Source organism: Bradyrhizobium sp. AUGA SZCCT0169 (assembly GCF_018130085.1).
Classification (GTDB): Bacteria; Pseudomonadota; Alphaproteobacteria; order Rhizobiales; family Xanthobacteraceae; genus Bradyrhizobium.
The window spans coordinates 109,920-221,483 of sequence record NZ_JAFCMC010000006.1 but is presented as its reverse complement, the minus strand read 5'-3'; the positions used below and the strand labels follow the sequence as shown (position 1 = coordinate 221,483).

The following is a 111,564-nucleotide window of genomic DNA, read 5'->3' as shown; positions in this document are numbered from 1 at the left end:
AGGCCGCGTTCCTTGGCCAGGGTTTCGAGCTTGAGCAGCGTCCGGTCGATCTCGGCCGAGGTCGGCACCGCGTCGATGGTGAAATCGGCCTTGGTGAAGGGCATCGCCTGACCCGCCGCCAATGCGGGGGCGGCGCTGCGCGGGGTGGAGCCGTCATCGAGATAGCCGAGGCCGCGCTTGGCCGCCTCGCGGATGATCGGCTGCATCACGGCGTCCGTTGCCACAAAGCGCGCGCCCATGAAGTTGGCGATCCCCACATAGCCCTGGATCCGGCTCATATGCCAATACAGACGGTCGATATTCTGCTCCGGCGCCAGCGTCGTCAGCAGGGTCTGCGGGCCGGGATCGTTGTCGGGATAATCGAACGGTTCCATCGGGACCTGCAGCAGGATCTCGTGGCGTTGCGCCCGCGCGCGCTCGGCGAGTTTCGTCGGGTCCGCCCCATAGGGCGTAAACGCCAGCGTCACGGCGGGCGGCAACTTCATGATGGCATCAACCGTCTTGGCGGCGCCGACACCGAGGCCTCCAACGACGATGGCGACAACGGGCATCTTGGCGGCCTTGGCGCGGTCGGCGTCGGCGGCATAGACCGTAAACGGCTTCAGGCCGTCGGCAACCACCGGGATCATGCCGTAGCGCGACTTCTCCAGCAGGCGCGGATCGATGCCGGCCATCGCGGTTGCCGGCGCTGTCTCCGCATCGTTCTTGTTGCCGGCATCGCCGCCGATCACGACGTCCTGCCGCTTGCCGCTGGATCCGTCGATGATGGTGACGGTCTTGTTTTCGCCGGCCGCAGCCTGTTTGGGCGCGGATGTCGCAGACTGCCCGGCGGGACCGGCCGCGGCCGCGGTGGCTTTCTCGTCAGTCACGGGCGTCTTGCGCATGGCGACGTGCGCGACCGGCTCGCCGCCAAACGGATTGTCCGTAAACAGCGCGATGGTGGCAAAGCCGACCAGGAACAGGCCAAGCAGCACGGCCAGCGCCTGCATCGCGGTGAACGGCAGCCGGAACCGGCGCTTCTTGCGCTTGGTCTCCTGTCCGAGCGGCGTGCTCAGCTCGTCGGCCGTTTCCGTCATGAACCTCCCCGAATCAACCACCGACGATACCACGATGGACCGGATTCGAGCGCTCGCGACCCGCTCAAAAGCGGTCCTCCCCGGGATGCGGCGGGGATATAGCGTTTTCGAGCGAAGTGGGACCCGGTTCGCATAGCAATCAAGCTTGCGCAGATTGCGTAGACTTATCTGCGGTAGAAAACGCGTCAAAACAAAAATCTGGAACCGGCAACAAAAAGGGCGGCCCGAAGGCCGCCCTTTTCACGGAAACTAGCGTGGTTCGATCAGTTCGCAGCCTTGGTGGCGGGCTTGTCGATCGCCGCCTTGTCGCCGGTCGCGGGCGCCGCGGTGGCGGTCGACTTGATGCCGTGCAGGAGGTCGGCCGCGGTCTTCAGGGCCTTGTCGTCCTTGGCATCCGGCGGCACGTAGGATTGCGAGCCGGTCTTCTCGTCGCCGTCGTTCTTCAGATGGCCGCGAAGCGAGGCTTCGCCCTTGGTGTCGGTCCGCGACTTCAGCTCGTCAGGAACGTCCTGCAGTATTTCGATATCCGGAACGATCCCCTTGGCCTGGATCGATTTGCCGGACGGCGTGTAGTAACGCGCGGTGGTCAGCCGCAGTGCGCCGTTGCCGCTGCCGAGCGGGATGATGGTCTGGACCGAGCCCTTGCCGAACGAGCGGGTACCGATCAGCGTCGCGCGCTTGTGGTCCTGCAGCGCACCCGCCACGATTTCGGAAGCAGAGGCGGAGCCACCGTTGATCAGCACGATCACCGGCTTGCCTTTGGTCAGGTCGCCGACATGCGCGGCGCGGCGCTGGGTTTCCTCGGCATTGCGGCCGCGGGTCGAGACGATCTCGCCGCGCTCGAGGAAGGTGTCGGAAACCGTCACCGCTTCCTCCAGCAAGCCGCCGGGATTGTTGCGCATGTCGATGATGAAGCCCTTCAGCTTGTCGGCGCCGATCTGGTTCGTCAGATTGCCGATCTCGCGCTTGAGGCCCTCGGTGGTCTGTTCGTTGAAGGTCGTGATGCGGATATAGGCGATGTCGTCCTGTTCGACGCGGGCGCGCACCGAACGGACGCGGATATTGTCGCGTACCAGCGTGACTTCGATCGGATTGTCCTGGCCCTTGCGGATGATCTTGAGCCGGATCTTGGTGTTGACCGGCCCGCGCATCTTCTCGACAGCCTGGTTGAGGGTGAGACCCTGCACGGCTTCGTCGTCGAGATTGGTGATGATGTCGTTGGCCATGATGCCGGCCTTCGACGCCGGCGTGTCGTCGATCGGGGACACGACCTTGATCAGGCCGTCTTCCATCGTGACTTCGATGCCGAGACCGCCGAACTCACCGCGGGTCTGCACCTGCATGTCGCGGAAGCTCTTGGCGTCCATGTAGCTGGAATGCGGATCGAGACCGGCCAGCATGCCCGAGATGGCGGACTCGACCAGCTTGGAATCGTCTGGCTTCTCGACGTAGTCGCTGCGCACCCGCTCGAATACATCGCCGAACAGATTGAGCTGGCGATAGGTGTCCGAGGTCGCCGCACGCGCGACCGATCCCATCAGCACAGAACGAGGCTGCGTCACGAAGAGCGTCAATGCTGCGCCGGTGGCGGCGCTGAGGAGAATTACTGAAGTCTTGCGCATCATCCGCGAACCTTTTCGCCTTCATTTGCGGCCCACCATGGGCCTGGATCGATTGGAGTGCCGTCCTTACGGAACTCAACATAGAGCACGGGCTGACTCGCGGTGGTGGCGAGAATCGATGCAACCTGGGATGTCGATCCCATGGTGGCGACCGGCTCCCCCGTAAGTACAAACTGGCCGATGTTAACCGAAATGCGCTCCATCCCGGCGATCAGGACATGATACCCGCCACCGGCATTAAGGATCAAGAGTTGTCCGTAGCTGCGGAACGGCCCGGCGTAAACAACCCAGCCGTCACACGGGGTTGTGACTTGGGCGCCGGCCCGGGTTGCCAAGGAAATGCCTTTTTCGGCGCCACCCGCGCCGTCGGAACCGCCAAAATCGCGAATCTTGCGGCCATTGACCGGCAGGGCGAACAATCCCTTGGCGGAGGCAAAGGCGATCGCCGGGCTGAGTCGGGCAGGATCCTTCAGCGCCCCCAGATTGGGCTTGCCGCCGGGGGTCACCGGGGCCCCCTTCAGGCTGGCGGTGGCGGCTGCCTTGGCGGCGCTTTTCAGGTCCTGCTCCAGTTTGGCGATCAGGCCCTGCAAACTGTCGACCTGTTTGGACAGCGTGATGGCGCGGGCGCCTTCCGCTTCCATGTCCTTTTCGATCGCGCTCTGCTTTCGCTGCCGCTCGTCGACCAGCGCCGCTAGCCGGACCTGATCGTCTTTCAACTTGTCACGATCGAGCGCCAGCGCATCGCGCTCGGTGGCGATGGTCTTGCGGAGCGCGACGAGTTCGCCGAGATCGTTGGCCAGTCTTTCCGCGCGACCGCGGAGTTCGGGCACGACAGATCCGAGCAGCATGGCGGTGCGGAGCGATTGCAGCGCGTCTTCCGGGCGGACCAGCAGCGCCGGCGGTGTGCGCCGTCCGGCACGCTGCAGCGCCGCCAGCACCTCGATGATTTCGGCACGGCGCGAGTCGAGGGAGCCGCGAATCTGCTGCTCACGGCTGTCGAGCGGACGCAGCCGCGCTTCGGCGTCGCCGATGCGCGTTTCCACGCCGCGCACCTGGGCGGCGATGTCGATCAGCTGCGCATTGAGCTTGCTGCGGTCCTGCCCGATCGATGCGATATCGGCTTTCAGCTTCTGCTGCAGCTCGGCGGCCTTCTTCTGCTGCTCTCGCGCAGCTTCCAGTTCCTGCTCGCGTTCCTTGATGGCTTCGGGGGAAGGCGCGGCGGCTTGTTGGGCAGGCAACTGTTGGGCCGGCGCTTGTTGGGATGGCGCCGGCTGTGCGGGCGCCGTCACCTGCGCGGCTGCCGGCGAAATCGAAAGACCCATCAGGCTTGCGGACAACAGCACAACGCAAAGCGGAACACGCGACGCCAACGAACCATCATGGCCGATGCCGTCAGGGCGTACTTGAATGTCCCGTGTTGTGTGCATCCAGTTATTCAGCGCTCTCTATTCACGCTACCGTGCCTAAGCGCGGTGATAGGGGTGGCCCGACAGAATCGTCGCGGCCCGGTAAATCTGTTCCAGAAGCATGACGCGGACCATTTGATGCGGCCAGGTCGCCGAGCCGAACGCAATGCGCAGTTTGGCTCTGCGCTGCAAATCGGGCGAAAGTCCGTCCGCGCCGCCGATTGTGAAAATTGTGTTGGCGACCGCTTCATCCCGCCAGCGGCCGAGCTGCTGGGCGAAGCTTGCGCTGTCGATGCTCTTGCCGCGTTCGTCGAGCGCCACCAGCACGCATTTCTCCGGGATCAGCGCTGCGATCGCAGCCGCCTCTTCGGCGATCCGGGTCGCGGCGTCGCGCGCGCGGCTTTCCGGAATTTCATGAATCTCGAGGCCGCGAAAGCCGAGCTTGCGGCCGATGTCCTCGAAGCGCTCGCGATAGCGTTCGGCCAGTTCCCGCTCCGGGCCTTGTTTCAGCCGGCCGATTGAAACGACGACGATCTTCATTCAAAGCATGCCGCGCCGAAAAAGCGTCAAATCGTTTACTCGCGCGCCAACGGCGCGCGCACGCGACATGCGCTGCAGCCGATTCGCATCGGCTCAAAAACTCAGATCGCCTCAGCCGCCGCCGGGTTTTGCGTCCACAATCTTTCCAGATTGTAGAATTCACGCACCTCGGGTCTGAATACGTGCACGACCACATCGCCGGAATCGATCAGCACCCAGTCGCAATTGGGCAAGCCCTCGACATGAATGCCTTTGATGCCGGTTTCCTTCAGGGCCTTGGTGACGTTTTCCGCGATCGCGCCGACGTGCCGGTTGGCCCGGCCGGTGGTGACGATCATGTAGTCGGAAAAAGCCGATTTGCCGCGAAGGTCGATGGTGACCGTTTCTTCCGCCTTCATATCGTCGAGGCGGGAGAGGATCATATTCAGCGTCTTGTCGGCGTCGGGTTGCGCCTTCAAGGCCGCAGCTTTGGTCGATGTTTTGCGCGCGGTTTTTGCAGCAGGCTTTGCAGCAGAAGTCTTGGAAACCTTGGGCAAAACAGACTTGGACAATACAGATGTGGCCAGGGACCATTCCTTTCACTGTATCGCGAACGCCGAATCTTGGTGTCCACGGGCTATATTAGGCATGTGGGGTTAACGGTTTCAATATTCCAGTGAGACCCCACCCTCACTTCGTCCTCCAGCTTCCGTCCGAGTTCCGAAGGCCGGTCGAAGACAGGTTCAGTTTCATGCCGGTAAGGAAGGCCCAGGCGGGCGTGTGCTGCTCCGCCAACCGGGCAGCCTGATTCTCGGGCAGGCGGTAGCGCGCCAGCGCCTGTGCGGCGGGTGCGGCAAGCGCCCGGAAACTCTGTGGGGGGCGGTCGATCACAGCGATCGGCACCTCGGACGCGATGCGCCGCCAATCCTTCCAGCGATGGAACTGCGCGAGATTGTCAGCGCCCATGATCCAGACAAAATGCACACCGGAGACGCGGCGCCGCAAATGGATGATCGTGTCGACAGTATAGCGGGTGCCGATGACAGCTTCGAGACAGCTGATATCGATGCGCGGATCGTCGGCGACCCTGCGCGCAGCGTCGGCGCGTTCGGACAGGTCATGCAGCCCGCCATTGTCCTTCAGCGGATTGCCCGGTGTCAGCAGCCACCAGACGCGATCGAGCTTCAGACGCTTCAGCGCGAACTGGCTGATGGCGCGGTGCGCCGCGTGCGGCGGATTGAACGAGCCGCCGAGCAGGCCGACGCGCATGCCGTTGGTGTGGAACGGGATCGCCTGCGAAGCGGATTGTGGCGGCATCAATGCTGCCACTGCGCGCGCGGGGGGTTGCTCGAAAGCGTTGTTGGGGTCACGGCCGCGTCTGCCCGGTGCCGCGGACGCGATATTTGAAACTGGTCAGTTGCTCGGCGCCGACAGGGCCGCGGGCGTGGAATTTGCCGGTGGCAATGCCGATCTCGGCGCCGAAGCCGAATTCGCCGCCATCGGCGAATTGCGTCGATGCGTTGTGCAGCACGATCGCCGAGTCGACCTCGCTCAGGAATTTCTCGGCGGCATCTGCGTCTTCCGTCACGATCGCATCGGTGTGGTGCGAGCCGTGATTCTGGATATGCGCGATCGCGTCATCGAGCCCATCGACGACTTTCGCGGCGATGATCGCGTCCTCATACTCGGTGTCCCAGTCCTCGTCGGAGGCGGGTTTCACTCTGCTGTCGACGCGCTGCACGGCGGCGTCGCCGCGCACTTCACAGCCGGCATCGATCAGCATTTCGACCAGCGGCTTCAGGCTGACAGATGCGCCGGCGCGATCGATCAACAAGGTCTCGGCGGCCCCGCAAACGCCGGGGCGGCGCATCTTGGCATTGAGCACGATCGACTTCGCCATTTCGAGCTTGGCGGTGTGATCGACATAGACGTGGTTGACGCCTTCGAGATGCGCGAACACCGGCACGCGCGCTTCGGCTTCGACGCGCGCGACGAGACTCTTGCCGCCGCGCGGCACGATCACGTCGACGCCGCCGTTCAAGCCGGTCAGCAGCAGGCCGACGGCCGCGCGATCACGGGTCGGCACCAGCGTGATCGCGGCCTCGGGCAGACCGGCTTCGCGAAGACCCTGCACCAGGCAATCATGGATCGCGCGGCAGGAACGGAAACTGTCGGAGCCGCCGCGCAGGATCACGGCGTTGCCGGATTTCAGGCACAGCACGCCGGCGTCGGCGGCGACGTTGGGGCGGCTTTCGAAGATCACGGCGATGACGCCGAGCGGCACCCGCACGCGCTCGATGGTCATGCCGTTGGGGCGCTGCCAGCTTTCGGTGACGGCGCCGACCGGATCGGCAATGCCGCGCACGGTCGCGACACCCTCGGCCATCGCTTCGACCCGGGCCGGCGTCAGCGTCAGGCGATCGATGAAGGCCGACGTCGCGCCGCCGGAGCGCACTTCGGCGACATCCTCGGCATTGGCGGCGAGGATATCGGGCGCATGGCTGCGGATCGCGGACGCGATGGCGTCGAGCGCCCGGTTTTTCTGTTCGGGCGAGGCGAGTGCCAGCACCCGCGCAGCAGCGCGCGCGCGGGAAGCGAGTTCGGTCATCAAAGCGGGTAAATCGGCGTTGCCGTCGATTGCCTTGAGGGGCGCGGTCATGGTGGTCCCGGGGGTATCAGGTTAAGGCCATGTCCTAGCACGGAAATCCCGCTCTTGCGAGGTGCGGAGCCGGCATGGCTGGCTGGCGGTCAAGGGCTGGTGGCTCGGCCAATGACGGAGTTGAAGGCAAATACTGTTCACCTTGCGACGGGCCCAGAATATCATTAAATATCAAACTATGATACTTGAGGACGCGAAATGGCAAGTAGTTACAGCATCGGCAAGCACTTCGAGGGGTTCATCGAAGGCCTGATCGAGACTGGCCGCTATTCTACGGCAAGTGAGGTCATGCGCGAGGGGCTGCGGCTCGTCGAAGAACGTGAGGAACGGCGCAAGGCCAAACTCGAGGCGCTGCGCGCCGAAATCCAGAAGGGTCTCGACAGCGGGCCGATGGAAGAGATCGATGTCGCGGAATTTTTCAAAAGCATAAAGACACGGGGGCGGGAGCAATTGGCCGCGCGCAAACGAGCCAAATAGATTTCAACTTCGATGGAAGTGTTCAACTTCCGTCATGGCCGGGCTTGTTCCGGCCATCCACGTCTTTGCATACACAACAAAAGTAAGACGTGGATGCCCGGGACAAGCCCGGGCATGACGAACGTGATGCACTTAGCCCGAAACCACTTTATTTGGCCGGAATAGTCCCCGCCGGCCCCACCACCAGATCATCGCGGTGAATCATCTCGGCCCGGCCGCTGATCCCCAGAATGGTCATCACGTCAGGCGAGGAGCGGCCTTTGATCTTCTCGGCGTCCTCGGCGTCATAGGCGACGAGGCCGCGGCCGATCTCATGGGTATCCGGGCCGCGCACCACCACGGCGTCGCCGCGGGCGAACTGGCCGTCGATCCGGATCACGCCGGCCGGCAGCAGGCTCTTTCCGGCGCGCAGCGCCGTGACCGCACCGGCGTCGATGGTCAGTGTGCCCTTCGGCTCCAGCGAACCCGCGATCCAGCGTTTTCGCGCCGTGACGGGGTTGGCCGGCGTCAGGAACCAGGTGCAGCGGCCGCCGTCGGCGATGGCCTGCAGCGGATGCTCGATCTTGCCCGACGCGATCAGCATGTGCGTCCCGGCGGTGGTCGCGATCTTCGCCGCTTCGATCTTGGTGTACATGCCGCCGCGCGACAGTTCGGATTCGGCAGCCCCCGCCATCGCCTCGATTTCCGAGGTGACCGATTCGACGACCGGAACCAGCTTCGCGTTGGGATTGGCGCCGGGCGGCGCATCGTAGAGGCCGTCGATGTCGGACAGCAGGATCAGCAAATCGGCGCTCGTCATGGTGGCGACGCGCGCGGCGAGGCGGTCATTGTCGCCGTAGCGGATTTCGTTGGTGGCGACCGTATCGTTCTCATTGATGACGGGCACCGCGCGCCATTCCAGCAGCTTGGCGATGGTCGAGCGGGCATTGAGGTAGCGCCGGCGCTCCTCGGTGTCCTGCAGCGTCACCAGGATCTGTCCGGCCCCGATGCCGTGATCGCCGAGCACTTCCGACCAGATCCGCGCCAGCGCGATCTGTCCGACGGCCGCAGCCCCCTGGCTTTCCTCCAGTTTTAACGGCCCGCGCGGCAGCTTGAGGCGGCTGCGTCCGAGCGCAATCGACCCCGATGAAACCACCAACACGTCGCGGCCCTGGCCATGCAGCTTGGCGATGTCGGCGGCCAGCGCTGATAGCCAGGACGAGCGCACTTCGCCCGCGTCGGAATCGATCAGCAGCGACGAGCCGACCTTGACGACGATACGGCGAAAATTCTTGAGCGCGGGGCGGGCCATGGATCAGGTCTTCGAATGCTATGGAAGGGGGCTGTTTTGCAGCAGGACGGGGGGCGGTGCAAGCGACCCGGCACCGTATGAGCCATGTTCCAATGGCGGCCGCAGTCTGGTGTAATGGGTCAAATCTTGCGGGGGGAAGGTAAATGGATCGTCGCAGTTTTTTGGCGGGAAGCATCGGATGGTCGTTGGCAGCTAGTGCCGGTGAGGCGTTCGCCCAATCCGGTCCGCTGACGAGGATCATCTTCCCGTTCGCGGCGGGCGGCAGCGGCGACATGTTGTGCCGCCAGCTGGCGCAATACCTTCCTCCGCTGATCGACCGCAGCGTCATCGTCGAGAACCGTACCGGCGGCGATGGGCTGATCGGCATCCGGGCGGTGAAGGGCGCCGCCCCCGACACCACCACCGTCCTGGTGACCACCGGCCCGACCATGTACCTGCTGCCGATGGTGGAGAACCAGCCGAGCTACGACTCGGCGAAGGATTTCATCCCGGTCTCACAGATTGCCCGCTTCGAATTCGTTGTGGTGGTGAGCCCCTCGATCGGCGTGACGGACTTCAAGCAATTGGTGGCCTGGATCAAAGCCAATCCCTCGAAAGCCAGTTACGGCGTGCCGTCGAGCGGCACCATTCCGCATTTCACCGGATGGCAGCTCGAAAAGGCGCTTGGCCTTTCCATGACGCGTGTGGCGTATCGCGGCTCGGCGCCGATCATCACCGATCTCGTCGGCGGACACATCCCATTCGCCGTCACGACGCTTTCGGACACCATCACGCAGCATCGGGCCGGCGGCATCCGCATCGTAGCGGTGAGCGGCCCGGCGCGCTCGCCCTTCCTGCCCGACGTGCCGAACCTGAAGGAACTCGGCGTCGATCTGGTGGCTGACGGCTGGTACGGCATGTGGCTGCCGGCGGGCAGTTCGCCGGATTTCGCCAAGAAGCTGAGCGCTGCCGCAGCCGAAGTGCTGGCAAAGCCTGATGTGAAGGAGAAGCTCAACGCCGTCTCGCTCATTCCGGTCGGCTCGACGCCGGAGGATCTGACCAAGGCGCTCGCGGCCGACACCGCATTCTGGCAGCCGATCGTGAAGGCCACGGGCTACAAGATCACGAATTGAGGGCTGGCGCGCACGGATATCGGCCTGAGGATTCGTTCAGGACTACCCCTCACTTCGCGCCGGCCTTTTCCAGGATGGCCACCATCTCGCGATAGCCGCGACCTTTGGCGAGTTTGAGCGGTGTCGCGCCACTGCCGTCCGGAATGTTCACGTCGGCGCCGGCCTCGACCAGGGCACGCAGCGTCTCGGTGTGGTTGCTGCCGCCGTCGCCAAGCACGATGGATTCGATCAGCGCGGTCCATTTCAGATTGTTGACATGATCCAGCGGTGCCTTGGCGGCGACCAGCATTCGCACCACTTCAGCATGGCCAAGGTGAGCTGCCGCGATCAGGGCCGTGCCGTCGTAGCGGCTGGTGACGGCCTTTGGGTTGCCTCCACCCTCGATCGCGATTCGGAGCATCGGCACATCGTTGGCGACCGCCGCGATCGTGATGATGTCGTAACGGTCGGCTTCAAGCTTGTTCGGATCGGCACCGAGCCGGATCAAAGCGCGGGCAGCATCGTGCTTTTTCAGGTAGACGGCGACGTGCAGCGGCGTTCGCTGCCGGCTGTCGACAGCTTCCTTGTTTTCATTCGAGGCGATGCGCTGTTCGATTTCGGCGACGTCGCCGCGGGCGGCCGCGGCATGCAGGCCACTATAGGCACGCACTTCCGTCTCGGTCGGGGCGATCTGGGCGAAGGCGGGCAGCGCAGTCACGAGCGCGATAAGCAGGACAGCGAGGACGTGCATGGGAGAGCCTCCCGGCGCTACTGTGTTGCAATCCGCTTGCGGATCGCGGCCAATTCCGCCTCGTCCCAGATGCCGATCAGGACGCCGTTTTTCACCTGAAGCTGGTTCTCCGCGTAGGCGGCGATCTTCGCGTTCGGCGTGGTGATGTGCATCTTGGGATGCAGCGCCCAGTCGAACAGCGCCGCTTGCAGCCGCGCGATCACCTCAGTGCATGCAGGGTCTTCGCCGCGATCGGCGAATTCCAGGGGATCACTTTCGAGGTCGTACAGCATCGGGCGGAAGCCTGAGGCCTGAACGTATTTCCAGCGGCCGTCGAACACCATGAACAGGCGGCATTGCTCGATCGGCTGGTTCAGCTTCAAGCGAACGTCCTGCATGCAATAGTCGTATTCGGAGAACACCACCTTGCGCCAATCGGCGGGCGCTGCGCCATGCAGCAGCGGCAGCAGGGAGCGACCTTCGAGAATATGATCCGGCGCCTTGCCGCCGAAATATTCGATGAAGGTCGGCGCCAGATCGATCGCTTCGACCAGCGCATCGCTGACAGTACCGCGCGTCGCGTCGGCCTCGCGTGACGGATCGATCACGATCAGCGGAATTTTGGCGGATTGATCGTGGAACAGATCCTTCTCGCCCATCCAGTGATCACCGAGATAGTCGCCGTGGTCGGAGGTGAACACGATCATCGTGGTGTCGAGCAGGCCGCGGCTCTCCAGGAACTGCATCAAGACGCCCATCTGGTCGTCGATCTGCTTGATCAGGCCCATATAGGTCGGGATGACTTTTTCCCGCGCCTCGTCACGCGCCATGTTGCGGGAGTAGCGCATGTCCATGTAGGCGGCGAACACCGGATGCGCTTCCTGACGCTCCTTCTCCGAACGCACCGCCGGCAGGATGTCGGCCGCGCTGTACATGCTGGCGTAGGGTTCGGGGGCGATATAGGGCCAATGCGGCTTGATATAGGACAGATGCAGGCACCAGGGACGTCCGTCCGTATCGGCTTCCGCGATGAAATCCATCGCGCGGCGCGTCATGTAAGGAGTCTCCGAATGCTCTTCCGAGACGCGCGCCGCCTTGTCGGCGTGCACCAGTAGCCAGCCGTTCTGCAGCGCGCCGTCGTCATCCGCGCCTGAATTGGCCCAGTGCTCCCATGGATTGGTGGCCTCGTACCCCTGCTCACGCAGATAGTCGTCATAGCGCGGGCGGGGCCGGTTATCGGGATGCAGACCGTCGTCGCGCTCATAGGGCTCGAAACCGCATTCCGACACATGCACGCCGATGATGGAATCCGGCGCGATCCCGAGCGCCTGCAGGCCTTCGATATCAGGCGCCATGTGGGTCTTGCCGACCAGCACGTTGCGGACGCCGATCTTGTTCAGGTGATCGCCGAGCGTGGGCTCGCCCACCCGCAGCGGCCAGCCGTTCCAGTGCGAGCCGTGCGAGCGCATGTAGCGGCCGGTGTAGAATGACATCCGCGAGGGCCCGCAGATCGGTGACTGCACATAGGCTTTTGAGAAGCGCACGCCGCGTTTCGCCATCGCATCGATGTTCGGCGTGGTCAGCGTCGGGTGGCCGGTACAGCCCAGATAATCATAGCGAAGCTGATCGCACATGATCCAGAGGACGTTCTTGGGCTGCGGCATGCTTCACACAGGGTACGATTTCAATCGTCCGATGCTGCAATATCGAACGACCGATTGCAAACGTACTCGCAGTGCGAGGTCAGCCCTGCGGCGTCGCCGGGGTCCAGGGCTCGGCCTGTGCCGCGCCGCCCTTGGCCTTCAGCGAAACCGGGGCCTCGCCGATCACCTCGACCAGCGCCTTCAGCGCTTCCGGCATGCCCTCGCCGGTCACCGCCGAGATCAGCAGCGGCGTCTTCTTCGCCGCGCGCTTCAACCGGCCCTTTTGCTTCTTCAGCTCGTCCGGCGTCACGGCATCGATCTTGTTGAGCGCGACGATCTCGATCTTCTCGGCGAGATGTCCCTCATAGGCATCGAGCTCGGTGCGGACCGTCTTGTAGGCCTTGCCGGCATGTTCGCAGGTCGCATCGATCAGATGCAGCAGCACGCGGCAGCGCTCGACATGGCCCAAAAACCGGTCGCCGAGGCCGGCGCCTTCATGCGCGCCCTCGATCAGGCCTGGAATATCCGCCAGCACGAATTCACGGCCCTGCGCGTTCACGACGCCGAGCTGCGGATGCAATGTGGTGAAGGGATAGTCCGCTATCTTTGGCTTTGCAGCGCTGACGACGGAGAGGAAGGTCGACTTGCCGGCATTGGGCAGGCCGACGAGGCCGGCGTCCGCGATCAGTTTCAGCCGCAGCCAGATCCAGCGTTCCTCGCCTTCCTGGCCGGGATTGGCGTTGCGCGGCGCGCGGTTGGTGGAGGATTTGAAGTGCGCATTGCCGAAGCCGCCATTGCCGCCTTCGGCCAGTACGAATTTTTCGCCGAGCGTGGTGAAGTCGTGGATGAGCGTTTCACGATCTTCATCGAAGATCTGCGTGCCGACCGGCACCTTGAGCACGATCGACTTGCCGTTGGCGCCATGGCGGTCCTTGCCCATGCCATTGGTGCCCTTCTGCGCCTTGAAGTGCTGCTGATAGCGATAGTCGATCAGCGTGTTCAGGCCATCGACCACTTCGATGACGACGTCGCCGCCGCGGCCGCCATTGCCGCCGGAGGGGCCACCGAACTCGATGAACTTCTCGCGGCGGAACGCCACGCAGCCGTTGCCGCCGTCGCCGGAGCGGATATAGACCTTTGCTTCGTCAAGGAATTTCATGATGGCTTCTATGGCGTTTCGAGCGAATTGCGCAGCGGATCGCGATGCAATCAAGTTTACGCAGATTGCGTAGACTTATCTGCGGCAAACGCGTCAAAACGATCGCTGGAGCCTCGTTCCGATCAATCGGTGCAGAATAGGTTCTAGGTAAGGCAGGGGGGGCGCTGCGGCAACCCTTAAGCCGTCAAACATTGCCGAAAAGCCTTAATTTTCGGGACTTTTTGCCGCCCAGGGCGATATTTAGGCCTCTCAAGCGGGATATCGCTCCAACCAGCGCATATCGGGGCTCGCGGCGATCGAATGGGGCGGCGCGATCAGGTTGGCCGCTTGCGGATCAGAAATTTCTGCATTCCCTCCAGCACCAGTTCCTTGCGTTGGTTGAACACGGTCGAGCGCAGCGTCACCACGCCGGTGGTGCGGCCGGGGACCAGTTCGGTTACTTCAAGCGCGGGATAGATGGTGTCGCCGGCATAGACCGGCTTGAGGAACCGGCTCGACTGTTCGAGGAAACCGATCAGCGATTCCTCGACGATGTAAGGAAACAGCCCGGCGCCCGGCGCGGTGTGCACCAGGGTCTGGAATCCATGCGCCAGCAGGTCCGGCATGCCGCGGCTGCGGCAATATTCGACATCGTAATGGATCGGGTGGGTATCGCCGCTCGCGGTCTGGAACGCGGCGAACACGGCCGAGGTCTGGGTCCGGCTCGGGATCACGAAACGCTCGCCGAGTTTGAAATCCTCGAACCAGCGCTGCTCGGGCACCATGCGATGCTGTGCGGGGTCGAACTCGGCCATGGCGGATTTCCTGTTGTGCTCTGCGAGATGGCGTACCGGTAGCGCAGCAGCCATGCTGCGACAATCCGTTCAAATCGTCATGCGCGGGCTTGTCCCGGGCATCCACGCCTTTAAAACAACGACGCACCAAAACGTGGAAGACCGGCGCAAACCCGGCGCTTTGAGGAAATGTCCCTGTTCGCAAAACCATCCACCTATGACGAGCGTTCCGCGCGGCTGGCCGGCATCGGATTGATGCTGCTGTCGATCTTCATGTTCTCGTTCGGCGACGCGCTCGGCAAGTTCATGGTCGCGACCTATTCGGTCGGGCAATTGCTGTGGCTGCGCGCCTGCGCGGCGCTCCTGGTGCTGCTGCCGATCATCTGGAGGCAGCGCGCCGAATTCACGCGCCTGGAACGGCCCTGGCTGCAATTGCTCCGGGTAACGCTCTCCACGCTGGAAGTTGCCGCCTTCTTTATCGCGACCGTCTACCTGCCGCTCGCCGACGTCATCACCTATTATCTGGCGGCGCCGATTTTCGTCACGGCGCTGTCGGGGCTGGTGCTGGGCGAGCGCGTCGGCTGGCGGCGCTGGAGTGCGATTCTGATCGGCTTCGTGGGCGTACTGATCGCGCTGCGGCCGTCGGCGCAGACCGTGAGCTGGCCCGCGATGATCGCGCTCGGCGGCAGCCTGTCGTTTGCGCTTTTGATGCTGATCACGCGATCGCTGCGGGCGACGCCGGACATCGTACTGACGACAACGCAGTTTGGCGGCACGTTCCTGCTCGGCGCGGCGATGTCGCCGGTCGGCTGGGTAACGCCTACGCTCGGCAGCCTGGGCATGTTCGCCGCCGCGGGAGTGATTTCGGTGTGCGCGCTGCTGTGCATCAACCGTTCGCTGAAGCTGGCGCCGGCCAGCGTCGTGGTGCCCTATCAATATTCAATGATCGTGTGGGCGGTGATCTTCGGCTTCGTGGTGTGGGGAGACGTGCCGTCACCGGCGACCATCATAGGTGCCGCGATCATCATCGGCGCCGGACTTTACATCTTCCTGCGCGAGCAGCAGCTCGGACGCGAGGAGACGGTGGTTAATCCGCCGGCGTAGCTCCTCTGTCGTCCCGGCCTTGCGCCGGGACCAATACGCCGCGGCCTCTCGATGTAAGAAAGCTGTTCACCGACTTTCGCTCCACCACAAACGCCTGTGGTTATGGGTCCCCCGATGCGCTCTTGCGCATCTGAGCTCAAGGCCGGGACGACGGTGGAGAGAGCGCTACCGCTCCCGCCGCGTCGAACTGCCCCAGTTCTTCAGCGACGACCACACACTGCGAGAAAGCCGAAAACAATCGACCGGGGTCGATGATCCCAGCGCCTCGAAACGGTGCAACTCAACGCCGCTCCACTGGAAGCCGCATTTCTCCAGGATGTTGCGCGAGGAGGGGTTGGCGACGCGAGCGCCCGATATCAGGTGCTCAGCATCGAATTCCTCGAAGTGAAAATCGATCACCGCGCGCGCAGCTTCGGTGCCAAAGCCCTGGCCCCAATGCTCGACGCCAAGCCAATAGCCGAGTTCCGGCGCATCCTGCTCGCGCCAGTCGATGCCGACCATGCCGAGCGGCGAATGGTTGTTCTCGATCAGGAACACGGTCGCCCGGCCGCCGCCCAACGCGCGCACGAATTCGACGGCGTGATCCCTTGAATACGGATGCGGCAGGCGGCGGGTGTTTTCCGCAATGCGGCGATCGTTGGCGAGGTACGCAATCGCTTTTACGTCCGCGAGCGTCGGCCGGCGCAAGGTCAGCCGCTCGGTCTCGAGGACGCATGGACTGGCTTCACGCAATGTCGGGGTCGGGATGTCCTGCAACATGTCGGGCTCCTGAAATGCGAAAACATACGCAAACAAAAAGGGAGGCCGGTTTCCCGCCTCCCCTTGGAGCCTTTTTTGACTCCGCCGGTTCAACAGGACCCGGCGGACTCATGTTGTCCACCGTCTATTCGGCCGCCTCCGCCATCGGAACAACCGATACGAAAGTGCGGCCATTGCCTTTTGCACGGAACTCGACGTGACCTTCGATCTTGGCGAACAGAGTATGGTCGGTGCCCATGCCCACATTAAGGCCGGGATGCCAGGTGGTGCCGCGCTGACGCGCGATAATGTTGCCGGGGATCACGTGCTCGCCGCCATACGCCTTGATGCCAAGGCGCTTGCCCGCTGAATCACGTCCGTTCCGCGATGAACCGCCTGCTTTTTTGTGAGCCATGGCCCGTCTCCAACTTCGCCGTAATCTAGATCAATTCCTTGACGGAATCATTTCACGCTTTATCACGCATCAAATCTTGATGCGCTGATATTACTTCTTGGCTGCGGCCTTCTTGGCCGGAGCCTTTTTTGCGGCGGGCTTTGCCGCAGCCTTCTTGGCGGGCGCCTTCTTGGCCGCCGGTGCCTCGTCGCCCTCGGCGGGCGCCGCGACAACCTTTTCCTTCTTCGGCCGCGGGCCGATCGAAGGCTTGGCGTTATCGGCCAGGATCTCGGTGATGCGAAGCACCGTGAGCTCGTCGCGATAGCCGCGCTTGCGGCGCGAATTCTTGCGGCGGCGCTTCTTGAACGCGATCACCTTGGGGCCGCGCTTGTGGTCCAGCACTTCTGCCGCGACCGAGGCGCCTGCCACGGTGGGTGCGCCCAGCACCGGCGTGTCACCGCCGAGCACCAGAACTTCGCCAAGTTGCACGATCGTGCCGACGTCGCCGGCGATCTTGCCTATCTCGAGTACATCATTCGGAACGACCCGGTATTGCCGGCCGCCGGTTTTGATGACTGCGAACATCGTTTTATTCCTTCGTGTTCGATCCCGGCCTCGGACGTCGTCCCCATAGGGTCATGTCCGGGTCGGCTTTTTGGTCAGTCGTTATGGGTACGATTTTCGCACGGTCGGGGTGTGAACCCTCAAATTCGCGCAAAAACAAGCGGCGCGAGAAATCCCGCGCCGGATGCCGGGACTTATAGCCGCTGGCAGCCCCGAGTCAAGGCAAAGGAGCGCCAAAACTGGCCCAAAATGAGGGATTTGGGGTCAGAAGGGGCGAATGCCGAGTGCCGAATAGCGAATAAGGGGGCAACTCGCCATTCGCCATTCGCTATTCGCCACTCGCCCAAGTGAAACCAATGGGTTCCCCGCCCGTTGTGTCACCGAAATCCGGTTGGGCAAGGGCAAAAATGGCAGAGGACACAGTCAAAACCACGGGCATCGCCCGCCACGGCGCCAGCCGTCTGCCGTCCGTGGAGGTCGATAGTTTCAACATCGAGCTCAAGGACGATGACGGGTTTCTCGGCGACCGCGCCAGCAAAAGCGCGTTTCGCGAGATTTTGGAGGGGCTGCGCAAGCCGCTGAAGAAAAACGGCGACGATCCCTTGGGCAGGAGATCCACCGGCGATATTGCCAAGAGCGAGCTCGACGAGGTGCTCCTGGGCAAAGATGTCGCCGCTGCGGCGCTGGTGCACGGCGCGATCGAGGAATTCGCACAGGAACTGGCCTATGTGACCGGGCGATTCCTCAAGACCAAGGCCTGGGCCGATACCGAGCGCATCGTGGTCGGCGGCGGCTTCCGGCAAAGCCGGGTCGGCGAACTTGCCATCGCCCGCGCCGGCATCCTTCTCAAGGCCGAGGAGCATGAGGTCGATCTGGTGCCGATCCGTTTTCACCCGGATGAGGCCGGCCTTATCGGCACGCTGCATCTGGCGCCGTCATGGATTTTCGAGGCCCATGACAGCATCCTCGCCGTCGATATCGGCGGCACCAACATCCGCTGCGGCGTGGTCGAGTCGCGCTGGAAGAAGGCGCCCGATCTCTCCAAGGCCGCTGTGTGGAAATCCGAGCTGTGGCGGCATGCCGACGATGAGCCGACGCGCGAAGGCGCGGTGAAGCGGCTGGTCAAGATGCTGAAGGATCTGATCGCCGAGGCTGAAGCAGAGGGCCACAAGCTGGCGCCTTTCATCGGCATTGCCTGTCCCGGTGTGATCAATGAGGACGGCTCGATCGAGAAGGGCGCGCAAAACCTGCCGGGCAATTGGGAGAGCAGCAAATTCAATCTGCCGGAAAGTCTCGTGGAAGCTATACCGATGATCGGCGATCATGACACCGCGGTGTTGATGCACAATGACGGCGTCGTGCAGGGGCTTTCCGAGGTCCCTTACATGCAGGATGTCGAGCGATGGGGCGTGCTGACCATCGGTACGGGTCTCGGCAATGCGCGCTTCACCAATCGCAGGAAAGAAAACGGCAGGGGCGAAAAGGCCAAAGACAAGGGCGACAGCGACAAGGACGACAAGAAAGCAAAGAAGGGTAAAGATTAACGGGCGCGTTCGAGTGCGGTTAATGCCGGCGCGCATCGAGAAAACCCTTGAAACAAGGGGCTGGAGCGATCTTCCCGCCTCCAGCGCTGCGCGCGATGAGAGTTCGCATCGCGCGCGGTAAGGTTGACTGGTTAGGTTAAAATCGGGATCGCGTTGCCCTTTCCGCGCGCGCCGCTACCGTCAAATCGTCGCTCCAGCTGACCGGCGAAGCCGCACTTCCCGGCCAGAATTTCAAAGCAGCGGCACGGGGCCGTCAGTGTTTTGTCGCGTCTGGCGGCCCCACCTTTATCTCGACCTTCAATCCTCATTTCCAGCCGATGCGCTGAAAGAACGCCGCGATCTCGGATGCCGCGCGATCGGGATCCTCGCGATGCGCGAAGTGGCCCACGCCTTCAAACATCGCGAGGTCGAGATTTGAAAAAGTCTCGCCGAGCCGATCGGTCCAGGCGTAGGGAAACAGCGGGTCGTGTTCGGCCCAGCGAACGCAGGTCGGCAGATCGATCGGCGCCAGCGTGGGCGCCTCGCCCTTCAGCATGCGGATCCGCCCGGCATGCGCACCGCGATAATACGCAAAGCCGCCGGCGAGGTTGCCGTCTTTGAGGAAATTGTCGACGAACGCTTCGAGCACGTCGTCGAACGCTTGGCGGCGATGGCTCCAGTGTGTCAGGAAATAGCCGATATAGGCCCGGCAGCTCTCGCGGCTGGCGCCGATCAGTTTGGGTGCGATCTCCAGCTGGTTGAGCGACTGGTACCAGATATGGTTCAGCCGGTCCGGCTCCGCCATCCGCCGCCCGATGCCGGGATAGAGAAAATCGAAGAAGAACAGTCCGGCGATGCGCTCCGGCGCGGCGCGCGCCAGCGGCTGCATCAGCCCGCCGCCGACATCGTGGCCGACAATGCCGGCCTGCGCGAGGCCGAGCGCGTCCATCAGCGCCAGCATATCCGCGGCGTGCTGGTCGGGACCGTGCGGTCCGTTGGGCTTGTCGCTGTCGCCGAAACCGCGCAGGTCGGGCGCATAGAGCGTGAAGCGATCGGCGAGCCGCGCCATGACCGGCTCCCAGGTCAGCCAGAATTCGGGCCAGCCATGCAGCAACAATAGGGGCTGTCCTTTGCCGGCGCGGGCGACATGGAACGCCGCGCCATTGGCCCGAACTGTCAAATGCTCCATTTTTCGGCTCCTTTTTTCAGATCCTGGGTGCGCCTGGGCGTCAGCGAAAATCTTGCCCCCGCGCCTTGTCTGGCCCGCCGTCCTCGCCTAGAACTCGCCCCGACCGCGGGGCCTCGAGGAATCACCCCAAAATGGCGCCTGGAGAGGTGGCAGAGTGGTCGAATGCACCGCACTCGAAATGCGGCATAGGTGCAAGCCTATCGGGGGTTCGAATCCCTCCCTCTCCGCCACCCTACGCCCTGTGGGCTTCGGGTGGCAGGCCGCCCGATAGGGCGAAGGGTGCCTCCCGAAGCTCCGTAAACATCAACAGTAGCGTAGCCTTGCGAGCGATCAGCTTGCTGACATTTCCACACTCGCCGCGGGTCGCGACGCGATGCTGTTCCCGTCGCGATGGGTTGTGCGATTCGCTAGTTCGGCGCGGCTGCGGTTTGATATCGCCATCCATGTCGTCGAAAACCGAATTCCCGACTCCGATATTGGTCCGGCGGGACGCCGACCACAGCGAAGGCCGCTGGCTTCACGTCAATTCTTGCCTGCTGCATCGGCCCGCCGGTCGGCGATCAGCGCCCGCGTTGCTGGCAATCGGCGGCTTTGCGGCTAAACGAACTGCCCGATTGGCAATGGCCGGACATACTGGCGCATCTGAAATGTACGAAGTGCGCAGCGTCGGCTGGGTTGATCCGCGCCCGAACTGGGCGAGTCGTTGACTACAACAAGGGTGTGACCGGTTGACGGGCCGCAGGTAGTCCATTCCAGATTGCGTCCGATACGGAGCACGGGTAAACAATGTCCATTCGTATGACGTATACTTGAAAAGGCGGCCTTTCATGACCAAAGCAACGGCCGTTTTCACACCCACCGATGTCCCGACCATCACCTACGTTGAGCGGACCGCAAAGAATTACGAAGACGAACTACGCAAGGCGTTCCAAATTCCGAAGATGATCGTTTCGATCTCGGGGCCATCGAAGTCTGGCAAAACCGTTCTCGTCACCAAGGTTGTTTCTAGAGACAACCTCATTCACCTTTACGGAGCCAGCATCAAGACAGCGGATGACTTATGGAAAAACGTACTGGCCTGGATGGGCGGCCCTATCGAGGTTACAGAAACCAGCGGTTCAAAAAAGGGCGGAACAGTTTCCGGCACCGCGAGTGGTAAAGCTGGCATTCCCTTTGTTGCCGAAGGAAGCGTCGGCACATCGGGGAGTACAACAGTAGAGTCCAATTCGCAGACGGCAAAGAAACTGGCGCTTAATGCTCTCGACCAAATAGTGAAAGACATTGGCGGGAGCGACTTCGTGGTCTTTGTCGATGATTTTCATTACATTGAGGCATCAGTCCGGGAAGAAATCGGCAGGCAAATAAAGGCTGCAGCAGAACTCGGCATTCGAATTTGCACGGCGTCTGTGCCTCATCGATCAGATGACGTCGTCCGAAGTAATACAGAGCTTAGAGGGCGTGTGACGGCGGTCGATATGACCTATTGGTCCGTCACCGAACTTGAACAGATTGCATACCGAGGATTTAAAGAACTCAACGTGGACCTAGCACCAAGCGTCCTTTGCGGGCTTTCCAATGAAGCATTCGGCTCGCCGCAGTTGATGCAAGCTATCAGCCCCAATTTTTGTTTCGAGAGTAATATAGGCGAGACGCTTCCCGATCACGTTCGTGTCGACGTCGAGTCCTACAAGGTCCGCAGAGTTCTAGAACGGACGTCCACCTCGACGGATTTTTCTACACTCCTTAACGTGCTTCATGCCGGTCCAAAACAACGCGGGACAGAACGAAAGCAATTCCGATTCACCGATGGTAGCTCCGGCGATGTCTATCGGTGCGTACTGCTGGCAATAAAATCCGATCCATCCAGCCTGTCTTTCCGTTACGACGAAATGCTCAGGCGGACTGTTCGAGTCTGCATAGGAGAAAGCCCATCGGGATCAAGTGTTTCTGAGTCGCTTGGTCAAATGGCCAAACTCGCCAAAACTGTTCAAGATGCGCCAGTGATCGAATGGGACGAGGACGTTCTCGATATCGTCGAACCGTACTTCCTGTTCTTCCTCCGCTGCTCGTCACATCTCGAAGGGCTAGGCACGAAGGCCAACACGGACGGCGAGACTCAACTCGGTTTCGAGCGGTTGTAGAGGAGCGCGCTTCAGCCTGCACGCAGTTGCTGCGTCATTCCGACCCGTCGAGCAATAACTTCTGATGTTCAGAAGTCTTGTCAAGCGCAAAATTTCCGTAAATCAAAAATATTCTTCTTCCCTTCGACCCCAAATCACCTGCACATATATCGCCATCCTGTCCCACTCGGAGGGGCGTTGGCCATCGTCACAACGAGGGGCAGGTCGCGGTGGACGCTGATGTCGCGATTGACGGTTGCGGCAAAGGCGTACGGCGAAAGCGTGTGGTCCTGGCGCCCGTAACGGCGTTAAGCTCCGAAGAAGCTAACGCTTCCGAGGGGCGACGGTGGCAATAGAGGCCGTCTCACCGGGGAGAGCGCGTCATAAGCCGTAAAGCCATTGCGCAGGGAATGTCGGAGTGCCTCCGCTGCCCTGTATGCTCGTGTGCACCATCTTGTTGCACAATCGCACACGAGACCGCGGGTGCAGCGCGCACCCGGCATTCCCTGCGCCCTCTCATTTCGAGAGGTGCGAAGATGACCTGCAAACCTCGGGCGCAACGCGCTGCGGGAACGTGAATTTGCGTTCCGTTGCGATGCGTCTCGTTGAAAAGTATGCGGGACTGCCTGCAACGGCCAGCATCCTTGTCGGACAAGGCGGCGTCTGGCGTAACGCAGCGGCGGCCTGAACCGGGAGAACGTCATGTCAGCGACCGTCCAACCGGCCACCAAGAAGGGGGCCGCGATTTTTCTGGCGCAGTTCATCGGCGATGATCAGCCGTTTGACGTCTTGCAAACAAACACGTTGGCGCGGGCGTGCCATTCGAAGCTCCAGGTTAGGCCTCGAAATGGTGACTCCAACCTAGCGGGCAAGCTCCGAGGATGTCCGCTTTACCACCTCGCTATCCATTTTCCGCTCGATCGCTCTCTCTAAAGAGCGGGCCATGATGATAGCCGATCGTTCGTCAAGATGTGCTCCATCGGTCCATCGGATCTCGTTGGATGGATAGTCCAATGATAACCATTTGCCGTGGTCGTGCCCAAAGGCCTCTGCCATCGCTGACCGCCCCGTTGTCATATATCGGGACTGCGCGAATGCGGGGCCCAGAGGAAGTTCGTAAAAGAACACCGAAATGCTTTGCTTCTCGAGCGTCTCCACGATGTGCTTCAATTCGGCTACGTTTCGACGGATGATCTGATCGTGATCCGCATTATTCCACTCAGCCAGGATAGCAGTGAGCACAACTGGGTTGTATTCGGGGGCTGGCGGCTTTCGTAGAATTACCTCTTCCAAGGCCGATTGCCGAAGAAGCGCAGATTTGTCATCCCTGTCAAAGCGCCGCCAATCGTCGAGCCTTTGCTGGTACAACGCGGCCAATGTGCGAAGGGGCCTGAAATTCATTGGTGCGCGCGCAGGCTCCGCATTGCTCGTGCGGACCCTCTCGACCATTGCCTGGTCGACACCGCGAGAAAGCGTATTGGTCTCGATGGCTATGAGCCGCGGCCGAACAGCAGCAGCCGCCTCAATCATTGCTGCCCCGGTCAACGGAGATCCGCCAGGCAGCGCCAGATTTCGAACGTAAAGTTTATGAAAAAATTCTTCGTGCAATCGCACGGTGAACGAACTGCCCGTTAACGCGATCGGAGCAACTGGACTGTTGAGATAACGATCGGCAATCCTGGACTGTATTTCATCCGTCGTGGTCGCGGGAAAGTCAGGGATATCTTTGAGGAACTGAGGGGCTATCCAACACATTGCCAATACTGCGACACATACAGCGCTCGCCTTCACGAACCAGCTCATCGAGGCAGTACGGTCCATGTCCAACCTAGAACTGGAAATATATGAACGCTGTGTCGGGACCGGCTTCGATTAGCATCAGAGCTGCCATCGCGCCATACACATAGGGATCGAGGTTACCCCGTAGCACAACGAGCCTCTCCGAGGTAATAAAATGCTGTATGAGAACTGGCAGCGCATAGATCAGCACCAGACTTCGGTAAATGCGCGCAGGATTGGGCACGGACTGATCAATAAACATACCAGAAATATAATCCATCGCATGCTCGAAATTCGGGAGCTTGAAAAAAACCCACAGGAAGGAGACGCATAAAAAAACAACAAGCATGCGAGCCGCAACGATCACGCGACGCAGAGCGGCAATCGCTGCAAGTTTTTCTATCAAGGGCAGGAACGGACGCTCGATCACCAGAAGGAGGCCGTGCATTAGCCCCCATGCCAGGTAGCTCAATCCGGCGCCGTGCCAAAGACCACCCAGGCCCATCACGATCATTAGATTGAGGTACATCCGCCCTTTACCATCGCGGTTGCCGCCTAACGGGATGTAGAGGTAGGTGCGGAGCCAGGTTGACAGCGAAATGTGCCAGCGCGTCCAGAATTCAGCAAACGACTGCGAGATATAGGGCAAGTTGAAATTTATTGGCAGACGGTAGCCGAACAGCAGCCCCAGCCCGATCGCGATAGCAGAATACCCGAAGAAGTCGGCATAGATTTGATAGCTATAGAGGAACAGGCAGAGCCAGCGGTCGCTGCTTCGAAGCGCATGGTATAGAGGATAATCCATGTTGGTCGTAAGCGTGTTGAGGTTGTTCGCGACAAACAGTTTGAAGAAGTAGCCGGCGACAATCCATCTGGCCGCCTCGACGAACGGCACTTCGTTGATAAATTTCGGTTGGATCTGCGGCAGAAAGTTTTCCGCTCGCGTGATAGGCCCGGAGACGAGCTGCGGGAAGAATATGATGTAAAGAAACACCTCCCATTGGGAGGGGGCTGGGCCGGCGCGTTTCGTCATGTCCACCAGCAAGCTGATGTTGTGGAAGACGAAGAACGAAATGCCTATTGGGAGCGGAAGTTTCAGCAAGAGGTCGATCGCGCCAACATCCGAGAGTGCCGGTGAGGAGGGGTCGACGAACAGCAATTTGTATTTGAAAAAGGCGAGTAACGCGAGATTGAATGCAATGCCGGCCGGCAGCCACAACTTGCGTCGAACCATGGCCTTCAAGAGAAAGAAGTAAGTCCCGAAGACCGCTATCGCGAGCAGCGCCAGCAATTCCGGTTGCCCGAATCCGTAGAAAAACAGGCTTGCAAGAACCAGGATGTAGACCTGATACGGGCGAACGAGTGGCCAGTAATAAAGGGCAAATATCCCAGACACGAACACCGCAAATTGCCACGACGTGAAAGTCAACGAGTTAGCCTCCAGGCAGGGGGAGTGGTTGGAAAAATCCCATCTGCCGATCTCGCATCCCGGACGCAGCGCCTGTTCAGCGGAGCACCAAGCCAGACATAAATCGCGAAAACAACCCCGTGCAAAGTAGAATGGGCGTCGAAGCACTCGTGCGTTGCGTCCGGAGGCGCGCGAAGAAAATGGTCCATGGACATGGACCAACCCAATCTCTTCCCACGCTCGCTGTCGTGGCGCCCAGCTCATCGGCAAAGAGCGGAGCAGAGGCGGCCTCCAGCTGAGTCACTGTCCACGGCGAACCGGAAGGCCTTGCCGACCTTCGCATCGTCAAGCGCTTCACGTTGATCGGGCCACCTCACTTTTGCCCTTCATCCATTCAGTTGTTCCAAGCGTGCACTGCACGAGCATGGACGCCGTGCGGCAAGGCGTGGCACCCAAAGGGGCTTGACGCCTGCAGTCTGGTCATCCTACTGGTCTTACCAAGGTAATATCAAAAATGATCGGCGGGAATGGAACTCAAGCGAGCGGCCGAGGGTGAAAGGGGTTTCCAGAAGGTCTTTGCCTTCCTGCGCGACCGGTTGATCGCCGGTTCGCTCAAGCCGGGCGACCGTCTGGTCTCCGAACGCGAGCTCGCGACGCAGCTCGGCGTCAGCCGGCCGCTGGTGCGGGAAGCCCTGCGCGCCCTGACCATGCTTGGCATCGTCGAAATCCGTGATCGCATCGGCACCGTGGTGACGCGTCCGGACGTTTCCGTGCTCAACGACTTCTTCACCTTCGCGCTGGCCCAGCAGGCCGACATGGTGGACGACGTGATGCAGGCACGCATCGCGATCGAATGTCAGGCGGTTCGGCTGGCCTGCGAGCGCGCCAGCATCGCCGATTTCGAGCATCTACAGCGTGCGCTGGCGAAAATTTCGGAAACCATCGACGAGGCCGATGCGGGCGGCATGGCCGACTTCGAGTTTCACCAGTCGATCGTGCTGGCGTCCCATTCGGAGACGCTCGCCGTCCTGCACAATTCGATGGCCGGCCTGTTGACGCACTCGCACCGCAGCCGGCGCGAGCTCGTGCAGGCCTTCCCGTCGATGAAGACGTACTTGATCGACGATCACAAGCGCATCTTCGACGCGATCGTCGCACGCGATCCCGAGCGGGCGGATACGACGCTGCGCCGACATTTTGCGATCGGCGATGAATACCGACGGCGAGCCGTCGTCGGTCAGAAAGACAGCCGGCAGATATCACGCTGAGTGCTATCGACGAGAACAACGAGACGAAGAGAGAAGCGATGGGACGGCAAGAGAAGCGTTGGCTTCATCGGCATCGGTACGATGGGCCGGGAAATGGTCCGCAACCTGCTCAAGGCCGGGCACGTCGTCAGGGCTTTCGACGTTGCCGAGGCCGCAATTGCCGACGTGGTTTCGCAAGGAGCCGTGGGCGCCAACAACCCTGCGGATGCCGGGCGGGGCTGCGACATCGTCGTCACCATGCTGCCTGACACGCCGCATGTCGAAGCGGTGATCTACGGCGAGGACGGCCTTTTGAAATCGCCGCCTGCGGGCAAGCTGATCGTGGACATGAGCACGATCTCGCCGGTCGCGGTCCGCCGCATCCATGCGGATCTGCAACGCGCGGGCATCAGTTTCATCGATGCCCCCGTGTCCGGCGGCCCTCTCGGCGCCAAGAACGGCGCGCTGTCGATCATGGCGGGCGGTGAAGCGGAAGCCTTCGGTAGGGCTGAACCGTTCTTCAGGGCCATGGGCACCACCATCACCCATGTCGGCGCTGCCGGCGCCGGACAAACCGTCAAACTCTGCAATCAGCTGATCTGCGGCATCAACATCCAGGCGATCTGCGAAGCGCTCGCGTTGGGTCGCGCCTCCGGCGTCGACCTGGATTTGCTTCGCCGCGTTCTGCTGGGCGGCTCGGCCGCATCGTGGATGCTGGACAAGCTCGGTCCGGCGATGATCGCAGGCGACGTCGGCGCCGGCTTTCGGATCGACCTGATGCTCAAGGATCTCAGGCTGGTGCAAGAGCATGCACAGGCGCTGAACGTGCCGCTGCCTGGAACCGCACTCGTCACCAGCCAATATGTCGACGCGCGGGCGCACGGTGAGGGCGCGAACGGCAATCAGGCCCTGTTCCGTGTCTACGACCGCATGACCAATCAAAGCACTGGATGATCCTGTTGCAATGAACATCGAACTCGACTTTCCCGCAGTGCTGGAACGGTGGCCGAACTTCCTCGCAGGCGCCATTCTGACGCTCGAGCTCGCGTTCCTGGCGACGGTTTCCGGCGCCATTCTCGGCACACTTGCGGCCGTGGGCCGCGGAGCCCATACCCGGCTGATTGCCCGCATCTGCAAGGTCTATGTCGAAGCCATCCGCAATACGCCGCTGCTGGTCCAGATATTCCTGGTCTATTTCGGACTCGCCAGCATCGGACTGAAATTGTCCGCCTTCACCGTCGCGGTGGTTGCCCTGACGATCAATGTCGGGGCCTACACGGCCGAGATCATGCGGGCAGGATTCGAAGCGATCCCGCGCGGGCAGATCGAGGCCGCCGAAGGTCTCGCGCTCTCGCGCTTCCAGATCTATTGGCACATCATCCTGCTGCCCGCAGTCGAAAAGGTTTATCCGGCGCTCACCAGCCAGTTCGTCCTGCTGATGCTTGCCTCGTCGGTCTGCTCGCAGATCTCCGCCGAGGAATTGACGGCCGTGGCCAACTACGTCCAGTCGGATACCTACCGGGCGTTCGAGACCTACATCATCGTCGCCGTGCTCTACATTCTGCTGTCGCTGGTCATGCGCGCGGGATTCTGGGGCCTCGGCCTCGTCCTGTTTCCGCGCCGGCGGCGGCTCGGCACGGCGTTGTGAGGTAGCGCATGGGCGGACATCTCAACGCCAACCACCTGCTTTTCCTCGGCCATGGCGCGCTATGGACGGTCGGGCTTTCCCTGATCGCTCTCATTGGCGGCGGTATCGTCGGCTTCGTAATCGCGCTCGCGCGCATTTCTCCGCTCAAATCCGTGCGACTTCTCAGCGCCGCCTATGTGCAACTGGTTCAGGGCACGCCGCTCCTCGTCATCCTGTTCCTCGGCTATTTTGGACTGGCAGCGATTGGCCTCAAGATGTCGCCGCTAGCCGCCGCCAGCGCTTCGCTTACCCTCTATGTCGCCGCCTATCTCGGCGAGATCTGGCGCGGCTCGATCCAGTCGGTGCCAAAGCCGCAATGGGAAGCGGCGGAAGGTCTGGCGCTGAGCCGGACCCAGCGCATGATGAAGGTGATCCTGCCGCAGGCGATGCGCATCGCGACGCCGCCCACCGTCGGCTTCATGGTGCAGATCATCAAGAACACTTCGCTCGCCTCGGTGGTCGGTTTCGTCGAACTGATGCGCTCGGGACAGATCGTCAACAACTCGCTGTTCGAGCCATTCATCGTCTACGCCATCATCGCCGCCGTCTATTTCGCCATGTGCTACCCGCTGTCCCTGTTCAGCCAGAAGCTGGAGCGGCGGATGGGACGTGGCAGTGCCAACAACCTCAGTCTGGCCTGACATGCAGCAAACCGCATCTTCCACTCCCATCGTATCTCTCCGCGACGTGCAGAAGAGCTTCGGCTCGCTGAAGGTGCTCGATGGCGTGAGCTTTACCGTCGAGCGCGGCGAGGTCCTTGCCATCATTGGCAGGTCGGGTTCCGGCAAGAGCACTGCGCTGCGCTGCATCGACCGGTTCGAGAAGGTCGACGGAGGCGAGATCACGGTCTGCGGGCGCAGGGTCGATCTTCCAGACGTCGATCTGCGCGCGCTGCGACAGGATGTCGGTATCGTATTCCAGAGCTACAACCTGTTTCCGCACCTCACGATCGAGCAGAACATCACGCTGGCTCCGTGCTCGGTGAAGCGAATGGATTTGTCCGAGGCAAAGGCGCTGGCTCACAAGGTGCTGGCGCAGGTCGGTCTCGAAGAGAAGATTCACGCCTATCCCGAGCAGCTATCCGGTGGTCAGCAGCAACGCGCTGCCATCGCACGTTCGCTCGCCATGCAGCCCAAGGTCATGCTGTTCGACGAGGTGACTTCGGCGCTCGATCCCGAATTGACAGGCGAAGTCCTGAAGGTGATCGAGCAGCTCGCCGCCGATGGCATGACCATGGTGATGGTCACGCATGAAATGGGATTTGCAAGGAGCATCGCCGATCGGATCGTCTTCATGCATCGTGGCAAGGTTCACGAAACCGGGCCTGCCTCGATCCTGACGGCACCGACAACGCCGGAACTCGTCCAGTTTGTGGGGACGGGCAATCTAAAATCATAACAGGAGAGGAAAAAGCCAATGATGATCGGAAACCGGAAGATCTGGAGCAGCGCCGTCGCTGCCTGTTGTCTCGTCGTGCTGGCTGACCGGCCGGCGCAGGCCGACCTGCTCGATGACATCACGCAGGCCAAGAAGATCCGTATCTCGACGGACCTTGCAATTCCCCCGTCCGGCATGATGGACAGCAGCATGAAGCCGACCGGCTCCGATGTCGAGGTTGCCCAGTTGCTGGCCAAGGATTGGGGCCTCGAACTGGAGTTCATCCAGACCACCGGCGCGACGCGGATCCCGAATGTGCAGACCGGCAAGGCCGATATCATCATATCCACCCTGTCGGTCACGCCCGAGCGGGCCAAGGTGATCGATTTCACGAAGAAATACGCAACGCTGCAATCGGATATCGGCTGCCTGAAGTCGCTGAACGTCAAGGACTGGCCGGACCTGAAGGACAAGACCGTTGGCGTCTCGCGCGGCACCACGCAGGATACGATGCTGTCGAACATGAAGGACAAGGAACTGAAGATCGCGCGCTATGACGACGATGCCACCGGCGTGACAGCTGCGGTCTCGGGTCAGGTCGATTGCGTCGGCTCGTCGGCCACGATCATCAACCAGATCGGCATCAAGAACCCGGCGCGCGTTTTCGAATCCAAGATCCCGCTCGCCAGCTTCGAACTCGCCATCGGGCTGAAGAAGGGTGAGACGCGCCTGCTGGAGAAGCTCAACGCGTGGGTCACCGAAAACGTCAAGAACGGCAAGCTCAACGCCATCTACAAGAAATTCCACGGGGTCGAGCTGCCGCCCGACATGCGTGGTTGAACGAAGCACAACCGTGACAGCCGGGTGCGGCTGTCACGGTCCCAAAAACAACGAAATGGAAATCACATGCGCCTTGTCATAGGATCCGACCACGCCGGCTGGCCGCTCAAGCAAGCCGTCATCGACCATATCCGCAGCCTCGGTCACGAGGTCGTCGATGTTGGCTCCTATGACGAGAAGCCGGTGGATTTTCCCGATATCGCGCGGGCCGTGGCGAAAAAGGTCACGTCTGGCGAAGTCGCGCGCGGCATCATGGTTTGCGGCACCGGTGTCGGTGCCTCGATTGCGGCCAACAAAATGAAGGGCATCCGCGCCGCGGTCTGTCACGACGTCCATTCGGCCCATCAGAGCGTCGAGCATGACGATGTGAATGTCATGTGCATTGGTGCGCAAATCGTCGGGCCGTGGCTCGCCAACGATCTCATCTCCTCGTTTCTTGCCGCCGAGTTTTCGACGGACGAAGATTTCCGGCGCCGCGTTCAAAAGCTTCACGAAATGGATGCGGAAGGCTGAGGTCTTTGCTCGGGGGCGGGCGATGATCCTTGTGTTCGGTTCGCTTAATGTCGACCTGGTCGCCAGGGTGCCGGTCATTCCCGGCCCCGGCCGGACGGTGCTCGCCCCATCCTATCAAACCCACTTCGGCGGAAAGGGCGCCAACCAGGCGGTCGCCGCCGCACGGATCGCCGGCCCGGGAAGGGTCCGCATGGCGGGCCGGCTGGGGCGGGACGTATTTGGCGAGGAGTCGCTCAAGAATCTCGCCGGCAACGGCATCGACACCGGCCAGATCGTCAGGGTCGATGCGCCGACCGGTTGCGCGTTCATCACCGTCGATCCGAGTGGAGAAAACGCGATCACGGTGGCGAGCGGCGCTAACAATACGGCCTGTGCCGCCGATGTCGCGGAGACGCTCTTCAACGCCGACACCGTTCTGGTGCTGCAAATGGAGGTGCCGTACGCCGAGTCCCTTCACCTTGCGCGCAAGGCCAGGTCAGCCGGTGGCAAAGTTATCTGGAACCTGGCCCCGGTCCCGGATCAGATGACAGGCGCGATGATCCGCGATCTGCTCGAAGCTGCGGACTACCTCATCGTAAACGAGCATGAAGCGCTCGACCTTGCTGCCGCGCTCGACGCAGGCGTGACGGATTTCGAGACCGCCTGCAGCTGGCTGGCCAGATCGGGCGGGTTGACTTGCGTGGTGACAGCCGGAGCGCAGGGGGCACTGGCCTGCACTGCCGACGATACCCGGTACCGTGCGCCGGCGCCGAGTATCAGACCGGTCGACACCACAGGCGCCGGCGATACGTTTGTCGGCGCCTTCGCTTCCATGATCGGCGAAAAATCGTCGCTCAAAAAGGCGCTGGAAGTGGGATGCGAGGCCGCGGCCTTGAGTTGCCTGAAGGCCGGCGCGCAGCATGGCATGCCGATGAGAGACGCGTTACGCGAGGTGTCAGCGACAGTCCCGAACATAGCACCTGCACTCAGATGCGTGGATGACGCCGGCATTTTCAAAGAGGGCTGACAATCCACTTCCGGCAGGCGGGCCCCCGATGGGGGGGCGGGACCGAGATCGTCTCGCGTATTGAACGGCCGGCATCCCTGTCGGACAATAACGCGGCGTCCTATCTGCGTGGTGCAGCCGTCTGAACCGGAGAAGATCTCATGTCAGCGACCATCCGACCGGCCACCATGAAGGGACCCGCAATTTTTCTGGCGCAGTTCATCGGTGATGATCCGCCGTTTGACAGCCTCGATGCGATCTGCGGCTGGGCGGCAGGGCTTGGTTACAAGGGCGTTCAGGTCCCGACCTCCGATCCACGCCTGATCGACCTCGACAAGGCCGCCGCCTCTCAGGCCTATTGCGATGAAATTGCCGGCGTGGCTGCGAGCCATGGCCTGGTGATCACGGAATTGTCCACCCATTTGCAGGGACAGCTGGTCGCGGTTCATCCGGCCTACAACGAAGCCTTCGACGCTTTTGCACCGCCGGCCGTCAGGGGCAGGCCGAACGAACGTCAGATCTGGGCAACAGATCAACTGATGAAGGCCGCGCAGGCGTCTCGCCGCCTCGGCCTCACCGGCAGCGTGAGCTTCACCGGCGCGCTGGCCTGGCCGTTTCTTTACCCCTGGCCGCAGCGGCCGCCGGGCCTGATCGAGGCGGCGTTCGACGAACTCGCGCGTCGCTGGCGTCCGATTCTTGATGCGTATGAGGAAGCGGGTGTCGACCTCTGCTACGAGATCCATCCAGGCGAGGACGTCTGCGACGGCATCACCTTCGAGATGTTCTACGAGCGCACCGGCAATCATCCGCGTTGCGCGATCAACTACGATCCGTCCCATTTCGTCCTGCAGCAACTGGACTACCTGGCCTTCATCGATATTTACGCCGGGCGCATTCGCGCCTTCCACGTCAAGGACGCGGAGTTCAATCCGACGGGGCGGCAGGGCGTCTATTCGGGCTTCCAGTCCTGGATCAATCGCGCCGGCCGCTTTCGCTCGCTCGGCGACGGACAGGTCGATTTCAAGGCGATCTTCTCGCGGCTGGCTGCCATCGGATTCGACCGCTGGGCGGTGCTGGAGTGGGAATGCTGCCTGAAGAACGCGGAGGACGGCGCGCGCGAAGGCGCTACCTTTATCCGCGATCACATTATCCGCGTCACCGATCGAGCCTTCGACGATTTTACGGGCGGCGCCAGCGACGAGGCACAGATCCGGCGGACACTGGGGCTCATCTGAGCGCCGGAGTAGATCGACAGGAGCGCGCGATATGGCTGAACCACGCATTCGACTTGGAATGGTCGGCGGCGGGGAAGGCGCCTTCATCGGCGCCGTCCACCGTATCGCCGCGCGCCTGGACGATCGCTACGAACTCATCGCCGGCGCGCTTTCGGCCTCGCCCGACAGAGCGATGCGATCGGCGGCGGCGATCGGCCTTCCATCCGATCGATCCTATCCGGACTTCCGGACCATGGCGCAGGCCGAGGCCGCGCGAACCGATGGTATCGAAGCGGTTGCGATCGTCACCCCAAACCATATGCACGCCCCGGTCGCCGACGCCTTCCTGGATGCGGGCGTCCACATCATCTGCGACAAACCGTTGACGACAACCCTAGAGGAGGCGCGCCGCTTGCGCGACAAGGCGCGCGCGAGCGGACTGATATTCGCTGTCACCTATAATTATTCCGGCTATCCGCTGGTCCGGCATGCACGCGCCATGGTTCAGGGCGACGAGCTCGGCGCGATCCGGATCGTGCAGGTCGAATACCCGCAGGATTGGCTGGCCGATCCGCTTGAGGCCACCGGCCAGAAGCAGGCCGACTGGCGTACCGATCCGGCGCGCGCGGGCGCCGGCGGCTGCGTCGGCGACATCGGTACCCATGCCTACCAGCTGGCGCACTTTGTTACCGGCATGATGCCTGAGCAGATCTTGGCCGAGACGACCATCTTCGTGCCGGGCCGCCGTGTCGATGACAATGTGCAAATTCTGCTGCGCTACAAGAGCGGGGCGCGGGGCGCCTTGTGGGCGAGCCAGGTTGCACCCGGAAACGAAAACGGGCTGCGGTTACGGATCTTCGGCGAGAAGGGCGGTCTTGACTGGCGGCAGGAAGAGCCGAACCTTCTCGTTTGGTCGCCGCTTGGTGAGGCGACGCGCCTGGTACGCCGCGGCGCAAGGTCTGTGAATGCCGCCGGTCAGCGTGTCAGTCGTACGCCACCCGGCCATCCCGAAGGATATCTGGAAGCGTTCGCGACGATCTATACCGAAGTGGCCGCAGCTATTGTAGCCGGACGTACCGCTTCCCTTGCTGATCCCCGAGTGACCTTTCCAACGATCGAGGATGGCTTTGCCGGTGTCGCGATGGTGGACGCCGTGCTGCGCTCGAGCGCCGCCGGAGGGGTCTGGATGCCAATTGAATTTTGAACGCACCGACGCGCCGACATGGCTGTTGCGTGGTGCGTTGGCCTTCCGCAGCGCGGTGAGAAGGAATTGGGTAATCAACACGTACCTATCCGGCTCGTCTCAATTCGCTCAGCGGATGAGTAATAGATGCGATCGGGCAGGGAAGCGCTCGCAGCCGGCGAGATGCTGCGCTGCCCGCGCATGACAGCGTCGGCGAAAATGAGACGCTTGGATATTGGCGGCTCGGGCTTTGATCGGCAGCTTTCCTGAAGGCGCCCGCAAGGGGCGCGTCAGGAGACGCTCATGAGGAAGGTCCGGCGTGGTTGCCGGATTCTCTTCCGCGTCAGAGGGAGGACAACAATGCGCAAGTCTTTGCTTGGCGCCGTCGCGGTGGCTGCCCTTATGCTGCCCGGCGCAGCTCTCGCCCAGAGCGGCACCATCAAGATCGGCATTCTGGTGGCGCTGGAAGGCGCCTTCGCGACCGGTGGCCAGGATGGCGTCCGAAATGTCGAACTGGCTCTCAAGCAGGTCAACAACACCATTGCCGGCAAGAAGATTGAAACCGTCGTCGCTCCGACGGATACCAAACCCGACACAACGGTCCGTATGGCTCGCAAGCTTATTGAGCAGGACAAGGTCGACTTCATCATCGGCCCGCTTTCCGGCTCGGAAGGCATCGCCATGCGCGACTTCGCCAAGACCATCCCCGACAAGGTGGTGATCAACGGCATTTCCGGCGCGCTCGAGACGACATGGGTCGATCCGGCGGCGAACTTCTACCGCTTCAACCTCGACGGCTCGCAATGGGGCTACGGCCTCGGCGGCTACGTGGTGAAGACGAAGGGCTGGAAGAAGGTTGCAACGATCGCAGCCGATTACTCGTTCGGCTATACGAACTTCATGGGTTTTGCGGTGGATTTCTGCAAGTCGGGCGGCGACATCGTCCAGCGGTTCTGGCAGCCGCTCGGCCAATCGGATTTCGGCGGGATCATCGCGCAGCTGCCGGACAATGTGGATGCGATCTACCTGGGCCTGGGCGGCACGGATGCGATCAACTTCCTCAATCAATACCAGCAGGCCGGTGAAAAAACCCGCCTGATCGGCGGTACCATCATGGCCGACCAGACCGTTCTGACGGCGAAAGGTAAAGCGAAAGACGTGCTGAAGGGCACGCCGACCTCCGGACCCTTCGCCGCCGACAATACCGACCCGGCATGGACCTCGTATGTGAAGCTCTATCAGGACAGCTTCCCCGCCAACCAGCGCCTCCCGTCGCCTTCGCTGTTCGGTCTGGGCTACTACGTCGCCACGCAGGCCGCCATCAAAGGGCTCGAAGCGGCCGGGGGCGATCTGTCCAACGGGCAGGCAAAGTTCAAGGAAGCACTGGGCAAGCTCCAGCTCGACAGCCCCATCGGCAAGATCACGCTGAACGAAAACCGGCAGGCGACCGGAACGGTCTTCGTCAACGAAGTGGTCGATGGACCGGACGGCAACTTGACCAGCAAGATGGTGGCCAAGACCGAAAACGTGAACCAGACGCTCGGCATGACGACGGCTCAGTTCAAGGCCCTGGGGCTGCCGGCGCGCGATGCGGTCGACTGCGCCAAGCTGCGCGCGGGCGGCTGAGCGCGCCTGCCGCTGATGTCATCTTCGGTGGCCGGCGCTCTCAGCCGGCCATCGCTTCCTTCGGAAATTCCGCCATTGCAGTCTCCATGCGGCGGAAACGCCGGGAGCGTCTCCGATGACTCTTATCGACTATCTCACACGCACCCATTTCGCTGAGGCCGCGATCGAGGATGCGCTTCCCGAGGAGGTGGGGCCGCTCGCTCGGGCGCTGGTGCTCGTTGACAGCGAGCCGGGAAGCGCGGCCGTTTGCTCGCGCGTGCAGGAGTCGCTCGGCCAGACGGCGATCAGCCTGGCGCGGACCGATCGTGCCAGCCCTCATGGAGAAGCAACCGTCAGGATTCTGAGCGCCATGAGTGACATCCGGACGGACACGCTGATCGCCGTGGGTGGATCTGCGGCCGTCGGGCAGGCGCGGCTCGCTGCGGAGCATGCATTGCGGCGCGGCGAACGCCTCCTGCTGATCGCGGTTCCTGCCGGCCTTTGCGATTTCGGATTGGCGCGGCGGGTGCGCCTGGGGCAGGGCCAGCCGGTCACCTGCCCGCGCCCCGACCGGGTCATCGCCGATCCGACGGTGCTTGAGGGAGCGTCCTCACGCCGCCTCGCCGCCGCGGCCATGGAGGTGCTGGTCCATGCCATCGAAGCCTACGCCAGCCCCGTCTACCATCCGCCGGCAGACGCGCTGGCGCTGGAGGCCACAAAGCGGCTCACGCGGTGGCTACCCGTGGCGCTTGCTTCGCCCAGTCACCGGGAAGCGCAGCGCGAATTGATGGCCGCGGCATTGACGGCGGGGCTCGCGCTGGAAAAAGCGGTCGGCGGGGTCGATGCGCTTGCGCATCCGATCAAGGCTGAACTTGGACCCGGCGTCCTGCAAGGCGACCTCCATGTGCCATTGATGGCGGCCATGGCCGACTTCAACACCGAAGCCGTGGGCGATCGATACGCCGCCATGGCCGAAACCTTCACCAGAACAACGCCAGAGCCGCACTTGAGCACCGCCATCGGAGCGTTCGCCCGCGCCATCGGCCTGCCGACCTCCTTGCGGGAGATGGGGATCAATCCGGCCCAGTTCGACCGTTTTGCGGAAATGGCCGCGAACGACCCCGGCGCCCTTGCCAATCCCCGACGGCTGACCCCAGGCGACTGCCGCCGCATTCTCGAGGCCGCCTGGTGAGCACGAACGAGAAGCACCCGGCGCGGGGCAAACGGCCTGGACCGGTGGCGGCCGGGGCAATTTGCCTGTTGTCACAACGCGATCTCCTAATACATTCTTCCATAACCGCGCACAAAGATGGGCGGGGAGGAAACCGATGAGTATTGCTCACGCGGTCGCACATGGTGCGTTCGGGCGCGCTTGCCTCTATGAGCTGGATCGGCCGATGGTGCCGCATGCCCATCGCGAGGGGCACCTGATCTTTCACGTCAGCGGACCGGTCGCCAGCGTGGTTGTCGATGGCAAGGCCTTGCCGCTCACGCCCTCCAGCGCAACGGCAATCAGCCCATGGCAACCGCATTATTTCGCGCCGGTTGACCGCCGGGAATCAACGCTGACGCTCGTTCTCTACATCCGCCCGGGCTGGTTTGTTGAGGCGAGCCACACGGCCTTTGAAATCCTGCGCTTCGGCCGCTCTACCGTCGAAATGAGCGACCACATCAGCCGGCTTGTCCTGGAAACCGCACGGCTTCTCGCCCGCCATGGCGGCTGCGATGGCTCTTTCGAAGACCGCCTCAGTGCCCTCACCCAGGCGGCCTTCGATCAAACCTGGCAGTGGACGAGCGCGGCTGACAGGCCGGCTGCCCATTGCTCGGGACTGCGGGATTTCCGCCTCCGGCGCGCGATCAGCCTGCTGAGCGAGAGGCTTGGCGAGCCCGTCGACCTTGCAGAGATTTCGCGGAACGCCGGGCTTTCGCGCCCGCATTTCTTCAAGCTGTTTCGCGAGCAGATGGGTCTGCCCCCGACGATCTTCCTCAACGCCCTGCGCATGGAGCGCGCGATAGATCGATTGGCCGGAGGCACGGAAACGGTTTCTGAGATCGGGCTCGATCTCGGCTTTGCGACCCCGGCGAGCTTCTCGCGGTTCTTCATCGCCAATGGCGTCGTGCCGCCGAGCGCCTACCGGCGCAGCGTTGCGGGCCTCACACACTGAAAAAGAGGTGCATCACTCCAAAGAAGAGACGTTCGGGCTAGAGAACAGACGTTCGGGAAAAGACAGGCCGGCAACTTCGATCTAGCCTTCAATCCAACGGTGGCGAAGTTCGCCACGGGAAGCTGTTGGGCCGTTCTGAGATGGACAATTACATCAAGCGCTATCCGCTCTGGAGCCTGATCTTTTTCCTCTTGGCCGCAGCGTTCCTGTGTCTTGTGCTGGCCCCCTGGCCACCCGAACTGGTGGCGGTTTGGGGCCGCAAGCAAATTTTCCTGAATGCCCTTTTGGGCGGCATCACGCTTGGCGCGCTCTATTTCCTCGTGGCTGCCGGCTTCACGCTGATCTTCGGCCTGATGCGCGTCGTCAATCTGGCGCATGGGTCGTTGTTCCTGATCGGTGGATATGTTGGCTACGAGGTCGCGACCGCCTCGGGTTCGTGGCTGCTGGCATTTCCGATTGTGTTCATCGTCGTGGGGCTGATCGGGCTCTTGATGCAGTTCTTCATCTTCTCGAAAATGGAAGGCGAGGAGCTCCGCCAGACGCTGGTCAGCATCGGGCTTTCGATCGTGTTTGCCGACCTCATGCTGTGGTGGTGGGGTGGGCAATCCTATTCCATTCTCGCTCCGCAATTCCTGCAGGGGCCGATGGAATTGCCCCTCGTGAGCAACATCAACGACGCGACCGGCGTGGTCACGTGGCTGCGCTACCCGTCCGTGCGTGTCTGGATCCTGGTCGCGGCAATCGTGATCGGGATCGCGATGTGGCTGGTTTTGAACCGCACCGCGCTCGGCATGCTGATCCGTGCGGGCGTGGACGACCGTGAGATGCTGGCCGCCTCCGGCGTGCGCATCCACTTGGTGTTTCTGGCGGTGTTCGGCTTCGGCGCCGGGCTTGCCGGTATTGCGGGGATCATCGGTGCCACGTTCCAGTCGCTGTCGCCGGGGGAGGATACACGTTTCCTGCTGGCGAGCCTCGTGGTGGTGATCGTCGGAGGCATGGGGTCGATCGTCGGCGCGGCTTTGGGCGCGCTGATCATCGGGGTGGCCGAGCAGATGGGGTTTGTCTACGCGCCGACCTATTCGATCGTTCTCACCTTCCTCATCATGGCGGCGGTGCTGGCGTTTCGGCCGCAGGGCCTTCTGGGAACGAGGCGATAGGCCATGTCGGTTGCCGATCAAGCCCCTCGCTTCGCCAGCCCCGTCGACCAGCGGATGTGGTCCGAGCGCATTCCCGCCCCCTGGTGGATCCTCGGGTTGATCCTGCTGTTGCTACCGATCGTGGCCAACAATTTCTGGCTGTTCCAGATCATGGGCTGGACTTTCATTCTGGGCATGATCGGGCTCAGCCTGATGTTCCTCGCCGGCTATGGCGGAATGGTGAGCCTGCTGCAAATGTCGATTGCGGGGTTGGCCGGCTACATGGTCGCCATCCTCGGGCCGTCCGGCGCGGCCAATGTCAGTCTCGGCCTCTCCTGGTGGATCGTGCTCCCGGCCGCCTTCCTGATCGCGGCGCTTTTCGCGACGATGTGCGGCGCGCTCGCCGTTCGCACGGATGGCATCTACACGATCATGATCACGCTCGCGATCGCGGCGGCCTTTTTCTATTTCACACGACAGAACTACTCCATCTTCAACGGCTATTCCGGGTTCAACCTCGTGTTGCCGCCGAAGCTCTTCGGCGTGAACTGGCGCGATCCCCTGCCTTTCTACTACCTCTCCCTTGCCTGCGCCGCGCTTTGCTACGGCGCAGTGGTCTATCTGGCGCGCTCCCCCTTCGGGCTCGCTCTTCAGGGCGTGCGCGACAACCCGCGCCGCATGGCGGCACTGGGTTTCAACGTCACCGCCCATCGCGTGGCAGCCTACGCGCTGGCGAGCGTTTTCGCCTCCACGGGCGGGATTCTTCTGGTCTGGCAGAATGCGCAGATCGCGCCGGGCACGATCGGTATTTCTTCCGCGATCGACGTGCTCGTGGTCGCGGTGGTCGGCGGGATGCGCCGTCCGCTCGGACCGTTTATCGGCGCTTTCATCTACGTGTTGCTGCAGGTGTTCTCGACCGACATTCTCGGCTTTTTCGGGTTCTCGGCGGATCGCTTCAAGCTGATCATCGGGATCGGCTTCCTGGCGATCGTGCTGTTCTCGCCGGATGGCGTGCTCGGCCTATGGGATCGCTGGCGCGCGAGGATGGCGGCGCGCAAGGCCGCGACGACGGGAGGCGGGGCATGAACGCGCCCGTTGTGTCTTCCCGGATGAACGTGCCCGGGGCCGGCAATGCCAGCTCCGGCAATGCGCTGGAACTGCGCGGCATCACCAAGATGTTCGGCGCGCTGGCCGCAATCTCGGACGTCACGCTTTCGGTGAAACCGGGCGAAAGGCGGGCCGTTCTCGGATCGAATGGCGCGGGCAAAACCACGCTGTTCAACTGCATCACCGGGGATTTTCTGCCCACAGCGGGCCTGGTCCGGTTTTTTGGCGAGGATGTGACGGTCTTCCCGCCTCATGAGCGCATCCGCCGGGGCCTGCGCCGCACCTACCAGATCTCCTCGCTCTTCACCGGGCTGAGCGTGATGGACAACGTCTATCTGGCCTGCTGCGGCGTTTCGCGAAACCGTTTCTCGCTGGTCCGGCCTCGGCCCGACGATGCCCTCGTGCAGGCCGCGGAAATACTGGTCGAAGCCGTGCACCTGACCGCCGACAAGGACCGCCTGGTTGGCGAACTGGCCTATGGCCAGCAGCGCCAGCTCGAAGTTGCCCTGGCGCTATCAGGCGCGCCGCGCTTTGTGCTGTTCGACGAGCCTGCGGCAGGGCTGTCGCCGACCGAGCGCGCCGAACTGGTGACGATTTTGACCTCGCTGCCGGCGCATATCGGATTCATCATTATCGAACACGACATGGATGTCGCGCTGCGTGTCGCCGAAAGCGTGACGATGATGCACAACGGCCGGATCTTCAAGGAAGGCCGGTCCGACGAGATCGAATCCGATCCGGAAGTTCAGGAGCTTTATCTCGGAGGCGGTCATGCCCATCACTGACCGCCGTCAGCAGCTACGCGGCACGCTGCCGGCGCTCCAGGTCAGCGGGCTGAACCTGTATTACGGCCGCTCGCACGCGCTGCAGGGCGTCGATCTGACCTTGCAGGATGGTGTGCTCAGCCTGGTCGGCCGCAACGGCATGGGCAAGACCTCGCTGTGCAAGGCGATCATGGGCCTGGTGCCGGTGTCGAGCGGCTCGATCAGCGCTTTCGGTGAGGAACTGGTCGGCCGTTCCACCACCGACATCGCCCGGCTCGGTATCGGCTATGTGCCGCAGGGCCGGCGACTGTGGCGGTCGCTGAGTGTCGACGAGCACTTGCGGCTGGCGCAGCGCGGGCCGCGCGGCGGCTGGACGCGGGAGCGGGTCTACGACACCTTTCCGCGGCTTGGCGAACGCAAGAACAACGCCGGCTCTCAGCTCTCCGGTGGCGAGCAGCAGATGCTGGCGATTTCGCGGGCGTTGCTGCTCAATCCGCGGCTCCTGATCATGGACGAGCCGACCGAAGGCCTCGCGCCTGTCATCGTCGCGCAGGTCGAGGACATGCTGGTGCGGCTGAGCGAGGAAGGCGACGTCGCTATCCTCGTCATCGAACAGAACATCGGCGTGGCGACCGAGATCTCCGAAACGGTCGCGATCATGGTCAACGGCCGGGTCAACCGCGTCATCGAGGCGGCGCGGCTGGCAGCCGATCGCGACCTGCAGCAGCGCCTGCTCGGCGTTGGTCGCCATGGCCACGAGGAGATCGAACCGCCGCCTGCTTCTGCGAGCGAGCCCGGCGGCCGCCGGACCGCAGCGGCGCCAGCTCGCAACGATGCGCCGATCCGGGTCTATTTGTCGAACCCGGTGCTGCCGACCCGCTGGAGCGCCGATGTTGCGGCCGCGCGGATCGAGGCGTCCGCGCACACCCTGACGCGCATGCCCGTCGTCGCCGCGACCGTCGCGTCCGACCGCAAGGTTGGGCGCAGCATAGGTGGTCTCAACGAACCGTTCGTCGCGGTAGCCGGTACGCTCGATACCAAGGGCGAGGAGCTGCGCTTCATCGCCGACATCATCAAGGCGGCGGGCCTGCCGGTAAAGCTGGTCGACCTGTCGACCACGGGCCGGATCTCCGGCGCGGATGTGCCGCCGCTGGAGATCGCGCTGCATCACCCGCGCGGTTCCGCCGGGGTGTTCAATGCCGACCGCGGCGCCGCCGTGGCGGCGATGGCGGAGGCTTTCGAGACCTGGGTGAAGGGCAAGTCCGGCCGCGACGGCGTCAGGCTGCTCGGCCTGATTTCCGCCGGCGGCTCCGGCGCCACGGCGCTCGCGACGCCGGCGATGCGGGCGCTGCCGGTCGGCGTGCCGAAGCTGATGATCTCCACCGTCGCCTCCGGCAACACGCGGGCTTATGTCGGCCCTTCCGATATCATGATGATGTATTCCGTCACCGACGTTCAGGGCCTGAACGCGATTTCGCGACAGGTGCTGGCGAACGGCGCGCAGGCGATGGCCGGGATGGCGAGGGCGCGGCTGGAGGCGAGCAAGGCGCCGCCGCCGCGCCGCCACGCCGGTGGCGACCGGCCGCTGGTAGGCCTCACGATGTTCGGCGTCACCACGCCCTGCGTGCAGCAGGTGACGAAACTGATCGGCGACGATTACGAATGCCTGGTGTTCCACGCCACCGGCATCGGCGGCCAGTCGATGGAGAAGCTGGTCGACGGCGGCATGGTGCCGGCGGTGATCGACGTCTCGACCACCGAAATCGCCGACCTGTTGTTCGGCGGCGTGTTTCCCGCGACCGAGGACCGGTTCGGCGCCATCATCCGCACCCGGATTCCCTATGTCGGTTCGGTCGGTGCGCTCGACATGGTCAATTTCGGCGCGCCCGACAGCGTCCCCGAGCGCTATCGGACGCGGTTGCTTCATCAGCACAATCCGCAGGTCACCCTGATGCGGACAACGCCCGCGGAGAATGCCGCAATGGGCCGCTGGATCGGCGAACGGCTCAATCTGATGGAAGGCCCGGTGCGCTTCCTGCTGCCGGAGGGCGGAGTTTCGGCGCTCGACGAGGCGGGTAAGCCGTTCTTCGACACCGCGGCGCGCGAGGCGCTGTTCGGCGCGCTGGAGGCGAGCGTGCGGCAGACGGCGTCGCGGCAGCTTGTCCGTTTGCCTCATCATATCAACAGCCCGGCATTTGCGGCCGCGCTGGCGCAACATTTTCGCGCGCTGCATGGCGCGCGACCGCGCGCACGTGCGGCGGGCCGATAGGGAATCACAGCATGGTAGCGATCGATCGGCAGGCTCTTCTCTCCAGGTTTCACGACATGATCGCGCGCGGCGAGCCCATCGTCGGCGGCGGCGCCGGCACCGGGCTATCCGCCAAATGCGAGGAAGCCGGCGGCATCGACCTGATCGTGATCTACAATTCCGGCCGCTTCCGGATGGCCGGGCGTGGTTCGCTGTCCGGCCTGATGCCGTACGGCGACGCCAATGCGATCGTGATGGAGATGGCTGCCGAGGTGCTGCCGGTCGTGAAGAAGACTCCGGTGCTGGCCGGCGTCTGCGCCACCGATCCATTCCGCAGCATGGACCGGTTTCTCGACGAGGTGAAAGCTGCGGGCTTTTCTGGCGTACAGAACTTTCCGACGGTCGGGCTGATCGACGGCAGCTTCCGGATCGGGCTGGAGGAAACCGGCATGTCCTACGCGCTCGAAGTCGAAATGATCGCGCTGGCCGGAGCCAAGGGCCTGTTGACGACGCCCTATGTGTTCTCGGCCGACGATGCCGCGGCGATGGCGGGCGCGGGGGCCGACATCATTGTCTGCCATTTCGGGTTGACCGCCGGCGGCGCGATCGGCGCGCGGACCGCACCGAAGCTCGAGGATGTTCCGGCCCTGCTGGACGCCTGGGCGGCGGCGGCGCTCGCGGTGAAGCCTGAAGCGATCATTCTCGTGCATGGCGGTCCAGTGGCAGAACCCGCGGACGCCGAATTCGTCATCAAGACCTCGCGGCATTGCCACGGCTTCTACGGCGCCTCCTCGATGGAGCGGTTGCCGGTCGAAGTCGCGATCCGTGAGCAGACCCGAAAGTTCAAGGCCATCAGCCGCAGCTGAACGGACCATGCGACAGCACTTTGTGAAGGGAGAACAGATATGTCAGGCCAGCTGATCGGAGCGCTCATTCTCTGGCTGATCGTCGCGATCATCGTGATCGCGATCGTCGTCTATCTGGTGAACTGGCTGTACCGGCGCTCGTCGAAGGAAGCAGCGTTCGTCCGTACCGGTGCTGCCGGCGAGAAAGTGGTGATCGATTCCGGCGCCTTCGTGCTGCCGTTCATCCACGACATCACGCCTGTCAACATGAACGTGCTGCAGATGCGGGTGCATCGCGGCCAGGACGACGCCATCATCACCCGCGACCGGATGCGGGTCGACATCGACGCCGACTTCTACGTCCGCGTCCGCGCCACCGCCGAGGCGGTGTCGCTCGCGGCCTCGACGCTCGGCCGGCGCACCATGCAGCCGGAGACGCTGCACGAACTGTTGTCCGGCAAGTTCGTCTCGGCGATCCGCTCGGTCGCCTCCGAGATGACGATGGAGGACATGCACGAGCAGCGCGGGGTCTATCTCGCCAAGGTCAAGGAGGCTGCCGCCGAGGCGCTTGCCCAAAACGGGCTCGAACTGGAATCGGTGGCGCTGACCAATCTCGACCAGACCGACCTGCAATATTTCAACGCCTCGAACCGCTTCGATGCCGAGGGCCTGACCCATCTGATCGAGCAGATCGAGGGCCGGCGCAAGGCGCGCAACGACATCGAGCAGGATTCGATGATCAAGATCCGTTCGCGCAATCTCGAGGCGGAGAAGCAGTCGCTCGAGATCGAGCGCGAGAGCGAACTGGCGCGCCTGGAGCAGCAGCGCGACGTCGAGGTGCGCCGCGCCGTGCAGCGCGCCGAAATCGCCCGCGAACGTGCGATGCGCGACACCGAGGCCGAGCAGGCCCAAATCAACGCGCGCGAGGAAATCGAAAAGTCGCGGATCGGCAATGAACGCGCTATCAGCGAGGCAAGGATCGCCTCCGAGCGCGACGTCCGCCAGCGCGAGATCGAGCGCAGCCAGACCGTCGACCAGGCCGAGATCGCCGCGCGCGAGACGGTGGAGAAGGCGCGGATCGCCAACGAACAGCTGATCAAGGAGGCCCGCATCACCGCCGACCGCGAGATCCGCGAGCGCGAGATCGAGCAGTTGCGAGCGTTGCAGGCCGCTGAAATCGCCGCGCGCGAATCCACCGAACGCGCCCGGATTGCGCAGGAAGCGTCGGTCAGCACCGACCGGATCGCCAACGAGCAGCGGATTTCCAGCCTCGACATCGAGAAGCGGCGGTCGATCGAGGAAGCCGACATCGCCGCGCGGCTCGCCACCGAATCCGCCGAAATCGCCCGCAACAGCGCGATCATCGCCAGCCGCCTCGCCGCGGAGGAAAAGCGGCTGGCGCGCGAGATCGTCCGTGATCGTACCGTCCAGCAGGAGACCATCGCGGCGAAGGAACTGGTGGAGTCCGCCCGCATCGTCCAGGAGGAGCGCGTTCGCGCGCTGACGATCACGCGCAACCAGGCGATCGACGAGGCCGAGATCGCAGCATTGCATGCGGTCGAGGCGGCCCGGATCGCCAACGAGAAGGAAATCGCGGCGCATCGCATTCTCGCCGAGCAGGAAACGCGGTCGCAGGAGATCGCGCGGACGCAGAGGCTGGAAGGCGCCGAGATCGCCGCGCGCGAGGCGACCGAGACCGCCCGCATCGCACAGGAGCAAGCGGTTGCCGCCTCGCGGATCGCTTCCGATCTCGAAATCCGCAGCCTCGATATCGATCGCGCCAAGGCGATCGAGACCGCCGAAATCAAGAAGCGCGATGCGGTCGAGGTCAGCCGGATCGAGGCCGAGCTTGCGATCGACAAGGAGCGGATCGCGGCCTCCAAGAGCCGCGAGGTGCTGCAGATCGATCAGAAGAAGACCGTCGAGATCGCCGAAGAGGAGCGCGTCATCGCGATCTCCGCGCGGAAGATCGAGCGGGTCGATTCCGACCGTGCCGTGCGCGCCGCCGAGATCAATGCACGCCAGGAGGTCGAGAAGGTCGACATCACGCGCGAGCGCGAACTGGAGGTGGCTCGGCTGGAACGCCGCAAGGCGCTCGAACAGCTCGATATCGCGCGCAACCAGGCGCTGCAGGAATCCGAAATTGCGGCGCGCGAGGAAATCGAACGTGCGCGCATCGCCTCCGAGCGCGGCCTCGACGAGGCCCGTGTGGGCCGCGACCGCGACCTGCGCAAGCTCGAGGTCGATCGCGAACGCGAGGTCGAGAGCGCGGTGATGGACAAGGCGATCGCGATTTTCGAGAAGTCGCTGCTGGAATCCGCAGCCCAGGTAAAGGCGGAGATGGCGAAGGCCAAGGCGGTGGAGGCCGAGGAGATCGTCAAGACGGTGCGCGAAAGCGAGAACGCCAAGCGACGCACCGCGGTCGAAGTCATGCTGGCGAGAAAGAACGCCGATGAGAAGCGGATCGGGGCCGAGGCCGATGCGATCCGCGCCGCGGTCGATGCGGAAGCGCAGAAGCTGCTCTACGAGGCCGAGAACGCGCTCACCGACGAGGCGCGGTACGGCCTGTTCCGGCGACGGCTTCTGGACCGGATCGAGGGCATCGTTCGCGAAAGCGTCAAGCCGATGGAGAAGATCGAGGGCATCCGCATCCTGCATGTCGACGGGCTCGGCGGCATGGCCGGCAATGGCGGCGGCAGTTCGCGCACGCCAACCGACGAGGTGATCGAATCGGCGCTGCGCTACCGGGTGCAGGCGCCGCTGATCGATCAGGTGCTGAAGGAAATCGGAATCGAGGGCGGCAACCTCGCCAAGATGGGCGGCTTGATGCGCGAGGCCAGCGACATGCAGCGCGTCAGCAAGGAGGCCCTGCCACCCAAGCCGAAGGACGGGCCAGCCCTCACAGAGTCGGGGCCCGGCGAGCGCAAGCCGTCCGGCCGCGGCGATAAAGGCAAGGGCAAGGAGTAATCAATGGCCCGCGTCTACGTATCCAGCGTCATCAATGCGCCGGCGACCAAGGTCTGGGCGCGCGTGCGCGACTTCAACGGTTTGCCGAACTGGCATCCCGGTATCGCGGAGAGCCGGATCGAGAACGGTGAGCCGGCCGACAAGGTCGGCTGCGTCCGTGCGTTCGCGCTGCGCAACGGCGACCGGCTGCGCGAAAAGCTGCTCGGCCTGTCGGACTTCGACATGGTCTGCACCTATTCGATCCTGGATTCGCCGATGCCGCTGACCAACTACGTCGCCACGCTGCGGCTGACGCCGGTCACCGATCAGGACCGCACCTTCATCGAATGGAGCGCCGATTTCGACTGTGCGCCGGAACTGGAAGCGGACTTGGTCGGCGGCGTCGGCGGCAATGTGTTCCAGACCGGTTTTGACGCGCTCAACCGCGCCTTCGGAGCCTGAGCCATGCCGCGGGTGGTTCGCAGTACCATCATCGACGCCCCGGTCGAGCGGCTGTGGGCGGTGCTGCGCGACTTCAACGGCCATGAATCCTGGCATCCGATCGTCGCCAAGAGCACCATCGAGCGCGGCTATCCGTCCGACAAGATCGGCTGCGTCCGCCGCTTCACGATGCAGGACGGCGCCGAATTGCGCGAGCAACTGCTGGCCCTGTCGGATCTGGAAATGACCTTCAGTTACTGCCTGCTGGAGACGCCGATTCCGCTGTTCAACTACGTCGCCCATGTCCGGCTGCTGCCGGTCACCGACGGCAACCGCAGCTTCTGGCAATGGGAGGGCCGGTTCACCACGCCGGCCGGGCGCGAGACGGAGCTCGCCGAGCTCGTCGGCAACGAAGTCTATTCAAATGGCATCGCGGCGGTCCGCCAGCTGCCCGAACTCGCAGGTTAGGAAAACGCCATGCCCGTCAATGTCCGCATCGTGCAGGGATTACAGGAAGCCGCTGAAATCCTGGCCAGCGACCGCGGCGCGCAATTGCTCGGCGGCGGCACGCTGCTGGTGCGCGATATCAACGAAGGCGTGATGACGGAAGGCACGTTGCTGCGCGCGGTCGATCCGGCGCTGCTGGCGATGAACACCGGCGGTGCACGGGTCGAACTCGGCGCCGGCGTCACCATGGCGATGGTGCTGGCCAGCCGGGACCTGTCCTATCTGCACGCGGCGGCGCGCGGCATTGGTGGCCCCGCGGTGCGGACCACGGCGACCATTGGCGGCAATCTGTTCGCCGCGACGCCCTATGGCGATTTCACCACCGCGCTGCTGGCGCTCGACGCGGTCGTCACGCTGCATGCCGGTTTCGGCGGTGCGCGGGTGATGCCGCTGGAGGAGATGCTGGCGAACCGGGCGCGGGGCGGGGTGGGACTGGTTGCTTCGGTTGGCTTCAGCCGCCCGGCCGGCGCCGATGCGTTTCGCTTCGTCAAAGTCGCCCGCGTGCGGCCCAAGGGCGTCTCGGTGCTGTCGATCGCGGCGCATCTGCCGCAGAACGGCGGACGGATCAGCGGCGCGCGGATCGCCTATGGCGCGATGGGGCCGACGCCGCTGCGCGCCAAGGCGGTCGAGCGTGTGCTGGAAGGCCGCAGCCTCGACGCCGCCACCATTGCCGCTGCGAAGACCGCGGCGCTCGAGGGCACGCAGCCCGCGACCGATGCGATCGCCTCGGAGTGGTATCGCCGCGAAGTATTGCCTGTGCATCTCGGTCGGCTGCTTGCCGGCGAGACATCCTGAAGGAACGCAGAATGGCCCGGATGCCTGTACAGTTTCGCCTCAACGGCTCTGATCGCGCGGTGTTCGTCGAGCCGGCAGAAACGCTGCTCGGCACCATCCGGCGTGGGCTCGGCGATTTCGCCCCCAAGTTCGGTTGCGGCCAGGGCACCTGCGGCGTCTGCACCGTGCTGGTCGATGGCGAGCCGCGATTGGGCTGCCTCACGCTCAGCGTGACCTGCGAGGGCCGATCGATCGAAACCGCAAGTGGGCTCGCTGATGGGCCGACCCTGCATCCGCTGCAGGCCGCCTTCATGGAGCATTTCGCCGCGCAATGCGGTTTCTGCACGCCCGGCATGCTGATGGCGGCGAAGGCGCTGCTCGACCGCAATCCGAACCCTACACGTGTCGAGGTCGTCGAGGCGATCGCCGGCAATGTCTGCCGCTGCACCGGCTACGAGCCGATCATCAACGCCATCCTGGCCGCCGCGCAGCAGCGCGGCGTCCGCCGCGCCTGAGGAGATCCCGATGCTGGAGTTTCGCAAGGATCTGTTCGCCGACGAGCGCGACGACAATCTCAACGTGATCGGCAAGGGCGAGCAGCGCCAGGACATGCTGGGGCATGTCACTGGCCGCACCCGCTTCTTCGACGATCACGGCTTTGACGGCCTGCTGCATCTGAAGGTCGTGCGCTCGCCGCATCACCACGCCCGGATCCGGAGCATCGACGTGACAGCCGCGGAGCGCGCGCCTGGCGTCAAGCGCGTGATCCGCGGGCAGGACGTGCCGCTCAACAAGAACACGCTGCTCAGCCTGATCGATTTCGGCAAGGACGACGAGCCGACGCTGGCGGTCGACAAGGTGCGCTACAAGGGCGAGCCGATCGTCGCCATCATTGCCGACAGCGAGGCGGAAGCCCTGGCCGCGGTCAAGCTGGTTCGGGTCAGCTACGATCCGCTGCCCACGGTGTTCGACGTGCAGGAGGCGCTGAAGCCGGGCGCGGTCGTCGTCAACGAGACCTATCCCGGAAACTATTTCGAGTATCACGACAAATACGACCATCAGAAGCTGCGCTTCGGCGATGTCGAGGCCGCGTTCCGCACCGCCGATCACGTGATCGAGGAACGTTACCAGATGTCGCCGATCGAGCACGCCTCGACCGAGACCAACGGCACCATCGCCGCGCCCGAAACCAACAACCGTTACGTCGTGCATTCCTGCGCGCAGGGCCTGTTCTTCTCGCTCGGCACCACCGCGAAAATCCTCGCGCTGGAATCCAACCGGCTGCATTTCATCGGCGGCACCGTCGGTGGCGGCTTTGGCGGCAAGGTCGACTCGCTGACCGAGCCGCTGGCGGTGCTCGGCGCGATCCTCACCGGCCGGCCGGTCCGCTACGTGCTGGGGCGCGAGGAGGAGATGCAGTTCGCCTCGCCGCGCGGGGCCGAGCGGCACGTCATCAAGGACGGCGTGATGCGCGACGGCCGTATCGTCGCGCGGCAGATCACCTCCTATTTCGATGCCGGCGCCTATACGCGGCTGACCAGCTACGGCGTGGTCAAATGCGTCGCGCACATGCCGGGGCCCTACACGATCCCGAATGTGCGCGGCGACGCCTATTGCGTCTTCACCAACCGCGTGCCGGCCACCGCGATGCGCGGCTTCGGCGTCACCGGGGTGGACTTCTCGATCGAGGTGCAGATGGACAAGCTGGCGCATCTGGTCGGCATCGACCCGATGGAGTTCCGCATCCTCAACGCCTATCGCGACGGCGACATGAAGGCGCATCGCCGCGTCGCGCACAACACCGCGCTGATCGAATGCGTGCAGGTCGTGGCGCAGAAGGTGAACTGGCCTTTGAGCGAAACCGCGCGGCGCGCTTCGTCGCTGAGCGGCGGCGGCGGCCCGCGCGCGGCAATTCCGCCCACCGTGACCGATGAGAGCGGCCGGATCGGCCGGCCGGAGACGCGGCAGGCACCGCCACAGCTGACGCCGGGCGCGGCACCGCTGCCGGCCCATCAGCCTCGGCCCCCCGTGCCGGTCTATCAGCCGCCGCCGGCGCATCAGCCGGCGGCAGCATTGCCGAACTATCCGTCGCAGCCAGCCGATGCCGCGCCGCTGCCGGCTCCGGCGCCGCCGGTTCCGAATGCGCCGGCGCCACCCCAACACGGCGCGGCGCGGTTCTCGTCGGTGTTCACACGGAGGCGCTGAGATGGCACGGCATCAGGGGCGCGGAATGGCGTCCATCAACTACCCGATCGGCATGAATCTCGGCGGCGATCCCAGTCAGGCGCTGGTGCACGCCAATCCGGATGGCAAGTTCACCGTGGCGCTGTCGGCGATCGATCTCGGGCAGGGCATGAAGCAGGTCAGCCGTCAGATCGCGGCAGAGACGCTGGGCGTGCCGATCGAGGACGTCTATGTCGATACCGCCGACAGCGACACCGGTCCGCACGACATGGGCTCGTTCGCCTCGCGCGGCACGCATCGCGTCGGCAATGCGGTGATCGTTGCCGCAAAGGAGGCGCGGGGCGTGCTGCTGGAGGCGGCCGCCGAGGAGCTCGAGGTCAACGCCGACGACCTCGTCACCGACGGCAAGGGCAACATCCATGTCCGCGGCGCGGCGTCGAAATCGATCACCGTGAAGGCCGCCTCGCAGGCTGCGCAGTTCAAGCAGGGCAAGACGATCTCCGGCCGCGGCATCTTTCTGATCCCGCTCTCGACCGTCAATCCGGAAACCGGGGAGATGTCGCCGGTCACCGCCTATGCCCATGCCTGTCTCGTCGTCGATCTGGAGGTCTGCGACGAAACCGGTGACGTCAAGGTCAACAAGCTGACCAGCGCCTATGAACTCGGCCGCGCGCTCAATCCGAAAATGGTCGAGCAGCAACTGGTCGGCGGCGCCTGGATGGGCATGAGCCACGCGCTCTACGAGACGCCGGAGCCGTATTATCCCAACCCCGAACATGGCGGCCGCGACTACAACGAATATCTGATGCCCGGCCCCGGCGACATCGCGCCGCACGACATCACGGTGCTGGAGCGACCGGCGCCGGATGGTCCGTTCGGTGGCAAGGGCCCCGGCGAGATGTGCGCCAATCCGGTGCTGCCGGCGGTCGCCAACGCGATCTTCAATGCCATCGGTGTGCGGATCGACACGCTGCCGATCACGCCGGAAAAGATCCTGCGTGCGCTGAAGGCGCAGGGCGGCGCGCGACCGCAAGTCCGGCGCGCATAGGGGGCATCGGGATGGCGGTGCGCGGCAGTGTTGGTGGGATCGATCGGCCGGAGAAACTGGCCGAAGCGCTGCGCGCGGCCTATTACCTCGCCGATGACGGCTTTGCGACCGCCGGCTACCTCGCGCTCGCGCTCGGCAAGCCGCTGCTGCTGGAAGGCGCGCCGGGTGTCGGCAAGACCGAGGCCGCCAAGGCGATCGCCGGAATCATGGGACGGCAGCTGATCCGGCTGCAATGCTACGAGGGCATCGACTCCGCCGCTGCGCTGTACGAGTGGAACTATCCGCGCCAGATGCTGGCGATCCGCCAGGCCGGCGACGAGCCGATCGACATCTATCGCGACGATTTCCTGATCGAGCGGCCGATGCTGGCGGCGCTGCGCCGGCCGGAATCGACGGTGCTGCTGATCGACGAAATCGACCGCTCCGATCCGGAGTTCGAGGCGTTCCTGCTCGAATTCCTGTCGGACTTCTCGATCTCGATCCCGGAGCGCGGCACGCTGCGCGCGCATGAACGCCCGGTGGTGGTCCTGACCTCGAACCGCACCCGCGACCTGCACGAGGCGCTGCGGCGGCGCTGCGTCTATCACTACATCGCCTATCCGGATCCGGAGCGCGAGGCGCGGATCATCATGATGCGTTCGTCCTCTGTCGCCGAGGCCACCGCGCGCGCGATCGTGACCGCGGTCGGGCGGCTGCGGCAGGAGCCGCTCACCAAGCCGCCCGGCGTCGCCGAAGCGATCGACTGGGCGGAAGCGTCGACGCTGCTGGCGAAAACCGGCGCACCGTGGCCGGACGCGTTCCGGCGCGCGATCGGCGTGGCGCTGAAGGACGAGGAGGATCTGGCCTTCATCGCGCCGCGGCTGGGCGCCATCATCGCGGAGATCGCGGCATGACGGTATCAGCTCTGCCGCGTGCGGCCCGGCCGCTGCTGGATTTCATCGCGCTGCTGCGCCGCAACGGATTTCCGGTTGCGCCGGAACAAGGCCTGGCCTTCCTGCGGGCGATTGAACTGCTCGGCCCGCGCGATATCGAGGACATCCGCCGTGCCGGCATCGCCACGCTGGCGCCGCCGTTCGAGCGGCAACCCGATTTCGACATGCTGTTCGACATGCATTTTCTCGGCCTTGCCGGCGTGCTGTCCGATCAAATCGCCGAAAGCGACGAGGAACTGCAAGTTCAGGACGATGGCGCCGGATATGACGCGCCGCTATCGGACGAGACAAACGAAACCGGGCAGGCGGCGACCTCCAGCGAGGCGCTGTCGCGGCGAGCGTTGCGGCCGGACGATGAGAGCCAGCAGCTGGCGCGTTTCAGCCGGCACCTGCCGACCCGGCTGCCGCGCCGCCGTGGCTATCGGATGCGCTCCGCCAAGCGCGGCGGGGGCTTCGACCTGCAGCGCTCGCTGCGGGACGCCATCCGCACCGATGGCGAGCTCATCCTTCTGCGCCGCAGCGAACGTCAATTGCGGCCACGTGCCATCCTGCTGCTGATCGACGTGTCCGGCTCGATGAAGGCGCGCTCCGATGCGCATCTGCGCTTTGCCCATGCGCTGGTAGGCGCGGCACCGCGCGTCGAGGTGTTCACGTTCGGCACGCGGCTGACCCGGCTGACCCGCGCGCTGCGGCTGAAGAACCGCGAGCAGGCGCTTGCGGTCGCAGCCGACCTCGTGGCCGATTGGGACGGCGGCACCCGGATCGGCGATGCGCTGGCCGCCTTCCTTTCGGTGCCGCGTTTCGCCGGCTATGCCCGCGGCGCGCTGGTGCTGGTGCTGTCCGACGGGCTCGAGCGCGGCGATCCGGCGCAGATGATCCGCGCGGTCGGGCATCTCGCCGCGCGCGCCTGGCGGATCGACTGGCTGACGCCGCTTGCCGCCGCGGCCGATTATCGCCCGGAGACCGCCGCACTACGCGCGGTGCTGCCAATGCTCGACAGCCTCGCCAATGGCGCGACGACCGAGCGGCTGTGCAGGCATGTTCTCGACCTCTCACGACGGAGGGCCGCCCGATGAGTAAGCCTGCGTCCGGCTGCGTCGATGCGCATCATCACATCTGGCGGCAGCAGGATCTGCCCTGGCTGCTCGGGCCGATGCAGCCGCGGATCTTTGGGCCCTATGAGCCGATCCGCCGCGACTACACCATCGCGGAATATCTGGCGGATGTCTCTGCCGCCGGCATCACGCGGTCGGTTTACGTGCAGGCGAACTGGGCACCGGCGCGTTTCCTCGACGAGGTCCGCTACGTCACCGACGCCGCGCGGGAAACCGGCTGGCCGCACGCCATTGTCGCCTATGCGGATTTCACCGTGGAGGATGTGCGGCCTCAACTGGAGCAGCTGGCGGCGTTCCCGCTGGTGCGGGGCGTCAGGATGCAGTTGCACTGGCACGAAAATCCGCAATACCGTTTCGCAGCGGCTCCGGATCTGCCGCGCGATCCGACGCTCCGGCGCAACATCGCGCGATTGAGCGAATATGGCTGGGCCTTCGATCTGCAGGTGTTCGCGCCGCAGATGGCCGGCGCGGCCGAGCTTGCCGATGCCTGTCCCGGCGTCAGCTTCGTTCTGCAGCATGCCGGCATGCTGGAGGATTTGTCGCCGGCCGGCATCGAAGCCTGGCGCACCGGCATGGCGCTGCTGGCGCAGCGGCCCAACGTCGTGGCGAAGCTGTCCGGCCTCGGCACCTTCCTGCATCGCAACGACCCGGCGCATATCGGTTTCGTGGTCGGCGAAACCGTGCGGCTGTTCGGCGCCGGACGCTGCATGTTCGGCTCGAACTTTCCGATTGAAAAACTCTGGACCCGCTACGAGGCGCTGTTCGATGCCTATCGCACGGCGACGCAGACGCTGTCCGCCGCGGACCGGCAGGCGATTTTTCACGACACCGCCGCCGGGATTTACCGGCTGGCCTGATCTTAGAGAACAACAGGATTCAACGAGGGGAAACGATCACATGGCGCTCGAAATCAAGATCCTGGACTACGGCGACATCGAACTGGAATCCAGCTTCCTCGTGCTGGGACGTGATTGCGGGCGCACCAGGCGGGTATACACATACGGCTTCCTGATCCTCGGAGGGCCGTGGCCGATGGTGGTCGATACCGGCTATCGGCACAATCAGATCATGGAAAGCCTCGGCATGCGCGGCCTGCAGCACCATGAGAACATGATCGAGAACCAGCTCGCCAGGCATGGCGTGCGGATGGGCGACGTCCGCTACGTCATGCACACCCATCTCCACATCGACCATGCCGGCAAGGACGAGTTGTTCCCGATGAACACGACGGTGCTGCTGAACCGGCGCGAACTGGAATATTCGGTGTCGGGCCTGATGCATCCGCAATATCCGGCGCCTGACATCAAGCATTTGATCGACCGGCTGCACACCCGCCACGCGTTGCGTCTCGAGGATCTCGAACTGTCCGGCCCGATCGAGGTCTGCCCCGGCGTCACCGTCGATGCGGCGGGCGCCCACACCGAAGGTTCGATGAACATCCATGTCGAGACCGCCGAGGGCCGCGCCACCATATGCGGCGACGTGATCTACGATTTCAACGACCAGATCGTGAATCCTTTCCACGAACTGCATCACAACGAGCCCCGCACCACAGGCAATCACGGCAACACCAAGCGCGAGGAGAAGGCGGCGATCAAGCGGCTGCTGTCCGGTTCGCGCTTCCTGCTGCCGGTGCATGACAAGCCGGCCAAGATTGAGCACGGCCAGGTCGTGGCGCGGCTCGACATGGCGGTGCCGGGACCGACCGTACAATCGCTGCCGTCACGCAATTGGTTCGCAGCGTGAGCGGCGGCTTCGGAGACCAGCGATGACCACGCATATCGCGCTGCGCCCGTCCTTTGCCGAATTGATCGACCTGTGGGCGCCGGTGCGGCAGGCCGGCACCGGATTCCAGTTCACGGAAGGGCCGGTCTGGCACCCGAAGACGCATGACTTGCTGTTCTCCGACATGCCGGGCGACGTGCGCCGCTGTCTCGACGCGCAGGGCGTTCGCGACGCGATGCGTCCATCCAACAAATGCAACGGCATGACCTATGATGCCGGGCTGAACCTGATCGTCTGCGAACACGCCACCTCCACGCTGGTGCGCGAACGTCCCGACGGCCGGCGCGAGATTTTGGCGTCGCATTTCGACGGGCTGGAGTTGAACTCGCCGAACGACGTCTGCGTCAAGTCCGATGGTGCAATCTATTTTTCCGACCCGTGGTATGGCCGGATGCCGATCTACGGCGTCGAACGGCCGCGTCAGCTCGGCTTCCAGGGCGTCTATCGCGTGCCGCCCCGCGGCGGCGAGCCGCAATTGCTGGTCGACCGCTATCTGTTCGATCAGCCGAACGGGTTGTGCTTTTCGCCGGATGAGCAGCGGCTCTACGTCAACGACACCGTCAAGCATCTGATCCGCGTGTTCGACGTCGATGCCGGCGGCGGTCTCCGCAACGGCCGGGTGTTCGCCTCCAACATCGTCTCGGCCACCGAGCCCGGCGTGCCGGACGGCATGAAATGCGACGCGCTCGGCAATGTCTGGGTGTCGGCGCCGGGCGGAATCTGGGTCTATACGCCGGACGGCCGATTGATCGGCAAGCTGCGCGTTCCCGAGCTGGTCAGCAATCTGACCTGGGGCGGCCCCGATTGGCGCACGCTCTACATCACCGCGACGCATTCGGTTTATGCGGTGCCGGTGAAGGTCGGGCCGCGCAACGAGCCCTATATGCGCGCCGGCCAAAATTCGCCGGCCGCAGCCCGGCCGGAGCCGGCGCCGGTGACCACCGTCAATCGGTCCGCAGCCCAAATCGCCGAGCCGGGTTACGCGGTCGATCCGACGCGCTGCGCGCTGATCATTCAGGACATGCAGAACGACGTCGTGATGGACGGCGGCGCCTTTGCGTCATCCGGCTCGCCGGTGCATTGCCGCGAACAGAACGCCATCGCCAACGCAAAGCGGCTCGCGGAGGCTGCGCGTGCCCGCGGCGTCCTGGTGATTCACGTCTGGTTCGTGGTCGAGCCGGGCGCGCCCGGCGTGACCGCGAATGCGCCGCTGTTCGAAGGGTTGATCGACGCGAAAGCACTGGTGCGGGGCACCTGGGGTGCTGCGCCGGTGTCGGGGCTCGAGCCGCACGCGGGCGACCAGGTGGTGGAGAAAATGCGGATGAGCGCGTGGGAGGGTACGAGGCTGGAGGCCATGCTGAAGGCGGCCGGGCGCGATTTCGTCATCGTCACCGGCGCGTGGACCAATATGTCGATCGAGCACACCGCCCGCACCGGCGCGGACAAAGGCTTCTACATGATCGTGCCGGAGGATTGCTGCTCGACGATGAACGCCGAATGGCACATTGCCGCGGTGAACTACGCGATCCAGAATGTGGCGATGGTGACTCGCGCTGACGATCTGATCGCTGCGATGTCCTGATCGAGGTTGCCAAGCCGGCGAGCCCCGGCATCGCGAGGTTGAGCATGTCCCGCGTGTTGCCGTTCAGATCATCCTGCGTCGCTAATCGGTGTGCGCCTGGGAGTATTTGCGTCAATTATACAGCGAGCCGTCGCCCAGCACGGATTGCCTGAAGCGGGTGGTGAGGATGCCGCCGTCGGCGGGCGGCAGCACGAAGTAAAGCGCTTCGGGATTGATCTTGACCTGTGCGAACACGGGCCCGTCGCCGCGGTGTGCGAGATCGCGGATCTCGGTGACCTCGGCCATGGTCCGGACGATCCGCGATGTCCTGAAGCCGGCGGCCGCGGCGATCCCGGCGAGGTCGACGCCGGCTGCCGTATGGGTCTTCTGCATTCCGGTCTCGCCGAAGCGCTCATTGTCGAGCACGGCAATGGTGAGATTCGCCGGGTTCTGCACGGCGATCGTGGCAAGCGCGCCGAGGCTCATCAGCATTTCGCCGTCGCCGGTGATGACGAGCACCCGGCGCTTGGGCTGCGCAATGGCGAGACCAAAGCCCATCATGGCGGCCGCGCCCATCGCACCCCAGAGCGGGAAGTTGTTGGGACTGTCGCCCGCAGCCGAGATATCCCAGTTGGGGGCGCCGAGCCCGGCAACGACCAGGAGATCGCTCCGATCGCGCAGCAATTCATTGACGACATCGCGGCGATGCAGCAGTTCGTTGGGAACGTTCATTTGCGGGCGAGCTCCTTGAAATTCTTGGCACCGAGCACGCGCTGTCCTATCAGGACGGCGGCGGGCCGCCAGGTGTTGAAGGCAAGGTTGGCCGCGCCGGAAACGGTCGAAGCGACCAGATGCGGCTCGTCGGCGCGCGTCACGATCACGCCCATGGCTTCGAGGACGGCCTTGGTGCCCTGGCCCATCGGGACTTGCCACGGGTTGAACTCACCCCATTCGCCGCGCATCGTCACCAGCATCAAGAGCGGCATGCGGCAGATCATCGGCAGCGACAGCATGTTGATGCAGTTGCCGACGCCGCTCGATTGCAGCAGCAGGACGCCGCGTTCTCCGCCGAGCCAGGCACCGGCCAGCATGGCGATCCCTTCCTCTTCGGTGGTCAGGGTGATGACGCGGGCTTGAGGATCCGCCTCGAATGCGCGGATGAGGCGGCTGTGGCCCGCATCCGGCACCATTCCGACCTGGCGCACGTCAGCCTCCTTGAGGACGCGGTACACGTCGTCGGGCCAGGTCGGCAGTGCGACCGGCTCTTTCTTCTGCAGATCCGCCACGGAGAGGCCCCCCTTTTTCTCGATCTCGAACACGCGTTGCCGGGATAGTACGCCGCCGTTTCGTCGAGAAGGTATGCAAAATTGAAAAGCGGCCGGTCGCGTCAGCCCGGCTCGCTGCACCGCCATATGACAACACGGGAGCCACAGGCCGGGCGACTTATGACGGCCACCGGCGCGTCGCTATTCTCGCGCCAATTCAGGCAGCACGTGGTAGCGGGCGATCTCATGCGGAAATTCGCCGCGGTTGGCGAGCAGGACGATACCGACCTTGTGCGCCGGCACCAGGCCGAGATAGGCCGACGCGTTGTTAAGTCCGCCCGGCTTGTCGACGACGGTCACGTCGTTCAAGTGGATGTTTTCCCAGGCCATCGCCTGTCCGAACTTCTCGGTCACGTGAAATGCCTCACGCTGCGTCATCTGCAATGCTTGCCGCAACTGCGGATCGATCGCCTCTCCATCGATGAAGGCAGCCAGAAAGGTGGCCAGATCGCGCGCCGAGGTGAACATCTGACCAGTCCCCGGGAAATCGTAGTAAGTCTGCTGATCTCCAGGCGGACCGATCGCCATGCCCGTATCGGAGTAGCCCTGCACGACACGCTTCATCAGCTCCGGAGCCATCATGGCGCGATGGTCTGGCCCCCGCTCGGGGAGGAATGTCTGGTTCATGCCGAGCGGTTTCAGGATATTCGCCTCGATGAGATCACCGATCGGCTGGCCGTAGCGGCGTTCGAGCGCGAGCTGGAGCAGCACATATCCCGCATGGGTGTAGATGCGCTGCTTGCCCGGATGCTCGCCTGATGGCGGCGTCCATGCGTTGAGCGCCTCGAAGAACTGCGGCAGGTTAAACGAATCGTTCGGCCATGGCGGGTGATCGGTCGGCAACAGGAGCCCGGATGTATGCGTTGCCAGTTCGCCGATCGTCACGCGTTTGATGTAGTCGCCGCGCAGCTCGGGGACATATCTGCTCACGGGGTCATCGAGACGGAGTTCGCCGCGAAGCGTACCCAGTGCTACCAGGATTGCCTCAAACGGTTTGCGCACCGACGCTACGTTGAACAACGTGTCTGAAGTGATTGGCTGCCTTGTCGCCTCATCGGCGACGCCGTAGTTGAAAAACTCGGTGTGACCCGCAGCGTAGACGGCCACAGCGAGACCGCCCGGCTTCCCACGGTCTCCGGCGCCAGATAGGCCGTGACGATGTGCTGAATTTTGGCGTCCATGCCAATATCCGCGACCGACCCGCCCGCCAGCGCGAGTAGCAGAACGGGAAGAACGATCAGGCCTGTCGGTCGATGATGTCGCCACCGGCGCGTGGAACTTGTCACCATACTGGGCCATCGTCTCGTTGACGCCGATGGACCTTTTTGCGGGCACGATTCTGGCGCTTGTCGGGAAGCGCCCGTCAATTTGCTGTGAGTTGCCGAATTCCTTGGGCTCAGGAGATCGCAATGATCTCGAGCTCGTGACCGGATACGCCGACGACATCTCCGACAGCTTTGCCCATCAGAGATATTGCCACCGGGGACACGAAGGAAATGGAGCCGGCCTTGGGGTCCGCTTCGTCCTCTCCCACGATATGATATTTCTGCACGCGCCCATCCTCGCGCCTGAAGGTCACCGTGCTCCCGAACGCAACCTTGTCGACTGACGTAGGCTTGGCGACGAGCTGAGCCGTCCGAACTCTCGCCGCAAAGTAGCGCGCATCGCGCAAGGGCGTTGCCGCTTGCCGCCGCCGCTCATTCACGTCTTCGATCTGCTGCGCCGTCTCGTACGCCTCGCGCGCCTGTTGCAGTTGAAACTCGAGCGCCTTCAATCCTGCTTCCGTAACCAGGTTCGGATGAGCAGAGATCGGACGGTCGGGGAGCAGCGTCTCAGATGCGGTTTCGGCACTGTCTTCCTTGGTGAAGGCAACGCTCAACTCGGCCTCCTTTCGAGTGGGATATGCCAGGCAACGGAATTGTAACACAACGCTCGGCGGTTTTTGCGTATCACATATCGCGGAGCGGATGGAACCTGGTTGCCTCTTTGGGGGTACCGCCTGTTCTGGAGGCCGCGCGATCCCGGCGCGAAGCGGATGCCAGCCGTGGAAACATCCTAACAGCCCTTAGCGCCACCCGAGCGCGGGAGCCACGTGCGTCAGAATCGATTCGATGACATGGGCATTGTAGGCAACGCCGAGCTGGTTAGGGACGGTCAACAGTAATGTGTCGGCCTCATCGATCGCCTCGTCATTCCTCAGCTGCTCAATCAGGACGTCCGGCTCAGCCGCATAGCTGCGGCCGAAGATCGCCTGGGTTTCCGGCGAGATAAAGCCGATTTGGTCATCCTCGTCTCCACCGCGGCCGAAGTAGGCGCGATCACGATCATCCATGATGGCGATGATGCTGCGGCTGACGGACACCCGTGGCTCGCGCGCATGGCCTGCCTCTTTCCACGCCGAGCGGTAGGCCCTGATCTGGGCAGCCTGCTGGATGTGGAAAGCCTCGCCGGTTTCGTCGTTCTTGAGCGTCGAACTCTGCAGGTTCATGCCCAGCTTCGCTGCCCAAATTGCCGTGGCGTTCGAGCCGGCTCCCCACCAAATGCGATCACGCAGTCCCTGGGAGTGCGGTTCAAGACGCAGCAATCCCGGCGGATTTGGAAACATCGGACGTGGATTGGGCTGCGCGAAGCCGTGGCCATCAAGCACGTCGAGAAAGACCTGGGCATGGCGCCGGCCCATGTCGGCTTCGGTCTCGCCTTCGGCCGGTTGGTAGCCGAAATACCGCCATCCATCGATGACCTGCTCGGGCGATCCTCGGCTAATTCCAAGTTGCAGGCGCCCGCCCGAGATGAGATCGGCCGCGCCGGCGTCTTCCACCATGTAGAGCGGGTTCTCATAGCGCATGTCGATAACCGCCGTGCCGATCTCGATGCGGCTGGTTTTCGCGCCGACCGCCGCCAGCAACGGGAAAGGCGAGGCGAGTTGGCGGGCGAAGTGATGAACGCGAAAATAGGCGCCGTCGGCGCCCAATTCCTCGGCCGCGATGGCCAAATCGATGGATTGCAGCAGCGTGTCCGCCGCCGAGCGGGTCTGCGATTGCGAAGAGGGTGTCCAGTGCCCGAACGACAGGAATCCGATGCTTTTCATGCGGGGTCATCTAGGTGCTTTCTGTCGATTTGCCACCGTCACCGCGAGCGGGACTGTCCGCGCACCGAACATGGAATCGACTGCTCGTCTCCGTCTCCCGCGCAGGCTGGACCAAAAGTGCTCTTGGGTGTTACAGGGTCGAAACACAAGCCGGTCGAACATCGTTGAGTGTTGTTGGCTTTTCGGCACGCGGGATCGGTGATCAGGACTGCCATGCCCGTCGGCGAACTCTTCATTCTCGGCTTCTTCGGCAAAACCATCCCGGCATGGCTGCGGGAATTTGCGGCCAAGTACGGCTTGGGCGGCGTGATCCTGTTCGATTATTCCTGCCAGACGCAAAAATACGACAACAACATTGAATCGCCGGAGCAGGTGCAGCGTCTCTGCGAGGAGATCTCCCGCCTGCCGTCGCGGCCGATGGTGTTCATCGACCAGGAGGGCGGGCTGGTGCGGCGGCTCAAGGAGAGTAAGGGGTTCAAGCCGCTGCCGAGCCCGAAGGAATTCAACCATCTTGCTTTGAGCGAGAAGCGGGAAGTACTTGCCGCCAGTTTTGCCGAAATGCGCCGTCTCGGCATTCACTACGACTTCGCGCCCGTCATCGACGTTGATTACAATCCCGATAATCCGAACATCGGCAAGATCAAGCGTTCCTGGTCCGCCGATATCGGCGAGGTGGAGGCCAATGCGCTGCTGGTGAGCGAGGTCGCGCGCGCGGCGGGCATCGGGCTTTGTCTGAAGCATTTCCCCGGCATCGGCGGCGCGGTGGTGGATTCGCATCAGGAGTTCATGGACATTTCCGACAGTCTGCGCACCGAGCAGGAAGAGCTGTTCTATTCGCTGGCGCCAAAAATGTTCGGCGATGCCGTGCTGGTCAGCCACGCCATCGTCAGGCAATGGGACCGCGACAATCCGATGACCCTGTCTGCCGCCGGCCTTGCCCGGTTGCGCCAGCGGCTTCCCGATACGCTCCTGATCACCGACGACATGCAAATGCAGGGTCTGCAGAAGGCGTTGGGCACGCGGCAAGCCAGCCTTCAATCGCTCAAGGCCGGTATCGACATGCTCTGCATCGGCAACAATCTGTTCGATCAGGAGCGGGAAATGGCCGCCATCGCCCAATCCGTCGAGCAATCCCTTGATAATGGGACCTTAACGGGTTCCGCCATTAAGGAATCGATCGCCCGCGTCATCAGGCGAAAGGCGCTTTTGGCGGCCTGATAGGCCCCAATGGCTGGCTATGCGTACCGGCGCGCCGGTTCCCCGCCAACGATGGGTTGCCTTGCGAGGCCGTTGAGACTACAAGCCTTTTTTCCAACGGGAAGACAGGCGATGGCCCACAATTACGCAATCAATGACGACGTGCACCACCAGCTGCAGGGGCCGCAGGGCCGCGCCACCGTCAAGGAACGCAGCATCTACACCATCGTCACCTGCCTGCCGATCGAGGCCGACGGCCGCCCGCGCTACCGCATCAAGAGCAAGACCGAGAACGTCGAGCGCGTCGTGACCGAGGAGCAGATCAGCCGGCTCGGCTGATCCGCTGCCATTCTTCATTTGGACGGCTGCTTGTTTGGACGGTTGGTGCGCGCCCGCAACGCCTTGTCGTGCGCGGCGATGTCGACATCGCCGTCTGCCTTCTCTTGATTTCGTTACTGTTGATGTCGCGCGTCGGTCATCGCGCGGCCTGCACCTCGCAAATCGGTGAAGCCGTGGTCACCTGCGATCACAGTGTTTCTACGGCTCCTTGTGAAGCAATTCACACGCGGGTGCCGGCACCGGCGTTAACGACGGCGCATGACAACACGGCGGAAAGCATATTGGTGGTTCAGGCTCGTTGCCTCGGGACGCTTCCTCGAAAAGTTCCTGTGGCTCCCGCGCAACTGACCCGCGTCGAGGTTGCGTCCGATCCGTCGCTTAGCGGAAACAGCGACGAATATTTCATCGAAGCTGCGTCTGCGAATTGCCGGTGAGGCCCTCACACGCGGCTTGTTGCGTTGCCGCATGGCTGCCTGGTTTAAACAGTTCAGCGGATGGGACCATAACGAATCAAATTGAGTGCATTAGAGAAGCAAATACCCATAAGGCGAAATTATGAGGGATTGAGCTGCGAGGCCAACGCATTTCTACGGGCCGTAAAACTACGGAGTCCTGAACCGGTGGCATCGTACTTCCTCGATTGAAGGCCAAAACCGCTCGCATTGGTTCAGGTTCCGGTCCAGTTGCCGGTTCCCCGTATTCTTACTGGTTAAAAAATTAACCACCGGCGGCGATGGAATCGATAAATTAGTTATATGTCGCAGCAAGACCATCGAGCCGGTGATTCCCACTTTCCGACATGGATGGAAACCGTCACGCCTCTCGAGAGCAATCTTGAAATCGTCCAGTTGTCCGTCGCGCGTGCTCGCGCAACGGAAGAAGCGGAAGCGTCGATCGCTCGCCAGTTGAATGGACCGCTGACAGCGCTGCTGCTCTACATGAACGAGATCAAGCAGCACAGCCACCAGTTCTCCGAGGCGCCCGGCAATCGCGTCTACCTGCAACAGGTCGTCGACAACGCGGTTCAACAACTCGAACGCGTCTGCGTCGTGGTGAAGCAGATGTCGGACAAGCATCCCGCCTTTGCTTCTGATTCCGATCGCAAGCAGGGGCGGGAGAGCCAGGCCAACCGCACCAAGGATGGCGGTCGCACGCCGGGGGTGATGTTCGCCTCGGAGTCCGGTCAGAAGCCGCTCACCAAGCGCGAGCGCGAGGTGCTGAGCCTGATCAGTGAAGGCTGCTCCAACAAGCAAGGCGCCTTGCGGATGAACATCAGCCCGAGGACGTTCGAGAGCCATCGAGCCGAAGCCATGCGCAAGCTCGGCGCCCGCAACACCGCGGATCTCGTCCGCAAGGCGTTGTTGCAGCCGGCCTGATTATTTCAGTTGCTCAGAATGCAAATGTGCACTGCGCCTGCGGTGGAAGCACCGCAATGCTGCAGGTTCACAAAAGCCGATTGCAATCGCGACAGGGCCGACGGGGTCGGACCAGAGGGTGATCCGGAACAGCGGGAGCCGGATTTCCGAGAAGATCGCGCCAGGTTGCGCTCAGCAGAAGTCTTCCGCGAATGAGCGCATGCGGGGTGCGGGCCGGGCGGCGATGGCCGGTTTTGGCTCTTCCGGGATGATGGTGATCACCCAGGCCGCCGGAACACTCGACTTGTTTTCCACGATCGATCGAACGTGGCCGGTGACGGCCGAGCCGGCCGAGCGGAAGGTTGCGGTTCTGCCGTTGAACTGGGCGATACGGAAACGCCGCACTTCTTTCTGATCGCTCGTTTCGAACGTGAACATGAGGGTGCTCCTTGGTCCACGCGACTATCGCGATTCAACGTTATCCGTCTGTGAAAATCGTAAACCGTAGTAGTACGGCAAGCCGCGCCCGCGGCGCGCGGGGCCGTCCCGTCCGGACACCGCGAGACAGGTCGGATGCCGCCTCGCCGTTCGCCGATACCGCTTTGCGTCTGATGGCCGCGAGGATAGAGGGCGAGGCGGCGCTGGATGGCGGCCTTCAGCGCGACGCGGCGCGCCCGGGCTCGATGCTATTCGGCCGCGCTGGGGAACACGGCTTCCATCTTGGTCTTCAGCGTCGCCGCGTTGAACGGTTTGACGATGTAGTTGCTGACGCCGGCCTTCTTCGCGGCGATGACGTTCTCCGTCTTCGATTCCGCCGTTATCATGATGAAGGGCGTGTTTGAGAATTCCGGGCTCGCGCGGACTTCCTTCAGCAGGTCGTAGCCCGTCATCGGCTCCATGTTCCAGTCGGAGATCACGAGGCCGTATCGCTTGCCCTGCATCTTGGCGAGCGCCGCCGAGCCGTCGCTGGCATCGTCGACGTTCTCGAATCCGAGCTGCTTGAGGAGGTTGCGGATGATGCGGATCATGGTGCTGTAGTCATCGACCACCAGGATCGGCATCGACAAATCAAAAGCCATGTCTTTACTCCGCGCAGCTAGCAAACCGCCGAACACGGGTGAACTCGCGTGGCATTCGAAATCGTCTCGATGCTCTTTCCCGAACCTGCCCGTCAGCACCGTGACAAGTATCAGGGGTCATTGAACAGCGCGTTAACTCGCGGCCGAATAAATCCCGGGCAAATGCCGGGCCTGGCCGTAATTATACGGTGAGTTCCCGGCTGGCCGGATCGCGGGGCGCAATCTTCACGCGCATCGCCCGGCCGGCGCCTATCAATGGGCTCGGGAGCCCGCCCGCCCATGGACAGCGGCCGAGGGTCACGCCGCCGCGCAATGGATGCGCGAATGCAGCAGGCGGTCGTACTGGGTCTTGACCGTCGCGTAGCACTCGCAGGAGGTCCTGATCAGGCCGTCCAGATTGGTGATCTCGATATGTCCGCGGCTGTAATGGATGAAATTCGCCTGCTGCAGCGTGTTGGCCACCAGCGATACGCTGTTGCGACGCGCGCCGATCATCTGCGCCATCGCTTCCTGGGTCAGCACGAGCTTGTCGCTGCCGGACAGGTCGCGGGTATGTAACAAGCAGCGCGCCAGCCGGGACTCTACCGTGTGCGAGGCGTTGCAGCCCGCAGTCTGCTGGATCTGCGCGTAGACCGCCAATCCGTGCCGTGCCAGCAAAGTGCGCAGCGTCGCGCTCTGGTCGGCAGCCGCCCGAAGCTGATCGAGGTCGATCGTCGAGGCCACGCCGGGGACCAGCACCAGCGCGCTGTTCAGCGCGATCGGGTCGCCGAGGGCGGAGAATGCGCCGAAGATGCTGTCGCGGCCGACCATCGCGATCTGGACGTGCTCGCCTCGCGCGAGCTTGACAACGAGGGAGATCACGCCTCGGTGCGGCAGGTAGGCGCGCTTGAGCGTCTCGTCGACTTCCACCAGCACCAGATCCTGGGTGAGGTCGGCGGAGCGCAAATGCGGGCGGATCAGTTCAAAATCGTCCGCAGTCAGCGAAGACAAAAATCCATTCGGGGAACGAGGGGCTGAATCCAAAGCAGTCTCCTGCCTTACGGTCAAAGCCGGTCTCAGGGTGCCAGGCACCAAAAATATGCAATATACGCCGTCAAAAATGCCCGTTCATCTTGCCATGAATCGCCGGCGGGAAATATCGGCAAATAGCCGCACGCTGCCGCTGCCTTGGCTCCGTTGGGGCCACTTCGCCTGGTGGCCGCCCGAAGGCCCGGCCCTGAGAAGGGAGGCCGTGGCGTCAGTCGGTGCCGGCCCGGCGTCGAAGGTCACGGACGCCGACGAGGCTGTCGCGGCCCATCTTTGCGACCTCCAACGTCTGACCTTCGGAAAGGCTGACCACCGTTGAAACGACCCCCTGAGGGGCAGGTAGACCCCGCGGCCAAGGCGCCGGCCTTGCTCGGGACCCCGCCCTCGGCCGGTTCGACGGTCTCAAGTACAGCCAGGGACTGGCACTCTGGTGCGGGCAGAGCCTGTAACAGGCGACTAGGAGGGCTGCGCCCGCACTCTCAATCCGGGCGGAAGGCGGGACTTGAACGGTCTCGCATCAGCTATGCCGCCGCCTGGCGGAATGGTCCCGAGCTTGCTCAAGGTTGTGGAACCGCCCTATACCCTGTGGAGGGCAGACAGACTCGGCCATTTGCGACGGAATTGCGAATAGTGCGCTGATTCGCAAGGCAAAAGCCGCTCGAGAAGGCCTTGATGCGCCGTTGGGGTGCCTGATCAGGCGTGTCGTCGGGTTGGCGTCGTTATGTGTCTCTTGCAGCGCGTCCGATACGGCGGAGGAGGCCGTCATGCGTCGTATTTTGGTTGTCGATGACGACCTTCATACCCGCCTTGCGATACGCGCCTGGCTCAATCAGTGCGGTTTCAGGGTCGCTATCGTGGATGGCGGGCCCAACGGCCTCGCAACTTTGCGTCGAACCAGAAAAGGGTGGCGGCTGCGCACGTGCTACGACTGAGGAGCGATTGAAGACAGATATCTTGCTTCGGGGGGCTGAAATGACACGGGTACTCGTTGTCGATGACGATCCGATGGTTTGCATGGCCATTGAGATCTATCTGGAACGTCACGGGTTCGAAGTGATGATTGCCGATGGCGGCGAAGCCGGGCTACGCGCTCTCGAAGATGCCAGTTTCGACCTGATGATCGTCGATATCTTCATGCCGCATATGCGCGGTTTCGAATCGATCCGGATATTCCACGAGCGCGCGCCGGCCATTCCGCTGGTCGCAATGTCCGGATACGCGTTTGCGAATCTCGACTCGCCGGCGCCGGACTTTCTGCGAATGGCGCTCGAACTCGGCGCGGCGCGCTGCCTGCGCAAGCCGTTTACGCCGGCGGCGCTGCTGATTAACGAATGCCTCGACGAAGCGCGGACGCGCTATGCGGGCGTCGCCGAGTCGAGATAAGCACTCCAGGCTATCGCCGCCTTCGGCCGCGGCCCGACGTTATCTTCTCCGTTGTACCGGTTCGATTGGTACCGTCGAGGCGCTTGTCGGCGGCTTGATCACCGTGAATGCAGAACTCTGAGATCGTTCCCGCTCGCGGGAGCGAGCCGCATGCGATCGTTGCGAAACTCTGGCCGTCCGCGTCGGTAAGAATCTGTTTACCATAAATGATGATGCAGCGACTTTTCCCGCCGTCGCGTAGTCGTGCGGACATGCAAGTTAACCAGTGGGTAGGCGTGGGGAGACCAGTGTGGCACGGGCGCCGAATGAAAGTTGCGGCGTTGCGTCAACAGCGTTCATCCAGAAGGATATGAGTCATGTCAGGTATTGTTCTCTCGTCGTCGGTTCGCCAGAACCTTCTCTCGCTGCAGTCGACCGCCGATCTGCTCGCGACCACGCAGTCCCGCCTCTCGACCGGCAAGAAGGTCAACACGGCGCTCGACAATCCGACCAACTATTTCACCGCCGCCTCGCTCGATAGCCGCGCCAGCGACATCAACAATCTTCTCGACGGCATCGGCAACGGCGTGCAGGTCCTGCAGTCCGCCAACACCGGTATCACTTCGCTGCAGAAGCTCGTCGACTCCGCCAAGTCCGTCGCCAATCAGGCGCTGCAGACCACGGTCGGCTTCTCGACCAAGTCGGCGTTCACCTCCGTCGATATCGCGGGCGCAACGGCCGACAATCTCGTCGCCGATCAGGACCCGACCAACGCTGCGTTCACCGGTGCTTCCGCTCCGCAGCGCGCTGCGTATACCAGCACGGCCGCGACAGCGGGCACCCAGCTCTATTCGGGCAACGCCACTAACGCGAGCGCTTCGACGCTGCTGTCGGCCCTGACCACCAACGCCGGCGTCGGCGGCGCCGCCAATGCGATCCAGGCTAACGACACGCTGACTGTCAACGGCAAGACGATCACCTTCGGAGCCGGCGCGAATGGCCTCGTCGGTTCGGGCACCGCCTATACGATGGGTGTCGATACCTCGTTGAGCGATTTGATGACAGCGATCGACACCCTGTCGGGCAACACGACCCCGGCCAACGCGTCGACGGCAACGGCCGGCATTATCACCCTGAGGTCCGGTACGGCCGCCGACCTCGTCGTGACCGGCTCCGCAAACGTGCTCGACAAGCTCGCCATCGACGGCGCCGGTGCAAGCACCGCCACTCGTGGCGGTGGCGCCGTGACGGCCGGTGCCCTGGCCGGCGCCACCAAGCTGAGCGTCGGCGACGGCACGGCCGCTTCGCTGTCGAACGCCTTCGCGGTAGGTGACACCCTCACCGTCAACGGCAAGACGCTGAGCTTCGTGGCCGCGAACACGATCGGCAACGATCCGAACCAGATCAAGGTCGACAGCGACGTCACCGGCCTGCTGGCGAAGATCGACGGTCTGACCGGCTCGTCGACGGCCTCGACCATCACCGGCGGCGTGATCACGCTGAACACCGGTACGCTGAGCGATCTGACGATCACCAGCAACAACGCTGGCGCTCTGACCGCGCTCGGTCTGGCGGGTGGCGTGACACAGGCCCGCACGCAAGTGCCGGGCGTGCTGGAAGGCAAGACCCTGAATATCGGCGCGACGGGCGGCGGCACTGCCACCGCCATCGTGTTCGGTGTGGGCGCCGGCCGCGTCTCCTCGCTCAACGGGCTGAACGATGCTCTCGCCGCCAACAACCTGCAGGCCACTTTCGTGTCCGGCAAGCTGACGATCACCACCACGAACGATGCGGCTTCGGCCACGATCGGTGCGATCACCGGTTCCGCGGTCGGCGCCGGCCAGGCGTTCGCTGCCGGCACCACGGCGCCGGCTCCGGTTGTTGACGCATCGGCCAAGCTGACCCGTGACAACCTGGTCAGCCAGTACAACAACATCATCAATCAGATCACCACCACCTCGCAGGACGCGTCGTTCAACGGCGTCAACCTGCTCGGCGGCGACACTCTGAAGCTGACGTTCAACGAAACCGGCAAGTCGACGCTGAGCATCCAGGGCGTCAACTTCAACCCGGCCGGCCTCGGCCTCGACGTCCTGACCACGGGCGCCTTCAAGGACAACGCTGCGATCAACGAGATCGTGACGTCGCTGAGCAACGCGTCGTCCACGCTGCGCTCGCAGGCTTCGGCCTTCGGTTCGAACCTGTCGATCGTGCAGATCCGTCAGGACTTCAACAAGAACCTGATCAACGTGCTGCAGACCGGCTCGTCGAACCTGACGCTGGCCGACACCAACGAGGAAGCGGCGAACAGCCAGGCGCTGTCGACCCGTCAGTCGATCGCGGTGTCCGCGCTGGCGCTGGCCAACCAGAGCCAGCAGAGCGTGCTCCAGCTGCTCCGCTAAGTTCAGCCACATCAACGTTCAAGACGGCGGGGGAAACCCCGCCGTTTTTCTTTTTGGCTGAAAGAAAAATGTCCAGTCGTGCGGGCAAAACGCATCATGCAAAAAATTGTGGCTTCGATCTTAATCTCATCAGAACGCACCGCGGGCATGGTGGTGAAAATATGGATTTCGCCGGACCGCTGACACAATTGGTAACCGCCGCTAACCATATTTAAAGGCCGGACTTGTATGAAAGTTGGGCAGTTCTTGCAGCCACGCGGTCACTGCCAACCGCTCCCACCGAGGTTCCCTGAATGACCAATGCAGCCCAGGCCTACGCTCGTACGTCGCATGCGACGTCGTCTCCCCGTGAAATCGAAGCGCAGGCGCTGCTGAAGGCCGCACGACAGCTCCAGGAAGTCCAGACCAACTGGGCCGGTCCCGGCCAGGCGCTTGAGAACGCGCTGCTGTTCAACCGCCGGCTCTGGTCGATTTTCATGAGCGCGGCGACGGCCGACGAGAATCCGCAGCCGATCGAGGTTCGCCAGAAGATCGCCAATATCGGTGTGTTCGTGATGAAGCAGACGGTCGACATGCAGATGAGCCCGGATCCCGCCAAGCTGAAGGCGCTGATCGACATCAACTGCAACCTGGCCGCCGGCCTGGCCGGCCGCGCCTAACGACACCTGAGGGTAGGGGAGCCGTAGCATGGCCGACGTCCTGAGCATCCTGTCGGCCAACTACAAGACCGTCGGGCAGACCGTGCCCTCCAATACGCCGTACTTCGCGGTCAATCCCGACAATTATCAGGGCGACTGGACCGGCAAATATGCCGACAACAAGTCGTTCAAGATCTCGGTCTCGAACGTCACCGGCTTTCGCGCCAAGGTGCATTACCAGAGCGGCGCCACCAGCAAATATCAGGACGTGCTGATCAGGAATAATTCGTTCCGGGTCGGCGACACCAAGTTCACGCTGGCGAGCAACGGCAAGGCCGAGATCAACACCGTCGTCACCGATCCCGTCAGCGGACAGACCTATCTGGACAAGGCTTACGCGACCCACGAAACCTGAGTAGCAGGCGTTCTGGCTTTCAAGCCCGCTGGTCGGTAACGCGCAGACGTTGCGGCGCTTCCCTGGTCAGGTCGAGGGCGTGGAAATAGGCGCGGCGGCGCAGCACTGCTTCTTCCGGAAATTGCTTCACGACCTGGCTGGTCCGGTTGTCGACCACCTGATAGACGACCGCTCGCGCGTCGCGATCGATCACCACCTGGTTCGAGACGGACGGATTCGAAATCGAAACATGGACCGCGCGGGAATCGCTGCTGCGTGCGCCCGCGTCCGACGCCGTGACGCTCTTAGGCGCCGGCAATTCGGTCGCGACCGCATTGTGCGCCGCTTCGCTGATCGGTTGAACAATCGGCGCGGCAACCGGTGCCCCCACCGGTTTGATGTTGAAATCTGTACTCATGGCAGCCTCCAGGCTTGCTTCGAGTCAAATCCCAACCCCTCTCAAACAGCAATATAACTTCCCACCCCTCAACACGGTGTTAGGGAACGCGCTGAATCCCGTGCTTATACGGGGACGCGAGTTTGTCGAAAATTTTAGATGTTTAGAGCGAGCGGCTCACCGCGAGCGGCGTCATGTTGCGCGGCCCTGGCGTCGCGCGCTGGCCGCTCGCCGTATAGGTGTTGGGGATGTTGCGGCGCTGGATCTCGACGTTGACGCCGCGCACGATGCCTTCGGACACCGCATGCGCGGTCGCAAGCACCGTGAGATTGATCTGCAGCATGGCGCGGAAGGTGTCGTGATGGCGGCGCAGTGTGGTCAGCAATTCAGGCGAGACCTGCGCCAGGTATCTTTGCGAGTTCTTCAGATGCTCGACCGCGACCATGTAGCGGCGCGACAGCTCGCCCTTCTGGCCTTCAAGCTCCATCGCTTCGCGGATCTTGCCGGCGCGAACCAGTTCGGTTTCGCGCTCGATGATGCCGAGCAGCCCGCTCATCACGTCCATCAGGTCTTCCGCAAGTTTGCGGGCCTCGACCGGCGAGGAAATCGCGCGTGCCGGTGTGGCGGCGGGCTGGGCTTGCGGGCGCTGATTCATGTCGGGGTTCCCTTATGTCAGCCGGCGCGGTTGGCTTGCTGCAGGATCAAGGTACGGAAGACGTCGTTGGAGATTCCGATGCCGCCGGATTTGGCGAACGACTTCGAATATTCATCCGTCAGCATCGAGCGCCAGGCGCCGGTGCCCGTCGTATCGCCGAACGGGCCTTCGCCTTTGACGCCGGTGGTCATCTGCGAAAACATCGAGTTCAGGAACATCGCCTCGAAGTCCTGTGCCTTGGCGCGGGTCTTCTTCTGCGCCTCGGGCGAAATCTTGGTCAGGGCCTCGGCCAGCTGCGGGTCGTTGCGACCGGTGATCAGCGTGGATTTCGGGTACGAATTGCTGATGCCGTTCAAGCTTTGCATCACATCACCTCGATGTCGGCCTGGATCGCGCCGGCGGCCTTGATTGCCTGCAGGATGCCGATCAGGTCGCGCGGACCGATGCCGAGACCGTTGAGGCCGTCGACGAGCTGCTGCAGCGAGACGCCGTCTTTGACGACCGCGAATTTCTTGCCGTCTTCGGAAACGGACACGCTCGAGCGCGGCGTCACCACGGTCCGGCCGCGTGACAGCGGATTGGGTTGGCTCACTTGCGGGCTCTCGGAAATCGAGACAGTGAGGTTGCCCTGCGCCACCGCCACCGTGGCGACGCGCACATCGCGGCCCATCACGATGATGCCGGAGCGTTCGTCGATCACGATCTTGGCGGTGAGGTCGGGTTCGACCTGCAATTGCTCGATCTCGGTCAGGAAGGCGACGACGTTGCCCTTGAACTCGGCGGGGATCGCCAGTTGCACCGTGGACGGATCGATCGGCTCCGCGGTCTTGACGCCGAGGAAATCATTGACGGCCGCGGCGATGCGCTTGGCGGTGGTGAAATCGGCATTGCGCAGCGCCAGCCGCACATTGGGCAGGCGATTGAGCGCGAATTCGATCTCGCGCTCGATGATGGCGCCGTTGGGGATACGGCCGTTGGTCGGTACGCCGCGGGTGATGCTGGCGGCGGCGCCTTCCGCCGCGAAGCCCGAGATTGCGAGCGAGCCTTGCGCGACCGCATAGACATTGCCGTCGGCGCCGAGCAGGGGGGTGACGAGCAGGGTGCCGCCGGTCAGGTTCTTGGCGTCGCCGAGCGCGGAAACGGTGACGTCCATCCGCGTGCCCTGGGTGCCGAACGCCGGCAGATTGCCGGTGACCATCACGGCGGCGACGTTGCCGGTGCGGATGGTGGCGCCGCGGATGTTGACGCCCATTCGCTCCAGCATCGCCTGCAGCGACTGCTTGGTGAAGGGGATGTTGTTCAGCGTGTCGCCGGTGCCGTTGAGGCCGACGACGAGGCCGTAGCCGATCAACTGGTTTTGACGCACGCCCTCGATATTGGCTAGGTCCTTGATCCGCGAGGTCGCGCCTGCGGACATGGCCGACAATGCCAGCGCCAGCAGCGCTGCGCAGCCTACCCTCAACACTCTTGCCGTATGGATGCCGGGCATCCCAATGCTCCCCTGAAGTCTTCCCGGACCACACGCCACTCCCATGACGGTAGCCCGGGATTAACTATGCGAGATCGGTGCCACGCGGATTCGGTGGCCTAGTCCGTTGAAAGTGCTATGCTTTACGTGTTGGTGCGCGATCCGGCCGATCTCGCGGCACCGGCGAAACTGCCGCGCGGCGGCAGATTTTGCCGGGTCGTTTACGCGGCATTAACCATAAAGCGGCGAAGCTCCCTGCAATCGACCGGCGAGATTCACGACGATGCGCATCTACGGACCGAACGGCACCACGCTTGGATCGCCCGCGAGCAGCACGCGGCGAACCAACTCGACCGGCTTTTCGCTGCCGGATGCGCCGGCGACGCCGGACGAGACCCGCTCCGCGGCCCCGCCGAAAGCCGCCGGCAGCATCGACGCGCTGCTGGCGATGCAGGGCGTCGAGGATCCGACCGAGCGCCGCAAGCGGTCGGTGGCACGCGGGCGCGGCGCGCTCGACGCGCTCGACGAACTCAAGCTCGGGTTGCTGTCCGGCAATCTCGATGCCGCCACCATGAACCGGCTGCGCGATGCCGCGGCCAACCTGAAATCCTCCTCCGGCGATCCCGGCCTCGATGCCGTCCTGGCCGAGATCGAGCTTCGAGTCGAAGTCGAACTGGCCAAGGCCGGGAAATTCTAGGCTTCGCGCGCTCTTCTCATCCTGTTTGTCTCACGCCGCCATCGAATTGCGCTGCGCATCGTAGCGCCGCTGTGCGTTCAGCACTTCTTTCAGATTGCTTTCCGCCCAATCGCGCAAGGCATCGACCGCCGTCGACAGCGTCGCGCCCAGCGGCGTGATCGAATACTCCACCGTCACCGGCACGGTTGCGATGACACGGCGCTTGATCAGCCCGTCGCGCTCCAGGCTCTTCAGCACCTGCGACAGCATCTTCTGCGAGATGCCTTCGATGGCACGGCGTAGCGCATTGAAGCGCATCGGCTCGTCGCGCACCAGGAGCAGAATCAGCACCGCCCATTTGTCGCCGACGCGATCGAGAATCTGGCGCGTCGGACAATTGGCGGCATAGGCGTCGGGTTTCATTTTCATGGCGGTTACTCCGGCGTAATCAGGTGAGTTCAAAGTGCTCTCTTAACACCTACGCTCTTTGCGTTATCTAGTCACCATTGGATACCACATCCATCCCATCGCAAGGAGACCCAAGATGAAGATCGCCGTCGTCGGCGCGTCCGGAAATGCCGGCTCGCGTATCGTCACCGAACTGGCCAGCCGCGGCCACACCATCACCGCCATTGCCCGCCACCCCGAGAGGATCGCGAGCCAGCCCAACGTCACGGCCAAGCAGGGCGACGTGCAGGACCAGGCCGGCCTGGCCGCGTTGTTCGCCGGCCACGACGCTGCGGTCAGCTCGGTGCACTTCCTCGACAGCGACCCGGCCCGGCTGATTGGCGCCGCCCGTGATTCGAAGGTCGGCCGCTACCTCGTGGTCGGCGGCGCCGGCAGCCTCGAGGTGGCGCCGGGCGTCCGGCTGGTCACGACGCCGAATTTTCCCGTGGTATACAAGGCCGAGGCCGAGAAGGGCGGCGCCTTTCTCGACCTGCTGCGGCAGGAAAAGGAGCTGAACTGGACCTTCCTGTCGCCCTCGGCCCTGTTCACGGCCGGCGAGCGGACGGCCAAGTTCCGTCTCGGGACCGACCAGCTTTTGATCGCGTCCGACGGCAAAAGCTGGATTTCCTTCGAGGACTTCGCAGTTGCACTCGCCGACGAAATCGAGCGTCCGGCCCATATCCGGCAGCGTTTTACCGTCGGTTACTGACCAAGCGGGCTGCCCCGCTGCGGTGCACAGTTTTGCCTGTGTATGCGCTCCGGGGCGGCCTTCCTTGCCCCAGGGCCGATATTGTCTGTCACAACTCGCCGCTATATAAGGCGCGCGCGGACGGACGATTTTCCGTTTCGCCTTGCACTTAAAGATGGGCTGACATTGGAAAAGTTGAAGAATTATCGACCCTCCGAAAAAGAGCCTTTCATGAACGACCGCCAGCGCGATTATTTTCGCGCCAAGCTGCTGGCGTGGAAGGACGAGATCCTGCGGGAATCGAAGATCACCCTGCAGACCCTCCAGGAAGAGAACGTCAATCATCCCGATCTGGCTGATCGTGCCTCTTCCGAAACCGATCGCGCGATCGAACTGCGCGCTCGGGACCGCCAGCGCAAGCTGATCTCCAAGATCGACGCGGCGCTGCAGCGTATCGAAGACAACACCTACGGCTATTGCGAAGAGACCGGCGAGCCGATCTCGTTGAAGCGGCTGGAAGCCCGCCCGATCGCAACGCTGTCGGTGGAAGCGCAGGAGCGTCACGAGAAGCGTGAAAAGGTTTACCGGGACGAGTAGAGTAACCTCCGGCATCTGACCGCAGCGCGCGGTCGGCGTTGCCGGATTGCAACGAGAGAGCTGCCGCCGATGGATAAAATTCTCGCGGCCGCCAAGCGCATCGCCAGCGCCCGCCGCAGCCGTTCGCCGCTGGCCGCGCTTTCGAGCGAACTCGTGCCGCAGGACGAGGCCGAGGGCTACAAGATCCAGCGCGCGGTGCACGATCTCTTGCTGCCGCAGGTAGGCAGCCTCGTCGGATACAAGATCGGCTGCACCAGCGCGGTGATGCAGCAATATCTCGACATACCCCATCCCTGTGGCGGCGGCGTGTTTGCCAAGGGCGTGCATGAGTCCGGCGCCAAGCTGCGCTTCGGCGATTACGTCCGTGTCGGCGTCGAGTGCGAAATTGCGGTCCGGCTCGCGCGCAATTTGCTGCCGTCGGAAGCGCCGTTCACGGCGGAGTGGGTAATGGAGGCGATCGAGGCCTATTACCCCGCGATCGAGATCGTCGACGACCGCTACGCCAAATGGGAAACCATGGGCGCGCCGACGCTGGTGGCCGATGATTTCTTCGCCGCCGGCTGCGTGCTCGGTCAGGCGATCCCGCGCACCGCGGCGCCCAATCTGCTCAAGGTGGTCGGCCGCGCCATTGTCAACGACACCGAAGTCGGGCGCGGCACCGGCGCCGACGTGCTCGGGCATCCGCACAACGCGCTGGCTTGGCTCGCCAATCATCTGGCCGAGGAGGGCACGGGATTGCACGCCGGGCAGGTCGTGCTCACCGGCAGCCTGGTCAAGACCGTGTGGCTCAATGCCGGCGACAGCGTGGTGATGGAGCTCGACGGGCTCGGCACCGTGGCGGCGAGCTTTCGGGACTGAGCGGCAATCATGCAAGGGCAGGAGAGCGTTCCCTCGATTCTCGAAGCCGACGCGCGCGGTGAAATCGCCGAGATCTTCGCCGACATCCGAAAGGTGCTCGGCACCAGCGTCGTCAATTTGATCTGGCGCAACCTCGCGACCATGCCGGGCGCGCTGCCCTGGACCTGGGCCACGGTGCGGCCGCTTTATCTCGGCGCCGCACCGCTGCATGCCGAATCGGTCAGGCGCACGATCGCCTTGCCGGATGTGCCCGGATTTTCCGCCGACACGTTGCTCGCCGCCGGCATCGATCAATCCGACCAAGCCATCATTCGCAATGTGCTGGACAGCTATCAATACACCAACGCGCTGGCGCTGACCGTGCTGTCGGCGTTGCTCGCGCATTTCGAACCGCGCCCGGCCGTGAACGTCGCGGCCGCCGGCTCCGCACCTCCGCCCTCCGGCGTCAAGATTCCGGAACTGCCGCCGATGGACGCGCTCGATCCCGAGGTGGCGCGGCTTGTTGGCGAATTGAACGGTTTTGGCGAGGACACCGAACCGCAATTGATTGCGAGCATGTACCGGCATCTGGCGTACTGGCCGGCGTATCTGGCGCTGGTGCGAACCATGCTGGTGCCGCTGCAAGCCGACGGCCGGCTCGACGCGTTGACGCGTTCGACCCGCGCGCTCGGGTATGCGCATGGCCAGATGCTGGCGCCGCAGCTGAAACCTGCGGCACCGCCCGATACGCTTGCGGATGTGCTGAAATCGTGCCGGTTGTTTGTCGAACATCCGATCGCCCGCATGACCGGGCTCTGCGCATTGATCCGCCGCGCGACGCCTGAGTGAAGTTTAGCTACCCGAGCACTTCAACTCGGTGCGGTCATAGAACGCCTTGATGGCGTTGAAGGGGACGACGAGCCGTTCCGGATAGCCCTTGAACCACACCAGCACTTCGAAGCGGTCGTCCTTCACGGTCAGCTTGCCGAATTCATATTGCAGGACCACGGTCATCTCGTTCGGATATTTTTCCAGGAGATAGCCCGGCATTTTCACGCCCTCGGTCCGGGTCGTGAAGGTGATATGGACCGGATGTTCTTCGGCCGCGTGCCACAGCGTCTCTGCAATGTTGAAGCGCGCCGGCGTCGTGCTGCAGGGTTCAGCCGCCACTGCGCGGGATGCGGTGAACATGGTCGCCAGCAGGGCGAACAGGATTGCTGCTTTTCTCGTCATGGCCGCCTGCATTGGTTCGTCTCGCGTTGTCACACTGTTTCATGCGTCAGTTGCCGTGGAATGCACGTGGGTTCATTTCGGTGGCGCATTGTCCCTTCGAATGTGCGGGAGGTCACAGCTACACCGTCGTTCCGGCCTTGAGATGCGTAATTGCGCATCTGAGCTTAAGGCTGGGACGACGGCGGTGTTTGTTGCTGCACCGTGGTCTAAGCGCACTTCCGCGTTCTCGCGGCCTGATACGCCCGAGGTTTGCCAGAAGTTCCTTGCCCTCGAAATATGAGGGCGCAGGGAAGACCGGGTGCGCGCTGCACCCGCGGTCCCGTGTGCGGTTTGCACTAAATAGGCTGCACACGAGCATACAGGGCAGCGGAGAACACCCGGCCTTCCCTGCGCAATGGCTTTACGGCTTATGCCGTGATCTCCCCGGAGACGAGTTCTTGGTTGACTCCGTCATCGCCGGTTCAGCTCACGCTTAGCCGACGGCTTGACGCCAGCAACGGGCGCCAGGACCACACGGTTTTGCCGTACGCCCATCCACGCCATCGTCTCAGCGCAAACAAGCGTCCACCGCAACCCGCCCAACGTCCGTGACGACGGCCGACGCCCTTCTGAGTAGGACGGGATGGCTAAACATATGCACCTGATTTTCCATTCTGGTAAACAGAAATATTTTTTATTTTAGGGCTTGACACAACTTCTGTAAATCGGAACTGATTTGCCCGTCGGGCCAATAAGCCGCATGTATTTGACTTGACGGAGCGCTGTTCGGCTCTTTCACGCCGGAGAACGGCGCACTACGCTGTCGCCGGCGCAGCAAGCCTTGCCCGACCAATCAAGCAGGCGCCTGCGCAAGGGAGGGAAAATGATGCCGCAGCTCACGCCTGTGAACCGCCGCAAATTGCTGGCCATGCTCGGCGGCTCGATTGCCGCGCCGTATCTCGCAAGGCGCGAGGCGTTCGCGCAAGAGGCGTGGCCGGCGCGGCAGGTGAAATACGTCAACGGTTTTCCGGCCGGCGGCGCCACCGATACGCTGTCGCGGATCATCTGTCAGAAGATGAGCGACCTGTCCGGACAGTCCTTCGTCGTCGAGAACAAGGCTGGCGCGGGCGGCGTGCTGGGGGCGGATGCGGTGGCAAAGTCGCCGCCAGACGGATACACGCTCGGCCTCGGCGGCATCGCCAGCAACGTGCTGGCGATCGGAAGCTACGCAAAGCTTCCCTATGATCCGCGCGCCGATTTCACCTTCATCGGCGGCATGTGGCAATTGCCCAATATCCTGGTGGCGAAGAAGGACCTGTTTTCCTCCGACATCAGGGAGTTGCTGGCCGCGTTCAGGAAGGAGCCGAAGAAATATACCTATGCCTCGGCCGGGTTCGGCACCACGTTGCATCTGTCGGGCGAGATGATGAACAGCATGGCCGGCGTGGAGGTCAACCACATTCCCTATCGCGGCGCCGCGCCCGCATTGACCGACCTGCTCGGCGGCCGCGTCGATCTGTTGTTCGACAATCTGCCCGGCTCGTTGCCGAGCGTGCGCGCAGGCCAGGTCAAGCCGGTCGCCGTCACGTCGCTGAAGCGGCTCCCCGAGCTTCCTGATGTGCCCACCATGGCCGAGGTGCTGCCGGGATATGCGATGACGTCGTGGACCGCGCTGATCGGGCCGGCGAACATGAAGGCCGATCTTGTCGCGCAGGTAAGTGCGCTCACCGTCAAGGCGCTCGCCGATCGCGGCTTGCAGGAGCGCTACGCAGAGCTTGGCGCCACGCCGTGGCCGGCCTCATCAACCGAGATCAGCAAATTCCGCGACGACGAGGAAAAGCGGCTGCTGCCGATCATGCAGGCGGCGGGGATCAAGCCGGGGTAGAGGAGGGCTGGCGGTTGGGGAGGCGGCGTTGCCGCGCGGCTCGTTCCGAACGAACGACCTGGCCGCCCATCCAGGTTCAGACGGCAGAGATAAAGTCTCTGTGCAGGCAAGTTGGTCTTTGGGCGCGATCGAACAACACGGTGATGCCAGTGGTACGAGAGCTCACGTCAATAACAATGCCAGCCCGGTCAGCCAACTCTGGGCACCGAACGGCTCCAAGCCATCCTAAAACGGGTGCCGACAACAATTCTGTCGGTTTTCTGGTCAATCATTATGAGCTTCTTTCTTCGCTATGCATTATATCGCCCATAGCTTCGGGTGATCGGAAGGCGCGCTCTACGCCGTGCGTCGCGACTTTGTCGTGACACTTCCGGAAATTGGGCGTACTCATGCGGCGAGCGGCCACGCCTTGAGATAAACTCCCGAATGGCGCTAGGGACGGCGACCGGCTGATCAAACAAGCTTCGGGGAGATCAAAGTATCGTCCGCCCGGTGTGGCGCGGGGACTCAATCGCGCATTCCCGTAAGGCTCCGACAAGCAAACTCAAATGGGGGTGTTCTCAAAGAAGGAGGACTTCCATGAAACTTCGCGCAGCATTGTTCTTTGCGGCCGCACTTGGCGGCGTCGCTGCCGTGGTTGCCCCTGCGACAACGGCCGCGGCTGAGCCCAACAGCCAGATCACTATCCTCTATGACGCTTTCGGCACCGATGCCGCAATGAAGAAGGATTGGGGCTTCTCCGCGCTCGTGGAGGTCGTCGGTAAACGAATCCTGTTTGACACAGGCAACGATCCAGACATCTTCGCAGCCAACGTCAAGGCGAAGGGTGTTGACCTTACCAACATCGATTTCGTCGTCCTGTCGCACCGACACTCCGATCACATGGCTGGCCTGAATCATGTTCTGAGCCTGAATCCGACGGTAAAGATCTACGCACCTAGAGAAGGATTCGGCATTTACGGTTCGTCGCTGCCATCGAGCTTCTACCGAAAGGACGAGTCTTTGCCCTCCGAGATGCGCTACTACGAGGGCAAGCCGCCGGAAGTCATGAAATTCGGCACCGCTTGGCAGGGAGCCAACATCGAACTAATCGACAAAACGACGGAAATCGTTCCAGGCATTACCTTGATAGCACTGGTATCCGACGCTCCAGGCACGAAAGAGCTCAAAGAGTTGTCCTTAGCGGTCAACACCTCGGACGGCGTAGTGCTTGTGGTCGGCTGCGCGCACCCGGGAGTCGAAAAGATCGTCGAGGCGGCGGCGGCCATCAGTTCCAAAATACGTTTGATCGCCGGCGGATTCCACCTCGTCGTCGCTCCGGACGAGGTCATTGCCAGGTCCGTGGCAACGCTCAAGGATACGTTCAAGATAGAGAGCATCGCTCCGGGCCACTGCACCGGTGAGCCGACATTCGCAGCGTTGAAGCAGGCTTTCGGCGACCGATACCTTTATGCGGGCGTTGGCACATCGCTGTCGTTGGTACCAAGCACGGGCTCTGTCGGGCGACGGGGCGAGGGACCCGTTCTCCAAGAAGACGACCTAACCACTTATCGGAAGCTCGCCCGCCGCGAAGACCCCTTCGGCATTTTCCAGGCGCGGATTCAACGCTCAAATCTTTCGCACCAGTGAAGGCGCGTAACAGCCTACGCACGATCGATGTGCAGGCGGGACGGGGATGGCGCCGCCTCAAGGTCCGAATTTGGTCTCCGAGCGTGCAAGTAATCAATTAATCGTTTGGTTCGATGCCTGGATCGATTGGACTACAAGCAGAGGCTGTCGTGCAGCAAGCAAGAGGGTGGGTTACGCTTCGCTAACCCACCTCCGAACCTGTCTCTGACGTCCGCGGAATATCTTCGACATCAGGATCGTCTGCTCTTCACCGAAGGACCCCTCCCTAACAGTCTTGAAGCCGCGCTTTGCGTAGAACGCTTTTGCCGTCACCGATGATTGCACACTCAACGTCCGCTGCGATTGGGCATTCGCAGCGTTTTCGACCGGTCCATAAGCTTTGTGGCGATACCGCGGACTAATAGCCCAAACCCAGCCGTCCAGCGGGCGCTTGCACGCGCCGCCTGCGCGGTGGCCCGGCTCCCGCGCCTGCTTGAGGCCTCCGGACTGGATGGCTCGTCAACGGGCTCCTCTGGGACACCGGGTCGAAAGTGCCGCAAGGACTAGGCGGTTGTTGCCAGCGGCATACTATGACACCATCCAGATACTGTATTTTCATGATTTCTGGATGCCTATGCCACCTCGGAAATATACCTGGGAAAAGCTGTCGGATGAGCAGTTGCTCAAGCAGCGTCTCAGCAGCCTGAAGGTCAACATCAAGGGCACCTGGCTCGAGGATTGCCTCGGCACTCTGAACGAAGAACTCCAGGCGCGGAACATCCGGCTGCGGCCACACGCATGGATATCGAGCGAATGGTTCAGTCCGGCAGATGTGCCGGGCATCGCCATCCCGTTCTATCTTGCCCATCCCCGCCTGATGAAACTCGAGAAAAAAATGATGCTCGAGGTAGAGGGAAGTACCTGGTCGGAATGCATGGCCATCCTCCGTCACGAGGCAGGGCATGCCGTGCAGCACGCTTACCAGTTGCAACGCCGCCGACGCTGGCAACAGTTGTTCGGCCCGTCCTCGAAACACTATCCGCTCTACTACCGGCCCAATCCGGCCAGCCGGAATTACGTCCAGCATCTTCGGCGCTGGTACGCACAGAGCCATCCGGACGAGGATTTCGCCGAAACCTTTGCGGTGTGGCTGCGACCGCGGTCGAAATGGCGGGCACGCTATGCCGGTTGGCCGGCGCTGAAGAAGCTCGAATATGTCGACGAACTGATGAGCGAGATTGCAGGCGAGCGGCCGCCGATTACATCACGGGAGCGTGTCGATCCGCTGTCCGGGCTCAGCCAAACGCTTGGCGAGCATTACCAGAAGAAGCAGGCGTTTTACGCTTTCGAGGCGCCGAAGACGTATGACCGCGACCTGTCCCGTCTGTTCTCCGCCGATCAACGACATCGACGGGCGCAGCCGGCGGCATCCTTCATCAGGCGGCACCGCGCGCAGGTCAGGCAGCTGGTCGCGCGATGGACGGGCGAGAACCAGCTAACGCTCGATGCCGTTCTCGATGACATGATCTCCCGCTGCCGCGAACTCGATCTCCGGGCCCCGGGCTCGGAGCGGAAGCTTGTGATCAACTTCACCATTCTGCTGACCGCCAAGACCATGCACGCGCTGTTCGGCCCGTCACGCCGCAAGTGGATCGCGCTATGAGACGCCTGCGCGTCCTGGTCCTGATACATCCGGACTTCTTGCCGCCGGACTCGACCGACGGATACACCGCGCAGGAAATCAACCGATGGAAAACCGAGTTCGATGTCGTGAGCACCTTGCGCGCGGCGGGCCACGATGTGCGCCCGCTCGGCGTGCAGGAGGAAATCAAGCCGGTTCGCGACGCGATCGAAAGCTTCAAGCCGCATGTGGTGTACACATTGCTGGAGGAGTTCCACTATACGTCAGGGTATGACCAGCACATCGCGAGCTTTCTCGAACTGATGAAAGTCCCGTATACCGGCTGTAACCCGCGCGGCCTGATCCTGGCGCGCGGCAAGGACCTGTCCAAAACGCTAGTGCACCATCGCCGGATCGCGGTGCCGGCCTTCGCCGTGTTTCCGATGCGCCGCAAAGTCAAACGGCCGACGCGTCTTGCGCTGCCGCTGATCGTCAAGAGCCTGAACGAGGATGGATCGTTCGGCATCTCGCAAGCATCGATCGTCGATACGGACGAGAAGCTCGCAGAGCGAGTAGCTTTCGTCCACGACCGGCTCGGAACTGCCGCCATCGCCGAGCAGTACATCGAGGGGCGTGAGCTCTATGTCGCCGTGCTCGGCAACAATCGGCTGCGAGTTCTGCCGATTTGGGAATTGAAATTCGGCAGCATGGGTGGCGAGGGGGCACGGCAGATTGCCACCGAAAAGGTAAAGCACGATCCCGGTTACCAGGAGCGCGTCGGAATCGAGGACGGGCCGGCCAAGAACCTTGCGCCGGAGGTATCCGCCCGCATTCAGCGAACAGCGAAACGCATCTACCGTACACTGAAGCTCGATGGATACGCACGCATCGACTTTCGGCTCTCGGCCGACGGCACTCCGTATTTCATCGAAGCGAATCCCAATCCCGAAATAGCGAAGAGCCAGGAGTTCGCTACAGCCGCCCGGCATGACGGGCTTGCCTACCCCGACCTGCTAAATCGCATTCTGGCCCTCGGAATCAGCCGGGCCAAGGCAGGTGCATCCGTAGGCTGAAAGGCAACGCGAAGCGGTCATGCACGGTGGTGGTGCGCGCTCGGAAGTTGAAGTCTCTACGCACTTCAACCAATGACGGGAGATATAAAGTCTCTGTGCAGGCAAGTTGGTCTTTGGGCGCCATCGAAGCGCACGGTGATGCCAGTGGTACGAGGGCTCACCTCAATGACAATGCCAGCCCGGTCAGCCAGCTCCGGGCACCGCGCGACGCCAAGTTTACTCATCTTGAAACGAGTGCCGACAAAAATTCTGTCGGCTTTCTGGTCATTCATTTTGGCTATTCGATAAGTCGAAAAAGATCGTCTTCAATAAAAGCAAAGCGTCAATCGCAGGGATCAGACTAGATCGGATCAATCTTGTGAACAATCTCCGGAGTAATACCGGACTCCGCCAACGCAAGTAAGCTGGGTATCGCAGCGCAGCATTGATCGTTACTCATGAGCACGCGGCGAGGCGCGGGAAGGCGAGTAAAGCCGGCCACACGACAACGCTACTTTCGTCTACCAAGGACACGCGATGCAGAAAGGCAACGCCCCGGGGGAATGTCATCGGGCCGTCAAAATCTCCTTAGTATTTCCCGGACCAAGCGTGTATCTCGGGAACCCAGTCGGAACGGAGTGGGCCATGGAATTATTTCGGGCTGAGATGGTGGCCGTCGTGGAGAGTGAGACGGACAAGGATTGCCGGTCTTGTGGCGAGAGGTTGAAGCTGGTTCGAACCATGGTGAGCCCGAGCACCGGCTGCATCGTCCACATGTTCGAATGCAAGTGCGGACAGCGCACTTGGGCCGATTAAACGACCAAGAATACAGCCCTGGATCAATTGGACTATAACGTTGTGGTGCGGCAGGCTTGAAGACGAAGATGGTGGGGGCGCCTCCTGCATCATTGTACGGCCCTGACGATCAGCCGACCAATTCGACCTTGCCGCTGTCCAGCCGATAAATACCACCGACAACCCTGATCTTGCCCTCGGCCGCGGCGGCGCTGAGGATTGGCGTCGCCGATTTGAGCCGGGCGACAACGTCGATGACATTCTGGCGGATGGCGTTCGCGAGCTTGTCGCCGGGCTTGTCCGCGCTGGCCTTGACGGCAGGCGCAAGCGCGTTGACCAGCGACGGCAGGTGGCCGGGCAGGGTGGTGTTGTCCTTGAGTGACTTGATCGTGGCATCGACGGCGCCGCAGCTGTCGTGGCCGAGTACCAGGATCAGCGGCGAGTTGAGCACGGCTACGCCATATTCCAGGCTCGCGACGGTGTCGTCATTGGCGAAATTGCCCGCAACGCGGCAGACGAACAGGTCGCCCCGGCTGCTGTCGAAGGCGTATTCCGGCGCAATGCGGGAATCCGCGCAGCTCAGGATGCTGGCAAAGGGATTTTGGCCGCCGACCAGGGCTTCCCGCTCACTTTTGAAGTCATGCCGGCGCGAGGTGCCTTCGACATAGCGCGTATTGCCTTTCATCAACCGATCGAGGGCCGCGGCCGGCGACATCTGGTTCTGCGGCTTCGGCGGCGGTTTTGCATCCTTGGCTTTTGCATCCCTGGCAAAGGCCGCCGGGGCAAAGGCAAGCGGTGCCAGCGCAAGACTTGCGGCGATCCCGCCCGTGAATTGAAGGAAACGGCGGCGTGAGGTTTCCCGGACTTCAACGGCGTGGCTGGCATCGCAAATGCGGCACATGGCTGACCTCCTTGGGGAGACGAAAGCGATGCCGAATTGTATGTCATTGCGCGCGCAGCGAAGCAATCCGCCTACGCTCTCCGAGCTTCGGCGTGACAGGTCCGCCTTCTTGCGGTCCGTAGTCCGTAGGATGGGTTGAGCTCTTCGCGAAACCCATCACTCATTCGCGGGCAGCAGTTGATGGGTTTCGCGAAGAGCTCAACCCATCCTTCATCCTACGCGCGCGACGAGGCCTGCCGCGATACGCTGTAGGCGTCCCAGCTGCCCCAGCTCACCTGCGCGAGGCTGCGCAGATCAGTCGCCAGCGGCCGCTTGGTTTGTCTTTCGTGCGCGGCGATGCATCGCTGCGATTCAGCGATCTTGCGCTTGAGCTGGGTCAGCGCTTTTTGTTGCGCATGGCCGGCCGCGCCGGTCATCTCGCCAACCCGGAAGCGGGCGATTTCCAATGCCTTGACGGCCTCGCGGTTCTTCTTGAGCTGAACCCGGTGCCAGGCGATGTTGCTATTGCTTTCAGCGATCATGTTTGCAGCCGTGATCAATACGAGTGGGCAGGAGAGGGAGCGCCTGCGCGCGCCGGCCAGGTGACCGACCTGGTCAATCCCTTGGATCCTCTCCTGGACTTTCGAGGATGAGACGGCTTGGTTAACGAAGGGTTAACGGCTCGGTAACGATCCGACAGACCTACCGCCAGCCTACCGCTGCTCTGCCGTCGCCGGCTTCTGGTCGTCATCGGCCAGGCACCGGATCACGAACGCGGTCCAGTCGCGCGGCAGAACCTTGGCGAGATAGGCCTTGCGGCGGCATTCCAGTTGCTCGGCTTTCTTGGCGTTCGCCTTCTCCTCGGTGAGGGAGGATTGCCTGATCCGGCGCAGCGTCACCGGCTCGCCGTCGGACTCGAATTGCAGTTCGTATTTCCGGCCGTCCCTGGCGGTCGCCGCACAGGAGATGCTGGAGACCTGCCTCGTCGCGATGATCCCCACCTGGCGGCAGGTGCCGGTCGATGATTCAACCAGTGGCACCGGCAGGCCGTCGACCTTCGGCCTCTCTTTGGAGTTCAGCAGCATCCGGTCGACCTGCAGTTCATAGACGTTGTCCTGCTCGCGGCGGCCGGTTTCACCTGAAAATGAAATGATGTGGCTGTCATCCCTGGGATCGTCGAGCACGATGGTGAAATGCGCACGGCCCTGCTGGCCGTGGAAATAGGCCACCGCCTTGCAGCCGAAATCGCGGCCGGCGATTTTTAGCTTGGTGCACTTGCCCGAGATGTGCGCGTACATGTCGATGTCGGGCTCGGCGCGTTCCACCGCGCCCGCGGTCAACGATGGGGTCGCCGCACAGAGAACGCCAACAAGGAACGGCCAGCACAAGCGCATCGTCATGTCCGGTTCAGGAGAATTGGCCCGGTCAGGCACAGAGGGAATATCAGTTCGAATCGCACTCTTGTGGAACTCTTTGTCGTTTCGATGGAACTTTCTGCCGCAAAAACACGGCAATCTGCCGCACTGCACCGGGAAATCCGGGCCCTTTTAACCCGGCACTAACTGGGATTCCTAACCGGGCTTCCATTCATCGTTGGCCTAATACCCATAGCCTCCAGCGTTGTCGATGCGAGGGTTGAGGACTTGAAGACCGGAGCCAAAGGAAGTGCTGACGTCGCACAGGGTTATGCCGTGCGGCTGATGCAGCATTTGGTGGTCCCGACCTTCGTGCTCAATCCAAAACGGCGCGTCGTGATCTGGAACCGGGCCTGTGAGCGCCTGACCGGCGTCGTCGCGGCTGACGTCATCGGCACATCAGATCATTGGCGCGCGTTCTATCAGCAGCAGCGCTATTGCCTGGCCGATCTGGTCGCGCTCGGACGGCCCGACAAATTGAGCCAGCTCTATCCCGAGCACACCATCCCCGACGACGGCGTCGGCTTTTCCGCCGAAAACTGGTGCGTGATGCCGAAGCTCGGCAATCATTTGTATCTCGCCATCGCCGCCGGCCCGATCCACGACGAGGACGGCACGTTGATCGCCGTCGTCGAGACCTTGCGCGACATGACCGATCAGAAGCGTGCGGAGCTGGCGTTGCAGACGCTGGCGGCGAGCGACGGCCTGACCGGCCTTGCCAATCGCCGCTCGTTCGACCAGACGCTGGCGATGGAGTGGGCGCGCGCGCAACGAACCAAGAAGCCGCTGTCGCTGCTGTTGTGCGACGTCGACCATTTCAAGCTCTACAATGACATGCACGGCCATCAAAAAGGCGACGAGTGTCTGCGCGCGGTGGCGGACGCGATCGGCAAGAACGCGTTTCGCCCGGCCGATCTTTCGGCGCGCTATGGCGGAGAAGAGTTCGCCATCATCATGCCTGAAACCGATTCCGTCGGTGCGCGAAAACTCGCCGAGCGGCTGCGCGATGCGCTGGCGCGGGTCCGGCTGCCGCACGGCGCGCCGGGTGTGCCGCCGTTCGCGACGCTGAGCATCGGCATCGCGACGCTGGTGCCGAGCGAGGATACGCGCGCGGATTGGCTGCTGGGGCAGGCCGACCAGGCGCTCTACGCCGCAAAATATTCCGGCCGCAACCGCGTGGTATCGGCCGATAAGGTGCTGGCCGCATTCGCCGGCGCGCAGGACCTGCGCGAGAGCGAGACGCCGCAGCCGGTCCGCAAGCGCCGCGTGCGCAAGTCGGCCTGACGTTCGGGCTTTCCGTCATTTCCTCAAAACGACCGCGGCCCTCGTCAGGGGAGCTGACAAGGGCCGCGTTAGAACACATCGTCGCGCCTAGGTTCGCAACGAGGTGTGGGAGCTCGGGATAACGAATTAGAACGGCAGCAGCACGTCCATTACCTGCTGACCGTAGCGCGGTTGCTGCACGTCGGTGATCTGGCCGCGGCCGCCATAGGCGATGCGGGCCTGCGCGATCTTCGAAGAATCGATGGTGTTGTCGCTCTGGATGTCTTCCGGGCGCACGATGCCGGCGACGATCAGTTCGCGGATTTCGAAGTTGACGCGGATCTCCTGCTTGCCTTCGACCACGAGATTGCCGTTCGGCAGCACCTGCGTCACCACGGCGGCGACGTTGGTCTGCAATGCTTCCTGGCGGTTGACCGAACCCCTGCCGTCGGTCGAGGCGGTCGAGTCCGCAGTCAGGATCTTGCCCGGCAGGATCTTGTTCGCTTGCGTGATCGTCTGCGATCCGAGGAAGTCGGTAACGCCGGAGTCTTCCTTGCTGGAGCGGCTGCGCTGGGTCTGGTTGGCGATGTTGGCCTTGTCGGTGATGTTGACGGTCACCGTCATGATGTCGCCGACGCGCGCGGCGCGCTGGTCGCGGAAGAAGGCGCGTGAGCCGTTCCGCCACAGCGAGTTGGCGTTGTAGGAAGCCTGCTCGGGCTTGGGCATCGGCATCTGCACCGGCTTGTAGCCGGGCTGCGTGGTCGGATTCTCGATCTCGGTCAGCTTCGGCTTTTCGCCGATCTGGGAGAGACGGTCGATCGAGGAGCAACCGCTTGCGAGCGCTGCCACGGCCAGCAGGGCGCCGGTGAGAATGAAGCGGTTGATACGGGAGACTGACATTTACATTACTCGGCTTTTGGAGCGACTGACGAACTGAGTTTGGCGACGGCGACGGGGGCGGCTTGTCCGGTGCTGCCGAGCGAAGAGGTGGTATTGGCGGCGGCAGGCGCAGGGCGGGAAGCGGCGACCGTGATCGAGACCTGGCCGCGGCCGGTGACGGTGCCGGACACCGTGCGCTTGGATTGCAAATTCATGACGTTGACGACGTCGCCTTCGGTGCCGTTCTCGAGCGCCTTGCCGCGCACGGTGAGGTAAAGGCCCGGGCTATCGTAGATCAGCGTGACGTTCTGGTCGCGCTGCACCAGATCCGGCTTGGCGAGATCGGCAACCCGGACGGCCTGGCCGGCGCGCAACTGTCGGCGCGCCTGCATGCCGACCGCGCGGTCGCGCGTCGCGGCATCTGCGCCGACTTCGGCCTTGGGGCGGCGCTCGATCACGACGTCGGAAGATTTCAGAACTTCGTTGCGCTCGATTGCGCGCGCCAGCACCGCGGCCTCGACGGTCTCGATCGCCGTGCCGGTGAAGCGCAGCTTGATCGGCGCCGTGCCATTGTCGTTGGATATTTCGAAGGTGACGTCGAAGCGGCCGTTGCGCGCATCGAAGCGCACGATGGCGGCCTGCATGCCGCCGGTGTTGGAAGCATCGAGCCTGACATCGCCGGGGTCGCGGTCGAAGGTGAGATTGAGATTGGCGGCCTCGCCGAGGCCGTTCTTGCGCTCCAGCGCGCGCGCGACCTGCTGCTCGATGTCCTTGCCCTCGAGCGTGCGGGCCAGCCGCGTCACCGAAATTTCCTTCAGGTCCCGTGTGTCGACGCCGATCACGTGATGCGACCGCAGCGCATTGAGCACTTGCGCGACCGGCAGCGAACCGGTGGTGCCCAGATCCGGCGCGCGGTAGATCGCGATCTGCGCAGCGCTGCCGGCGTTGTCGATGACATCGCCGATCCGCACCAGGTCGCCCGTGACAACAACGCTGGCGCGTAGCGCGGGGGCGGCGATGATGTCGCCACGGGTCTGCGCGACCGCCGTTGCCGCGGAGGCGGCGATGAGCGCAGTAGCAAGGAGGAGCGCGCGGGCGATCATGGCAATTCCTCAGCGGAACATGTTGGAGGTGGACTGCAGCATCTGGTCGGCTGCGCTGATCACCTTGGCGTTCATCTCGTAGGCGCGCTGCGCCGCGATCAGGTCGGAGATTTCGGTGACCACCTCGACATTGGCCTGTTCGAGGTTGGACTGCTGCATGTCGCCGAAACCGTCGGTATTGGCGATGCCGTCCTGCGGCGGGCCGGAGGCCGGCGTGTCCGTGAACAAATTGTCGCCGATCGGATTGAGGCCGGCCTTGTTGATGAAGCGGGTCAGGCCGATCTGGCCGACGGTCGATGGCGTGGTCGAACCTGGCAGCAATACCGACACCTGACCCTGCGCGTTGATGGTGAGGCCCGACGCGCTCTGCGGGATCGTGATAGTCGGCTGCACCGGATTGCCCTGCGAGGTCACGACGCGGCCCTGCGCATCCATCTGGAACGAGCCGTCGCGGGTATAGGTGTAGGTGCCGTCAGGCATCTGGATCTTGAAGAAGCCTTCGCCGCGGACCGCGATGTCGAGCTCGTTGCCGGTCGGCAGCAGCGTGCCCTGGCTCATCAGGCGCGGCGTGCCGACGGTCTTGACACCACCGCCGATGTCGACGCCGACCGGGAGGATGGTGCCCTGATCGGAGGCCTGCGCGCCGACCCGGCGCACGTGATCGTAGATCAGGTCCTGAAACGCGGCGCGCTGCTTCTTGTAGCCGGTAGTGCGCATGTTCGCGATGTTGTTGGAGATCACCTGAACGTTGAGTTCCTGTGCCGCCATGCCGGTCGAGGCTGTGTAGAGTGCACGCATCGATCAAAACTTTCAGGTTATGCCGGAACTTCGGCGAGTTTCTCGATTGCGGATTTGTGCAGATCGCTCTGCTGCTGCAGCAGGGCCGAGATCTGCGTGTAGGCGCGCGTGATCTCGATCATGCGGCTCATCTCGGTCACCGAATTGACGTTCGATTTCTCGACGTAACCCTGGTTGACCCGCGAGGTGGTGTCTGCCTGGGGGGCGAGGCCCTGGCCGGCGGAGTACAAATTGCCGCCATCCTTGACGAGCTTCTGCGCGTCCGCGAATGAAACGATGCGCAGCTTGCCGCGAACGGAATCGATGCGGTTGGTGCCCTCGAGGACGGTAACATTGCCGTCGGGGGCGATGGTGATCTGCTTGTCGGTCTGCTGGAACACGATCGGGCCGGAGCCTCCCATCACGGGATAGCCGCTCTGGGTGACGAGTTGGCCCTGATTATTGATCTGCAGATTGCCGTCGCGGGTGTAGCGCTCGCCGGCAGGGGTCTGCACGACCAGGAAACCCTTGCCGTCGATCGCGACGTCGAGCGGGTTCTTGGTCATTTCGCTGGCACCGGTCGCGAAATCCTTGAAGGTGCCGCGGTCCTGCACGAACGCGACCTGGCGGTCGGGGCGCTGGAAATTGTCTTCATGCGCGGGCGAGCGCAGAAATTGCTCGAACAACGACCGGTCGGCCTTGAAGCCGTTGGTGTTGACGTTGGCGACGTTGTTGGCGACGACATCCATCTGCCGTTCCAGCACCATCTGCCGCGATAGTCCGACGAGAAGCGTATTCTCCATCGGTGGTTCTCCCCTTCATCGATCCGCGTGCTGCTCTCCCAAGCCGCCCGCCGATCTCTCGAACCGCCCAGGCTCTCCCAAGCCCGTGGTCCGCCGACTACTCAGCGAAAGCCGTGCCAGTTTGGAAAGTTACAGTTTTTGAAGGGGTTAGGCGTTTTGCCGGGGCGATTACGGACGGCAGAAAGGTCTTGTTGACCATGTTTGCCCGGCAACTTTTTCCTAGTTGAGGGTCAGTGGAAAGGTTCCGTTAACCATTATTACCCTACCGTTGCATTCAAGAGAGCGCGTGTGCGCTGGCGGCTTTTGTATCGCGTCTGGGGTCTCATCCGGCCCGGCTGGTGGCAACCGTGTTCGTTCCCAATTGGATCGGGCGGGGCAATGGCGGACAACGAGGCAGAGGGCGGCGCGGCCGAAGGCGCGGAAGCCGCCCCAGCAAAAAAGGGCAAGCTCAAGCTGATCATTGCCGCAGTCGGGTTCGTCGCCATCCTTGGCGCCGGGGCGGGCTGGTTCTTCCTGATGCGCGGCCACGGCGAGGAGAAGCACGCCGAGGCGCCGCCGCCGAAGCCGCCGTCCTTTGTCGAAGTGCCGGACATGATGGTCAATCTGGTCGGCGCCCCCGGCGAGCGCGTGCAATACCTCAAGGTCAAGGTCGTGCTCGAGGTCAAGGAAGAGAAGCAGCTCGAGGCGATCAAGCCGACGCTGCCGCGCGTCACCGATCTGTTCCAGACCTATCTGCGCGAACTGCGCCCCAGCGACATCAACGGCTCGGCCGGTTTGTTTCGCCTCAAGGAGGAGCTGACCAAGCGCGTCAATATCGCGCTGGCGCCGCAACAGGTGAGTGCGGTGCTGTTCAAGGAAATCCTGGTCCAGTGACTCAGCAGGTCTCATAATCATGGCCAACGGTAAAGACCTCGACCAGGACGCAATTGCCGCCCAATGGGAGGCCTCGCTCGATTCCGAGGATCCGGCGGCGGCGGCGGAAGAAGCTGCGGCCAATGAACTCTCGGAGAGCATGGCCCTGCAATGGGCCGCGATGGTCGAGGACGGCAGCCGCGATTTCGGCAACAAGGCCGGCGGCGAGCGGGTTCTGTCGCAGGAAGAAATCGACAATCTGCTCGGCTTCACGGTCGGCGACGTCAATCTCGACGACAATTCCGGCATCCGCGCCATCATCGATTCGGCGATGGTGTCCTACGAGCGTCTGCCGATGCTCGAAATCGTGTTCGACCGCCTGGTGCGGCTGATGACCACGAGCCTGCGCAACTTCACCTCCGACAACGTCGAAGTCTCGCTCGACCGCATCACCTCGGTGCGGTTCGGCGATTACATGAATTCGATACCGCTGCCGGCCGTGCTCAGCGTGTTCAAGGCCGAGGAGTGGGAAAACTTCGGCCTCGCGACCGTCGATTCAAGCCTGATCTATTCGATCATCGACGTGCTGCTCGGCGGCCGCCGCGGCCAGACTTCATTGCGCATCGAAGGCCGCCCCTACACCACGATCGAAACCAATCTGGTCAAACGGCTGGTCGAGGTCGTGCTGTCGGATGCCGAGCAGGCGTTCCGGCCGCTGTCGCCGGTGACCTTCTCGATCGACCGGCTGGAAACCAATCCGCGCTTCGCCGCGATCAGCCGGCCTGCCAACGCCGCTATCCTGGTGCGGCTGCGCATCGACATGGAAGATCGCGGCGGCAATATCGAGCTGCTGCTGCCCTATGCGACCATCGAGCCGATCCGGCCGGTGCTGTTGCAGATGTTCATGGGCGAAAAGTTCGGCCGCGACCCGATCTGGGAAGGCCATTTCGCAACGGAAGTGGCGCAAGCCGAGATCGCTGTCGATGCCGTGCTGTATGAAGCCAACGTGCCGCTCAAGCAGCTGATGAAGCTGAAGGTTGGCGACACGCTGCCGCTGGAAATGAAAAAGGACGCGCTGGTGTCGGTCCGCTGCGGCAACGTCGTCTTGACCGAAGGCCGCATGGGCCGGGTCGGCGACCGCGTCGCCATCCGCGTCACCAAGCAGCTGCGCAAACCCAATACCACCTTCGCGATGTTCGAGAAGGCCGACGAGCAAACCAAGTTGATGGAGGCACAATGAGTCATTCCCTCGGAATCGTAATCGAGAGTCTGGTGGCGGTGCTGCTGCTGGTGACGATCGGCTACTGCGTACTGCTCAACTCTCGCCTGAAGCGGCTGAAGGCGGACGAGCATTCGCTCAAGGCCACGATCGGCGAACTGATCACCGCCACCGAAATCGCCGAGCGCGCGATCGGCGGCCTCAAGCATACCGTTCGCGACGTCAACGAGCATCTCGGCAGCCAGCTGAACGCGGCCTCCCAGATGTCGACGCAGCTGAAGGGCATGCTGGCCGAGGGCGACGGCATCATCCGCCGCCTCTCCAAGATCGCCATTGCGGCGCGGCCGCTGACGTCGGAGCCCGAACCTGCCGCTCCCAAGGTCACGACCGCGAGAGCCGTCGCTGCCGCTGCAGAAGCATTCTCGGAACGCCGAAGGGCTAGTGGCCTCGCTGCATGAAATCGTTTCGCGACATACGTGTCATTCCGGTGGTGCTGGTCGCCGTCTTCGGCCTTGCTGTGCTGAAGGTGGCCGGCCTCGTCATCGACGGGGGATACGTATTCGACTATCAGCCGCAGCCGACCAAGAAGTCGTGGGCGCAGGACACGTTCAACTTTCCGGGCGGCGGCTCCAAGATCGCCTCCAAGGCCGACACTGACGACATTACCGGTTCGGTGCCCGCTCCTCCAAAGGAACCTCCGAAGCCGGCGGCCCCCGCTGCCGCCGATCCGCCGCCTCAGCAAAGCGGCACGGTGATCTTTCCTGAACCCAACCAGCAGTCGGTATCGCCGTCGGAGCGCGCCATTCTCGAGCGGCTGCAGGCGCGGCGGCAGGAACTGGAGCAGCGCGCGCGAGAGATCGAGATCCGCGAGAGCCTTCTGAAATCGGCCGAGAAACGCATCGAGGGGCGGGTCGAGGAGGCGAAGGCCACCGAGGCGCGGATCACGACCGCGACCGGGCAGAAGGCCGAAACCGATGCCGCGCGCTTCAAGGGCATCATCACGATGTATGAGGGGATGAAGCCAAAGGACGCCGCCAAGGTGTTCGACCGGCTCGAGATGTCCGTTCTGTACGAAATCGCCTCCCAGATCGCGCCGCGCAAGATGTCGGACATTCTCGGCCTGATGCAGCCGGAGGCGGCCGAGCGGCTGACCGTGGAACTGGCGCGTCGCGCCGGACCCGACAAATCCGCCTCGACGGCGGAATTGCCGAAAATTGAAGGCAAGATGCTGTCGCAAAAGCCCAATTGACGGGGATATTTAACAATACCTTAAGCCGGCCAATTCAAGATTCAGCCGCGAAGGCGAGGGCGCTTTCGTTGCTGCAATCGTTGAGGCCAAGAGACATCCTGGATGGGGCAAAGGGCTGCCGCTGGAATTGGATCGCAAGGCTGCGCATTGGCGCGGATGGCCCGGCGCTGCCTTGATGTCACCCTTAGCCGATCTCCTGGTCTCCGCTCGCCACTCGCCACCTTGCTGGTGCTCGCCGGCTTGACGGTGGCTTCGCCCGGCCGGGCACAGGACCTCGTCAAAGGCGAAGCGACGTTCACGGCGTCCGGCGGCTACGCGCGGCTGGTGCTCAGGCTTGCCGAGGACGTCGAGTCCGACGTCATCACCGCCGGCTCGATCATCGTGATCCGCTTCAAGCGTCCGGTGGACATTCCCGTCGACAAGCTGAGCGATGCCGTGCCCGATTATGTCGGCTCGGCGCGGCGCGATCCTGATGGTTCGGCGATCCGGCTGTCGCTGGCGCGGCGGGCGACGATCAACACCATGACGGCCGGCGAGCGGATCTTCGTCGACTTCCTGCCCGACAGCTGGACCGGCCCGCCGCCCACGCTGCCGGCCGAGGTCATTCGCGAACTGGCCGCGCGGGCCCGCGCCGCCGAACGCGCGCTGCGCGCCCAGCTGGCGGTTGCCGCGGCCAAGAAGAAGCCGCCGGTGCGCGTCCGCGCCTCGGTGCAGCCGACCTTTGTCCGCTTCGTCTTTGAAATGCCCAACGGGGTCAACGTGTCGTCGGTGCTGAACGAGCAGAAGCTGACGCTGCAGTTCAACGGCGTGCTGGCGTTCGATCTGGCCGACGCCAAGGTGGCGGCGCCGCCGAACATCGCCTCGATCACGCAGCGGACCGATGGCGATTCCTCTGCGGTCGATATCGTGCTGATCGGCGAAGTCGACGTGCATTCCTTCCGCGAAGAGAAGAACTACGTCATCGACGTCGCCTTCCAGCAGGCCGACAAGCCAGCGGCGGAACAGGCGCAAGCCCCGGCGGTCGCGCCCCCGGCTGTCGTGCATGGCCCGGCGGCGAGGTCGGGGATATCGGCGCAGATCGCCGCTGCCCAAGCGGGCGCCCACAGCAAGCCCCTCAGCGACTCGATCCCGCCGCAGCATCCGCCGCAGCTGCCGCCGGTGACGTCCGAGGCGATCGCCGAGCAGGCCAAAATCGAGATCAGGCCCGGCGAGCCGCAGGAGGCGCCGCCCGCAATTGAAAAAGCACCGCCAGCCGCTGAGACAGCGCCGCGCGCGTCCGAGAAGATGGTGCCAGTCGTCGAGCAGCCCGCGCCTTTAGCGGAGAAGCCGGCGCCGCAGGTTGCCGTGCCCGCACCCGCCGTAGAAAAGTTGCCGGCTGTGCCTCAGAAGGCGGAGCTTGCAGCTGAGAAGATGACCCCGGTGGAGACGCCGAAGGCAGCGGCGGCTTCGGAAGCAAAGCCCGCCGCCGCGATCGAGACGCCAAAACCCGCAGCGCCGAAGAAGGCCGCTTCTGCCGTTGAGGCACCAAAGAAAGCCGAACCACCGGCGGCTTCCGTCGAGGCGAGGCGGGACAGCGACGGCCTGCGCGTGATGTTTTCCTTTGCCGCGCCGACGCCGGCGGCCATGTTCCGCCGCGCCGACACGGTGTGGCTGGTGTTCGACCAGACCGGGCCGATCGATGTCGAGCAGATCCGCGCCAAGGGCGGCGCCATCATCGGCGACGTCAGCCGGCTGCCGCTGGAAAAAGGCCAGGCCATCCGCATTCGTCTCAACCGGCCGCAGATGCCGTCGCTTGAAAGCGATGGCCGCGCCAACGGCATGGCCTGGACGCTGACATTTGCCGATCGTGTGCAGGCGCCACCATTGCCGCTGCAGGTGTTGCGCAACATCACCGATCCGGCGCTGGCCAACGTCACCGTGCCGCTGGCGAACCCCGGCCTCATGCATCGGCTGGTCGACCCCGACGCCGGCGACACGCTGCTGGTGGTCACCGCGCCGCCGCCGACCCGCGGCTTCATCAAGCGGCAGGACTTCGTCGAGCTGTCGCTGCTGGAATCCGTCCACGGCGTCGTCGTTCATCCCAATTCCGACGACATCACCGCCGAGGTCGGATCCGACAAGGTGATGCTCGGGCGGCCGGGCGGGCTGACGCTGTCGTCAGCCGACGTCTCTGCCGAACGCGCCACCGCGGCGGTGCGGCCGTTGTTTGACGCCAAGGAATGGCGCAAGAACCGCGAGGAGAATTTTCTGGGCCGGCTCGATGCGCTGATCAAGGCGGTGGCCGCGGCCGGCGACGACGGGCTGGCGCAGGCCCGGCTCGACCTTGCCAATTTCTACATGGCGCGGGGGATGTTTCAGGAAGCGAGGGGCGTGACCAACCTCATCCTCTCCGAATCCAAGGCTGGAAGCGAAGACGCTGCCGTCGTCATGGTCAATGCGGTTGCCAGCATCCTGATCGGCCATCCCGAGCGGGGGCTGAAGGGCCTGGCCAGTCCGGTGATCGGCAACGGCTATGATTCCCAATTGTGGAAGGCGCTAGCCTTTGCACGCCAGGGCAAATGGGCTGACGCCCGCGAGAAGTTCAAGAACGCCGAATTTTCCATCGCCGCCTTGCCGCCCGAGATGCAGCGTATCCTGACCGTGGATGCGATGCGCGCGGCGCTTGAAGTGAAGGATTACGCCGGGGCCTCGCGCCGCCGCAGCGAACTCGAGGTGGTCGGCGTACCCAAGGAAATGAAGCCGGAAATCGCGGTGTTGCGCGGACGGCTGGCCGAGGCGCTCGGCCACGACAAGGACGCACTCGACGCTTACCGGTTCGCCGCCAATTCGTCCGATCGGCCTGCTGCTGCCGAAGCCAAGTTGCTGGAGGTCTTGCTCCGCCAGCGGCGCGGCCAGCTCGGGCAAGCCGAGGTGCTGCGCGAACTGGAAACGCTGTCGGCGATCTGGCGTGGCGACGCGATCGAGTTGAAGACCCTTGCGGTGTTGTCGCAGCTATATGCCGATGCGGGCCACTACGAGGAATCGCTCGCGGCGGCCAAGACCGCGACCCGGCTGCAGCCGAATTCCGAGCTGGCGCGGCAGGGCCAGGACGCCGCGTCCGCGCTGTTTGCGCAGCTCTTTCTCAGCCCCAAGGGCGAGGACATGAAGCCGATCGATGCGCTCGGCATGTTCTACGAATATCGCGAACTGACGCCGATCGGACGCCGCGGCGACGAGATGATCCGCCGCCTGGCGGACCGCCTGGTGGCGGTCGACCTGCTCGATCAGGCCGCCGAGCTGCTGCAGTATCAGATCGACAAACGGCTGGAGGGCGCCGCGCGCGCGCAGGTGGCGGCGCGCCTTGCCATGGTCTACCTGACCAATCGCAAGCCGGATCGCGCCGTCGCGGCGCTGCGCACCACGCGCATTGCCGATCTCTCGGGTGAGTTGCGCCAGCAGCGCCTGTTGCTGGAGGCGCGGGCGCAAAGCGACGTCGGACGCCATGATCTTGCGCTCGACATCATCTCCAACATCACCGGACGCGAGGCGATCCGCCTGCGTTCCGACATCTACTGGGCGTCACGGCAGTGGCGCGAGGCCTCCGAACAGATCGAACTGTACTATGCCGATCGCTGGCGCGACTTCAAACCGCTGAACGCGGTGGAGAAGGGCGATGTGATCCGCACCGTCGTCGGCTATGCGCTCGCCGAGGACGCCATCGGACTGTCGCGCTTCCGCGAGAAATATGCGCCGCTGATGCTGGGCGATACCGACCGGATGGCGTTTGATCTCGCCAGCAAGCCGGCCGCTGCCTCAAGCACTGAATTTGCCGCGATCGCCAAGATGGCGGCAGGCGTCGACACGCTCGATGGCTTTATCCGGGAAATGAAGGTCCGCTTCCCCGACGCCACCGCGCGCGCGCCGATTTCGCCCGAAATGGCCAGGGGCGAGCCGGTCCACACCGGGGCGTTGCCCGCGATATCAGGACACAAAAGCGCCGAAGCGGCAAAATAGTAGGTCAAGCAACCCCCGGCGGGGTTTGCGCTTCAGTGTTTCGTCGGTTAAGCGAAATCCACACATCAAGCCGTATGGAAGTTTGTCGTTCGATGCCGCTGACCCGGGGCCGAATTGTAGGACACGACAACGAACGATTGGCGTTCAAGTTCACCATGCAGAATGGGGACGAGCCGATCGAATGCCAGATCAGTGACGCCGCCATGGACGAACTCGCTGGTGTCAAGGGAACCGAGAGCCTGGCAAGACAGGCGCAGTTTTTGGCGCTGCGAGATGCCGTCGAACGCATCGCCTCCGACATGTTCGACGCGGCGCCGGCCGTCAAAGGCTATGTCGTCAGGATATTCACCAAGCACATCCCGAAATAGCGCCCGGCGCGGCAAGGTATCGCGCCGTGCTCTCGTCCCCTCGACAGATGGCTTCCGAACCGGCAACCTGCGCACAACATCAAAGACGCCACCGGGGGAACTATCGCCATGAGCAAGCCAGCCAAGACCGAAGCCGAACTCATTGCGATGGCAAGGGCCGAGTTGAAGGTCCATGCCGATTGCCCCGATGGAATGGTGATCTCGGTGCTCCGCGACGGCGACTCCTGGGAGTTTCGCGTAAGTGCCGAACAGGCGACGATCGACAAGCCGGGCTATCCCGAATGCGTCGCGATGGTGGTGCAGATCGGCGATCACCTCTGCAAGCAGTATGATTTTAAGGAGTGAATAGACCGCGAGGAGATTGGCGCCTTTCTTATTTCGCAGGATTGCGCGCAGCGTAGGCGGTGCGAAGTCCGGGGACAAAACCGCAAGCCTCGTAGAAGCGGTGCACGCGCGGATCGGCCCGGCCGCTTTGCATCAATACCTGATAGCAATCCTGCTTCCACGCCTCGGCCAGCGCCGCCGCGATCACCGCGCGGCCGTGGCCGCGTCCCTGGAAGTCGGGATGGGTGGCGACGTTCTCGAGAATGCCATGCTGACGACCGCCGCGCAGCAGGTTGGGCGTGGTGATCAGCGTGCAGGTTGAAACGATTCTACTGCTTTCGTCCGATACAAAGATCATTACTCCTTCGCGGGCGAGGATCTGCGCCCAAATTATTCTAGCTCGTTCCGGTTCCGCACTCCGGCTGACGTCGCAATCGGCAAACAGTGCCAGCAAGGCGCCGAGATCGCTGGCATTTACCAGTCGCGCACTTGTCATCCGTGAGCTCCTTGTTTGAAACCGTTTTCATCACAAATCGTAGCTTCCCAAGCAGCCAAATAGCGCGAGAGACGGACTAATTTTTATGCATCCCAGGAATACACACCGACCGCTGGTTCCGGTCGCGATCGCTGTCGTGGTCGCGGTCATCGGCACCGCGCTTTTCGCGGTGGAATTGCGGACCAAAGACGTGGTCGCGGACAACGGCATCAGCATGATCACGACGGCTGTCGTCGAGAAGGCCGGCGCGACGGCTTATCCGACCGCCCGTGATATCGGCGCGGATCAGATCAGCTACGTCCCGTAACTCTGCACCAGGCTTCCCGCCACCAGCGACCAGCCGTCGACCAGCACGAAGAAGATCAGTTTGAACGGGAGTGACACCACGACCGGCGGCAGCATCATCATGCCCATCGACATCAGAACCGACGCCACCACGAGATCGATGATCAGGAAGGGCAGGAACAACAGGAAGCCGATCTCGAAGGCGCGCTTCAGCTCGGAAATCATGAAGGCCGGCACCAGAATCCGCAGCGACATCTCTTCCGGCGTCGCCGGCGGCGGCTCGCGCGACATGTCCAGGAACAGCTTGAGGTCCTTCTCGCGGACGTTCTTCAGCATGAAGCCGCGCAGCGGCACGGACGCTCGTTGCAGCGCGTCCTCGACGCCGATTTGATTGGCGACCAAAGGCTTGATGCCGTCGTCATAGGATTTTTGCAGCACCGGCCCCATCACGAACGCGGTCAGGAACATTGCGAGCGCAATGATCACGGAGTTCGGCGGCGCGGTCGCGGTGCCCAAAGCGGTGCGCAGCAGCGACAGCACCACCACGATCCGGGTGAACGACGTCATCATGATCAGGATCGACGGCGCGATCGAGAGGATCGTCAGCAGCGCGATCAGCTGGATCGCGCGCTCGGTGACGCCGCCACCGCCCTGGCCGAGATTGATGCTGATGTCCTGCGCCAGCACCGGATCGGCGAGCGATCCGGCGGCTATCAGTGCGACAAAAAATAAAACTCTACGCGGGGCTTTCGCCGGTCTCACGAAGGAGACTTCGGGCGGCCCAGCAATGAGGCCATCTCGTCTTCGAGGTTCTCAAACCCGCTCTTCTGCGGCGCGGGGGGCGGGGCGGGCGTCTCGCTGCGCGCAGGGCGGGCAGGCGGCGGCTCGGGCGCGACCGGCGGTGCGATCGGGGCATCGGCGGGCCGGCGCAAGGCAGCTTCGAGCCGCTGCGCCATCTCGGCGAGATTCTGGTCGGCGGACTGCGGCGGAGGCGCAGGCGGCGGGGGTGGCGGCGGCGGTGCTGCCGCGCGCTCGGGCGCACGGACCGGCGGCGGCGCCTTCGGCGGCTCCATCTGGCGCTGCGGCCGCGGCATCATGGGTTCGGTGCGGGCCGGGCGCTGCGGGACCGGATCGGGACGCGGTTCCGGCCGGCCGCCCATCGGCTCCGGCGAAAAGCTTGCCAGCGGATCGGTGCGGCGCTCGGCCATAGCCGGGCGGCGGAGTTCGTCGGCGAAAGCGGGACGTGCCGGGCGCGGCGGCGGCTCGGGCATCTGCGGTTCGGCGTGATCGAACGGGTCGCGCGCGCTCTCGTCGTTCCAGCCGGCATCCGGCAGCGGGGCGATACGTGGCGGCTGCTCGCCGGTTACCGCAGGCCGCGGCGCCATCTGGTCACGGCCCGGCATCGCGCGGACGATATTGGGTTCCACCACGATGTCGCTGGGGCCGCCGATCATCAGGAGATGTTCGACGTTGTCGCGCCGGACCAGCACGAGGCGGCGGCGGCCGTCCACGGCGGCGGCGTCGATCACGGCCAGCCGCGGCATCCGCCCGCGATTGGTGTTGGCGCCGAGGCGGTTGGTGGCGAAGCGGCGCACCAGCCATGCGGCGACGCCGATCAGCGCCAGCACGGCGACGAATGCGAAGATGAAATATGCTGTCTGCATTCTCTAGTCCCCGGCCTCAGGCCGTTCTCACATGCTTGCTTCGAGGTGCGCGGATCTGATCTTCCAACTTGAACATGATTCTTCCGGATTCATCTTCCGAAACGATTCATGTTCCGAAGCGATCCGTCGACCGGCGAATCACGCCCGAGATCAGCCCTAATTCCTTAATTCCCCACGGCAAACGCTGCCGCCCATTAATTAATAGACCAAGAATCGCTTGATCCAAAACGACTTCTGAGCGCCCCCGGCCGCGTCGGCCGCGGCTGGTTAACGCAGATTTCGTGGCGAAAATGCGCTCTTTTGGGCGTCGGCCCCCGTGCAAGCGCGTTGTTCACGGCCTGATTCTGCGGATTTTAACCAGCCGTTAACCATACACCGGGCAAATTCTGCCTACCTCGCGGCGCCTGCCAGAGGTTAACGAGGACCCGCTCGCGATGGCCATCAACGATCTTCCGGACCTGTCGGCGCTGCGCACCAAGATGCAGTGGCATCAGGAGCGCCAGCGGGTGCTCGCCGAAAACATTTCCAACGCCAACACCCCGAATTTCAAGCCGCGCGATCTGGTCGAACCGAAATTCGACCACAAGGGTTCCGCCGCCACCGTCGGCGGAACGTTCGGATCGATGGCGATGCTGCGCACCAGCGCGAGCCATATCGGCGCGTCCGGCGGCGGGCAGACCTTCGACGGCGATGGCGGCAAGAGCGGGTTCCTGACCCGGCCAGCCGGCAACGCCGTCAATCTGGAAGATCAGATGATGCGGGTCTCCGCCAACCAGATGGACTATGCGGCGGCCACCTCGCTCTACAGCCGCAGCCTCGGACTTCTCAAAACCGCCATCGGAAAGCGCTGACGCGCCGCATTTAGGGGAGCCGGATCATGGCAAATGAAGGTGGAAGCGACTTCGCCCGCTCGATGAGCATCGCGACCTCGGGCCTGCGCGCGCAGGCCGGGCGGATGCGGGTGATCTCGGAAAACATCGCGAACGTGGATTCCACCGCGCCGACGTCCGCCGGCGATCCCTATCGCCGCAAGGTGCCAACCTTCTCCTCGGCGCTCGACCGTACGATCGATGCGAAAGTGGTGACGCTCGGCAAGGTGCGCGCCGACCAGTCGGCGTTCCGCATCAAGCACGAGCCGAGCAACCCGGCGGCGGACGCCGCCGGCAACGTCAAATATCCCAACGTCAACCCGCTGGTCGAAATGACCGACATGCGCGAAGCCCAGCGGTCCTATGAAGCCAACCTCAACATCATTAGCGCCACGCGCCGGATGATCCAACGCACGCTCGACATCCTCAAGGCCTGAAACAGGAATCCTAAACCATGGCTTCACCGACAGTAGCAGCAAACGCCTACGCCGCGCTCTCGCGCATCATGGAGACCGGCGGCGCCGAGAAGGGCGGCCAGAAATCGGGCGGCCCGTCGTTCGGCGCGCTGCTCAAGGATGCCGTCGGCAGCGTGATGGAAGCCGGCAAGAAATCGGACGCCCAGACCATCGCGATGACTTCCGGCAAGGCCAACGTCATGGACGTGGTGACGGCGGTGGCCGAGACCGACGTCGCGGTCTCGACGCTGGTGTCGGTGCGCGACCAGGTGATCCAGTCTTACGAAGACATCATGAAGATGCCGATCTGATAGAGGCGAATAGGGAATGGCGAATAGGGCTGAAATCCATTCGCTATTCGCCACTCGCCATTCGCGCGCCTCGAAATGGCGGAAATAAACCGAGAGAATCAAAATGACCGGTGCTGAAACCCTCGACGTGGCGCGTGATGCGATCTGGACCATCGTGGTGGTGTCGTCGCCCTTGATGGTGGTCGGCCTCGTGGTCGGCGTCGTGGTGTCGCTGTTCCAGGCGCTGACGCAGATCCAGGAACAGACGCTGATCTTCGTGCCGAAGATCATCGCGATCTTCGTGACGTTATTGCTGGCGCTGCCGTTCATGGCGGATTCGATGCAAGGCTACATGATGCGGATATCGTCGCGAATCATAGGCGGATGATGCACTGTGCGTAGACCATGCGCATCGATGTCTCCATGCTGCCGGCCCTGGCCGCCACTTTCATGCTGGTGTTCGCCCGCGTGGGGGCGATGGTGATGCTGTTGCCGGGATTCGGCGAGAGCAACATCCCGGTCCGGATCAAGCTCGCGATCGCGCTGTTGCTGACGCTGATCATCCTGCCGCTGCACCGCGCCGCCTATCAGGTCGATTTGACTTCGATGAGTGCGATGGGCGTTCTGATGGTGCACGAGATCGTCATCGGCGTGGTGCTCGGCGCCACCGCGCGGGTGACGCTGTCGGCGCTGGCGGTCGCAGGCTCAGTGATCGCCCAGCAGCTCGGCCTCGGCTTCGTCACTGCCGTCGATCCGACCCAGGGCCAGCAGGGCCTTCTGATCGGCAACTTCCTCACCATCCTCGGCATGACGCTGTTGTTCGCCACCGACAGCCATCATCTGGTGATCGCGGCGCTCAACGAGAGCTACCGGATCTTCTCGCCGGGCGAGACGATGCCGACCGGCGATGTCGCGGCGCTTGCGACCCGCGCTTTCACTGCCGCCTTCAAGATCGGCCTGCAATTGTCGGCGCCGTTTTTGGTGTTCGGCATCGTCTTCAACATGGGGCTCGGGATTCTGGCGCGGCTGATGCCGGCGATGCAGGTCTATTTCGTCGGCGTGCCGCTCTCGATCCTGATCGGCTTCCTGATCTTCGCCGCCGTCCTCACGGCGATGATGGGGACCTATCTGAACTACTTCACCGGCGTCATGCACGAGCTCACACCGCTTAGATAGAGCATGATCCGGAAAAGTGGGAACCCTTTTTCCGAAGAGATCATGCTCAAATAAAAAAGCCAAGGCGCCGCGATGGCCGACGATAGCGACGATAAAACAGAAGACCCTACGCAAAAGCGTCTCGACGACGCGCATGCGAAGGGCGACGTTGCCAAGAGCCAGGAGGTCAACACCTGGTTCGTGATCGCGGGCGCGACGCTTGTGCTGTCGACTTTCTCGGGCTCGATCGGCGGCGGCATCCTGATGCCGCTGCGCAATTTGATCGCCAATGCCGGCACGCTGCGCGCCGACGGCTCGGCGTTGCTGCAACTCGGCAATACGCTCGGCATTGCCGTGCTGGCGGCGATCGGTGTGCCGCTGCTGATGCTGATGATATCGGCCATCGCCGGCAACATGATCCAGCACCGGCTGGTGTGGTCGTCGGAATCGCTCACGCCCAAATTCAGCAAGGTGTCGCCTGGCGCCGGCTTCAAGCGCATCTTCGGCAAGCAGGCGCTGGCGAACTTCCTCAAGGGCGTGTTCAAGCTGGTCGCGCTCGGCGCCGTCATGATGGCGGTGCTGTGGCCGGAGCGCCACCGGCTGGAGTCGTTCCTGGCCTTCGACCCGACGGCGATCATGGGCGTCACCACCAGTCTGACGCTGCATCTGATGGGCGCGGTGGTGGCGATGCTGGCCGCCGTGGCGATCGCGGATTACTTCTTCCAGTACCGGCAGTGGTTCGAGCGGCAGAAGATGTCGCTGCAGGAGATCAAGGACGAGTTCAAACAGTCCGAAGGCGACCCCCACATCAAGGCCAAGATCCGGCAGTTGCGCCAGGCCAACATGAAGAAGCGGATGATGACCGATGTGCCCAAGGCCAGCGTCATCATCACCAACCCGACCCACTATTCGGTGGCGCTGTCCTACGACCGCGGCATGTCGGCGCCGGTCTGCGTCGCCAAGGGCGTCGACAATATCGCGTTCAAGATCAGGGAGATCGCCAAGAAACACGACATTCCGATCGTGGAGAACGTGCCGCTGGCGCGCGCGCTCTATGCGACCGTCGATGTCGACGAGGAGATCCCGGTCGAGCACTATCATGCGGTTGCCGAAATCATCGGCTTCGTCATGGGGTTGAAGCGCGACGCTGCCGGCCGGCGCAACTGACGGGGGTCGGAACTTGCCTTGAAATGCGTTGGATAAGGCCTTGGACGATAATTTTTTACGTGTTTTCTTCACTCGAACCGGTGCCCATTTCGCTTGAAACCGCTATTGATGCCAATTAGCCGCCTGATGGACTTGCGCTTGCCGGTCCGATTCAGGCACTCAAGGGCGCGCAGATCAGCGCGCCATCCCATGCCGACGGGCTTGCGTCCCCTGATATGACCGCCGAAACCGACAGCCATCCGTCCCCCGAGCCCTTCGCGGCCCATGAGCCGGCGCGGCGTAGCGGCAGCATTGTGCTGGTGCTGCTGGTCGCCGCCGGCATCGTCGCGATCGCGGTCGTGCTGATGACCATCGGCCGCGCCCAGGCCCAGCCCTATATCCTCGGCGTGCTGGCGCTGCTGGCCATGGTCGGCCTGTTCAATCTGTTCGCCTTTGCCGCTGGAATCATCCGCTTCACCGACCGCTCTACCGACGATCCGGTGATGGGGCGGATCGCCGACCATGCCCATGACGGGCTCGCGGTCACCGATTCGCGCGGCCACGTCGTCTATTCCAACGCCGCCTATCTGGCGCTGACGGGGGCGGCGACCGCCCAGGAGGTGCGCCCGATCGAGCGCGTCTTCATCGGCAATCCCGATGTGTCGGAGGCGGTGTTCCGCCTGCTCAAGGCGGCGCGCGAAGGCAAGCGGCAGCAGGAGGAAGTCCGGATCGCGGGAACCGACGGCGCCCATGGCCGCTGGCTGCGAATGCGGGTGCGTCCCCTCGGCGCCAGCAAGCGTGAGGCGAAATATTCGGTGTGGTCGATCGCCGACATCACGCGGGATCGCGAACGCCAGGAGGACGTCTTCAAGGAATTGCAGCACGCGATCGAATATCTCGATCACGCGCCTTGCGGCTTCTTCTCGGTCAGTCCTTCGGGCGAGGTCGTCTATGTCAATGCGACGCTGGCGGGCTGGCTCGATCACGACCTTGCCGAGATCGGATCGGGCGGCCTGAAGCTGACCGATATCGTATCGGGCGACGGTGCGTCGCTGCTGACCTCGATCGTGGCGGTGCCGGGCGAAGTCAAAACCGAAGTGCTCGACATCGATCTGCGCATGCGCAGCGGCAGGACCATGCCGGTGCGACTCTATCACAAGCTGGCGTTCGGCGCCGACGGCGTGCCCGGCGCGTCGCGGACGCTGGTGATCAGCCGCGCGCGCGACGAGCATTCCGATCCGGAGCGCGCCGCCGAAGTGCGCTTCATGCGGTTCTTCGACCATACCCCGATGGCGATCGCGACCGTGGACCGCGCCGGCGCGGTGGTGCGCGCCAATGCCCGCTTCGCCAAGCTGGCGCAAAGCCTGAGCGCGGATGGTGCCGCCAACAAGTCGATCTTCCGCAGCGTGAACGCCCGCGACCGCAGCCTGCTGATCGCGGCGATCAACCAGGCCGCCGAAGGGCAGGGCGACATCGCGCCGGTCGAAGCCATGCTCGACGGTGCCAAGGAGCGCTGGGCGCAATATTTCGTCACCGCGGTCGAGGAGGACGAGCGCGAAACCGAAGCCGCCATCGTCTACATGCTGGAAACCACCGAGCGGCGCACGCTCGAGAACCAGATCAACCAGTCGCAGAAGATGGACATGGTCGGCCAGCTTGCCGGCGGCATCGCGCACGATTTCAACAACGTGCTCTCGGCCATCATGATGGCCAACGACTTCCTGCTGAACGCGCACAAGCCGACCGACCCGTCGTTCCAGGACATCATGCAGATCAAGCAGAATGCCACCCGCGCGGCGACGCTGGTGCGGCAGCTGCTCGCGTTCTCGCGCCGCCAGACCCTGCGCCCGCAGGTGCTCGATCTCGGCGACGCATTGAGCGACCTCACCATGCTGCTGCGCCGCCTGATCGGCGAGAAGGTCAAGCTCGACCTCGTGCACGGCCGTGATCTCTGGCCGGTGAAGGTCGACGTCTCGCAATTCGAACAGGTGATCGTCAATCTCGCCGTCAACGCCCGCGATGCGATGGCCGATGGCGGCAAACTGACGGTCAAGACCAGCAACGTCACGACGGATGAAGCCGCGCAGTTGTCCTACAAGGGCATGCCGGCTGCGGACTACGTGCGGATCGACGTCGCCGATACCGGCACCGGGATCCCCGCCGAGATCGTCGACAAGATCTTCGAGCCGTTCTTCTCCACCAAAGAGGTCGGCAAGGGCACCGGCCTCGGGCTGTCGACCGTCTACGGCATCGTCAAGCAGACCGGCGGCTTTGTTTACGTGGATTCGAAAGCGGGGGAGGGCACCACGTTCCGCATCTTCCTGCCGCGGCACCGTCCGGAACTGGAAGCCGCCCCCGAACCGCAGGTCACCAATGGCGCCGCCAAGGAAGCCGCCGCCGAGCCGCCGAAGCCGCAGGCCGATCTCACCGGGCAGGGCACCATCCTGCTGGTGGAAGACGAGGACGGCCTGCGCTCGCTCAACGCGCGCGGTCTTCGTTCGCGCGGCTACAGCGTGATCGAGGCCGCCAACGGCATCGAGGCGATGGAAGCGCTGGAAGAGAAGAACGGCGCGGTCGATCTCGTCGTCTCCGACGTGGTGATGCCGGAAATGGACGGCCCGACGCTGCTCAAGGAAATGCGGCAGCGCAATCCCAACCTCAAGATCATCTTCGTCTCCGGCTATGCCGAAGAGGCGTTCGACAAGAGCCTGCCGGAAAACGAGCAGTTCGCCTTCCTCGCCAAGCCGTTTGCGCTCAGTGCACTGGTCGCGAAGGTGAAGGAGACGATGACGGCGTCGTGAGGCCGCTTTCGGTCTTCGGTCCGGATTTCAGGATTTGTTGCGAGGCCGGAACGGCCTGTCCCCACCGTTTGGGCCGGAAATCCCGCGCGACCATACATTTGCCGTTCTGAACGGGGTTAAGGTGTCCGCTTACGGCACCGACGCTGCTCACGAAGGCAAGTTGCATGACCGATCCTGCCACGGTTCCCGAGGCGGCTGACGCCGCGGAAACAGCGTATTTTCTGCGCCGTTTCGCCGACATGATGTCCAACGGGCAAAATGCCGAAAATCTGCTGCGCGCGGCCGACCTGATCGACGGCCTGATGGCGCGCGTTTCCGGCGCCTTCGATGAGGAACAGCTGTGGCGCTACAAGTACGAAACCGTGAGCCACCAGAACGACGAGCTGGAAACCGAATGCGAAAGCCTTCGGCATGACGTCGAGAGGCACGTAAAGCTTTCCAGTTTCATCATTACCGAGCGCGATACGCTCAAGACGACGCTGCAGGGGCGGGAGGCGGAGCTGCTCGAACTCGGCGACACGCTGAAGCAAGCACAGGAAACCTTGAAGGGTGCACAGGAGGAGGCCGCGACGAAATCGCAGGCGCATGAATCCGCCCTGGCCGAGCTTGGTACGAGCTTCGATCAGGAGCGTGTCGCGCTGAAGGCAAGCCTGGAAGCGAGCATCAAGCAAATCGAGCAGCAGCGCAGCGACTTTCTGCGCGAGCGCGACGAGCTCTCGGCAAAGCTGTCGCAGAGCGAGGCCGTCATGGCCGAGTTCAGGCTCGCGTTTGATCGTGAGCGTGACGATTGGCAATCCAGGCTGCGATCACGCGAGGACGAACTTGCGACGATCCGCGTCGCGACCGCCAACGAACACGAGGAGCTGCAGCAAAGGATCGAGGCGCTCGAAGCCAAGCGCGAGGAGCTTCGGTCCGCCTTTGACCGGATCAGCCAGCTCGGCGTGGCCGCCACCGACCCGCGCGCGGAAGCCCAAGTCGGCTCGCCTCCGGTTCAACCGCAAGAGCGGGATTCAGCGCCCCGGGATTCTGCGCCCGGGGAAAACAGTGCGGTCGTGCCGAAAGAGACCCTGCGCCAGGCGCGGGCGCAATTCGAATTTCTGGCCAGGGAATGTGTTCGCCGCGGCGATGTCGCGACCCAGGCCATGTGCGAGCTCGGGGCCCACACCATGGATCAGGCCCTCGTGGCCGTCGAAACATCGCATCCATCGCCGGTCGGTGAGGTGGCGTTAAGCATCCTCGGGCCGATTCTTGGACCGGCCCTTGGACCGACCGCCGCCGATCCTCATCCGACTCGCCAGGTCAGCGCGGAAAACTTCTGAATTCCAACGGGTTCAAACCCACAACCGGCCTAATCGTCACATCCCCGCGACTGAGGGCCGCAGCGCTTGTTCCCGTTTACGGCTTCACTTTTAAGCAGCTCTGCCCATCTTAGGGGCTGCTTCCCCATGCCGGGGAATTGAGGAAACAGATATGAATTTCACGCAACGCACGCGCGGAATTGTTCGGGCCTTCGCCATCGTCCTGTCGCTGGCGGTTCCCGCCGCGATGGCCATCACGGCGGCTGACGCCCGGGTGGGCGGCGGCAACAGCTCCGGTTCGCGGGGGTCGAAGACCTATTCGGCTCCGCCCAGCACCACCACGGCGCCCAATGCGGCGCAGCC

General features: G+C 63.2%; 112 protein-coding genes and 1 tRNA gene (2 of these 113 running past the window's edge). 71 read left to right on the top strand and 42 right to left on the bottom strand.

Going from position 1 to position 111,564, the window contains the following annotated elements:
* From JQ609_RS10365 to JQ609_RS10335, 7 genes are all read right to left on the bottom strand, one after another.
* Positions 1 to 1,076: the 5' portion of a divergent polysaccharide deacetylase family protein gene (locus JQ609_RS10365; protein ID WP_212273344.1), read on the bottom strand. It extends 130 nt beyond the left edge of the window; only the first 1,076 of its 1,206 coding nucleotides appear in the window; its start codon is at positions 1,074 to 1,076; its stop codon lies beyond the left edge, outside the window.
* Between the two features lie 263 nt (positions 1,077 to 1,339).
* The gene (locus JQ609_RS10360; RefSeq protein WP_212204183.1) at positions 1,340 to 2,701 is read right to left on the bottom strand and encodes a S41 family peptidase; all 1,362 of its coding nucleotides are present in this window, start codon (positions 2,699 to 2,701) and stop codon (positions 1,340 to 1,342) included.
* On the bottom strand, positions 2,698 to 4,020 hold the full coding sequence (locus tag JQ609_RS10355) for a murein hydrolase activator EnvC (protein WP_212204942.1): 1,323 nt from the start codon (positions 4,018 to 4,020) through the stop codon (positions 2,698 to 2,700). The genes JQ609_RS10360 and JQ609_RS10355 overlap by 4 nt, the downstream gene beginning before the upstream one ends.
* A gap of 141 nt (positions 4,021 to 4,161) precedes the next feature.
* Positions 4,162 to 4,644, bottom strand: coding sequence for a 23S rRNA (pseudouridine(1915)-N(3))-methyltransferase RlmH (gene rlmH, locus JQ609_RS10350; RefSeq protein WP_211999212.1), 483 nt, complete (start codon positions 4,642 to 4,644; stop codon positions 4,162 to 4,164).
* Positions 4,645 to 4,745: 101 nt separating this feature from the next.
* Positions 4,746 to 5,102 carry a ribosome silencing factor gene (rsfS, locus tag JQ609_RS10345; RefSeq protein ID WP_192739152.1) on the bottom strand — a complete coding sequence of 119 codons (357 nt, stop codon included), beginning with the start codon at positions 5,100 to 5,102 and terminating at the stop codon, positions 4,746 to 4,748.
* 211 nt (positions 5,103 to 5,313) lie between these two features.
* A complete protein-coding gene (locus tag JQ609_RS10340; protein WP_212204184.1) occupies positions 5,314 to 5,940 on the bottom strand; it encodes a nicotinate-nucleotide adenylyltransferase in 627 nt (208 codons plus the stop codon).
* 49 nt (positions 5,941 to 5,989) lie between these two features.
* Positions 5,990 to 7,282, bottom strand: a complete 1,293-nt coding sequence (locus tag JQ609_RS10335) for a glutamate-5-semialdehyde dehydrogenase (protein WP_212273343.1) — start codon at positions 7,280 to 7,282, stop codon at positions 5,990 to 5,992.
* A 198-nt stretch (positions 7,283 to 7,480) separates the two neighbouring features.
* On the opposite strand from JQ609_RS10335, the gene JQ609_RS10330 reads away from it, so the two are divergent.
* On the top strand, positions 7,481 to 7,759 hold the full coding sequence (locus tag JQ609_RS10330) for a type II toxin-antitoxin system ParD family antitoxin (RefSeq protein WP_212204187.1): 279 nt from the start codon (positions 7,481 to 7,483) through the stop codon (positions 7,757 to 7,759).
* Between the two features lie 148 nt (positions 7,760 to 7,907).
* Here the strand turns inward: JQ609_RS10330 and proB are convergent, their stop codons facing one another.
* Entirely contained in the window at positions 7,908 to 9,050 is a 1,143-nt protein-coding gene (proB, locus tag JQ609_RS10325) for a glutamate 5-kinase (protein ID WP_212273342.1), read from the bottom strand.
* A gap of 143 nt (positions 9,051 to 9,193) precedes the next feature.
* Between proB and JQ609_RS10320 the strand changes: the two genes are divergently transcribed.
* Positions 9,194 to 10,162, top strand: coding sequence for a Bug family tripartite tricarboxylate transporter substrate binding protein (locus JQ609_RS10320; protein WP_212273341.1), 969 nt, complete (start codon positions 9,194 to 9,196; stop codon positions 10,160 to 10,162).
* A gap of 49 nt (positions 10,163 to 10,211) precedes the next feature.
* On the opposite strand, the gene JQ609_RS10315 is transcribed toward JQ609_RS10320, so the two are convergent.
* The 4 genes from JQ609_RS10315 to JQ609_RS10300 form a co-directional block, all read right to left on the bottom strand.
* Positions 10,212 to 10,892: an ankyrin repeat domain-containing protein gene (locus tag JQ609_RS10315; RefSeq protein WP_212273340.1), complete on the bottom strand. Its 681-nt coding sequence runs from the start codon at positions 10,890 to 10,892 to the stop codon at positions 10,212 to 10,214.
* A gap of 17 nt (positions 10,893 to 10,909) precedes the next feature.
* Positions 10,910 to 12,535 (bottom strand): alkaline phosphatase family protein, encoded by a 1,626-nt coding sequence (locus JQ609_RS10310; RefSeq protein ID WP_212273339.1) that lies wholly within the window; start codon positions 12,533 to 12,535, stop codon positions 10,910 to 10,912.
* 79 nt (positions 12,536 to 12,614) lie between these two features.
* Positions 12,615 to 13,673, bottom strand: a complete 1,059-nt coding sequence (gene obgE, locus JQ609_RS10305; RefSeq protein ID WP_212273338.1) for a GTPase ObgE — start codon at positions 13,671 to 13,673, stop codon at positions 12,615 to 12,617.
* A 314-nt stretch (positions 13,674 to 13,987) separates the two neighbouring features.
* Positions 13,988 to 14,467, bottom strand: a complete 480-nt coding sequence (locus JQ609_RS10300) for a MaoC family dehydratase (protein ID WP_212273337.1) — start codon at positions 14,465 to 14,467, stop codon at positions 13,988 to 13,990.
* Positions 14,468 to 14,635: 168 nt separating this feature from the next.
* Here JQ609_RS10300 and JQ609_RS10295 point away from each other — a divergent pair, with 168 nt between their 5' ends.
* Entirely contained in the window at positions 14,636 to 15,550 is a 915-nt protein-coding gene (locus JQ609_RS10295) for a DMT family transporter (protein ID WP_212204203.1), read from the top strand.
* Positions 15,551 to 15,715: 165 nt separating this feature from the next.
* Here JQ609_RS10295 and JQ609_RS10290 read toward each other — a convergent pair whose 3' ends face one another.
* From JQ609_RS10290 to rplU, 3 genes are all read right to left on the bottom strand, one after another.
* Positions 15,716 to 16,309: a GNAT family N-acetyltransferase gene (locus JQ609_RS10290; protein ID WP_212204205.1), complete on the bottom strand. Its 594-nt coding sequence runs from the start codon at positions 16,307 to 16,309 to the stop codon at positions 15,716 to 15,718.
* 124 nt (positions 16,310 to 16,433) lie between these two features.
* On the bottom strand, positions 16,434 to 16,703 hold the full coding sequence (rpmA, locus tag JQ609_RS10285; RefSeq protein ID WP_192739055.1) for a 50S ribosomal protein L27: 270 nt from the start codon (positions 16,701 to 16,703) through the stop codon (positions 16,434 to 16,436).
* Positions 16,704 to 16,793: 90 nt separating this feature from the next.
* Positions 16,794 to 17,267 carry a 50S ribosomal protein L21 gene (rplU, locus tag JQ609_RS10280; protein WP_212204208.1) on the bottom strand — a complete coding sequence of 158 codons (474 nt, stop codon included), beginning with the start codon at positions 17,265 to 17,267 and terminating at the stop codon, positions 16,794 to 16,796.
* A 386-nt stretch (positions 17,268 to 17,653) separates the two neighbouring features.
* On the opposite strand from rplU, the gene JQ609_RS10275 reads away from it, so the two are divergent.
* Positions 17,654 to 18,790 (top strand): ROK family protein, encoded by a 1,137-nt coding sequence (locus JQ609_RS10275; RefSeq protein ID WP_212204210.1) that lies wholly within the window; start codon positions 17,654 to 17,656, stop codon positions 18,788 to 18,790.
* A gap of 304 nt (positions 18,791 to 19,094) precedes the next feature.
* Here the strand turns inward: JQ609_RS10275 and JQ609_RS10270 are convergent, their stop codons facing one another.
* The gene (locus JQ609_RS10270; RefSeq protein WP_212273336.1) at positions 19,095 to 19,958 is read right to left on the bottom strand and encodes an alpha/beta fold hydrolase; all 864 of its coding nucleotides are present in this window, start codon (positions 19,956 to 19,958) and stop codon (positions 19,095 to 19,097) included.
* A gap of 140 nt (positions 19,959 to 20,098) precedes the next feature.
* On the opposite strand from JQ609_RS10270, the gene JQ609_RS10265 reads away from it, so the two are divergent.
* Together JQ609_RS10265 and JQ609_RS10260 are read left to right on the top strand one after the other, a co-directional pair.
* Positions 20,099 to 20,188, top strand: a tRNA-Ser gene (locus JQ609_RS10265).
* A gap of 597 nt (positions 20,189 to 20,785) precedes the next feature.
* Entirely contained in the window at positions 20,786 to 22,099 is a 1,314-nt protein-coding gene (locus JQ609_RS10260) for a hypothetical protein (RefSeq protein ID WP_212273335.1), read from the top strand.
* Positions 22,100 to 22,939: 840 nt separating this feature from the next.
* On the opposite strand, the gene JQ609_RS10255 is transcribed toward JQ609_RS10260, so the two are convergent.
* Complete coding sequence (locus JQ609_RS10255) at positions 22,940 to 23,899, bottom strand: hypothetical protein (RefSeq protein ID WP_212273334.1); 960 nt, start codon at positions 23,897 to 23,899, stop codon at positions 22,940 to 22,942.
* Positions 23,900 to 23,906: 7 nt separating this feature from the next.
* Positions 23,907 to 25,487: an MBOAT family protein gene (locus JQ609_RS10250; RefSeq protein WP_212273333.1), complete on the bottom strand. Its 1,581-nt coding sequence runs from the start codon at positions 25,485 to 25,487 to the stop codon at positions 23,907 to 23,909.
* Positions 25,488 to 25,792: 305 nt separating this feature from the next.
* On the opposite strand from JQ609_RS10250, the gene JQ609_RS10245 reads away from it, so the two are divergent.
* From JQ609_RS10245 to JQ609_RS10100, 30 genes are all read left to right on the top strand, one after another.
* The gene (locus JQ609_RS10245) at positions 25,793 to 26,533 is read left to right on the top strand and encodes a FadR/GntR family transcriptional regulator (RefSeq protein WP_212204219.1); all 741 of its coding nucleotides are present in this window, start codon (positions 25,793 to 25,795) and stop codon (positions 26,531 to 26,533) included.
* Positions 26,534 to 27,466 carry an NAD(P)-dependent oxidoreductase gene (locus JQ609_RS10240; RefSeq protein ID WP_312014832.1) on the top strand — a complete coding sequence of 311 codons (933 nt, stop codon included), beginning with the start codon at positions 26,534 to 26,536 and terminating at the stop codon, positions 27,464 to 27,466.
* A gap of 10 nt (positions 27,467 to 27,476) precedes the next feature.
* Complete coding sequence (locus JQ609_RS10235) at positions 27,477 to 28,160, top strand: amino acid ABC transporter permease (RefSeq protein WP_212273331.1); 684 nt, start codon at positions 27,477 to 27,479, stop codon at positions 28,158 to 28,160.
* Positions 28,161 to 28,168: 8 nt separating this feature from the next.
* Positions 28,169 to 28,840, top strand: coding sequence for an amino acid ABC transporter permease (locus tag JQ609_RS10230; RefSeq protein ID WP_212273330.1), 672 nt, complete (start codon positions 28,169 to 28,171; stop codon positions 28,838 to 28,840).
* 1 nt (position 28,841) lies between these two features.
* Positions 28,842 to 29,597, top strand: a complete 756-nt coding sequence (locus tag JQ609_RS10225) for an amino acid ABC transporter ATP-binding protein (RefSeq protein WP_212204944.1) — start codon at positions 28,842 to 28,844, stop codon at positions 29,595 to 29,597.
* Between the two features lie 18 nt (positions 29,598 to 29,615).
* The gene (locus JQ609_RS10220) at positions 29,616 to 30,416 is read left to right on the top strand and encodes a transporter substrate-binding domain-containing protein (protein ID WP_249127817.1); all 801 of its coding nucleotides are present in this window, start codon (positions 29,616 to 29,618) and stop codon (positions 30,414 to 30,416) included.
* A gap of 66 nt (positions 30,417 to 30,482) precedes the next feature.
* Complete coding sequence (gene rpiB, locus JQ609_RS10215) at positions 30,483 to 30,929, top strand: ribose 5-phosphate isomerase B (RefSeq protein WP_212204225.1); 447 nt, start codon at positions 30,483 to 30,485, stop codon at positions 30,927 to 30,929.
* 22 nt (positions 30,930 to 30,951) lie between these two features.
* Complete coding sequence (locus JQ609_RS10210; protein ID WP_212273329.1) at positions 30,952 to 31,935, top strand: ribokinase; 984 nt, start codon at positions 30,952 to 30,954, stop codon at positions 31,933 to 31,935.
* 140 nt (positions 31,936 to 32,075) lie between these two features.
* On the top strand, positions 32,076 to 33,149 hold the full coding sequence (locus tag JQ609_RS10205; RefSeq protein ID WP_249127815.1) for a sugar phosphate isomerase/epimerase: 1,074 nt from the start codon (positions 32,076 to 32,078) through the stop codon (positions 33,147 to 33,149).
* Positions 33,150 to 33,180: 31 nt separating this feature from the next.
* Positions 33,181 to 34,332, top strand: a complete 1,152-nt coding sequence (locus tag JQ609_RS10200) for a Gfo/Idh/MocA family protein (protein ID WP_212273328.1) — start codon at positions 33,181 to 33,183, stop codon at positions 34,330 to 34,332.
* A gap of 339 nt (positions 34,333 to 34,671) precedes the next feature.
* The gene (locus tag JQ609_RS10195) at positions 34,672 to 35,937 is read left to right on the top strand and encodes an ABC transporter substrate-binding protein (protein WP_212273399.1); all 1,266 of its coding nucleotides are present in this window, start codon (positions 34,672 to 34,674) and stop codon (positions 35,935 to 35,937) included.
* Positions 35,938 to 36,052: 115 nt separating this feature from the next.
* Entirely contained in the window at positions 36,053 to 37,108 is a 1,056-nt protein-coding gene (locus JQ609_RS10190) for an iron-containing alcohol dehydrogenase (RefSeq protein ID WP_212273327.1), read from the top strand.
* Between the two features lie 268 nt (positions 37,109 to 37,376).
* Positions 37,377 to 38,081, top strand: coding sequence for a helix-turn-helix domain-containing protein (locus tag JQ609_RS35510; RefSeq protein ID WP_212273326.1), 705 nt, complete (start codon positions 37,377 to 37,379; stop codon positions 38,079 to 38,081).
* A 140-nt stretch (positions 38,082 to 38,221) separates the two neighbouring features.
* On the top strand, positions 38,222 to 39,238 hold the full coding sequence (locus JQ609_RS10180) for a branched-chain amino acid ABC transporter permease (RefSeq protein WP_212204238.1): 1,017 nt from the start codon (positions 38,222 to 38,224) through the stop codon (positions 39,236 to 39,238).
* 3 nt (positions 39,239 to 39,241) lie between these two features.
* Entirely contained in the window at positions 39,242 to 40,303 is a 1,062-nt protein-coding gene (locus tag JQ609_RS10175; protein WP_212204244.1) for a branched-chain amino acid ABC transporter permease, read from the top strand.
* 23 nt (positions 40,304 to 40,326) lie between these two features.
* Positions 40,327 to 41,109: an ABC transporter ATP-binding protein gene (locus JQ609_RS10170; protein WP_212273398.1), complete on the top strand. Its 783-nt coding sequence runs from the start codon at positions 40,327 to 40,329 to the stop codon at positions 41,107 to 41,109.
* Positions 41,096 to 43,357: an ABC transporter permease gene (locus tag JQ609_RS10165; protein WP_212273325.1), complete on the top strand. Its 2,262-nt coding sequence runs from the start codon at positions 41,096 to 41,098 to the stop codon at positions 43,355 to 43,357. Before JQ609_RS10170 ends, JQ609_RS10165 begins: the two co-directional genes overlap by 14 nt.
* Positions 43,358 to 43,368: 11 nt before the next feature.
* On the top strand, positions 43,369 to 44,202 hold the full coding sequence (locus JQ609_RS10160; protein WP_212273324.1) for a phosphoenolpyruvate hydrolase family protein: 834 nt from the start codon (positions 43,369 to 43,371) through the stop codon (positions 44,200 to 44,202).
* A 39-nt stretch (positions 44,203 to 44,241) separates the two neighbouring features.
* Positions 44,242 to 47,148, top strand: a complete 2,907-nt coding sequence (locus JQ609_RS10155) for a flotillin family protein (RefSeq protein WP_212273323.1) — start codon at positions 44,242 to 44,244, stop codon at positions 47,146 to 47,148.
* Between the two features lie 3 nt (positions 47,149 to 47,151).
* Entirely contained in the window at positions 47,152 to 47,589 is a 438-nt protein-coding gene (locus tag JQ609_RS10150) for an SRPBCC family protein (RefSeq protein ID WP_211995586.1), read from the top strand.
* Positions 47,590 to 47,592: 3 nt separating this feature from the next.
* Positions 47,593 to 48,036 (top strand): SRPBCC family protein, encoded by a 444-nt coding sequence (locus JQ609_RS10145; RefSeq protein WP_212204253.1) that lies wholly within the window; start codon positions 47,593 to 47,595, stop codon positions 48,034 to 48,036.
* 9 nt (positions 48,037 to 48,045) lie between these two features.
* A complete protein-coding gene (locus JQ609_RS10140) occupies positions 48,046 to 48,870 on the top strand; it encodes a xanthine dehydrogenase family protein subunit M (protein WP_212273322.1) in 825 nt (274 codons plus the stop codon).
* An 11-nt stretch (positions 48,871 to 48,881) separates the two neighbouring features.
* Positions 48,882 to 49,364, top strand: a complete 483-nt coding sequence (locus tag JQ609_RS10135; RefSeq protein ID WP_192740553.1) for a (2Fe-2S)-binding protein — start codon at positions 48,882 to 48,884, stop codon at positions 49,362 to 49,364.
* A gap of 10 nt (positions 49,365 to 49,374) precedes the next feature.
* On the top strand, positions 49,375 to 51,054 hold the full coding sequence (locus tag JQ609_RS10130) for a xanthine dehydrogenase family protein molybdopterin-binding subunit (RefSeq protein ID WP_212273321.1): 1,680 nt from the start codon (positions 49,375 to 49,377) through the stop codon (positions 51,052 to 51,054).
* Position 51,055: 1 nt separating this feature from the next.
* Positions 51,056 to 52,081: a xanthine dehydrogenase family protein molybdopterin-binding subunit gene (locus JQ609_RS10125; protein ID WP_249119764.1), complete on the top strand. Its 1,026-nt coding sequence runs from the start codon at positions 51,056 to 51,058 to the stop codon at positions 52,079 to 52,081.
* 11 nt (positions 52,082 to 52,092) lie between these two features.
* Positions 52,093 to 52,974 (top strand): MoxR family ATPase, encoded by an 882-nt coding sequence (locus JQ609_RS10120; RefSeq protein WP_212273320.1) that lies wholly within the window; start codon positions 52,093 to 52,095, stop codon positions 52,972 to 52,974.
* A complete protein-coding gene (locus JQ609_RS10115) occupies positions 52,971 to 54,089 on the top strand; it encodes a VWA domain-containing protein (RefSeq protein WP_212273319.1) in 1,119 nt (372 codons plus the stop codon). Before JQ609_RS10120 ends, JQ609_RS10115 begins: the two co-directional genes overlap by 4 nt.
* Positions 54,086 to 54,985: an amidohydrolase gene (locus JQ609_RS10110; RefSeq protein WP_212273318.1), complete on the top strand. Its 900-nt coding sequence runs from the start codon at positions 54,086 to 54,088 to the stop codon at positions 54,983 to 54,985. Before JQ609_RS10115 ends, JQ609_RS10110 begins: the two co-directional genes overlap by 4 nt.
* Positions 54,986 to 55,025: 40 nt before the next feature.
* Positions 55,026 to 55,874: an MBL fold metallo-hydrolase gene (locus tag JQ609_RS10105; protein WP_211995578.1), complete on the top strand. Its 849-nt coding sequence runs from the start codon at positions 55,026 to 55,028 to the stop codon at positions 55,872 to 55,874.
* Positions 55,875 to 55,896: 22 nt separating this feature from the next.
* Positions 55,897 to 57,495 (top strand): isochorismatase family protein, encoded by a 1,599-nt coding sequence (locus JQ609_RS10100; RefSeq protein WP_212273317.1) that lies wholly within the window; start codon positions 55,897 to 55,899, stop codon positions 57,493 to 57,495.
* 111 nt (positions 57,496 to 57,606) lie between these two features.
* On the opposite strand, the gene JQ609_RS10095 is transcribed toward JQ609_RS10100, so the two are convergent.
* From JQ609_RS10095 to JQ609_RS10075, 5 genes are all read right to left on the bottom strand, one after another.
* Positions 57,607 to 58,206, bottom strand: a complete 600-nt coding sequence (locus JQ609_RS10095) for a thiamine pyrophosphate-dependent enzyme (protein ID WP_212273316.1) — start codon at positions 58,204 to 58,206, stop codon at positions 57,607 to 57,609.
* Positions 58,203 to 58,760: a thiamine pyrophosphate-binding protein gene (locus JQ609_RS10090; protein WP_312014831.1), complete on the bottom strand. Its 558-nt coding sequence runs from the start codon at positions 58,758 to 58,760 to the stop codon at positions 58,203 to 58,205. The genes JQ609_RS10095 and JQ609_RS10090 overlap by 4 nt, the downstream gene beginning before the upstream one ends.
* A gap of 180 nt (positions 58,761 to 58,940) precedes the next feature.
* Entirely contained in the window at positions 58,941 to 60,209 is a 1,269-nt protein-coding gene (locus tag JQ609_RS10085) for a serine hydrolase (protein WP_249127813.1), read from the bottom strand.
* Positions 60,196 to 60,678 (bottom strand): transcription elongation factor GreA, encoded by a 483-nt coding sequence (gene greA, locus JQ609_RS10080; protein ID WP_212204281.1) that lies wholly within the window; start codon positions 60,676 to 60,678, stop codon positions 60,196 to 60,198. The genes JQ609_RS10085 and greA overlap by 14 nt, the downstream gene beginning before the upstream one ends.
* Positions 60,679 to 60,864: 186 nt before the next feature.
* Positions 60,865 to 61,887: an LLM class flavin-dependent oxidoreductase gene (locus JQ609_RS10075; protein ID WP_212273314.1), complete on the bottom strand. Its 1,023-nt coding sequence runs from the start codon at positions 61,885 to 61,887 to the stop codon at positions 60,865 to 60,867.
* Between the two features lie 198 nt (positions 61,888 to 62,085).
* Between JQ609_RS10075 and JQ609_RS10070 the strand changes: the two genes are divergently transcribed.
* The 4 genes from JQ609_RS10070 to JQ609_RS10055 all read left to right on the top strand — a co-directional run bounded on the left by JQ609_RS10070 (position 62,086) and on the right by JQ609_RS10055 (position 64,799).
* Positions 62,086 to 63,105: a glycoside hydrolase family 3 N-terminal domain-containing protein gene (locus tag JQ609_RS10070; protein WP_312014830.1), complete on the top strand. Its 1,020-nt coding sequence runs from the start codon at positions 62,086 to 62,088 to the stop codon at positions 63,103 to 63,105.
* Positions 63,106 to 63,216: 111 nt separating this feature from the next.
* Positions 63,217 to 63,423, top strand: a complete 207-nt coding sequence (locus JQ609_RS10065; protein WP_192740564.1) for a hypothetical protein — start codon at positions 63,217 to 63,219, stop codon at positions 63,421 to 63,423.
* A 68-nt stretch (positions 63,424 to 63,491) separates the two neighbouring features.
* A complete protein-coding gene (locus tag JQ609_RS10060; protein WP_212273313.1) occupies positions 63,492 to 63,857 on the top strand; it encodes a hypothetical protein in 366 nt (121 codons plus the stop codon).
* A 321-nt stretch (positions 63,858 to 64,178) separates the two neighbouring features.
* Complete coding sequence (locus JQ609_RS10055; protein ID WP_212273312.1) at positions 64,179 to 64,799, top strand: helix-turn-helix transcriptional regulator; 621 nt, start codon at positions 64,179 to 64,181, stop codon at positions 64,797 to 64,799.
* A gap of 171 nt (positions 64,800 to 64,970) precedes the next feature.
* Here the strand turns inward: JQ609_RS10055 and JQ609_RS10050 are convergent, their stop codons facing one another.
* The 3 genes from JQ609_RS10050 to JQ609_RS10040 all read right to left on the bottom strand — a co-directional run bounded on the left by JQ609_RS10050 (position 64,971) and on the right by JQ609_RS10040 (position 66,880).
* Positions 64,971 to 65,216 carry a hypothetical protein gene (locus JQ609_RS10050; protein ID WP_212273311.1) on the bottom strand — a complete coding sequence of 82 codons (246 nt, stop codon included), beginning with the start codon at positions 65,214 to 65,216 and terminating at the stop codon, positions 64,971 to 64,973.
* 248 nt (positions 65,217 to 65,464) lie between these two features.
* Complete coding sequence (locus JQ609_RS10045; RefSeq protein WP_192740568.1) at positions 65,465 to 65,857, bottom strand: response regulator; 393 nt, start codon at positions 65,855 to 65,857, stop codon at positions 65,465 to 65,467.
* Positions 65,858 to 66,154: 297 nt separating this feature from the next.
* A complete protein-coding gene (locus JQ609_RS10040) occupies positions 66,155 to 66,880 on the bottom strand; it encodes a Crp/Fnr family transcriptional regulator (RefSeq protein ID WP_212204291.1) in 726 nt (241 codons plus the stop codon).
* 975 nt (positions 66,881 to 67,855) lie between these two features.
* Between JQ609_RS10040 and JQ609_RS10035 the strand changes: the two genes are divergently transcribed.
* From JQ609_RS10035 to JQ609_RS10020, 4 genes are all read left to right on the top strand, one after another.
* The gene (locus JQ609_RS10035; protein WP_212273310.1) at positions 67,856 to 68,266 is read left to right on the top strand and encodes a response regulator; all 411 of its coding nucleotides are present in this window, start codon (positions 67,856 to 67,858) and stop codon (positions 68,264 to 68,266) included.
* 356 nt (positions 68,267 to 68,622) lie between these two features.
* Positions 68,623 to 70,647 carry a flagellin gene (locus tag JQ609_RS10030; RefSeq protein WP_212273309.1) on the top strand — a complete coding sequence of 675 codons (2,025 nt, stop codon included), beginning with the start codon at positions 68,623 to 68,625 and terminating at the stop codon, positions 70,645 to 70,647.
* Positions 70,648 to 70,940: 293 nt separating this feature from the next.
* On the top strand, positions 70,941 to 71,306 hold the full coding sequence (gene flaF, locus JQ609_RS10025) for a flagellar biosynthesis regulator FlaF (RefSeq protein ID WP_212204296.1): 366 nt from the start codon (positions 70,941 to 70,943) through the stop codon (positions 71,304 to 71,306).
* Positions 71,307 to 71,334: 28 nt separating this feature from the next.
* Positions 71,335 to 71,700, top strand: a complete 366-nt coding sequence (locus JQ609_RS10020) for a hypothetical protein (protein WP_192740231.1) — start codon at positions 71,335 to 71,337, stop codon at positions 71,698 to 71,700.
* A gap of 19 nt (positions 71,701 to 71,719) precedes the next feature.
* Here JQ609_RS10020 and JQ609_RS10015 read toward each other — a convergent pair whose 3' ends face one another.
* The 4 genes from JQ609_RS10015 to JQ609_RS10000 form a co-directional block, all read right to left on the bottom strand.
* Positions 71,720 to 72,097, bottom strand: a complete 378-nt coding sequence (locus JQ609_RS10015; RefSeq protein WP_212273308.1) for a hypothetical protein — start codon at positions 72,095 to 72,097, stop codon at positions 71,720 to 71,722.
* A gap of 142 nt (positions 72,098 to 72,239) precedes the next feature.
* A complete protein-coding gene (locus tag JQ609_RS10010; RefSeq protein ID WP_212273307.1) occupies positions 72,240 to 72,731 on the bottom strand; it encodes a hypothetical protein in 492 nt (163 codons plus the stop codon).
* Positions 72,732 to 72,748: 17 nt separating this feature from the next.
* Positions 72,749 to 73,096, bottom strand: a complete 348-nt coding sequence (flgJ, locus tag JQ609_RS10005; protein ID WP_212273306.1) for a flagellar assembly peptidoglycan hydrolase FlgJ — start codon at positions 73,094 to 73,096, stop codon at positions 72,749 to 72,751.
* Positions 73,096 to 74,220, bottom strand: coding sequence for a flagellar basal body P-ring protein FlgI (locus tag JQ609_RS10000; RefSeq protein ID WP_212204300.1), 1,125 nt, complete (start codon positions 74,218 to 74,220; stop codon positions 73,096 to 73,098). The genes flgJ and JQ609_RS10000 overlap by 1 nt, the downstream gene beginning before the upstream one ends.
* Positions 74,221 to 74,482: 262 nt before the next feature.
* Here JQ609_RS10000 and JQ609_RS09995 point away from each other — a divergent pair, with 262 nt between their 5' ends.
* The gene (locus JQ609_RS09995; RefSeq protein ID WP_212273305.1) at positions 74,483 to 74,896 is read left to right on the top strand and encodes a flagellar assembly protein FliX; all 414 of its coding nucleotides are present in this window, start codon (positions 74,483 to 74,485) and stop codon (positions 74,894 to 74,896) included.
* Between the two features lie 30 nt (positions 74,897 to 74,926).
* Here the strand turns inward: JQ609_RS09995 and JQ609_RS09990 are convergent, their stop codons facing one another.
* A complete protein-coding gene (locus tag JQ609_RS09990; RefSeq protein WP_212204958.1) occupies positions 74,927 to 75,298 on the bottom strand; it encodes a helix-turn-helix domain-containing protein in 372 nt (123 codons plus the stop codon).
* A 121-nt stretch (positions 75,299 to 75,419) separates the two neighbouring features.
* On the opposite strand from JQ609_RS09990, the gene JQ609_RS09985 reads away from it, so the two are divergent.
* From JQ609_RS09985 to JQ609_RS09970, 4 genes are all read left to right on the top strand, one after another.
* Positions 75,420 to 76,031, top strand: a complete 612-nt coding sequence (locus JQ609_RS09985; protein WP_212273304.1) for an NAD(P)-dependent oxidoreductase — start codon at positions 75,420 to 75,422, stop codon at positions 76,029 to 76,031.
* A gap of 210 nt (positions 76,032 to 76,241) precedes the next feature.
* Positions 76,242 to 76,607, top strand: a complete 366-nt coding sequence (dksA, locus tag JQ609_RS09980) for an RNA polymerase-binding protein DksA (RefSeq protein WP_092509290.1) — start codon at positions 76,242 to 76,244, stop codon at positions 76,605 to 76,607.
* Between the two features lie 69 nt (positions 76,608 to 76,676).
* Positions 76,677 to 77,465: a 2-keto-4-pentenoate hydratase gene (locus JQ609_RS09975; RefSeq protein WP_212273303.1), complete on the top strand. Its 789-nt coding sequence runs from the start codon at positions 76,677 to 76,679 to the stop codon at positions 77,463 to 77,465.
* A gap of 9 nt (positions 77,466 to 77,474) precedes the next feature.
* A complete protein-coding gene (locus JQ609_RS09970) occupies positions 77,475 to 78,293 on the top strand; it encodes a hypothetical protein (protein ID WP_212273302.1) in 819 nt (272 codons plus the stop codon).
* Positions 78,294 to 78,296: 3 nt separating this feature from the next.
* Here the strand turns inward: JQ609_RS09970 and JQ609_RS09965 are convergent, their stop codons facing one another.
* Positions 78,297 to 78,677: a ClpXP protease specificity-enhancing factor SspB gene (locus tag JQ609_RS09965; protein ID WP_249127810.1), complete on the bottom strand. Its 381-nt coding sequence runs from the start codon at positions 78,675 to 78,677 to the stop codon at positions 78,297 to 78,299.
* 862 nt (positions 78,678 to 79,539) lie between these two features.
* Between JQ609_RS09965 and JQ609_RS09960 the strand changes: the two genes are divergently transcribed.
* The 4 genes from JQ609_RS09960 (at position 79,540) to JQ609_RS09945 (ending at position 84,843) form a co-directional block, all read left to right on the top strand.
* Positions 79,540 to 80,541, top strand: a complete 1,002-nt coding sequence (locus JQ609_RS09960) for a tripartite tricarboxylate transporter substrate binding protein (RefSeq protein WP_212204308.1) — start codon at positions 79,540 to 79,542, stop codon at positions 80,539 to 80,541.
* A 579-nt stretch (positions 80,542 to 81,120) separates the two neighbouring features.
* Positions 81,121 to 82,170 (top strand): MBL fold metallo-hydrolase, encoded by a 1,050-nt coding sequence (locus tag JQ609_RS09955; protein ID WP_212273301.1) that lies wholly within the window; start codon positions 81,121 to 81,123, stop codon positions 82,168 to 82,170.
* Between the two features lie 607 nt (positions 82,171 to 82,777).
* Entirely contained in the window at positions 82,778 to 83,812 is a 1,035-nt protein-coding gene (locus JQ609_RS09950; RefSeq protein ID WP_249127809.1) for a putative zinc-binding metallopeptidase, read from the top strand.
* Positions 83,809 to 84,843 carry an ATP-grasp domain-containing protein gene (locus JQ609_RS09945; protein WP_212273300.1) on the top strand — a complete coding sequence of 345 codons (1,035 nt, stop codon included), beginning with the start codon at positions 83,809 to 83,811 and terminating at the stop codon, positions 84,841 to 84,843. The genes JQ609_RS09950 and JQ609_RS09945 overlap by 4 nt, the downstream gene beginning before the upstream one ends.
* A 904-nt stretch (positions 84,844 to 85,747) precedes the next feature.
* Here the strand turns inward: JQ609_RS09945 and JQ609_RS09940 are convergent.
* The 3 genes from JQ609_RS09940 to JQ609_RS35740 form a co-directional block, all read right to left on the bottom strand.
* On the bottom strand, positions 85,748 to 86,518 hold the full coding sequence (locus JQ609_RS09940) for a carbonic anhydrase (protein ID WP_212273299.1): 771 nt from the start codon (positions 86,516 to 86,518) through the stop codon (positions 85,748 to 85,750).
* Positions 86,519 to 86,733: 215 nt separating this feature from the next.
* On the bottom strand, positions 86,734 to 87,039 hold the full coding sequence (locus JQ609_RS09935) for a hypothetical protein (RefSeq protein ID WP_212204317.1): 306 nt from the start codon (positions 87,037 to 87,039) through the stop codon (positions 86,734 to 86,736).
* 171 nt (positions 87,040 to 87,210) lie between these two features.
* Complete coding sequence (locus JQ609_RS35740) at positions 87,211 to 87,897, bottom strand: hypothetical protein (protein ID WP_312014829.1); 687 nt, start codon at positions 87,895 to 87,897, stop codon at positions 87,211 to 87,213.
* A gap of 243 nt (positions 87,898 to 88,140) precedes the next feature.
* Between JQ609_RS35740 and JQ609_RS09925 the strand changes: the two genes are divergently transcribed.
* Entirely contained in the window at positions 88,141 to 89,196 is a 1,056-nt protein-coding gene (locus JQ609_RS09925; protein WP_249127807.1) for a diguanylate cyclase domain-containing protein, read from the top strand.
* 126 nt (positions 89,197 to 89,322) lie between these two features.
* Here the strand turns inward: JQ609_RS09925 and flgH are convergent, their stop codons facing one another.
* From flgH to flgF, 4 genes are read right to left on the bottom strand one after another with little or no spacing between them, the layout of a single operon-like run.
* Positions 89,323 to 90,075, bottom strand: a complete 753-nt coding sequence (gene flgH, locus JQ609_RS09920; protein WP_212273298.1) for a flagellar basal body L-ring protein FlgH — start codon at positions 90,073 to 90,075, stop codon at positions 89,323 to 89,325.
* 5 nt (positions 90,076 to 90,080) lie between these two features.
* Positions 90,081 to 91,157, bottom strand: a complete 1,077-nt coding sequence (flgA, locus tag JQ609_RS09915; RefSeq protein ID WP_212273297.1) for a flagellar basal body P-ring formation chaperone FlgA — start codon at positions 91,155 to 91,157, stop codon at positions 90,081 to 90,083.
* A gap of 9 nt (positions 91,158 to 91,166) precedes the next feature.
* Complete coding sequence (gene flgG / locus JQ609_RS09910) at positions 91,167 to 91,955, bottom strand: flagellar basal-body rod protein FlgG (RefSeq protein WP_192740248.1); 789 nt, start codon at positions 91,953 to 91,955, stop codon at positions 91,167 to 91,169.
* A gap of 17 nt (positions 91,956 to 91,972) precedes the next feature.
* The gene (flgF, locus tag JQ609_RS09905) at positions 91,973 to 92,737 is read right to left on the bottom strand and encodes a flagellar basal-body rod protein FlgF (protein WP_212204320.1); all 765 of its coding nucleotides are present in this window, start codon (positions 92,735 to 92,737) and stop codon (positions 91,973 to 91,975) included.
* A 378-nt stretch (positions 92,738 to 93,115) separates the two neighbouring features.
* Between flgF and fliL the strand changes: the two genes are divergently transcribed.
* The 7 genes from fliL (at position 93,116) to JQ609_RS09870 (ending at position 100,763) form a co-directional block, all read left to right on the top strand.
* Positions 93,116 to 93,610 (top strand): flagellar basal body-associated protein FliL, encoded by a 495-nt coding sequence (fliL, locus tag JQ609_RS09900; protein ID WP_211997216.1) that lies wholly within the window; start codon positions 93,116 to 93,118, stop codon positions 93,608 to 93,610.
* A 19-nt stretch (positions 93,611 to 93,629) separates the two neighbouring features.
* Positions 93,630 to 94,829 carry a flagellar motor switch protein FliM gene (gene fliM / locus JQ609_RS09895; protein WP_212273296.1) on the top strand — a complete coding sequence of 400 codons (1,200 nt, stop codon included), beginning with the start codon at positions 93,630 to 93,632 and terminating at the stop codon, positions 94,827 to 94,829.
* On the top strand, positions 94,826 to 95,266 hold the full coding sequence (locus tag JQ609_RS09890; protein ID WP_212273295.1) for a DUF6468 domain-containing protein: 441 nt from the start codon (positions 94,826 to 94,828) through the stop codon (positions 95,264 to 95,266). The genes fliM and JQ609_RS09890 overlap by 4 nt, the downstream gene beginning before the upstream one ends.
* Complete coding sequence (locus JQ609_RS09885) at positions 95,263 to 96,057, top strand: MotE family protein (RefSeq protein WP_212273294.1); 795 nt, start codon at positions 95,263 to 95,265, stop codon at positions 96,055 to 96,057. Before JQ609_RS09890 ends, JQ609_RS09885 begins: the two co-directional genes overlap by 4 nt.
* A gap of 102 nt (positions 96,058 to 96,159) precedes the next feature.
* Positions 96,160 to 100,050 carry a tetratricopeptide repeat protein gene (locus tag JQ609_RS09880; RefSeq protein ID WP_212273293.1) on the top strand — a complete coding sequence of 1,297 codons (3,891 nt, stop codon included), beginning with the start codon at positions 96,160 to 96,162 and terminating at the stop codon, positions 100,048 to 100,050.
* A 92-nt stretch (positions 100,051 to 100,142) separates the two neighbouring features.
* Entirely contained in the window at positions 100,143 to 100,418 is a 276-nt protein-coding gene (locus JQ609_RS09875; protein WP_192740255.1) for a DUF1488 family protein, read from the top strand.
* A 108-nt stretch (positions 100,419 to 100,526) separates the two neighbouring features.
* Positions 100,527 to 100,763, top strand: a complete 237-nt coding sequence (locus JQ609_RS09870) for a hypothetical protein (RefSeq protein WP_212204334.1) — start codon at positions 100,527 to 100,529, stop codon at positions 100,761 to 100,763.
* Positions 100,764 to 100,791: 28 nt separating this feature from the next.
* Here JQ609_RS09870 and JQ609_RS09865 read toward each other — a convergent pair whose 3' ends face one another.
* Positions 100,792 to 101,238 carry a GNAT family N-acetyltransferase gene (locus tag JQ609_RS09865; RefSeq protein ID WP_212204336.1) on the bottom strand — a complete coding sequence of 149 codons (447 nt, stop codon included), beginning with the start codon at positions 101,236 to 101,238 and terminating at the stop codon, positions 100,792 to 100,794.
* Positions 101,239 to 101,323: 85 nt separating this feature from the next.
* On the opposite strand from JQ609_RS09865, the gene JQ609_RS09860 reads away from it, so the two are divergent.
* Positions 101,324 to 101,545 carry a hypothetical protein gene (locus JQ609_RS09860; RefSeq protein WP_212273292.1) on the top strand — a complete coding sequence of 74 codons (222 nt, stop codon included), beginning with the start codon at positions 101,324 to 101,326 and terminating at the stop codon, positions 101,543 to 101,545.
* Here the strand turns inward: JQ609_RS09860 and fliP are convergent.
* Entirely contained in the window at positions 101,533 to 102,285 is a 753-nt protein-coding gene (gene fliP / locus JQ609_RS09855; RefSeq protein WP_212273291.1) for a flagellar type III secretion system pore protein FliP, read from the bottom strand. The genes JQ609_RS09860 and fliP overlap by 13 nt on opposite strands.
* A complete protein-coding gene (locus JQ609_RS09850) occupies positions 102,282 to 103,187 on the bottom strand; it encodes a flagellar biosynthetic protein FliO (protein ID WP_212273290.1) in 906 nt (301 codons plus the stop codon). The genes fliP and JQ609_RS09850 overlap by 4 nt, the downstream gene beginning before the upstream one ends.
* A 434-nt stretch (positions 103,188 to 103,621) precedes the next feature.
* On the opposite strand from JQ609_RS09850, the gene flgB reads away from it, so the two are divergent.
* The 9 genes from flgB to JQ609_RS09805 all read left to right on the top strand — a co-directional run.
* Positions 103,622 to 104,038 (top strand): flagellar basal body rod protein FlgB, encoded by a 417-nt coding sequence (gene flgB / locus JQ609_RS09845; RefSeq protein WP_212204349.1) that lies wholly within the window; start codon positions 103,622 to 103,624, stop codon positions 104,036 to 104,038.
* A 26-nt stretch (positions 104,039 to 104,064) separates the two neighbouring features.
* Complete coding sequence (flgC, locus tag JQ609_RS09840) at positions 104,065 to 104,493, top strand: flagellar basal body rod protein FlgC (protein WP_212204351.1); 429 nt, start codon at positions 104,065 to 104,067, stop codon at positions 104,491 to 104,493.
* Positions 104,494 to 104,510: 17 nt separating this feature from the next.
* Positions 104,511 to 104,822 (top strand): flagellar hook-basal body complex protein FliE, encoded by a 312-nt coding sequence (fliE, locus tag JQ609_RS09835; protein ID WP_212273289.1) that lies wholly within the window; start codon positions 104,511 to 104,513, stop codon positions 104,820 to 104,822.
* A gap of 103 nt (positions 104,823 to 104,925) precedes the next feature.
* On the top strand, positions 104,926 to 105,189 hold the full coding sequence (gene fliQ, locus JQ609_RS09830) for a flagellar biosynthesis protein FliQ (protein WP_212204364.1): 264 nt from the start codon (positions 104,926 to 104,928) through the stop codon (positions 105,187 to 105,189).
* A 17-nt stretch (positions 105,190 to 105,206) separates the two neighbouring features.
* Positions 105,207 to 105,977 (top strand): flagellar biosynthetic protein FliR, encoded by a 771-nt coding sequence (fliR, locus tag JQ609_RS09825; RefSeq protein ID WP_212204369.1) that lies wholly within the window; start codon positions 105,207 to 105,209, stop codon positions 105,975 to 105,977.
* A 72-nt stretch (positions 105,978 to 106,049) separates the two neighbouring features.
* Entirely contained in the window at positions 106,050 to 107,123 is a 1,074-nt protein-coding gene (gene flhB, locus JQ609_RS09820) for a flagellar biosynthesis protein FlhB (protein ID WP_212273288.1), read from the top strand.
* Positions 107,124 to 107,338: 215 nt separating this feature from the next.
* The gene (gene cckA / locus JQ609_RS09815) at positions 107,339 to 109,903 is read left to right on the top strand and encodes a cell cycle histidine kinase CckA (protein ID WP_212273287.1); all 2,565 of its coding nucleotides are present in this window, start codon (positions 107,339 to 107,341) and stop codon (positions 109,901 to 109,903) included.
* Positions 109,904 to 110,205: 302 nt separating this feature from the next.
* On the top strand, positions 110,206 to 111,222 hold the full coding sequence (locus tag JQ609_RS09810; protein ID WP_212273286.1) for a hypothetical protein: 1,017 nt from the start codon (positions 110,206 to 110,208) through the stop codon (positions 111,220 to 111,222).
* Between the two features lie 151 nt (positions 111,223 to 111,373).
* Positions 111,374 to 111,564, top strand: the 5' portion of a protein-coding gene (locus JQ609_RS09805; RefSeq protein WP_212273285.1) for a Tim44-like domain-containing protein. 793 nt of this gene lie beyond the right edge of the window; only the first 191 of its 984 coding nucleotides appear in the window; it begins with the start codon at positions 111,374 to 111,376; the stop codon falls past the right edge of the window.

What these genes read in the sequence shown, in the direction of transcription:
- JQ609_RS10360 (WP_212204183.1), bottom strand. Translation starts at nt 2,701, where the DNA reads ATGATGCGCAAGACTTCAGTAATTCTCCTCAGCGCCGCCACCGGCGCA.
- JQ609_RS10355 (WP_212204942.1), bottom strand. Translation starts at nt 4,020, where the DNA reads ATGGGTCTTTCGATTTCGCCGGCAGCCGCGCAGGTGACGGCGCCCGCA.
- rlmH (WP_211999212.1), bottom strand. Translation starts at nt 4,644, where the DNA reads ATGAAGATCGTCGTCGTTTCAATCGGCCGGCTGAAACAAGGCCCGGAG.
- JQ609_RS10340 (WP_212204184.1), bottom strand. Translation starts at nt 5,940, where the DNA reads ATGCCGCCACAATCCGCTTCGCAGGCGATCCCGTTCCACACCAACGGC.
- JQ609_RS10335 (WP_212273343.1), bottom strand. Translation starts at nt 7,282, where the DNA reads ATGACCGCGCCCCTCAAGGCAATCGACGGCAACGCCGATTTACCCGCT.
- JQ609_RS10330 (WP_212204187.1), top strand. Translation starts at nt 7,481, where the DNA reads ATGGCAAGTAGTTACAGCATCGGCAAGCACTTCGAGGGGTTCATCGAA.
- proB (WP_212273342.1), bottom strand. Translation starts at nt 9,050, where the DNA reads ATGGCCCGCCCCGCGCTCAAGAATTTTCGCCGTATCGTCGTCAAGGTC.
- JQ609_RS10320 (WP_212273341.1), top strand. Translation starts at nt 9,194, where the DNA reads ATGGATCGTCGCAGTTTTTTGGCGGGAAGCATCGGATGGTCGTTGGCA.
- JQ609_RS10315 (WP_212273340.1), bottom strand. Translation starts at nt 10,892, where the DNA reads ATGCACGTCCTCGCTGTCCTGCTTATCGCGCTCGTGACTGCGCTGCCC.
- JQ609_RS10310 (WP_212273339.1), bottom strand. Translation starts at nt 12,535, where the DNA reads ATGCCGCAGCCCAAGAACGTCCTCTGGATCATGTGCGATCAGCTTCGC.
- obgE (WP_212273338.1), bottom strand. Translation starts at nt 13,673, where the DNA reads ATGAAATTCCTTGACGAAGCAAAGGTCTATATCCGCTCCGGCGACGGC.
- JQ609_RS10300 (WP_212273337.1), bottom strand. Translation starts at nt 14,467, where the DNA reads ATGGCCGAGTTCGACCCCGCACAGCATCGCATGGTGCCCGAGCAGCGC.
- JQ609_RS10295 (WP_212204203.1), top strand. Translation starts at nt 14,636, where the DNA reads ATGTCCCTGTTCGCAAAACCATCCACCTATGACGAGCGTTCCGCGCGG.
- JQ609_RS10290 (WP_212204205.1), bottom strand. Translation starts at nt 16,309, where the DNA reads ATGTTGCAGGACATCCCGACCCCGACATTGCGTGAAGCCAGTCCATGC.
- rpmA (WP_192739055.1), bottom strand. Translation starts at nt 16,703, where the DNA reads ATGGCTCACAAAAAAGCAGGCGGTTCATCGCGGAACGGACGTGATTCA.
- rplU (WP_212204208.1), bottom strand. Translation starts at nt 17,267, where the DNA reads ATGTTCGCAGTCATCAAAACCGGCGGCCGGCAATACCGGGTCGTTCCG.
- JQ609_RS10275 (WP_212204210.1), top strand. Translation starts at nt 17,654, where the DNA reads ATGGCAGAGGACACAGTCAAAACCACGGGCATCGCCCGCCACGGCGCC.
- JQ609_RS10270 (WP_212273336.1), bottom strand. Translation starts at nt 19,958, where the DNA reads ATGGAGCATTTGACAGTTCGGGCCAATGGCGCGGCGTTCCATGTCGCC.
- JQ609_RS10260 (WP_212273335.1), top strand. Translation starts at nt 20,786, where the DNA reads ATGACCAAAGCAACGGCCGTTTTCACACCCACCGATGTCCCGACCATC.
- JQ609_RS10255 (WP_212273334.1), bottom strand. Translation starts at nt 23,899, where the DNA reads ATGGACCGTACTGCCTCGATGAGCTGGTTCGTGAAGGCGAGCGCTGTA.
- JQ609_RS10245 (WP_212204219.1), top strand. Translation starts at nt 25,793, where the DNA reads ATGGAACTCAAGCGAGCGGCCGAGGGTGAAAGGGGTTTCCAGAAGGTC.
- JQ609_RS10235 (WP_212273331.1), top strand. Translation starts at nt 27,477, where the DNA reads ATGAACATCGAACTCGACTTTCCCGCAGTGCTGGAACGGTGGCCGAAC.
- JQ609_RS10230 (WP_212273330.1), top strand. Translation starts at nt 28,169, where the DNA reads ATGGGCGGACATCTCAACGCCAACCACCTGCTTTTCCTCGGCCATGGC.
- JQ609_RS10225 (WP_212204944.1), top strand. Translation starts at nt 28,842, where the DNA reads ATGCAGCAAACCGCATCTTCCACTCCCATCGTATCTCTCCGCGACGTG.
- JQ609_RS10220 (WP_249127817.1), top strand. Translation starts at nt 29,616, where the DNA reads ATGATGATCGGAAACCGGAAGATCTGGAGCAGCGCCGTCGCTGCCTGT.
- rpiB (WP_212204225.1), top strand. Translation starts at nt 30,483, where the DNA reads ATGCGCCTTGTCATAGGATCCGACCACGCCGGCTGGCCGCTCAAGCAA.
- JQ609_RS10210 (WP_212273329.1), top strand. Translation starts at nt 30,952, where the DNA reads ATGATCCTTGTGTTCGGTTCGCTTAATGTCGACCTGGTCGCCAGGGTG.
- JQ609_RS10205 (WP_249127815.1), top strand. Translation starts at nt 32,076, where the DNA reads ATGTCAGCGACCATCCGACCGGCCACCATGAAGGGACCCGCAATTTTT.
- JQ609_RS10200 (WP_212273328.1), top strand. Translation starts at nt 33,181, where the DNA reads ATGGCTGAACCACGCATTCGACTTGGAATGGTCGGCGGCGGGGAAGGC.
- JQ609_RS10195 (WP_212273399.1), top strand. Translation starts at nt 34,672, where the DNA reads ATGCGCAAGTCTTTGCTTGGCGCCGTCGCGGTGGCTGCCCTTATGCTG.
- JQ609_RS10190 (WP_212273327.1), top strand. Translation starts at nt 36,053, where the DNA reads ATGACTCTTATCGACTATCTCACACGCACCCATTTCGCTGAGGCCGCG.
- JQ609_RS10180 (WP_212204238.1), top strand. Translation starts at nt 38,222, where the DNA reads ATGGACAATTACATCAAGCGCTATCCGCTCTGGAGCCTGATCTTTTTC.
- JQ609_RS10175 (WP_212204244.1), top strand. Translation starts at nt 39,242, where the DNA reads ATGTCGGTTGCCGATCAAGCCCCTCGCTTCGCCAGCCCCGTCGACCAG.
- JQ609_RS10170 (WP_212273398.1), top strand. Translation starts at nt 40,327, where the DNA reads ATGAACGTGCCCGGGGCCGGCAATGCCAGCTCCGGCAATGCGCTGGAA.
- JQ609_RS10165 (WP_212273325.1), top strand. Translation starts at nt 41,096, where the DNA reads ATGCCCATCACTGACCGCCGTCAGCAGCTACGCGGCACGCTGCCGGCG.
- JQ609_RS10160 (WP_212273324.1), top strand. Translation starts at nt 43,369, where the DNA reads ATGGTAGCGATCGATCGGCAGGCTCTTCTCTCCAGGTTTCACGACATG.
- JQ609_RS10155 (WP_212273323.1), top strand. Translation starts at nt 44,242, where the DNA reads ATGTCAGGCCAGCTGATCGGAGCGCTCATTCTCTGGCTGATCGTCGCG.
- JQ609_RS10150 (WP_211995586.1), top strand. Translation starts at nt 47,152, where the DNA reads ATGGCCCGCGTCTACGTATCCAGCGTCATCAATGCGCCGGCGACCAAG.
- JQ609_RS10145 (WP_212204253.1), top strand. Translation starts at nt 47,593, where the DNA reads ATGCCGCGGGTGGTTCGCAGTACCATCATCGACGCCCCGGTCGAGCGG.
- JQ609_RS10140 (WP_212273322.1), top strand. Translation starts at nt 48,046, where the DNA reads ATGCCCGTCAATGTCCGCATCGTGCAGGGATTACAGGAAGCCGCTGAA.
- JQ609_RS10135 (WP_192740553.1), top strand. Translation starts at nt 48,882, where the DNA reads ATGGCCCGGATGCCTGTACAGTTTCGCCTCAACGGCTCTGATCGCGCG.
- JQ609_RS10130 (WP_212273321.1), top strand. Translation starts at nt 49,375, where the DNA reads ATGCTGGAGTTTCGCAAGGATCTGTTCGCCGACGAGCGCGACGACAAT.
- JQ609_RS10125 (WP_249119764.1), top strand. Translation starts at nt 51,056, where the DNA reads ATGGCACGGCATCAGGGGCGCGGAATGGCGTCCATCAACTACCCGATC.
- JQ609_RS10120 (WP_212273320.1), top strand. Translation starts at nt 52,093, where the DNA reads ATGGCGGTGCGCGGCAGTGTTGGTGGGATCGATCGGCCGGAGAAACTG.
- JQ609_RS10115 (WP_212273319.1), top strand. Translation starts at nt 52,971, where the DNA reads ATGACGGTATCAGCTCTGCCGCGTGCGGCCCGGCCGCTGCTGGATTTC.
- JQ609_RS10110 (WP_212273318.1), top strand. Translation starts at nt 54,086, where the DNA reads ATGAGTAAGCCTGCGTCCGGCTGCGTCGATGCGCATCATCACATCTGG.
- JQ609_RS10105 (WP_211995578.1), top strand. Translation starts at nt 55,026, where the DNA reads ATGGCGCTCGAAATCAAGATCCTGGACTACGGCGACATCGAACTGGAA.
- JQ609_RS10100 (WP_212273317.1), top strand. Translation starts at nt 55,897, where the DNA reads ATGACCACGCATATCGCGCTGCGCCCGTCCTTTGCCGAATTGATCGAC.
- JQ609_RS10095 (WP_212273316.1), bottom strand. Translation starts at nt 58,206, where the DNA reads ATGAACGTTCCCAACGAACTGCTGCATCGCCGCGATGTCGTCAATGAA.
- JQ609_RS10075 (WP_212273314.1), bottom strand. Translation starts at nt 61,887, where the DNA reads ATGAAAAGCATCGGATTCCTGTCGTTCGGGCACTGGACACCCTCTTCG.
- JQ609_RS10065 (WP_192740564.1), top strand. Translation starts at nt 63,217, where the DNA reads ATGGCCCACAATTACGCAATCAATGACGACGTGCACCACCAGCTGCAG.
- JQ609_RS10055 (WP_212273312.1), top strand. Translation starts at nt 64,179, where the DNA reads ATGTCGCAGCAAGACCATCGAGCCGGTGATTCCCACTTTCCGACATGG.
- JQ609_RS10050 (WP_212273311.1), bottom strand. Translation starts at nt 65,216, where the DNA reads ATGTTCACGTTCGAAACGAGCGATCAGAAAGAAGTGCGGCGTTTCCGT.
- JQ609_RS10045 (WP_192740568.1), bottom strand. Translation starts at nt 65,857, where the DNA reads ATGGCTTTTGATTTGTCGATGCCGATCCTGGTGGTCGATGACTACAGC.
- JQ609_RS10035 (WP_212273310.1), top strand. Translation starts at nt 67,856, where the DNA reads ATGACACGGGTACTCGTTGTCGATGACGATCCGATGGTTTGCATGGCC.
- JQ609_RS10030 (WP_212273309.1), top strand. Translation starts at nt 68,623, where the DNA reads ATGTCAGGTATTGTTCTCTCGTCGTCGGTTCGCCAGAACCTTCTCTCG.
- flaF (WP_212204296.1), top strand. Translation starts at nt 70,941, where the DNA reads ATGACCAATGCAGCCCAGGCCTACGCTCGTACGTCGCATGCGACGTCG.
- JQ609_RS10020 (WP_192740231.1), top strand. Translation starts at nt 71,335, where the DNA reads ATGGCCGACGTCCTGAGCATCCTGTCGGCCAACTACAAGACCGTCGGG.
- JQ609_RS10015 (WP_212273308.1), bottom strand. Translation starts at nt 72,097, where the DNA reads ATGAGTACAGATTTCAACATCAAACCGGTGGGGGCACCGGTTGCCGCG.
- JQ609_RS10010 (WP_212273307.1), bottom strand. Translation starts at nt 72,731, where the DNA reads ATGAATCAGCGCCCGCAAGCCCAGCCCGCCGCCACACCGGCACGCGCG.
- flgJ (WP_212273306.1), bottom strand. Translation starts at nt 73,096, where the DNA reads ATGCAAAGCTTGAACGGCATCAGCAATTCGTACCCGAAATCCACGCTG.
- JQ609_RS10000 (WP_212204300.1), bottom strand. Translation starts at nt 74,220, where the DNA reads ATGCCCGGCATCCATACGGCAAGAGTGTTGAGGGTAGGCTGCGCAGCG.
- JQ609_RS09995 (WP_212273305.1), top strand. Translation starts at nt 74,483, where the DNA reads ATGCGCATCTACGGACCGAACGGCACCACGCTTGGATCGCCCGCGAGC.
- JQ609_RS09990 (WP_212204958.1), bottom strand. Translation starts at nt 75,298, where the DNA reads ATGAAACCCGACGCCTATGCCGCCAATTGTCCGACGCGCCAGATTCTC.
- JQ609_RS09985 (WP_212273304.1), top strand. Translation starts at nt 75,420, where the DNA reads ATGAAGATCGCCGTCGTCGGCGCGTCCGGAAATGCCGGCTCGCGTATC.
- dksA (WP_092509290.1), top strand. Translation starts at nt 76,242, where the DNA reads ATGAACGACCGCCAGCGCGATTATTTTCGCGCCAAGCTGCTGGCGTGG.
- JQ609_RS09975 (WP_212273303.1), top strand. Translation starts at nt 76,677, where the DNA reads ATGGATAAAATTCTCGCGGCCGCCAAGCGCATCGCCAGCGCCCGCCGC.
- JQ609_RS09970 (WP_212273302.1), top strand. Translation starts at nt 77,475, where the DNA reads ATGCAAGGGCAGGAGAGCGTTCCCTCGATTCTCGAAGCCGACGCGCGC.
- JQ609_RS09965 (WP_249127810.1), bottom strand. Translation starts at nt 78,677, where the DNA reads ATGACGAGAAAAGCAGCAATCCTGTTCGCCCTGCTGGCGACCATGTTC.
- JQ609_RS09960 (WP_212204308.1), top strand. Translation starts at nt 79,540, where the DNA reads ATGATGCCGCAGCTCACGCCTGTGAACCGCCGCAAATTGCTGGCCATG.
- JQ609_RS09955 (WP_212273301.1), top strand. Translation starts at nt 81,121, where the DNA reads ATGAAACTTCGCGCAGCATTGTTCTTTGCGGCCGCACTTGGCGGCGTC.
- JQ609_RS09950 (WP_249127809.1), top strand. Translation starts at nt 82,778, where the DNA reads ATGCCTATGCCACCTCGGAAATATACCTGGGAAAAGCTGTCGGATGAG.
- JQ609_RS09945 (WP_212273300.1), top strand. Translation starts at nt 83,809, where the DNA reads ATGAGACGCCTGCGCGTCCTGGTCCTGATACATCCGGACTTCTTGCCG.
- JQ609_RS09940 (WP_212273299.1), bottom strand. Translation starts at nt 86,518, where the DNA reads ATGTGCCGCATTTGCGATGCCAGCCACGCCGTTGAAGTCCGGGAAACC.
- JQ609_RS09935 (WP_212204317.1), bottom strand. Translation starts at nt 87,039, where the DNA reads ATGATCGCTGAAAGCAATAGCAACATCGCCTGGCACCGGGTTCAGCTC.
- JQ609_RS35740 (WP_312014829.1), bottom strand. Translation starts at nt 87,897, where the DNA reads ATGACGATGCGCTTGTGCTGGCCGTTCCTTGTTGGCGTTCTCTGTGCG.
- flgH (WP_212273298.1), bottom strand. Translation starts at nt 90,075, where the DNA reads ATGTCAGTCTCCCGTATCAACCGCTTCATTCTCACCGGCGCCCTGCTG.
- flgA (WP_212273297.1), bottom strand. Translation starts at nt 91,157, where the DNA reads ATGATCGCCCGCGCGCTCCTCCTTGCTACTGCGCTCATCGCCGCCTCC.
- flgG (WP_192740248.1), bottom strand. Translation starts at nt 91,955, where the DNA reads ATGCGTGCACTCTACACAGCCTCGACCGGCATGGCGGCACAGGAACTC.
- flgF (WP_212204320.1), bottom strand. Translation starts at nt 92,737, where the DNA reads ATGGAGAATACGCTTCTCGTCGGACTATCGCGGCAGATGGTGCTGGAA.
- fliL (WP_211997216.1), top strand. Translation starts at nt 93,116, where the DNA reads ATGGCGGACAACGAGGCAGAGGGCGGCGCGGCCGAAGGCGCGGAAGCC.
- fliM (WP_212273296.1), top strand. Translation starts at nt 93,630, where the DNA reads ATGGCCAACGGTAAAGACCTCGACCAGGACGCAATTGCCGCCCAATGG.
- JQ609_RS09890 (WP_212273295.1), top strand. Translation starts at nt 94,826, where the DNA reads ATGAGTCATTCCCTCGGAATCGTAATCGAGAGTCTGGTGGCGGTGCTG.
- JQ609_RS09885 (WP_212273294.1), top strand. Translation starts at nt 95,263, where the DNA reads ATGAAATCGTTTCGCGACATACGTGTCATTCCGGTGGTGCTGGTCGCC.
- JQ609_RS09880 (WP_212273293.1), top strand. Translation starts at nt 96,160, where the DNA reads ATGGGGCAAAGGGCTGCCGCTGGAATTGGATCGCAAGGCTGCGCATTG.
- JQ609_RS09875 (WP_192740255.1), top strand. Translation starts at nt 100,143, where the DNA reads ATGCCGCTGACCCGGGGCCGAATTGTAGGACACGACAACGAACGATTG.
- JQ609_RS09870 (WP_212204334.1), top strand. Translation starts at nt 100,527, where the DNA reads ATGAGCAAGCCAGCCAAGACCGAAGCCGAACTCATTGCGATGGCAAGG.
- JQ609_RS09865 (WP_212204336.1), bottom strand. Translation starts at nt 101,238, where the DNA reads ATGACAAGTGCGCGACTGGTAAATGCCAGCGATCTCGGCGCCTTGCTG.
- JQ609_RS09860 (WP_212273292.1), top strand. Translation starts at nt 101,324, where the DNA reads ATGCATCCCAGGAATACACACCGACCGCTGGTTCCGGTCGCGATCGCT.
- JQ609_RS09850 (WP_212273290.1), bottom strand. Translation starts at nt 103,187, where the DNA reads ATGCAGACAGCATATTTCATCTTCGCATTCGTCGCCGTGCTGGCGCTG.
- flgB (WP_212204349.1), top strand. Translation starts at nt 103,622, where the DNA reads ATGGCCATCAACGATCTTCCGGACCTGTCGGCGCTGCGCACCAAGATG.
- flgC (WP_212204351.1), top strand. Translation starts at nt 104,065, where the DNA reads ATGGCAAATGAAGGTGGAAGCGACTTCGCCCGCTCGATGAGCATCGCG.
- fliE (WP_212273289.1), top strand. Translation starts at nt 104,511, where the DNA reads ATGGCTTCACCGACAGTAGCAGCAAACGCCTACGCCGCGCTCTCGCGC.
- fliQ (WP_212204364.1), top strand. Translation starts at nt 104,926, where the DNA reads ATGACCGGTGCTGAAACCCTCGACGTGGCGCGTGATGCGATCTGGACC.
- fliR (WP_212204369.1), top strand. Translation starts at nt 105,207, where the DNA reads ATGCGCATCGATGTCTCCATGCTGCCGGCCCTGGCCGCCACTTTCATG.
- flhB (WP_212273288.1), top strand. Translation starts at nt 106,050, where the DNA reads ATGGCCGACGATAGCGACGATAAAACAGAAGACCCTACGCAAAAGCGT.
- cckA (WP_212273287.1), top strand. Translation starts at nt 107,339, where the DNA reads ATGACCGCCGAAACCGACAGCCATCCGTCCCCCGAGCCCTTCGCGGCC.
- JQ609_RS09810 (WP_212273286.1), top strand. Translation starts at nt 110,206, where the DNA reads ATGGCGCGCGTTTCCGGCGCCTTCGATGAGGAACAGCTGTGGCGCTAC.